At 58.3% G+C, this 115343-nt stretch carries 103 protein-coding genes, 1 tRNA gene, 1 pseudogene, 1 CRISPR repeat array and 2 riboswitches (1 of these 108 running past the window's edge); of the genes and pseudogenes, 56 read left to right on the forward strand and 49 right to left on the reverse strand.

Going from position 1 to position 115343, the window contains the following annotated elements; genetic code table 11:
- Nucleotides 1-66 precede the first annotated feature (66 nt).
- The 5 genes from G439_RS0100095 to G439_RS0100115 all read right to left on the reverse strand — a co-directional run bounded on the left by G439_RS0100095 (nucleotide 67) and on the right by G439_RS0100115 (nucleotide 4676).
- Complete coding sequence (locus G439_RS0100095) at nucleotides 67-1665, reverse strand: MFS transporter (protein ID WP_022867156.1); 1599 nt, start codon at nucleotides 1663-1665, stop codon at nucleotides 67-69.
- 117 nt (nucleotides 1666-1782) lie between these two features.
- Complete coding sequence (locus G439_RS0100100) at nucleotides 1783-2232, reverse strand: hypothetical protein (RefSeq protein WP_022867157.1); 450 nt, start codon at nucleotides 2230-2232, stop codon at nucleotides 1783-1785.
- Between the two features lie 9 nt (nucleotides 2233-2241).
- Entirely contained in the window at nucleotides 2242-3282 is a 1041-nt protein-coding gene (locus G439_RS0100105) for a Tle-like phospholipase domain-containing protein (RefSeq protein ID WP_022867158.1), read from the reverse strand.
- A 147-nt stretch (nucleotides 3283-3429) separates the two neighbouring features.
- A complete protein-coding gene (locus tag G439_RS0100110) occupies nucleotides 3430-3741 on the reverse strand; it encodes a hypothetical protein (RefSeq protein ID WP_022867159.1) in 312 nt (103 codons plus the stop codon).
- A 116-nt stretch (nucleotides 3742-3857) separates the two neighbouring features.
- On the reverse strand, nucleotides 3858-4676 hold the full coding sequence (locus G439_RS0100115; RefSeq protein WP_022867160.1) for a DeoR/GlpR family DNA-binding transcription regulator: 819 nt from the start codon (nucleotides 4674-4676) through the stop codon (nucleotides 3858-3860).
- 165 nt (nucleotides 4677-4841) lie between these two features.
- Here G439_RS0100115 and G439_RS0100120 point away from each other — a divergent pair, with 165 nt between their 5' ends.
- The 10 genes from G439_RS0100120 (at nucleotide 4842) to G439_RS12310 (ending at nucleotide 15647) form a co-directional block, all read left to right on the forward strand.
- Nucleotides 4842-6134, forward strand: a complete 1293-nt coding sequence (locus tag G439_RS0100120) for an ABC transporter substrate-binding protein (protein ID WP_026459224.1) — start codon at nucleotides 4842-4844, stop codon at nucleotides 6132-6134.
- Between the two features lie 74 nt (nucleotides 6135-6208).
- A complete protein-coding gene (locus tag G439_RS0100125) occupies nucleotides 6209-7150 on the forward strand; it encodes a carbohydrate ABC transporter permease (RefSeq protein ID WP_026459225.1) in 942 nt (313 codons plus the stop codon).
- A 1-nt stretch (nucleotide 7151) separates the two neighbouring features.
- Nucleotides 7152-7994, forward strand: a complete 843-nt coding sequence (locus G439_RS0100130; RefSeq protein ID WP_022867163.1) for a carbohydrate ABC transporter permease — start codon at nucleotides 7152-7154, stop codon at nucleotides 7992-7994.
- Between the two features lie 34 nt (nucleotides 7995-8028).
- On the forward strand, nucleotides 8029-8889 hold the full coding sequence (locus tag G439_RS0100135; RefSeq protein WP_022867164.1) for a ketose-bisphosphate aldolase: 861 nt from the start codon (nucleotides 8029-8031) through the stop codon (nucleotides 8887-8889).
- 12 nt (nucleotides 8890-8901) lie between these two features.
- The gene (locus tag G439_RS0100140; RefSeq protein ID WP_022867165.1) at nucleotides 8902-10104 is read left to right on the forward strand and encodes an ADP-dependent glucokinase/phosphofructokinase; all 1203 of its coding nucleotides are present in this window, start codon (nucleotides 8902-8904) and stop codon (nucleotides 10102-10104) included.
- 169 nt (nucleotides 10105-10273) lie between these two features.
- Entirely contained in the window at nucleotides 10274-10879 is a 606-nt protein-coding gene (locus G439_RS10510) for a DUF4956 domain-containing protein (RefSeq protein WP_051125668.1), read from the forward strand.
- A gap of 70 nt (nucleotides 10880-10949) precedes the next feature.
- On the forward strand, nucleotides 10950-11807 hold the full coding sequence (locus G439_RS0100150) for a polyphosphate polymerase domain-containing protein (protein WP_022867167.1): 858 nt from the start codon (nucleotides 10950-10952) through the stop codon (nucleotides 11805-11807).
- Nucleotides 11808-11906: 99 nt separating this feature from the next.
- Nucleotides 11907-13769, forward strand: a complete 1863-nt coding sequence (locus tag G439_RS0100155) for a carbohydrate-binding domain-containing protein (RefSeq protein WP_022867168.1) — start codon at nucleotides 11907-11909, stop codon at nucleotides 13767-13769.
- 316 nt (nucleotides 13770-14085) lie between these two features.
- A complete protein-coding gene (locus G439_RS0100160) occupies nucleotides 14086-14550 on the forward strand; it encodes a RidA family protein (protein ID WP_022867169.1) in 465 nt (154 codons plus the stop codon).
- A gap of 461 nt (nucleotides 14551-15011) precedes the next feature.
- Complete coding sequence (locus G439_RS12310; protein WP_083940700.1) at nucleotides 15012-15647, forward strand: DUF2249 domain-containing protein; 636 nt, start codon at nucleotides 15012-15014, stop codon at nucleotides 15645-15647.
- A gap of 109 nt (nucleotides 15648-15756) precedes the next feature.
- Here G439_RS12310 and G439_RS0100170 read toward each other — a convergent pair whose 3' ends face one another.
- Nucleotides 15757-17298 carry an NAD(P)(+) transhydrogenase (Re/Si-specific) subunit beta gene (locus G439_RS0100170; protein ID WP_022867171.1) on the reverse strand — a complete coding sequence of 514 codons (1542 nt, stop codon included), beginning with the start codon at nucleotides 17296-17298 and terminating at the stop codon, nucleotides 15757-15759.
- Nucleotides 17299-17311: 13 nt separating this feature from the next.
- On the reverse strand, nucleotides 17312-18856 hold the full coding sequence (locus G439_RS0100175; RefSeq protein ID WP_022867172.1) for a Re/Si-specific NAD(P)(+) transhydrogenase subunit alpha: 1545 nt from the start codon (nucleotides 18854-18856) through the stop codon (nucleotides 17312-17314).
- Nucleotides 18857-19159: 303 nt separating this feature from the next.
- On the opposite strand from G439_RS0100175, the gene G439_RS0100180 reads away from it, so the two are divergent.
- The gene (locus G439_RS0100180) at nucleotides 19160-19636 is read left to right on the forward strand and encodes an SRPBCC family protein (RefSeq protein ID WP_022867173.1); all 477 of its coding nucleotides are present in this window, start codon (nucleotides 19160-19162) and stop codon (nucleotides 19634-19636) included.
- Nucleotides 19637-19764: 128 nt separating this feature from the next.
- On the opposite strand, the pseudogene G439_RS10515 reads toward G439_RS0100180, so the two are convergent.
- Nucleotides 19765-20109: pseudogene (locus G439_RS10515) on the reverse strand (DUF2218 domain-containing protein); the annotation flags it as partial.
- A 346-nt stretch (nucleotides 20110-20455) separates the two neighbouring features.
- Here G439_RS10515 and G439_RS0100190 point away from each other — a divergent pair.
- The 5 genes from G439_RS0100190 to G439_RS0100210 all read left to right on the forward strand — a co-directional run bounded on the left by G439_RS0100190 (nucleotide 20456) and on the right by G439_RS0100210 (nucleotide 26952).
- Nucleotides 20456-21910: an amino acid permease gene (locus G439_RS0100190; RefSeq protein WP_022867174.1), complete on the forward strand. Its 1455-nt coding sequence runs from the start codon at nucleotides 20456-20458 to the stop codon at nucleotides 21908-21910.
- A 175-nt stretch (nucleotides 21911-22085) separates the two neighbouring features.
- Nucleotides 22086-22197, forward strand: a riboswitch (TPP riboswitch).
- Between the two features lie 32 nt (nucleotides 22198-22229).
- Nucleotides 22230-22868 carry an ECF transporter S component gene (locus G439_RS0100195; protein WP_022867175.1) on the forward strand — a complete coding sequence of 213 codons (639 nt, stop codon included), beginning with the start codon at nucleotides 22230-22232 and terminating at the stop codon, nucleotides 22866-22868.
- Nucleotides 22869-22899: 31 nt separating this feature from the next.
- Complete coding sequence (locus tag G439_RS0100200) at nucleotides 22900-25338, forward strand: ATP-binding cassette domain-containing protein (RefSeq protein WP_083940748.1); 2439 nt, start codon at nucleotides 22900-22902, stop codon at nucleotides 25336-25338.
- Nucleotides 25339-25474: 136 nt separating this feature from the next.
- On the forward strand, nucleotides 25475-26098 hold the full coding sequence (locus tag G439_RS0100205; RefSeq protein ID WP_022867177.1) for a nucleoside/nucleotide kinase family protein: 624 nt from the start codon (nucleotides 25475-25477) through the stop codon (nucleotides 26096-26098).
- A gap of 77 nt (nucleotides 26099-26175) precedes the next feature.
- Nucleotides 26176-26952 (forward strand): class I SAM-dependent methyltransferase, encoded by a 777-nt coding sequence (locus G439_RS0100210; RefSeq protein WP_022867178.1) that lies wholly within the window; start codon nucleotides 26176-26178, stop codon nucleotides 26950-26952.
- A 105-nt stretch (nucleotides 26953-27057) separates the two neighbouring features.
- Here G439_RS0100210 and G439_RS0100215 read toward each other — a convergent pair whose 3' ends face one another.
- Entirely contained in the window at nucleotides 27058-28146 is a 1089-nt protein-coding gene (locus G439_RS0100215; protein ID WP_022867179.1) for a Gfo/Idh/MocA family protein, read from the reverse strand.
- Between the two features lie 207 nt (nucleotides 28147-28353).
- Here G439_RS0100215 and G439_RS0100220 point away from each other — a divergent pair, with 207 nt between their 5' ends.
- Nucleotides 28354-30075: an alpha/beta hydrolase gene (locus G439_RS0100220; RefSeq protein WP_022867180.1), complete on the forward strand. Its 1722-nt coding sequence runs from the start codon at nucleotides 28354-28356 to the stop codon at nucleotides 30073-30075.
- Between the two features lie 75 nt (nucleotides 30076-30150).
- On the opposite strand, the gene G439_RS10520 is transcribed toward G439_RS0100220, so the two are convergent.
- Nucleotides 30151-32751 (reverse strand): lysylphosphatidylglycerol synthase transmembrane domain-containing protein, encoded by a 2601-nt coding sequence (locus G439_RS10520; RefSeq protein WP_022867181.1) that lies wholly within the window; start codon nucleotides 32749-32751, stop codon nucleotides 30151-30153.
- Nucleotides 32752-32821: 70 nt separating this feature from the next.
- On the opposite strand from G439_RS10520, the gene G439_RS10525 reads away from it, so the two are divergent.
- From G439_RS10525 to pheA, 3 genes are all read left to right on the forward strand, one after another.
- Entirely contained in the window at nucleotides 32822-33574 is a 753-nt protein-coding gene (locus G439_RS10525) for a DedA family protein (protein ID WP_022867182.1), read from the forward strand.
- Nucleotides 33571-35970 carry a DUF6541 family protein gene (locus G439_RS0100235; protein ID WP_022867183.1) on the forward strand — a complete coding sequence of 800 codons (2400 nt, stop codon included), beginning with the start codon at nucleotides 33571-33573 and terminating at the stop codon, nucleotides 35968-35970. The genes G439_RS10525 and G439_RS0100235 overlap by 4 nt, the downstream gene beginning before the upstream one ends.
- A 157-nt stretch (nucleotides 35971-36127) precedes the next feature.
- Nucleotides 36128-37144 (forward strand): prephenate dehydratase, encoded by a 1017-nt coding sequence (gene pheA, locus G439_RS0100240; protein WP_022867184.1) that lies wholly within the window; start codon nucleotides 36128-36130, stop codon nucleotides 37142-37144.
- Nucleotides 37145-37426: 282 nt separating this feature from the next.
- Here pheA and G439_RS0100245 read toward each other — a convergent pair whose 3' ends face one another.
- Nucleotides 37427-38680 (reverse strand): diacylglycerol/lipid kinase family protein, encoded by a 1254-nt coding sequence (locus G439_RS0100245; RefSeq protein ID WP_022867185.1) that lies wholly within the window; start codon nucleotides 38678-38680, stop codon nucleotides 37427-37429.
- A gap of 201 nt (nucleotides 38681-38881) precedes the next feature.
- Here G439_RS0100245 and G439_RS0100250 point away from each other — a divergent pair, with 201 nt between their 5' ends.
- The 3 genes from G439_RS0100250 to G439_RS0100265 all read left to right on the forward strand — a co-directional run bounded on the left by G439_RS0100250 (nucleotide 38882) and on the right by G439_RS0100265 (nucleotide 42012).
- Entirely contained in the window at nucleotides 38882-40591 is a 1710-nt protein-coding gene (locus tag G439_RS0100250) for an FAD-dependent oxidoreductase (RefSeq protein ID WP_022867186.1), read from the forward strand.
- 5 nt (nucleotides 40592-40596) lie between these two features.
- Nucleotides 40597-41001 carry a metal-sensitive transcriptional regulator gene (locus tag G439_RS12315; protein WP_022867187.1) on the forward strand — a complete coding sequence of 135 codons (405 nt, stop codon included), beginning with the start codon at nucleotides 40597-40599 and terminating at the stop codon, nucleotides 40999-41001.
- A gap of 348 nt (nucleotides 41002-41349) precedes the next feature.
- The gene (locus tag G439_RS0100265) at nucleotides 41350-42012 is read left to right on the forward strand and encodes a class I SAM-dependent methyltransferase (protein WP_026459235.1); all 663 of its coding nucleotides are present in this window, start codon (nucleotides 41350-41352) and stop codon (nucleotides 42010-42012) included.
- Nucleotides 42013-42689: 677 nt separating this feature from the next.
- Nucleotides 42690-43510: direct repeats of the CRISPR family, unit length 28 nt; unit sequence GGATCATCCCCGCTCACGCGGGGTCAAC.
- Between the two features lie 56 nt (nucleotides 43511-43566).
- Here the strand turns inward: G439_RS0100265 and cas2e are convergent.
- The 10 genes from cas2e to G439_RS0100320 all read right to left on the reverse strand — a co-directional run bounded on the left by cas2e (nucleotide 43567) and on the right by G439_RS0100320 (nucleotide 53581).
- Entirely contained in the window at nucleotides 43567-43911 is a 345-nt protein-coding gene (cas2e, locus tag G439_RS0100275; protein WP_051125669.1) for a type I-E CRISPR-associated endoribonuclease Cas2e, read from the reverse strand.
- Between the two features lie 41 nt (nucleotides 43912-43952).
- Complete coding sequence (cas1e, locus tag G439_RS0100280; protein WP_022867192.1) at nucleotides 43953-44888, reverse strand: type I-E CRISPR-associated endonuclease Cas1e; 936 nt, start codon at nucleotides 44886-44888, stop codon at nucleotides 43953-43955.
- Between the two features lie 2 nt (nucleotides 44889-44890).
- On the reverse strand, nucleotides 44891-45580 hold the full coding sequence (gene cas6e, locus G439_RS0100285; protein ID WP_022867193.1) for a type I-E CRISPR-associated protein Cas6/Cse3/CasE: 690 nt from the start codon (nucleotides 45578-45580) through the stop codon (nucleotides 44891-44893).
- Complete coding sequence (gene cas5e, locus G439_RS0100290; RefSeq protein ID WP_022867194.1) at nucleotides 45571-46287, reverse strand: type I-E CRISPR-associated protein Cas5/CasD; 717 nt, start codon at nucleotides 46285-46287, stop codon at nucleotides 45571-45573. The genes cas6e and cas5e overlap by 10 nt, the downstream gene beginning before the upstream one ends.
- The gene (gene cas7e, locus G439_RS0100295) at nucleotides 46287-47414 is read right to left on the reverse strand and encodes a type I-E CRISPR-associated protein Cas7/Cse4/CasC (RefSeq protein ID WP_022867195.1); all 1128 of its coding nucleotides are present in this window, start codon (nucleotides 47412-47414) and stop codon (nucleotides 46287-46289) included. The genes cas5e and cas7e overlap by 1 nt, the downstream gene beginning before the upstream one ends.
- 6 nt (nucleotides 47415-47420) lie before the next feature.
- A complete protein-coding gene (gene casB / locus G439_RS10535; RefSeq protein ID WP_022867196.1) occupies nucleotides 47421-48104 on the reverse strand; it encodes a type I-E CRISPR-associated protein Cse2/CasB in 684 nt (227 codons plus the stop codon).
- The gene (gene casA, locus G439_RS0100305) at nucleotides 48101-49753 is read right to left on the reverse strand and encodes a type I-E CRISPR-associated protein Cse1/CasA (protein WP_022867197.1); all 1653 of its coding nucleotides are present in this window, start codon (nucleotides 49751-49753) and stop codon (nucleotides 48101-48103) included. Before casA ends, casB begins: the two co-directional genes overlap by 4 nt.
- Nucleotides 49750-52704: a CRISPR-associated helicase/endonuclease Cas3 gene (locus tag G439_RS0100310; RefSeq protein WP_022867198.1), complete on the reverse strand. Its 2955-nt coding sequence runs from the start codon at nucleotides 52702-52704 to the stop codon at nucleotides 49750-49752. The genes casA and G439_RS0100310 overlap by 4 nt, the downstream gene beginning before the upstream one ends.
- 296 nt (nucleotides 52705-53000) lie before the next feature.
- Nucleotides 53001-53381 carry a sigma-70 family RNA polymerase sigma factor gene (locus G439_RS0100315; RefSeq protein ID WP_022867199.1) on the reverse strand — a complete coding sequence of 127 codons (381 nt, stop codon included), beginning with the start codon at nucleotides 53379-53381 and terminating at the stop codon, nucleotides 53001-53003.
- Nucleotides 53378-53581: a hypothetical protein gene (locus G439_RS0100320; RefSeq protein ID WP_022867200.1), complete on the reverse strand. Its 204-nt coding sequence runs from the start codon at nucleotides 53579-53581 to the stop codon at nucleotides 53378-53380. The genes G439_RS0100315 and G439_RS0100320 overlap by 4 nt, the downstream gene beginning before the upstream one ends.
- 249 nt (nucleotides 53582-53830) lie before the next feature.
- Here G439_RS0100320 and serS point away from each other — a divergent pair, with 249 nt between their 5' ends.
- Together serS and G439_RS0100330 are read left to right on the forward strand one after the other, a co-directional pair.
- The gene (gene serS, locus G439_RS0100325) at nucleotides 53831-55105 is read left to right on the forward strand and encodes a serine--tRNA ligase (protein WP_022867201.1); all 1275 of its coding nucleotides are present in this window, start codon (nucleotides 53831-53833) and stop codon (nucleotides 55103-55105) included.
- 24 nt (nucleotides 55106-55129) lie between these two features.
- On the forward strand, nucleotides 55130-56077 hold the full coding sequence (locus tag G439_RS0100330; protein ID WP_022867202.1) for an HAD family hydrolase: 948 nt from the start codon (nucleotides 55130-55132) through the stop codon (nucleotides 56075-56077).
- A 287-nt stretch (nucleotides 56078-56364) separates the two neighbouring features.
- Here G439_RS0100330 and G439_RS0100335 read toward each other — a convergent pair whose 3' ends face one another.
- Nucleotides 56365-56979, reverse strand: coding sequence for an NAD(P)-dependent oxidoreductase (locus G439_RS0100335; protein ID WP_022867203.1), 615 nt, complete (start codon nucleotides 56977-56979; stop codon nucleotides 56365-56367).
- Between the two features lie 275 nt (nucleotides 56980-57254).
- Here G439_RS0100335 and G439_RS0100340 point away from each other — a divergent pair, with 275 nt between their 5' ends.
- Nucleotides 57255-58850, forward strand: a complete 1596-nt coding sequence (locus G439_RS0100340) for a xylulokinase (RefSeq protein WP_022867204.1) — start codon at nucleotides 57255-57257, stop codon at nucleotides 58848-58850.
- Between the two features lie 143 nt (nucleotides 58851-58993).
- Complete coding sequence (locus G439_RS0100345; RefSeq protein WP_022867205.1) at nucleotides 58994-59875, forward strand: DUF5926 family protein; 882 nt, start codon at nucleotides 58994-58996, stop codon at nucleotides 59873-59875.
- Between the two features lie 177 nt (nucleotides 59876-60052).
- Here G439_RS0100345 and G439_RS0100350 read toward each other — a convergent pair whose 3' ends face one another.
- Nucleotides 60053-60565 carry a hypothetical protein gene (locus G439_RS0100350; RefSeq protein WP_131333444.1) on the reverse strand — a complete coding sequence of 171 codons (513 nt, stop codon included), beginning with the start codon at nucleotides 60563-60565 and terminating at the stop codon, nucleotides 60053-60055.
- Between the two features lie 316 nt (nucleotides 60566-60881).
- On the opposite strand from G439_RS0100350, the gene G439_RS10540 reads away from it, so the two are divergent.
- On the forward strand, nucleotides 60882-61649 hold the full coding sequence (locus tag G439_RS10540) for a glycosyltransferase (RefSeq protein WP_051125670.1): 768 nt from the start codon (nucleotides 60882-60884) through the stop codon (nucleotides 61647-61649).
- Between the two features lie 74 nt (nucleotides 61650-61723).
- Here the strand turns inward: G439_RS10540 and G439_RS0100360 are convergent, their stop codons facing one another.
- The 3 genes from G439_RS0100360 to G439_RS0100370 form a co-directional block, all read right to left on the reverse strand.
- The gene (locus G439_RS0100360; RefSeq protein WP_022867208.1) at nucleotides 61724-64510 is read right to left on the reverse strand and encodes a heavy metal translocating P-type ATPase; all 2787 of its coding nucleotides are present in this window, start codon (nucleotides 64508-64510) and stop codon (nucleotides 61724-61726) included.
- 40 nt (nucleotides 64511-64550) lie between these two features.
- Nucleotides 64551-64796, reverse strand: coding sequence for a heavy-metal-associated domain-containing protein (locus G439_RS0100365; protein WP_022867209.1), 246 nt, complete (start codon nucleotides 64794-64796; stop codon nucleotides 64551-64553).
- 133 nt (nucleotides 64797-64929) lie between these two features.
- Nucleotides 64930-65220 carry a metal-sensitive transcriptional regulator gene (locus G439_RS0100370; protein ID WP_026459237.1) on the reverse strand — a complete coding sequence of 97 codons (291 nt, stop codon included), beginning with the start codon at nucleotides 65218-65220 and terminating at the stop codon, nucleotides 64930-64932.
- Between the two features lie 979 nt (nucleotides 65221-66199).
- Between G439_RS0100370 and G439_RS10545 the strand changes: the two genes are divergently transcribed.
- Nucleotides 66200-67327: an alpha/beta hydrolase gene (locus G439_RS10545; RefSeq protein ID WP_131333448.1), complete on the forward strand. Its 1128-nt coding sequence runs from the start codon at nucleotides 66200-66202 to the stop codon at nucleotides 67325-67327.
- Nucleotides 67320-67928: a hypothetical protein gene (locus tag G439_RS0100380; RefSeq protein ID WP_022867211.1), complete on the forward strand. Its 609-nt coding sequence runs from the start codon at nucleotides 67320-67322 to the stop codon at nucleotides 67926-67928. The genes G439_RS10545 and G439_RS0100380 overlap by 8 nt, the downstream gene beginning before the upstream one ends.
- Nucleotides 67929-68049: 121 nt before the next feature.
- On the opposite strand, the gene purB is transcribed toward G439_RS0100380, so the two are convergent.
- Nucleotides 68050-69540, reverse strand: a complete 1491-nt coding sequence (purB, locus tag G439_RS10550; RefSeq protein WP_022867212.1) for an adenylosuccinate lyase — start codon at nucleotides 69538-69540, stop codon at nucleotides 68050-68052.
- A gap of 109 nt (nucleotides 69541-69649) precedes the next feature.
- Here purB and G439_RS10555 point away from each other — a divergent pair, with 109 nt between their 5' ends.
- Nucleotides 69650-71545 (forward strand): acyltransferase family protein, encoded by a 1896-nt coding sequence (locus tag G439_RS10555; protein ID WP_040434441.1) that lies wholly within the window; start codon nucleotides 69650-69652, stop codon nucleotides 71543-71545.
- 4 nt (nucleotides 71546-71549) lie between these two features.
- Here G439_RS10555 and G439_RS0100395 read toward each other — a convergent pair whose 3' ends face one another.
- The gene (locus tag G439_RS0100395; protein ID WP_022867213.1) at nucleotides 71550-72350 is read right to left on the reverse strand and encodes a fructosamine kinase family protein; all 801 of its coding nucleotides are present in this window, start codon (nucleotides 72348-72350) and stop codon (nucleotides 71550-71552) included.
- A 169-nt stretch (nucleotides 72351-72519) separates the two neighbouring features.
- On the opposite strand from G439_RS0100395, the gene G439_RS0100400 reads away from it, so the two are divergent.
- From G439_RS0100400 to G439_RS0100425, 6 genes are all read left to right on the forward strand, one after another.
- Complete coding sequence (locus tag G439_RS0100400) at nucleotides 72520-72831, forward strand: hypothetical protein (RefSeq protein WP_022867214.1); 312 nt, start codon at nucleotides 72520-72522, stop codon at nucleotides 72829-72831.
- 16 nt (nucleotides 72832-72847) lie between these two features.
- Nucleotides 72848-74518, forward strand: coding sequence for an alpha/beta hydrolase family protein (locus G439_RS12070; protein WP_022867215.1), 1671 nt, complete (start codon nucleotides 72848-72850; stop codon nucleotides 74516-74518).
- 88 nt (nucleotides 74519-74606) lie between these two features.
- Nucleotides 74607-74694: riboswitch (TPP riboswitch) on the forward strand.
- Nucleotides 74684-75487 carry a hydroxyethylthiazole kinase gene (thiM, locus tag G439_RS0100410; protein ID WP_022867216.1) on the forward strand — a complete coding sequence of 268 codons (804 nt, stop codon included), beginning with the start codon at nucleotides 74684-74686 and terminating at the stop codon, nucleotides 75485-75487. (Overlaps the previous riboswitch by 11 nt.)
- Nucleotides 75484-76161, forward strand: a complete 678-nt coding sequence (gene thiE / locus G439_RS0100415) for a thiamine phosphate synthase (RefSeq protein WP_022867217.1) — start codon at nucleotides 75484-75486, stop codon at nucleotides 76159-76161. The genes thiM and thiE overlap by 4 nt, the downstream gene beginning before the upstream one ends.
- Entirely contained in the window at nucleotides 76158-76961 is an 804-nt protein-coding gene (thiD, locus tag G439_RS0100420; RefSeq protein ID WP_022867218.1) for a bifunctional hydroxymethylpyrimidine kinase/phosphomethylpyrimidine kinase, read from the forward strand. Before thiE ends, thiD begins: the two co-directional genes overlap by 4 nt.
- Nucleotide 76962: 1 nt before the next feature.
- On the forward strand, nucleotides 76963-77607 hold the full coding sequence (locus G439_RS0100425; protein ID WP_022867219.1) for a TenA family protein: 645 nt from the start codon (nucleotides 76963-76965) through the stop codon (nucleotides 77605-77607).
- Nucleotides 77608-77611: 4 nt separating this feature from the next.
- Here G439_RS0100425 and G439_RS0100430 read toward each other — a convergent pair whose 3' ends face one another.
- From G439_RS0100430 to G439_RS0100455, 6 genes are all read right to left on the reverse strand, one after another.
- The gene (locus G439_RS0100430) at nucleotides 77612-78001 is read right to left on the reverse strand and encodes a phage holin family protein (protein WP_022867220.1); all 390 of its coding nucleotides are present in this window, start codon (nucleotides 77999-78001) and stop codon (nucleotides 77612-77614) included.
- Between the two features lie 119 nt (nucleotides 78002-78120).
- Complete coding sequence (locus tag G439_RS0100435) at nucleotides 78121-78741, reverse strand: DUF4853 domain-containing protein (protein ID WP_165544506.1); 621 nt, start codon at nucleotides 78739-78741, stop codon at nucleotides 78121-78123.
- Nucleotides 78738-79934, reverse strand: coding sequence for an alpha/beta hydrolase (locus G439_RS0100440; RefSeq protein WP_022867222.1), 1197 nt, complete (start codon nucleotides 79932-79934; stop codon nucleotides 78738-78740). The genes G439_RS0100435 and G439_RS0100440 overlap by 4 nt, the downstream gene beginning before the upstream one ends.
- 45 nt (nucleotides 79935-79979) lie before the next feature.
- Complete coding sequence (locus G439_RS0100445) at nucleotides 79980-80339, reverse strand: hypothetical protein (protein ID WP_022867223.1); 360 nt, start codon at nucleotides 80337-80339, stop codon at nucleotides 79980-79982.
- Nucleotides 80332-80721 (reverse strand): hypothetical protein, encoded by a 390-nt coding sequence (locus G439_RS0100450; protein ID WP_022867224.1) that lies wholly within the window; start codon nucleotides 80719-80721, stop codon nucleotides 80332-80334. Before G439_RS0100450 ends, G439_RS0100445 begins: the two co-directional genes overlap by 8 nt.
- A gap of 97 nt (nucleotides 80722-80818) precedes the next feature.
- The gene (locus G439_RS0100455; protein ID WP_083940708.1) at nucleotides 80819-81664 is read right to left on the reverse strand and encodes a YwiC-like family protein; all 846 of its coding nucleotides are present in this window, start codon (nucleotides 81662-81664) and stop codon (nucleotides 80819-80821) included.
- Between the two features lie 106 nt (nucleotides 81665-81770).
- Here G439_RS0100455 and G439_RS0100460 point away from each other — a divergent pair, with 106 nt between their 5' ends.
- Nucleotides 81771-82763, forward strand: a complete 993-nt coding sequence (locus G439_RS0100460; RefSeq protein WP_026459239.1) for a bile acid:sodium symporter family protein — start codon at nucleotides 81771-81773, stop codon at nucleotides 82761-82763.
- A 106-nt stretch (nucleotides 82764-82869) separates the two neighbouring features.
- Here the strand turns inward: G439_RS0100460 and G439_RS0100465 are convergent, their stop codons facing one another.
- The 5 genes from G439_RS0100465 to G439_RS10570 form a co-directional block, all read right to left on the reverse strand.
- Entirely contained in the window at nucleotides 82870-83559 is a 690-nt protein-coding gene (locus tag G439_RS0100465) for an ABC transporter ATP-binding protein (protein ID WP_022867227.1), read from the reverse strand.
- Nucleotides 83556-84722: an ABC transporter permease gene (locus tag G439_RS0100470; RefSeq protein WP_243442526.1), complete on the reverse strand. Its 1167-nt coding sequence runs from the start codon at nucleotides 84720-84722 to the stop codon at nucleotides 83556-83558. Before G439_RS0100470 ends, G439_RS0100465 begins: the two co-directional genes overlap by 4 nt.
- A 260-nt stretch (nucleotides 84723-84982) precedes the next feature.
- A tRNA-Pro gene (locus tag G439_RS0100475) sits at nucleotides 84983-85056 on the reverse strand.
- A 101-nt stretch (nucleotides 85057-85157) separates the two neighbouring features.
- On the reverse strand, nucleotides 85158-86105 hold the full coding sequence (locus G439_RS10565; protein WP_022867229.1) for a metallophosphoesterase: 948 nt from the start codon (nucleotides 86103-86105) through the stop codon (nucleotides 85158-85160).
- Complete coding sequence (locus G439_RS10570) at nucleotides 86102-88273, reverse strand: transglycosylase domain-containing protein (protein WP_022867230.1); 2172 nt, start codon at nucleotides 88271-88273, stop codon at nucleotides 86102-86104. Before G439_RS10570 ends, G439_RS10565 begins: the two co-directional genes overlap by 4 nt.
- Before the next feature lie 145 nt (nucleotides 88274-88418).
- Between G439_RS10570 and G439_RS0100495 the strand changes: the two genes are divergently transcribed.
- Together G439_RS0100495 and sp36 are read left to right on the forward strand one after the other, a co-directional pair.
- Nucleotides 88419-88754 carry a WhiB family transcriptional regulator gene (locus G439_RS0100495; RefSeq protein WP_022867231.1) on the forward strand — a complete coding sequence of 112 codons (336 nt, stop codon included), beginning with the start codon at nucleotides 88419-88421 and terminating at the stop codon, nucleotides 88752-88754.
- Between the two features lie 50 nt (nucleotides 88755-88804).
- Nucleotides 88805-88966, forward strand: a complete 162-nt coding sequence (gene sp36, locus G439_RS12320) for a Sp36 family protein (RefSeq protein WP_022867232.1) — start codon at nucleotides 88805-88807, stop codon at nucleotides 88964-88966.
- 197 nt (nucleotides 88967-89163) lie between these two features.
- Here sp36 and G439_RS0100505 read toward each other — a convergent pair whose 3' ends face one another.
- The 3 genes from G439_RS0100505 to G439_RS0100515 form a co-directional block, all read right to left on the reverse strand.
- A complete protein-coding gene (locus G439_RS0100505) occupies nucleotides 89164-89847 on the reverse strand; it encodes a Crp/Fnr family transcriptional regulator (protein ID WP_022867233.1) in 684 nt (227 codons plus the stop codon).
- A 325-nt stretch (nucleotides 89848-90172) separates the two neighbouring features.
- Entirely contained in the window at nucleotides 90173-91630 is a 1458-nt protein-coding gene (locus tag G439_RS12075) for a hypothetical protein (RefSeq protein ID WP_022867234.1), read from the reverse strand.
- A gap of 55 nt (nucleotides 91631-91685) precedes the next feature.
- A complete protein-coding gene (locus G439_RS0100515) occupies nucleotides 91686-92630 on the reverse strand; it encodes a hypothetical protein (protein ID WP_022867235.1) in 945 nt (314 codons plus the stop codon).
- An 88-nt stretch (nucleotides 92631-92718) separates the two neighbouring features.
- Between G439_RS0100515 and G439_RS0100520 the strand changes: the two genes are divergently transcribed.
- The 7 genes from G439_RS0100520 (at nucleotide 92719) to G439_RS0100550 (ending at nucleotide 98593) form a co-directional block, all read left to right on the forward strand.
- On the forward strand, nucleotides 92719-93555 hold the full coding sequence (locus G439_RS0100520; protein WP_022867236.1) for a hypothetical protein: 837 nt from the start codon (nucleotides 92719-92721) through the stop codon (nucleotides 93553-93555).
- 126 nt (nucleotides 93556-93681) lie between these two features.
- Entirely contained in the window at nucleotides 93682-94854 is a 1173-nt protein-coding gene (locus G439_RS0100525; RefSeq protein WP_022867237.1) for a CpaE/TadZ family protein, read from the forward strand.
- Nucleotides 94851-96137, forward strand: a complete 1287-nt coding sequence (locus G439_RS10580; RefSeq protein WP_022867238.1) for a TadA family conjugal transfer-associated ATPase — start codon at nucleotides 94851-94853, stop codon at nucleotides 96135-96137. The genes G439_RS0100525 and G439_RS10580 overlap by 4 nt, the downstream gene beginning before the upstream one ends.
- Nucleotide 96138: 1 nt before the next feature.
- The gene (locus G439_RS10585) at nucleotides 96139-97386 is read left to right on the forward strand and encodes a type II secretion system F family protein (RefSeq protein WP_131333452.1); all 1248 of its coding nucleotides are present in this window, start codon (nucleotides 96139-96141) and stop codon (nucleotides 97384-97386) included.
- Nucleotides 97387-97521: 135 nt separating this feature from the next.
- Complete coding sequence (locus G439_RS0100540; RefSeq protein WP_022867240.1) at nucleotides 97522-97770, forward strand: DUF4244 domain-containing protein; 249 nt, start codon at nucleotides 97522-97524, stop codon at nucleotides 97768-97770.
- Between the two features lie 140 nt (nucleotides 97771-97910).
- Entirely contained in the window at nucleotides 97911-98228 is a 318-nt protein-coding gene (locus G439_RS0100545; protein WP_026459240.1) for a hypothetical protein, read from the forward strand.
- Nucleotides 98225-98593 carry an Rv3654c family TadE-like protein gene (locus G439_RS0100550; RefSeq protein ID WP_022867242.1) on the forward strand — a complete coding sequence of 123 codons (369 nt, stop codon included), beginning with the start codon at nucleotides 98225-98227 and terminating at the stop codon, nucleotides 98591-98593. The genes G439_RS0100545 and G439_RS0100550 overlap by 4 nt, the downstream gene beginning before the upstream one ends.
- Before the next feature lie 333 nt (nucleotides 98594-98926).
- On the opposite strand, the gene G439_RS0100555 is transcribed toward G439_RS0100550, so the two are convergent.
- From G439_RS0100555 to G439_RS0100565, 3 genes are read right to left on the reverse strand one after another with little or no spacing between them, the layout of a single operon-like run.
- Complete coding sequence (locus tag G439_RS0100555; protein WP_022867243.1) at nucleotides 98927-101509, reverse strand: DEAD/DEAH box helicase; 2583 nt, start codon at nucleotides 101507-101509, stop codon at nucleotides 98927-98929.
- A complete protein-coding gene (locus tag G439_RS0100560; protein WP_022867244.1) occupies nucleotides 101506-102018 on the reverse strand; it encodes a YbjN domain-containing protein in 513 nt (170 codons plus the stop codon). Before G439_RS0100560 ends, G439_RS0100555 begins: the two co-directional genes overlap by 4 nt.
- Before the next feature lies 1 nt (nucleotide 102019).
- Complete coding sequence (locus G439_RS0100565) at nucleotides 102020-102493, reverse strand: YbjN domain-containing protein (RefSeq protein WP_022867245.1); 474 nt, start codon at nucleotides 102491-102493, stop codon at nucleotides 102020-102022.
- A 180-nt stretch (nucleotides 102494-102673) separates the two neighbouring features.
- Here G439_RS0100565 and G439_RS0100570 point away from each other — a divergent pair, with 180 nt between their 5' ends.
- Nucleotides 102674-103027, forward strand: a complete 354-nt coding sequence (locus G439_RS0100570) for a hypothetical protein (RefSeq protein ID WP_022867246.1) — start codon at nucleotides 102674-102676, stop codon at nucleotides 103025-103027.
- Here G439_RS0100570 and G439_RS0100575 read toward each other — a convergent pair.
- The gene (locus G439_RS0100575) at nucleotides 103013-103534 is read right to left on the reverse strand and encodes a hypothetical protein (protein ID WP_022867247.1); all 522 of its coding nucleotides are present in this window, start codon (nucleotides 103532-103534) and stop codon (nucleotides 103013-103015) included. The two genes, G439_RS0100570 and G439_RS0100575, sit on opposite strands and share 15 nt — an antisense overlap.
- 103 nt (nucleotides 103535-103637) lie before the next feature.
- Between G439_RS0100575 and G439_RS0100580 the strand changes: the two genes are divergently transcribed.
- The 6 genes from G439_RS0100580 (at nucleotide 103638) to G439_RS12575 (ending at nucleotide 111268) form a co-directional block, all read left to right on the forward strand.
- Nucleotides 103638-104702, forward strand: a complete 1065-nt coding sequence (locus tag G439_RS0100580) for a hypothetical protein (RefSeq protein WP_022867248.1) — start codon at nucleotides 103638-103640, stop codon at nucleotides 104700-104702.
- 13 nt (nucleotides 104703-104715) lie between these two features.
- Nucleotides 104716-105228, forward strand: coding sequence for a hypothetical protein (locus G439_RS0100585; RefSeq protein WP_022867249.1), 513 nt, complete (start codon nucleotides 104716-104718; stop codon nucleotides 105226-105228).
- Between the two features lie 103 nt (nucleotides 105229-105331).
- Complete coding sequence (locus tag G439_RS10590; protein WP_022867250.1) at nucleotides 105332-106567, forward strand: phosphatase PAP2 family protein; 1236 nt, start codon at nucleotides 105332-105334, stop codon at nucleotides 106565-106567.
- Nucleotides 106568-107135: 568 nt separating this feature from the next.
- Nucleotides 107136-109016, forward strand: coding sequence for a ribonucleoside triphosphate reductase (locus G439_RS0100595; protein WP_022867251.1), 1881 nt, complete (start codon nucleotides 107136-107138; stop codon nucleotides 109014-109016).
- 9 nt (nucleotides 109017-109025) lie between these two features.
- Complete coding sequence (locus tag G439_RS0100600; RefSeq protein ID WP_026459241.1) at nucleotides 109026-109868, forward strand: anaerobic ribonucleoside-triphosphate reductase activating protein; 843 nt, start codon at nucleotides 109026-109028, stop codon at nucleotides 109866-109868.
- A 65-nt stretch (nucleotides 109869-109933) separates the two neighbouring features.
- Nucleotides 109934-111268 carry a variant leucine-rich repeat-containing protein gene (locus G439_RS12575; RefSeq protein WP_022867253.1) on the forward strand — a complete coding sequence of 445 codons (1335 nt, stop codon included), beginning with the start codon at nucleotides 109934-109936 and terminating at the stop codon, nucleotides 111266-111268.
- 43 nt (nucleotides 111269-111311) lie between these two features.
- Here G439_RS12575 and G439_RS10595 read toward each other — a convergent pair whose 3' ends face one another.
- Together G439_RS10595 and G439_RS0100615 are read right to left on the reverse strand one after the other, a co-directional pair.
- Entirely contained in the window at nucleotides 111312-111941 is a 630-nt protein-coding gene (locus tag G439_RS10595; protein ID WP_022867254.1) for a DUF4143 domain-containing protein, read from the reverse strand.
- A gap of 336 nt (nucleotides 111942-112277) precedes the next feature.
- On the reverse strand, nucleotides 112278-113423 hold the full coding sequence (locus tag G439_RS0100615) for an acyl-CoA dehydrogenase family protein (protein ID WP_022867255.1): 1146 nt from the start codon (nucleotides 113421-113423) through the stop codon (nucleotides 112278-112280).
- 187 nt (nucleotides 113424-113610) lie between these two features.
- On the opposite strand from G439_RS0100615, the gene G439_RS10600 reads away from it, so the two are divergent.
- Entirely contained in the window at nucleotides 113611-114309 is a 699-nt protein-coding gene (locus G439_RS10600) for a LytR C-terminal domain-containing protein (protein ID WP_022867256.1), read from the forward strand.
- A gap of 86 nt (nucleotides 114310-114395) precedes the next feature.
- On the forward strand, nucleotides 114396-115127 hold the full coding sequence (locus G439_RS0100625; RefSeq protein WP_022867257.1) for a DUF6270 domain-containing protein: 732 nt from the start codon (nucleotides 114396-114398) through the stop codon (nucleotides 115125-115127).
- A 9-nt stretch (nucleotides 115128-115136) separates the two neighbouring features.
- Here G439_RS0100625 and G439_RS0100630 read toward each other — a convergent pair whose 3' ends face one another.
- Nucleotides 115137-115343, reverse strand: the end of a protein-coding gene (locus tag G439_RS0100630; RefSeq protein ID WP_022867258.1) for an App1 family protein. 1023 nt of this gene lie beyond the right edge of the window; 207 of the gene's 1230 nt are visible here — the last part of the coding sequence; the start codon falls outside the window, past its right edge; it ends in the stop codon at nucleotides 115137-115139.

Below are 115343 nucleotides of genomic sequence, written 5' to 3' on the forward strand. Positions count from 1 at the left end.
TGTAGCGTCACCTTGAAAGCCGTAACGTCGTTTCGAACGCATTCGTGGTGATGCTGCGGCCTAGGCCTATCCCCGGGAGAACTGCTCCTCGAGGTGCTCCAGCGACGCCCCCCTCGTCTCAGGCACGATGAAAACGTAGAAGCACAGGGACACTACATTGATTGCGCCGAATACGGCGTAGGTCCATGCGGCGCCCAGATGCTCGATCATGACTGGGAAGATGTAGGTGACTACTGCGTTCATTAGCCAACCGCACCCTACGGCAAAACCTTGGGCGACGCCCCTAATCTTGGCGGGGAAGATTTCCGACAGTAGCACCCAGTTCACGGTGCCTGACTGCTTGGCGAAGACGAATACCGACACCAACACCACAACCAGCCACGGCAAGAATGCCGGTACAGCATCCGAAATCGTGCCATCGGCCAAGGTATATGGTGTGATACCCACGGCGAATACAACCGCCAGAGCGAAGAGTGACAGAGTCACACCCGTTTCTTGGTAGATGCCGACGTGGCGGCGAGCAAAGCGGCTGACCAGCCACAATCCAAAGCCTGCGCCCACGCAGGCAACCGCGCCCGTAATCACATTGATCGAGATTGAATCCGCGGAAGAAAAACCTGCAGCATGCAATATCTTGGGCAGGTAATACATGGCCGTGTTAATGCCTGTCAGCTGGTCGAAACATGCCAGGCCAATACCAATGAATACCAGGCGCCGCGTCCATTCCACTGAGAATGTGTGCCGTAACGACCACTTGCCTTCGCGCTTGGCGACCTCGTGTAATTCCACCATTTCGCGAACTTCGTCGTGAATGTCATCGCGCTCAGGTTGGCGGATTCGCTTGAGTGCTCCGACAGCTTCCACGTACCGCAAATTTGCGGCATGCCAGCGGCCCGACTCGGGCATCATCCGCATGCCGATCCACAAGCAGATCGCGGGGATGGTGGCCAGTACGAGCATCCACCGCCATGCTTGTCCGTTCCCGGCATCGACGAGGACGCCGCCAATCCTGGCGATTTGGTCCCATGAATACCATTGACCGGCTTCGAGAGTTCCTGTCGCGTCGGAGGCAACTTGGGCTTGTGGTCCGCCGTGTGCTTTGGACAGCATGGCGTTCATTGAGTAGGCGAGCAACTGTCCAAAGACAATCATGAATTGGTCGAGGGCGACCAGGGAGCCTCGTACCCGAGTGGGCGCAGATTCGGAGAGGTAGACCGGAACCGTGGCCGAAGCGCCGCCCACTGCCCATCCGAGGATGAAACGGAAGAAATAGAGGACCCACACATTGGGTGAGAATGTGCAGCCGAGCGTTCCGATAATGAAGATTACGGCGAGCAGCAAGATGTTGTGGCGCCTGCCGTAGCGGTCTGAGAGGCGCCCGCCGAAGATAGCGCCGAAGGCCGCGCCGATAGCGAGGAAAGCTCCAACGAGGCCTTCTTCGAACTCGTTGATCCCCAGGCCGCCTGCTGTCTGGTCCATGTACATGTAGGGCAGGGCTCCGGCGATGACACCAGTGTCATAGCCAAAAAGCAGGGACCCGAAGGTTGCGACACCAGCCAGGAAGGCGATACGTCGTGACTTACCTGAGGCGGGTGTGGTGTCGACGAGGGCGTTGAGCTCGTCGTCGGTAATGCGCTCATGAGTCTGATGATTGTCAGAAACCATGGTGACAATTCTGCGCTTTGTCACGTTATACGAGAACTTTGTGAGACCGGCCTCACAGCCCTGTGCGTATTTGTGCTGAGAATACGGGGCGTGCCGACGCTCCTTCAGGTCACAGTGTCAGCGCAGTTGGTCTGCGAGTTCGTGGAGCTCAGTGTCGTTGAATCTATCGATCGACATATCGTTGAGCTTGAGGTATTCGTTCGGAATACCAGCTTCGATCGCGGTCTCATGGATCTTGAGTGCTTCACCAGACCCTCCGAGCACGTGGATGATACCTGATGTGAACTCGAAGGTTGTTGCGTCTGCCGCTGCGATGACAGCCGAACGGAGCTTGTCAGAGTTGATGGAGTCACCTGCGACCGAGATGGTGAGTCTGTAGTGGATTCCGTTTTCTCCGCGGCTTTCGTGTGTTGCTTCGGCTCCTGTGATTGGTGTGCCTAGTGCGGTGATGGCGTTTTCGATTTGAGTGAGTTGGGTTTCGTTGGCGATTGGGGTGCAGGCGGTGAGGCTGAGTCCGACTATCGCTGCGGAGGCGAGGGCTCCCAAGCTTTTACTGTGTGTGTTCATGGAAAGTCCTTACTTATTTTCTAGTGCTTCGATCAGCGGTTCGAGGCCATGTGCGTCAAGTCGGTGTTTGAGAGCTGCCGCATTCCCCGCTGCAACCGCAGCCTGGTACTCCTCAGGTGCATGAATGTTTCCCTTACCGAGAGCCTGTTCGTAGGCTGCGCGGAAGGCCTCCTCGGGTGATCCTGCAGTGTCGATATTGTGCCTCGTTCCGTAGGCGTCCGGAGCGCGGGTGTTGTCTTGGAAGTCGTTGAGGATATCGTCCTCTGATACATAGGCATTGACCCGTGCTCGTTCATCCGATGCGGAGGAAGTTTCCGCGTACAAGTCAATACGCCTTTGCTGAGCAAAGTTGATGTCGTTTGCTCCAAGGCCTGCCGGGTTGAAGGTTGTCGCCGGAACCCCGGTTGAGATCGAAGCCATTGAAGCCAGGCCGCCGCCCAGGGAATGGCCGGTGAAATGCAGTTGCGAATGGTCGATCCCATTGGCCTCGAGGGCTGAGCGCACTCGTGCGCCCAGTTCGGTTGCCTGCTTCTGTTGACGGGTAACCATCATGCTGCCGGTGAGGTTGTCGGACCAGTCATTCCATTCTTTATCGGAACCACGGAAAGCCAGAACGTACTGGCCATCCTCATTCACGAAGAGACTTGCGTTGGAACCTGAGCCGTCATCGTTGAACATTGATGGATCGAGGCCAAGGGCCCGAAGCTCGTCCTCGTCGGCTTCCCGCCACCCCTGGGGAAGATTCTGGGGGCTTGAAGTTCCGTCGGCATATGCTGAGTCTGAGAGCTTGGCGAAGGTTACTGGATCAATGGCAGTTGCCAAACTTCCATCCGCTGCCATACCACCGCCCTCGCCGTAGATCTTTGGCGCCTCCTCGGCGGCGATCTCCTGAAGCGCGGTCGAATAATCGTTCGCGACCGTTTGAGCTTGCGTAAGAGTCTCGCTCATTCGCTGCCGGATCGTCTCGGCATCCGCATCGATTATTGCGTTGGCTTCTTCGGCTTTGATCGTTCCGTCCGGTGTCGAAGTCGAAAAGTGGTAGATGTCCAAAGTGCCATCATCGTTGATTGAGATGTTGTGCTGACAACACGACCTTCTGCCGCATCAACATCATCCAGATATGAGGCTGCCTTGTCGCGAGTTCCACGCAGGTCTTCAGCAAGAGACTCCAGGTTTCCCGGATCCCAATCCTTGACGTCACTCCACAGCACTGAGTGCCTCTGTACTCGCTTGAAGAGCAGACTCGGCGGCAGCCTCGTTGGCAATATAATCGCGGGCCGCGAGACGCGCGTTCTCGGCGATTGAATCGAGGGCGCCGGACGCCGTTGACTGAGCTGTCGCAACCGTGTCCGTCGCGGATGGGAAGTCGGCAGCACAGGTAGTACCCGGCATCGAGGATGTGATCGCGCTGCCAGCATCGAAAGTTAACGCGCCGACGTCCTCGGATGCACCCTCCAGGGTTGCGGCGAAGGCTTCAAGGTCGCCGGAGACGATCTCTAAATCCGACACGAAACCTCCTTGTGGTCGGTTGACGCTACGTGTAGTTCTAGGTTATCGAAGGATTGGCTCCTGTAAAAGCTGAGGGGGTGAGGCATCGTGGCTCACGAGGGTGAGCCGGGATTTCGTTAGTCCTCGACTTGGGTCGCCGCTGCCGGAGTGAGGAGCGTGACATTGGCCGAGCGCAGGTTTTCACAGAGTTGTGGTGAAGGGGAAGTGTCAGTAATGAGGTAGTCGGCCAGGGATAGTGGGCCGATAGATGCGAAGAGTCGCCGTCCGGCTTTCGAAGAGTCCGCAAGGATCACGACATGCTTCGCTCGTTCTGCCATTTGGGCGAGCATCGCTGCTTCGTCCAGGTTGCTTGTTGAGAATCCCTTTTCGTCGAAGGCGCCTACGGCGATGAAGGCTAGATCTGCCTGAATATCGTTCTCTGTTCCGGAGATTGAGCTTGCGAAAGTGATAGGTCCAATCGTCACTTGCCCAGAAACGCGGACGTGTCCTCCAAAGACGTAAAGGTCGCGGCATGAGTCCGGATTGAGCTCGGATGCTAGACGTAGATTGTTTGTTGCGATGATGAGTTCTCGCTTGTTGGCCAATTCATGAATGAGGGGGAGTACTGTACTGCCCCCATTGATGAATAGAACGGCCCCGTCTGGTACGAGGTCGGCTGCGAGGGTGGCGATCGCCTTCTTCTGATGAGGCTGGAGGCGAAGTCTGTCGTCAATGCGGGTGTCGTGCCAAGGGACTGCAAAGGTGGACATTGCTCCGCCATGCGTGCGAATTAGGGCACCGTCAGTGTCGAGTTGGTCGAGGTCACGACGAATTGTGTCCAGGGAAACATTGAAATTCTGGGCCAGGGTTGCGACCGTCACCTGACCGAGGGAATTGACCTGCTGGATGATGGCTGCCTTGCGCCCTGCGGGGAGGCGATTTGAGAAGTGCTCCATGCGTGGAGCCTACCGTTTCAGCGCACAATTACGTGTCGTTACGTAATTGTTATTTATATTAATCTAGAAAATCGAAGAAAACCGCTCTAATATTGCGTTAGACATCATAAAACCGCAAAAAAATGCATGATGTCGCACCTTGCATCAACGACGATGGAGATGATCATGCGCAATATTCGATGGCTTCTGCCCGTTTCTGTTGCGGCTGTAGCTTCAATGGGACTTGCAGCCTGCACCGCAGAAGGCTCAGGAAACAACCCAACGGCGTCCGGTGAATCCGCCGACGCTGTCACCCTCGAATTCGTCCAATGGTGGGAGCCTGAACTGCCAGATGGTTCTTTCCGTGCACTCATGGATCAATTCGAGGAACAGAACCCCGGCATCAAAGTCAAACTCCTATCCGGACCCTACGCATCAACGAAGGAACAACTCATTGCCGCATCCGCATCGGGCACAATGCCCGATGTTGTCGGGCTCGATGGAGCATGGGTCTCCGACTTCTCCAAACAAGGGGCCATCGCGGATCTCTCCGAGATGATGTCCAACAACAACTACGACGAATCCCAACTTGCCAGCCAAATCAAGATTGACGGATCAACGTACATGATCCCCGTCGTCAACTTCGTCTATCCGATGTTCGCGAACACAGCCCTCCTCGAACAGGCTGGGGTCTCAGCCATTCCGTCCAACCGGAGCGAATTTGAGGACGCAGCGAAAAAGATTCACGCCGTAAGCCCTGATATCAGCGGATGGGCACTACCCCTATCCCTCGAGACTCCTAACGGAATCCAGAATGACGTCATGTCCTGGGTATGGGCATCGGGAGGGTCCATGCTCACCGACGACGGAAAACCGAATGTCACAAACGAGGACGTCAGAAGTGCCATCGAATACATCAAGGGACTGTGGGACGCCGGAGTCATTTCCCCCGGCGCCTTCACGATGAAAGAGCAGGATAAAGTCGAAGACTTCACGAACGGTCGCGTCGGCTTCATGATCGACTCTCTGGCCCACATCAACACGATCCGGGAAGGAAATCCCGACCTCACCTTCGAAATCTCTGCAATCCCCGCACAAGACGGCTACACCGGGGAACGTGGAATGCCCTATGCCTCGTGGGGGATCGGCGTCTCTGCGAACTCCCAACACCCCAAAGAGGCGTGGAAACTCGTCGAATTCCTTATGTCGCAAGACATAAACTCCGCCCTCGCCAACGACGCCAAAGCCTTCCCCGGGAACGCGCAAGCCGTGCCCGCATTCGTCAATGACGATGAACTCTTCAAGAAGGCATTTGACATCTGGAGCTCCGGTCAACCCGCTAACGAATTCACCGGACTGCCTGTCGCCGAAACGCTCATGCGCGAATTCGACGAACCATTCCAGCGATACCTCAACGGCGAAACAGACGCCGACACCATGCTCAAAGGCGTGCAGGACTCGTGGATGGAGAAGTTCTGATCGACACTGTGGGGTTCTCTCCGCAGGAGAGAACCCCACAGGAGACAACCACAGTCGACGACAGGCACTCGAACATGACACCTCGAATAGACTTGCACGTGGAAAGCGACCGGCGCATCAAGCCTCGCCACTGCGTCACCGAGCACGTCAAACGGATAACGGTTCCATACGCGTACCTCACACCGACACTTACTCTGCTCGCAGTACTCATGGCGGCCCCAATCCTCATGGTCGTCTGGTACTCGTTCCAAAGTGGTGCGATCACTGACAAGAACCCACACTTCGTCGGACTCGATAACTACTTCGACATCCTCACCGATCCGAAGTTCCATACAGCCCTCGCAAACACCGCATGGTTCGTCGCAACCTCCGTCGTCGCCCACATGATCATCGGCCTCGCCTTCGCCATGCTCCTCAACGCTTCATGCCTGTCTGCAGTCACCAAGACGTTCTTCAGAACCCTCTTCGTCCTACCGTGGCTGCTCACCGTTGCGATCATCGCAATTCTGTGGAGACTGATCCTCAACCCCAACGGCGTTGCCAACGCACTGCTGTCCGGACTGGGCCTCGTCGAGCCGCACAAAGAATGGCTCGCCGACCCTCACCTAGCCCTCGCCGCAATCATCTTCATCAACATCTGGGCGGGATACCCGTTCTTCATGATCTCAATCCTCGCAGGCCTACAAGGAATCCCCGCCGATCTCTACGAGGCGGCCGAAGTAGACGGCGCCGGTCCCCTCCGCAGATTCTGGTCAATCACCCTGCCACAACTCAAACCCATCATCATCTCGATGGCACTCCTGGACACTATCTGGACCTCCCAACAATTCGCCCTCATCTGGATGACGACCGGCGGAGGACCTCTCAATAAAACGGAAATGCTTTCGACATACACCTACAAGCTGGCCTTTGCTGAATACGCCTTCTCCTCTGCCTCAACCAGCGCCGCCATCATCCTCGTCCTGTCGATGGTCCTCGCCTTTTTCTACGTCCAGAGCCAGCGAACGAAGGACTGACATGCTCAGCAAGAAACAGCGCGCGCTCCTAACGCGCATCCTCACCTGGATCGGACTGCTCATCGGTGCCGCATTCGCCGCGCTACCCGTCCTATGGATGCTCTCATCCTCGTTCAAGCCAAACCCAAAAATCTTCGCAACCCCTCCCAAACTCATCGAAGAAGGAAGCTCGCTCAGCGCCTACCTATCGATCTTCCAGGACCCGGAGAAAATTCGCTTCTTCATCAACAGCTACATCGTCGCCCTCTCCGTCTCGGCGCTTACACTCATCGTCGCGATCCTCGCCGCCTTCGCATTCAGCCGTTTTGACTTCCCAGGCAAACGGATCCTCAACGTCATCATCATCTCAGTGCAGGCGGTTCCCCCGATCACGCTGCTGATCCCCTTCTTCGGTCTCATGGTCGCGCTCAAGCTGTACAACACGTACCACGGTCTGATCCTCACCTACATGGTGTTCACACTGCCCTACGCAATCATCATGCTCACCGGCTACTTCAACACCCTCCCACGAGAACTCGATGAGGCCGCCAAAGTCGATGGAACAACCTCGTTCGGAGCCCTGTGGCGGGTGCTCGTACCAATCTCGATTCCCGGGATCGTATCGGTCGGCATCTACACCTTCATGATCGCGTGGAACGAATACCTCTTCGCACTCACATTGACCAGAACGAACGACATGCGCACCGTTCCCATCGGCATCCAACTCCTCATGGGACAGCACTCCTACGAATGGAACGAAATGATGGCGATGTCTGTCCTTGGCTCAATCCCCGTGCTCCTACTCTTCATCTTCTTCCAGCGTTACTTCATCGGAGGTATGACCGCTGGATCCGTCAAGAACTGATCTTGGCGTACCCATAGAAAGAAAGGTCCAAACAATGTTGTGCACAGGCGACGAGATCCTGTCGGTTGCGAACACTCACGGCTTCGCTGTTCCCGCATTTAACATCTCGAGCTATTCGATGCTACGGGCGGTGGTCGAGACATGCGAGGAGAAACGATCGCCCCACATCATCGCGATCCACCCGGATGAGTTATCGCATATCGGTACCGACATGCTTACCTCGATCATCCGGATTGCGCACAAGTCTTCGGTGCCCACCGCGATCCATCTTGATCACGGTGCCTCCTACGAGCAAGTTCTCCTCGCGATTCAGTCCGGCTTCACTTCAGTAATGATCGACAAATCCTTCGCTCCCTTTGAAGAGAACGTCGTACAGACCTCGCGCGTTGTTCAGGCCGCGCACGCGGTCGGCGTGTCAGTCGAGGCCGAACTTGGCACGATCGGCGTGTCAGACAAATACGGAGAGACAGGATCGGAGGAAATCCTTTACACCGATCCCGACGACGCTGAACGATTCATTGATGAGACCGGAGCCGATTCGCTCGCCATCGCCATCGGCACTCGACACGGCCTGTACCCATCCGAAGCTAAACCCGAACTCCGGCTCGATTTACTCGCCACGATCAAGGAACGCCTCGGGATCCCCTTCGTCCTCCACGGAGGATCGAACAACTCCGACACGGAAATCTCAGGTGCAGTCCATGGGGGTATCAACAAAATCAACATCTCGTCGGATATCAAAGCCGCCTACTTCCTCAGAATGAGACAGGTCCTGACTGACATCCATCTTCGTGAACCCAACGTCATCGAACCTCCCTGTGAAGAGGCGCTGCGCGCATGCGCCGCGCAGAAGATCGACCTCTTCGAATCCGTCGATAAAGCCAGCCTTTACTGAAAGCGCACAACCATGAACAGGGGAAGGATCGTCCTCGGCCTCGGCGGAACAGTCGATCACGAAGTCGTATGGAATCTGACGCAAGTGCAAGCGCTCGCGACCCAGATGGAAATCACTATGGACGAGATCGAGGACGATCCGACCCCCGTTGCCACGGACGCCCGAGCCGCCCTCGTCTACCTGTTACAAATGATGCACCGGGGCAGGGGAGGAGAATGCCATGTCCGCAGCATTGACTCCCTGTCGGAACTTGACCGGCATTTCGACAGTCGCACGACTCTCGGCGGCACATGCGTGCGCGCTGCCGTTGCAATGGACAGGATCGGCATTGGATCCACTGTCCACCTCGTGTCGATCAACGACGACGTCAGGAACCTTCTCCCAGCCGCAGTCGCGTGGATCTGCAGCGCCGATCGGGACTCGTGCGAACCGCACGTCATCTTCCAGTTCCCCGCCGACGAAGACGTCAGGATCATCGGTGGAGTTGTGCACAGTTCGCGCCCGAACCGGGTGATCCTCGTCCACGACACCCCGAACGAACTCATGAGACTCAGCCCCGATCTGGGACCCGCTCTGGCACGTGCAGACGCAGTGATGATCTCTGGATTCAACACGATGAAGTCGCCCGATCTCTTGCGGGAACGGCTCGACACCTTGCGACGAATGATTGAGAGCGTCGCCGCTGGGACGCCGATTGTCTACGAGGATGCAGGCTTCCACGACGAGGCAATGCGCGACATTGTTCTTGACAAGATCTGCGATCTCATCGACATCCACTCTCTCAATGAGGACGAGGCCGCAGCGTATGTGCAGAGATCGTTCGACCCTAAGGATGGAGCTGAGATTGCTCGTGTCATGGAGGAATTGAAAACCCGTCTGATGGCAAACAAAATCCTCCTCCACACGAGTCACTATGCGGCGGTATTCGGAGAAGGAGCGGAGCGTTTTGCCAATGCCGCGGTCACGGGGTGCCTCATGGCATCAACGAGGTATGCGCATGGTGACTCCATGACACGCAAAGACTTTGAGGAGATGCGAACTACTCCTCGAGACCCGATTGGGACGCATCTCGCAGAAGATCCGGATATCGTTCGACATGGAATCCACATTGTGCCCTCGTACGACGTTTACGCCCCGTCACCGACAACGATCGGACTCGGAGATTCGTTTATCGGCGGTCTCATGGCTGCCCTTGGAAGTGCTGAAGAACTGTAAGCCTCAGCAAAGCCGTGAAACAGACGCTCGATACCTACTAAAACCGCCGTCGGTCAGAAAGCCTTAGACCATACCTGTGCTCACCACAGCCCATCCACAGGAACACCTGGCGAAATGAGATCAACAACCGCCAGCAAGGAGCACAGCTTTGACCGCAAACACTTTGATCATGATCGGGATCGACCTAGTCGCCATGATCGCCCTGATCTTCGGACTCTACTTCCCTCGCCACCGCCGCGCAGACCTCGTCGCAGCATTCATGGGAGTCAACATTGGCGTCCTAGCCGTCGCCATGATCTTGGCAAACTCCACCGTCTCCGCAGGCCTGGGACTGGGCCTCTTCGGTGTCCTCTCGATTATCCGCTTGCGCTCCGACGAAATCACCCAGCATGAAATCGCCTACTACTTCGCCTCCCTGTCCATCGGCCTCCTGCTTGGGATGTCCACCGCTCCATCGGTGCTCATCGTCAGCCTCGTGGCGCTGATCCTGGTAGTCCTCGCCGTTGGCGATTCCAAGCGCATCTTTGGTTCCTTCCAGAACCAACAGATCCAACTCGACCGCGCGATCGTTGACTCCGATGAACTCGTCGCTGCTCTCGAACAACAATTGGGCGTCCGAGTACTGGGCACCCGCGTCATCCGCGTGGACCTTGTCAACGACCTGACTTTGGTGGATGTGCGCTTGCGTACCGATGCCGCACCACACACTGGAACCCAACCAGCACATGCCCACGTGACCGACTTGCCATCGCGGCGAACCGTACGAGTCGGATGACAAGGACTTGGTTGAAAACCATACGACCAACCGGCGGAGACCGCATCGACCACGAATGGATGGAAAGACAATGACAGCAGCGATGCAGGAAACAATGGACACACGTTTCATGGTCCAAGCCCTGGTCCCCGCAAACATGGCCTCCATTAGCTTGGAAGAGCTCAACGCTCAGGCACGGATGCTCACCCGCGTCGACCGCAAATACACCCTCCGCGTTGACGAAGTGCCCGCGATCCTGTCCGAACTAGACGTTGACACTCGCGTCCTCGAAATCAACGGCATCCGCGCCCAAGCGTATGAATCAACCTACTTCGACACGCGCAACCTCGACGCTTTCATGATGACGGCCCGCCCGCGCCGCCGCCGCTTCAAAGTGCGCACCCGCACCTACGTCGATTCAGACCTGGCTTTTCTGGAAGTGAAGACCCGTGCAGGCCGCGGCTTCACCGTCAAAGAACGTGCGCAGTACGGCGTCGAGGACGCGGCCGCGGGCCGGCTGACCGCTCGGGGGCGCCGGTGGGTATCCGGCATTCTTGGCTCCATTGGGTACGAGGACGCCGTTGCCGCAGAACTGAACCCCGTTCTGCGGGGTACTTACACCAGGCTGACCCTGGCGATGCCGTGCGGGCAGGGGCGAGCCACCCTCGATTCGGCTCTGACCTGGACTGACCTGCGTGGAACAGGTCAAGCGCCGTACGCGGCTGGAACAGGGAGCCCAAGCGGCCGGAGCATCCAAGCCCCCAACCTGGTGGTTGTTGAAACAAAGTCTGGGTCCTCGCCCTCGCAACTTGACCACCTACTGTGGGCTGCAGGACACCGGCCGACACGGATCTCCAAGTATGCGACCGGGCTGGCTGCGTTGGATCCCCAACTACCGACCAACCGGTGGCACCGCACCCTGGGCAGGCATTTTACCGACCTGTGCTGAAGGAAATCCGGGCAGTCGCCCCGCACACCAACCACGGTAAAGACACCGAAAAAACACCGATAGAGCACCACATCTACTGACTTACGAAAAGGACTGACCATGACGAACCCTCTGAAAAAATTCACCAAACGCACCGCTCTTAAAGTCGGCTCCCTAGCCGCAGTTGCAGCCCTAGCGCTCAGTGCCTGCACCGGCACCAACGCTGCCTCCGTAGCCACCAGCGGCACAACCGCCACAGCCTCTACAACTTCGGCAAGGACTGCGCAATCCACGGCCGAAGCGGGAAGTAACGGCGACACCACCGCTCCTCCCACATCCGCCGACGCTCTAGCCAATAACGCCGAAGCCTCCTACGTGGCCGATGACGAATGGTCCGCCGAGGACGCTCAGGCCATCACCCTAACCGGAGACTCGGCCTCCACCGACGCCACAACCGTCACCGTTGATGGCTCCACCGTGACCATTACCGAAGCGGGCGTCTACAAGATTTCTGGAAAACTGGAAGGCCAGATCATCGTTGCTGCTGCCAAGGATGCAACAGTTGTCATCATTCTGGAAGATGCCACCATTACGAACTCAGGCGGATCGGCGATCTACGTGCAGGCCGCCGACAATGTCGTCCTGTCATTGACTGGGACCTCCACAGTGTCAGACGCGTCCTCATATGACGAGTCTATCGATGACAATGCCGCCATCTACGTCGATTGCGACCTGACAATCACCGGTGACGGTGAACTCATCGTCACCGGTAACGGCAATGACGGCATCACTTCGAAAGACGACCTGTACATCCTATCCGGCAAAATTAACGTAACTGCGGCTGATGACGGGCTGCGCGGCAAGGACTCGCTGACCATTGCCGGAGGTACCATCAATGTCGATTCAGGTGGCGACGGTCTCAAAGCCGACCAGGACAGTGACGACACCAAGGGATATGTGGCTGTCATGGGCGGAACCGTCACCATCGTTTCTGACGGCGATGGGATCGCGGCTTACACCGATGCGGTGCTAACCGGCGGAACAGTAGACATCGAAGCTGGCGGCGGAGCCTCAGCTGGAAAGAACGACGAGACTTCGACCAAGGGCATTAAAGCCGGAACCTACCTGATCGTTGACGGCGCGACCATCGATATTGACTCCGGTGATGATGGCCTGCACTCGGACGGAGCCCTGAGACTGACCTCTGGCACCATCACGATTGCGTCTGGTGATGACGGTATCCACGCGGAAGTTGCCGCTGTGCTCGATGGTGCTGATGCCACAGTTTCGCAATCCGTAGAAGGGCTGGAGGCCGGGCTGATCACCGTGGCTGCGGGCGACATCGACCTGACTGCCTCTGATGATGGCGTCAATGCTTCTGGCTCAATCACCGTTGAGGACGGCCTCGCAGCCACAACAGAGACCTCAGATGCTGCTGATACAGCTGAAGGACGAGGCGGCATGGGCGCAATGGGCGGCGGTGAACAGGATACCGGTGAACAACTGACAATCACCGGAGGAACCCTGACCGTTAACGCCGGTGGTGACGGCCTGGACTCCAACGGATCCATCACCATAACGGGTGGAACCACCACTGTCTACGGACCCGAGTCGGGAGCCAACGGTTCGCTGGACTACATGGGCACTGGGACGATCACCGGCGGAACGCTGCTTGCGGTTGGCACCAACGGGATGGTCCAGACACTGTCATCCACAGATGGACAGGGGTGGGTGAGTGCAACGATTTCCGGTTCGGTAGGTTCGACCGTGACGATCACAGATTCGAGCGGTAACGAGATCGCTTCCTATACGTCGGCGAAGTCCTTCGGTTCGGTGATTTTCTCTACCGAAGGGATGACGACCGGCGAAACCTACACGGTCACTGTGGATGGGAATTCTGTTGAGGTGACGGCCGGTGAATCTGCCGGCGGTGGCATGGGTGGCGGTATGGGACCCGGAGGCGGCCAGGCTCCCCGAGGCTAGGTTCTTCGAGGCGGCCAAGCTTCCCGAGGCTAGGTTCCCGGATACTCATGTTCTGGCGGTGACTTTCTCGAACTGATCTCGGCGGCAAGAAATCGAAAGAACCTATATTGGCAAGTCGCCATTGAGAAGTCTCCCGGGTTGCTGAGTCAACTTGGGGGACGATCTCGCGCGTAAAAGAGCAGGGAACGCATAGCGCAGGGTACAGGGATGAAATGTTCCACGCGGTTAGCTTGAAGAATCCCGTACGCTGAACACGTCTCCAACTTTTTCATCAGGTGCTCACCGTTTTATGCACCTGGCTAGAAAGGACCCCACCATGACATTGCCTTCAGAAAAGCTTGCAGAGCTTGGCCTTTCGTTGCCTCCGGTTGCGACTCCAGTCGCCGCGTATGTTCCTGCAGTTGAGGATCGTGGAGTCATCCGCACCTCCGGACAAATCCCAGTGGTTGACGGCGAGCCTGTCTGCAATGGCGCGGTCGGCGAAGATGGCGCTGATCCTGAAGACGCCAAGGACGCTGCACGTGTTTGTGCCCTCAACGCACTGGCGGCTGCGGCTGCGCTCGCGGGTGGAGTCGACCGTCTCGCGGGTGTCGTCAAGGTGACGGGTTTTGTTGCTTCCTTGCCGGACTTCTATGGCCAGGCTGGTGTCATCAATGGGGCGTCCGAGCTCTTTGGTGAAATTTTTGGAAGCGCACACGCGCGTTCGGCTGTTGGGGTTGCCGCCTTGCCTCTCAATGTGTCTGTTGAGGTAGAAGCGGAGTTTGCTCTGCGCGAGGACTGAAAACCGCCTGGTCGTTTGGGGCGGCGGTAAATGGAGTGGAGGCCGCTCGCTTGGGGAACTAACTTGAGTCCGAATGTGGTTTGCCCAGTTGAGAGTGCTAATCGACGCAGGCTCCAGCTAGGCGTCGGCATACCTTGGAGGGGCCCTTCTGGTCGGCGTTACATGGGGAATGTGGTCACGTCGGGGTATGAGCTCACGTCGGAGGCATGTGGCTTATTCGATTCACCCGCAAAATTAGACACAGTCGTTCCCAGCGACTGTCTGCGCCTAGATATGAATCGTTGGAATTTCAACGTTTCATGTGAATGGTGCTTCCAACCCGACCGACGACTGTGTCTGTTTTTGCGGGTTAGATCCTTAAGTTGAAGGTATTTCACTGTGACGACGTGGCTAGGCGCGCCTAAACTGGGTACCCCAGCGGGGTATCCCGCGTCTCAACACTTCTACACGAAGGACCCATCATGGTTGACACTCTGCCCGAGGCCGCTCCCGGCGGCGAACACCAGACTTTCAAGCTTGTAGACGCGCGCACGGGTAGTGAGGACGTCAAACCTCAGGGTGGCTGCGGATGCGGCGGCTACGGGGATGGACGCGGACACGGAGGTAGTGGTTGTGGCTGTGGAGGACATGGCGGAGGTCGCGATCATGGAGACAGCCAAGGACATGCTGGTGGCCACGGGGCAGGCCAAGCCGGAGGCTGCGGATGCGGCGGTCACGGAGGCGGACACGGTGCTTCGCAGGTCCAGGCAGATCAGAGTGCGGTTGCCGATGCTTCAAAGTCAACGGTTGGAGGTTGCGGTTGTGGCGGGCATGGACGCGGTTATGGTGTAGAACAGTCTCGAAGTGGAGTAGCAGGCGTTCAACACCAGCCCGGAGCTGACGAGCTCGTTATCCACTCCATCCCCCGCGTTGTTCGCCACGCAGTTCTTTTCGCCGCCGTCGATAAACTGCCGGTGGGCGAGAACCTCCAGATTTGTGCACCCCACCAGCCTGAACCACTGTTTGCCCGCCTCCAGAACTCGCAGTTCCACTACCGCGTTGAGACCATTGAAGCTGGCCCCGTGGATTGGCGTTACCGTATCACTCGTCTGAGCTAACTGACTTCTCCGCCGAGAGCAGACTTTATGGTCAAAAATCTGCCAAAAATGGGCGAAAAACGACCATAAGGTCTGCTCTCGGCGGGGGGGGGGGAAGAGAGTGGGGGGGCTAGGCCTTTTGAAGTGGCCGGTTGATCTCTACTGCCCGATCGATTGCCTCGACCGTGTCCTTCGCATCTCCAAAGAGCATCGACGTATTTTCCTTGAAGAACAGCGGATTTTGCACGCCGGCGTATCCGGTCGCCATCGAACGCTTAAAGACGATAACCTTGCCTGCGTTCCACACCTTGAGCACAGGCATACCGGCAATAGGTGAGCCGGGTTCTTCGGCCGCAGGATTGACCGTGTCATTGGCCCCGATGACCAGAACAACGTCAATGTTCTCGAAATCGTCATTGACCTCATCCATTTCCAGGACAACGTCATAGGGAACTTTTGCCTCAGCCAGCAACACATTCATGTGCCCGGGTAGGCGCCCGGCGACCGGATGAATACCGAAAGTCACCTCAACGCCCCGATCCACCAGGTCTTCGACCAAAGCGGCAACCGGATACTGAGCCTGCGCAACAGCCATACCGTATCCGGGGGTAATCATCACCCGCTTGGCATCCAGTAGCAGATCAGCCACGGTATTGGCGTCGACCTCGTGAATCTCGCCCTGCTCCTGGTCGCTCCCAGCGTCGGCCGTCGACGAGTCCGTCCCGAAGCCGCCGAGCAGCACGTTCATGAAGGAACGATTCATGGCCTGGCACATCAGGTATGACAGGAACGCGCCCGAGGATCCGACGATCGCGCCGGTGATAATCAGCAGATCGTTGTTCACTAAGAATCCGGTGAACGCCGAGGCCCAACCGGAATAGGAATTCATAATCGACACAACCACAGGCATGTCGCCGCCACCGATGGCCAGCACCAGGTGAATGCCCAGGGCCAAGGCCAGCAGTGTCATAACAACCAGGCACGTCCACGCGGCCACAGAGTGTTCCTCAACATTGGCGAAGATAACACCCAGGATCACCGATGCCAGGATGATTCCCAAGTTGAGCCAATTCCTGGCAGGCAACAGGATTGGGCGGCCGGGAATCTTGCCGGAGAGTTTGAGGCCAGCTGTGATTGATCCGGTGAAGGTCACGGCTCCAACAAACGTGGATAGGAAGACTTCCCCGTAGTGGAACCCTCCCAGGGCCGCCGATGAAGCGTCCGGCGAAGCGTAGGAGTTGTAGCCGACCATGACGGCGGCAAGGCCGACAAGGCCATTAAAGATCGCGATGAGCTGCGGCATACCAGTCATTTCCACGCGCCGTGCCAGCACCAGACCGATGACTCCACCGATGCCGATGGCTAGTGCAATGAGGATGGCCGTGGTCATGACCCCATAGTGGGGATCAGAAACGAGGGCGATCGCGATGGCCGCAACAGCGGCAATGGCCATGCCGCCCGCCCCAGCGATATTGCCCAGGACCGCTGATTCGTGCCGGGAAAGCCCTGCACATGCCGCAATGAAGAGAGCTGCTGCCAGAATGTAGGCGACGGTCACTGGCTGGTTGAGGTCAGCGACCGACAGGGAGGCTGCTCGGGCTAGTCCTGCGCCGAAGAGCCGCGGGCTAGCTGCAAGATCTGCGTTGAAAAGGTGAACGTGGGTGAGAATCATCGTCGGATTCGCCTCACTTCTTAAACATCGACAGCATGCGGTGAGTAACCGCGAAACCGCCGAAGATATTGATGGATGCCAAAACGATCGACAAGAAACTGATCGCGGCGATGAAAGGATTGGCGTTACCGATCTGCGAGATCGCGCCCACCAGGATGATGCCGGAAATCGCGTTAGTCACCGACATCAGTGGCGTGTGCAGTGCCGGCGTGACATTCGAGATCACGTAGAAGCCCAGCAGAACTGCCAGCAGCAGCACGATGTAGTGGCCGGTTGTCGCCGCCGGTGTCACCAGAATCAAAGCAACGAGGGCCAGCACCGCCACCGCGGAAAAAATCATGAGGTTGCGCCTCGAACGCTTCTTCTGCGCGGCCTTTTCGGCCTCGTGCCGGGCGAGTTCTTCAGCGGTGGGGCCAGTGGGTGCGGCCGGGGCCGCCGAAACCTTGATGGGGGGCGGTGGCCACGTGATGTTTCCGTCCACGGTCACGGCGATGCCGCGCACGACCTCGTCTTCTAAATCGATGACAAGTTGGCCGTCTTTGCCCGGTGTCATGAGTGTCAGCAGGTTGACGATATTGCGCCCGTATAGCTGGGATGCTTGGGCGGGGAGGCGACCTGCGAGGTCCTTGAAACCGATGATGGTCACGCCGTTGGCCGTTACGGTGACTTCTCCGGGCACGGTCATCGTCGTGTTTCCGCCGTTAGCCGCTGCCATATCGACGATGACGGATCCGGGTGCCATAGCTGCGATGGCTGCGTCGTCAAGGAGGATGGGCGCAGTCCGCCCGGGGATGTTTGCGGTGGTGATGATGATGTCGGACTTGGCGGCTTGGGCTGCGTAGAGGCTCATAGCTGCGGCAGCCTCGTCCTCGTTCATGGCTTTGGCGTATCCGTCGCTGGATTCTTCTTGGGCGGTGGGTAGTGCCACGAAGGAGGCGCCCATGGATTCGACTTGTTCGGCGACTTCGGGGCGCACGTCGGTGGCGAATACTTGTGCGCCCATGGAGTTTGCGGTGCCGATGGCGGCCAGGCCTGCCACGCCCGCTCCGATGACGTACACCTTGGCGGGCGGCATTTTGCCGGCGGCGGTGACTTGGCCTGTGAAGACTCGGCCGAAGTGGGTGGCGGCTTCGATGACGGCGCGGTATCCGGCGACGTTGGCTTGCGAGGACAGGACGTCCATGGCTTGGGCGCGCGAAATGCGTGGGACGGCGTCCATGGCCAGGGCGGTGATGCCGGTGGGTTCAAGGCGCGAAGCGAGTTTGGTGTCTTTGCGGGGTGCGAGCCTGGCGATGAGGGTGGCTCCGGGGTGCATGGTGGCGATGAGTTCGTCGGCGGGGGTGTCCAGTGTGGTGACGATGTCTGATTGCCAGACTTCGGCGGCGTCGACGAGGGCGGCTCCGGCTTCTTCGTAGGCGGAGTCGGGGAATTGGGCTGAGTGTCCTGCTCCGTGTTGGACGGCGACCTCGTATCCGAGTTTGGTCAGGAGGCCGACGGTGTGGGGAGTCGCTGCGACCAGTGGTTGGTCGGGACCCTCTGCGGGGACTCCGATGCGCATGGTGGCTCCTTCGGTTGTTTGTTTGATGTTTGCTCGGGGTGTCCGCCGAATGGTTGGTTGGGGCCTGCAAACACCGTTGACTTTGGTTGCTCTTATGGGAAAATTTGGAATTTCTTGAACCTTTCAAGGGTTCGAGAAAACCTTATTGCCCAAAAGTGTCGTCATTCGGGACTTGTGGCCCCATATGGTGAGACGAAAGCAAATAAATGTCAGTGACAAAGAGGCCGGTTAAGCCTTATGGCCCAGATAAACGACCAGATAAATCGCCTGCCGAATTCGATCTAGTGCGGCTACCGTTGGGGTATGAACTTCTTCGACAACGATGCAGATACTCAGGTAGAGAATGATTTCGATCGCGTCGAGGGCACGGTCGTCATCGACGCACCCCTTGAAAAGGTCTGGATGATGGTGTCCGAGCCGGGATGGTGGATCAACGATGGGCCGCTCGGTGACCACGAGGTTACCCAAGGTGACGACGGTGTATACACGGTTGTTGATCCGGAGGCTGGCGAGTGGCTCGTAGAAAAGGCTGATGAGGACCCGATGGATGTCGTGTCGTTCCGCTGGTATCCGGTGGCCGGTGACGAGCTCCCAGACGAGCATGCGACCCGTGTCGAAATCTCCCTGTCAGACGAGGATGGCGCTACTGCCGTTCACGTTGAAGAATCCGGGTTGTCGTCGGTGTCTGATGACGAGGACGAGGCGCGTCAGGTGTGGGACGACGAGGCCGGCTTATGGGATGAGGTCTTAGTCGGACTTAAGAAGCACTTGGAGTCCTAACTCCCGCTCTTCCCTGCCCTCCTCCTCCCCATCCCCGCGAAGGACGCACAAAAGTCTCGCGAGGGACGCCCGTAACTTTCCCGAGGGACGCACAAACGTCCTCTCAACTGCTGCCCGTTGCTTTGTCTCTACTGAGAGGTGGACTGTTCAGCCTCCCGCGCCGAACGCTTTTGATGCGAGTGGGCTTCGACCTCGTCGCAACTGAGCGTCCCCTGCGTAGTTCCGGAAGTGCCGTCGCTGCGAACCCGTGCGATCTTGAGTGAGTATTTGGCGCCAAATCTGGCGATATGAATTCCGGCCACATACTCCAACTTGTCGACGAAGTTGGTTGTAGTCGTCAGATGAAGAACGAGGGCATCGTCCTCGCAAGAAATGAGAAATTGCCCGATGCTTGGGCCTTCTTGATTGAAATCCATTGTGTCTGTCAACGATTCTGCGTCCCACGTTGCACTGATTTTGTGGCCCATATGGCTGTTGAGCTGGCGACCTTAACGTTCAGGCGGGGAAGTTTTCACGCGAGCGACGGATGTAACTGCTGCAACTGTAGGCGAGGTCATAAGGATCTCCTTACCTAAGTTTGAGCATCTCATATCTTGGGCTGGCATCCGGGAGATCTACTGTCGACCGGCTGTACATGGGCGTCCCTCGGCAAACTTATGTGCGTCCCTCGCGGAAGTTTTGGGCGTCCCTCGCGGGGAAGGCGACAAGGAGGGGTGACGGGCTAGGAAGAAGGGAGATTGGGCGGCTGGCGGGTGCAGGAGTAGCGTTTACCCGTCTTACGGCGCAAGCCGGACGAGGCATATCAGAAGGGGACCGCCGATGAATCCGAAGGAACAGCACAGCGCGAGGACGCAACCGCAAAGCATCGTCCTCGCTGCAGCGGAGGAAGGACCACATCTGCAGCGAACCCTGAAAAACCGCCACGTCCAACTCATCGCAATCGGCGGCGCCATCGGCACAGGCCTATTCATGGGCTCAGGCAAAACAATCTCAGTCGCCGGTCCCTCGGTCCTCCTCGTCTACATCATCATCGGTGCTGTGCTCTTCCTCTTCATGCGAGCGATGGGCGAACTCCTCCTCTCCGACCACCGATACTCAACCTTCGCCGACATTGCCCGCGACCTCATCGGGCCGTGGGCGGGATTTGTCACCGGATGGACCTACTGGATGTGCTGGGTCGTCACCGGCGTCGCCGACATGGTTGCTATCACCGGTTATGTGCGTTTTTGGTGGCCGGCCACGCCAGCATGGATCCCCATCGTCATCACGACAGCGCTGCTCTTTGCCCTCAACGCAATGACCGTCAAAGCCTTCGGAGAAACCGAATTCTGGTTCGCCCTGATCAAAATCGTCGCCATTTTGGCCCTAGTTGTCGTCGGCTTTGCCATGGTGACCATCGGCGTAACAGGAGAAAGCGGCACACCCGCAGCCATATCGAACCTGTGGGCTCACGGCGGATTCTTCCCCACGGGTTTCGACGGATTCCTCGGCGGCTTCCAGATCGCTCTCTTCGCTTTTGTCGGCATCGAACTGGTAGGCACCACGGTCGCCGAAACAGCCGACCCTGAAACCACCTTGCCAAAAGCCGTTAATTCCATTCCGATCCGCATCATGCTGTTCTATGTCGCAGCCTTGGCGGCCATCATGATGGTCACACCATGGGACGAGGTCGACCCCAACGCCTCCCCCTTCGTCACTATGTTCTCCATGACGGGACTGGGCGCGGCGGCCACCATCGTCAATCTGGTGGTCCTCACGTCGGCAGCGTCCTCGGCAAATTCGGGGATCTACTCGACCTCGCGCATGCTCTACTCACTTGCCGGACGAGGCGACGCGCCCCAGATTTTCAACCGGCTATCCAAGCGCCACGTACCCCGCAACGCCCTTTTCCTGTCCTGCGTCTTCTTGCTGTCCGGCATCGTCATTATCGGAACGGGCGGCTCAATTTCTGAAGCCTTTACGCTGGTCACGTCCATGTCTGCAACCCTCTTCATGGGCGTGTGGGTGGTCATTGTCGTTGCCTACCTGATCTTTGTCCGCCGACGTCCTCACCTGCACGCGGCCTCGTCTTTCAAGGCACCGGGTGGCCAAGTGAGCGCCTGGGTGGTGCTGGTGTTCATGGTGGCCATGGTGGCGGTGTTGGCATCGAGGCCGGACACCCGCGTCGGCTTGGTGGCTTCGCTCGTGTGGATTCTGTTCATCGTGGGGGCCGCGTTGGTGACGCGCCATCGGATGCTGCGTCGGGCGCAGGAGTCAGCTTCGGTGGATGAATGACGGTGCCTGAGGAAAGGGCCTGCTCAAGGTAACCGCCGCCGGTGCCCGCCACCGATACCTACAGAAGATGCGTCTGCCTGAGCGGCGGCCTGGAATTTTAACGCTCCCAGACCGGGTGATCGGCCTCGTGCACCTACGTCCATTCGCCGTAGTACTCTTCTTCGGCTACTCTCTTGCCCAGTGCCACGGGAACCCGGAGAGACCGGGTTGAGAGGGAGGCTGCCCAGCCTTCGACCGTAGAACCTGAACCGGATCATGCCGGCGTAGGAAGGCTCTTCACTCGTGCGCACCGTGCTGCAACGAGAGGAGAAGCTTCAGCATGGTCAGCAACACCACCCCCACTTCACCCACCTCGCCCTCGGGCACACCCGCACCCAAGCTCGGCTGGCGCGTCGTCGACATGGTGACCGCCGCAATCCTGGGCGTCGCCTGCGGCATGATTTTCCTGGTGTGGAACCAGATCGGCGGACTTGGTACCGACGTCCTGGACGCCGTAACGCCTGGTTTGGGTGGCCTCGCTTTGGGCATTTGGCTGCTCGGAGGCACCCTGGGGGGCCTGATTATCCGCAAGCCTGGCGCTGCGATCCTCGTCGAGGTCATTGCTGCATCCGTGTCCGCCGCACTGGGGTCACAGTGGGGCATCGGAACCCTGTATTCGGGAATTGCTCAGGGCTTGGGCGTCGAAATCATCCTCGCTATTTTCCTGTACCGCCGCTACAACGTGATCGTTGCGCTGCTTTCTGGTGCAGGAGCCGGTGTTGCCGCTTGGGTCCTGGAACTGTTCATGTACGGCAACATTGAAAAGGGCTCGGCCTTCCTGATCATCTACTTCATTGGCTGCGTTATTTCCGGTGCGATCCTGGGCGGCATGGTTGCTTGGCTGTTGGTCAAAGCGCTGGCGAAGACGGGTGCGTTGGATCGTTTCGCCGCTGGACGCGAGGCGCGCACGCGTGTCTGAATCAAATCCCGATACCAGCGCGGGCTTACCAATGGGCGCCCGAGTCGACATCTCTGGGTGGGGTTGGCGCCACGGCGGGCGTAAAGCCTGGACCTTAGACGGTGTGGATCTGGCCATCGCCCCAGGTGAGCGTGTGCTGGTATTGGGGCCCTCGGGGTCGGGCAAGTCGACCCTCATGGCTGGTTTAGCTGGCCTGCTTGGTGGCGAGGACGAGGGTGAGGCCCGCGGTTCCTTGACCGTTGACGGTGCCGATCCGACCCTCATGCGCGGGCGAATCGGCCTGGTTATGCAAGACCCGGAAGCCCAGGTTGTGCTGGCCCGCTGCGGTGACGACGTGGCTTTCGGCATGGAAAACCTGCGTGTGCCGCGTGAAGAAATTTGGCCTCGCGTCAGGGCATCTATTGACGAGGTCGGCCTCGACGTTGCGCTCGACCGTTCCACTTCGGCTCTGTCGGGTGGGCAAAAACAGAGGCTTGCCCTCGCGTCGGTTATGACAATGCAACCGGGACTGCTGCTGTTGGACGAGCCCACCGCAAACCTTGATCCGGCTGGCGTGGTGGGAGTGCGTGACGCGGTCGAGCGTGTTTTGGCTGACTCGCAGGCGACGCTGGTAGTCATTGAGCACCGGGTGGATGTGTGGAAGGACCTGGTTGACCGGGTTGTGGTGGTCCTCGATGGACGGATTGCCGCCGATGGGCCTGTTGAGTTGGTGCTGGCCGAGCAGGGCCAGGTGTTGCGTGAGCGCGGCATTTGGTTGCCCGGTGACGATGTCGCGGCCGAAGCCCTGGCAACGAATCACGAAGGGCAGCAACAACCTTCGGAGTTCTTGGCAGATGACCCGATCATGACTCTTCGAGGCCTGTCGATTGGGTATTCTCCGCTGCACCCGGTTCGCAGTGACATCAACTTGGATATTCCCAGGGGAGTGTCAACCTGCATCGTCGGTGCCAACGGTTTAGGAAAGTCGACGCTGGCGTTGACGATTGCGGGCCTGCTGGAGTCTTTGGCCGGCACCGTAGCGATGCACCCGAGTACCGCGGCGGACACTTCACCGACTTCTACGCTGGCGGGCGCGCCCTCGTCACAAGATCCCCACGACTGGAAATCCGCGGAACTACTGGGCCGCATTTCGATGGTGTTCCAAGAGCCTGAATATCAGTTTGTGGCGCGAACCGTGCGTGAAGAACTTGAGGTTGGGCCGCGCAAGGCTGGTATCGACGGCGACCAACTGGCTGCTCTGGTGGATGAACACCTGTCGGCTTTGGGTTTGTTGGCCCTTGCGGGTGCGAACCCCATGACGCTGTCCGGTGGTGAGAAGCGGCGTCTGTCTGTGGCGACGGCGCTTATTAGCGCCCCCGAGTTGTTGATTTTGGATGAGCCAACCTTTGGCCAGGATCGGCGCACCTGGTTGGAGTTAGTGCGTTTGCTGAGGCGGGCCCGTCAGTCTGGCACGACCCTGGTGTCAATCACCCACGACCCGGCTTTCGTCGCGGCCATGGGCGATAACGTCATCGACTTTGCCGATTACGGCACGGCGGTAGGGGCGGGTGTGGCCGGTGAGCCGAGCAACTCCGGCACCCCCCAAAAACCTGCCACCCCCACACCTCCCGCGAAGGACGCCCAAAACCCCCGCGAAGGACGCCCAAAACTTCCGCGAAGGACGCCCAAAACTTTCGCGAGGGACGCCCAAACGGCGGCAACCACCCGTAAGCGGCGCAGCCTCCTCGACCTCGTCAATCCTGTGACCCAGGTGCTCGCGCTGATGATCATAACGACGCCCCTGCTCATCACTATCGACGCAGTGTCAGCTGGAACCGCCCTCGCCCTGGAGATGATTCTCCTAGTCGTATCGCGAATCCCCCTGAAAAAATTCGCACTGCGCATGATTCCGCTGTTCATCGCGGCCCCGCTTGCGGCGCTGTCGATGCTGCTGTACGCGAACCCGGGCGGCGATATCCACTGGCAATTTGGCCCGGCCATCATCTCCGACCGCTCGATGCTATTGGCCATGGGGATCCTCGTGCGTGTGCTCGCGGTGGGAACGCCAGCGATTGTCTTGCTGTCGCGCATTGATCCGACGGATATGGGCGACGGGATGGCCCAAGTGCTCCGCCTTCCGGCGCGCCCGGTCCTGGCCACGCTGGCCGCTGCCCGCATGACCGGACTCATGGCCGCTGATTGGAAGGCCTTGGAGCAGGCCCGCCGAATCCGCGGCATTGGAGACGCGCATAAAATCATTTCCGCCGTGCGAGGATCCTTTTCACTCCTGGTGTTTGCGCTTCGACGTTCGGCAAAACTATCGCTGACCATGGAAGCGCGGGGTTTTGGAGCGGCCAAAGAGCGGACGTGGGCGCGTGAGTCCCGCGTCGGAGTGGCCGACGCAGTCATGCTGGCGATTGCCGTCGCCATTCCCGCGATTGCTCTGACGGCTGCGATTGTTACCGGCAATTTCGAACTCATCGGCAGGTGAGTGGAAAGCGGTGTGCAGACGAGGACGAGGGCGGGCCAACGTCAGGTATGAGGTCGGGCCAAGTCACGTGCAACCAACCAAGGCCGGGCGACGCCGGCCTGGGTGCGCCCTCCTGGATGTCAGGCACAATAGCGAGATGACGAGTCAAGAGATTTCGTGGGTTCAAGGTAGTGAATTGCCAGCTGAGATTGTCTCGGCCGCTGCCCGCGCGGTGAGATCGTCGCGGCTTTCGGCCTCGGAGAATACCCGCGACGTACGGCTGACCCGCATCGTCCTCATCGACGGACTCTCAGGCGCGGGCAAAACTTCATTCGAGCGTGCACTGCGGCTCGCCCTCGCCGAAAAGCTAGATGAACCCATCCAGCACATCAGCGTGGACTTGTGGTACCCCGGCTGGGACGGGCTCGACGAGGGTATCCGCGAGGCCGAACGTATCGTCGCCGACCTCAACTCTGACCGCGACACCTGGTATCAACCCTGGGATTGGGCCGCGTCTACCCCGCTTCCTCCAAAGCAGATCCACGCTGGGGGAGTGGCCATTGTTGAAGGCTGCGGTGCCCTGACCTCGTCGACGAGGGCGTGCGCCGACTTTGCGTTCTGGGTGGAGGCTGCGGGCGGCCACGATAGCCGCCGCAAACGTGCTTTGAACAGGGACGGCGACATTTACCGGCCGCATTGGGATCGCTGGGCCGCCCAGGATCAGGCAAGGGTGGATCGGGATCGGCCTCGCGAACTTGCGGATGTGATTGTGTGGACGTGATTGCGCAGACGTGGCGCACGTGCCGTGGCGATGTTACGCGGATAGTTCAACGTGCTGGCCGGTAGGATTCCCGGGTGATGAACGAGGACGAGGCCGCACCCACCAACCCCTTTGCTGTCCCCGCGCCCAAGTATGCGCAGGTGAGGCCCGACTACCCGCCCTCGATCATTGACCATGTGCTGCGCGTGTGTGGCCAGGGGATCGCTGCACGCCCAACGAAAGCTGCAGACATTGGCGCGGGCACAGGCAAAATGGCGGTTCTGCTGGCTGAGCGCGGCCTCGTAATTGACGCTGTCGAACCATCCGAAGCGATGCGCGACCAAATGGCTCAGGCCTTACCCGACGTGATTGCAAACGGCCAGGTCAGAGCCCACGATGCCACGGCCGAACGCACAGGATTGGCCGATTCGTCGGTGGAATTGGTGGTTGCCGCACAGTCGTGGCATTGGGTTGACGCCGCCCTTGCCGCCCAGGAGGCCGCGCGGATCCTGGTGCCGGGCGGCACCCTGGCGGTGGTGTGGAATCAGATGGATGTGTCGATTCCTTGGGTGAAGCGTCTGACCCGGATCATGCGGTCGGGCGACGTTCACCGGCCCGATAACCCGCCGTCTTTTGGGCCGAGGTTCACCACGCCCGCCCTCGTGGTCGAGTCGTGGGAAGATACGATGACCACTGAGCAGATCCTGGAGCTGGGCACGACGAGGTCGTCGTATCTGCGGCAGGACGAGGCCGGGCGGGCGCGCATGCAGGCGAATTTGCGTTGGTACCTGCACGAGCATTTGGGCTATGCGCCGGGTAGTAGCGTGGTTTTGCCGTACTCGACGTTGGCGTGGACTGGCGTCCGGTGGGATTGACGAGGGGTCGGCAGAACTGATGAGGGCCAGCGGGATTGACGAGGACGTGCGTCCCTCGAGAAAAACATGTGCGTCCCTCGAGGGACTTTTGGGCGTCCTTCGCGGTTACTTTTCCCAGGGGTAGACGAGGCCGATCTCGGCGCGCATCTGATCCATGAGATCCATAACCTTCAACGTGTCGTCCAGCGGCATTGTGTCCGACTCGGTCTTGCCAGCGGCCAAGCAGCGAGCCACCTCGGCCGCCTGATACTGGAAACCACCGGGAACCGTTGCATCCCAATCAGTCAGGGTGCCGTTGTCTCCCGCACGCCCCTCGCCGAAGCTGCGCAGGCGCAGGCCGGATGCGCGGTAGAACTGCTCGGGCAATTCGATGACGCCCTTTTGGAACACGACTTCGCCGTAGGTGGCGGATTTGCCGTTAAAGTTCGAGGTCGCAGTGGCGACAGCGCCATCACTCTTCAGTAGCGCCGCCGAAGCAATATCGACGCCCAGCTTAGTCATCTTCGCTGTGGAGGCGACAAGCTCAACGTCGGGGAGGAGCTGCTGGACGAAGGACATGGAGTAGACGCCCAAATCCAGCAGTGCGCCGCCGCCAAGCTCAGGATCCCAGGTGCGCTGGATGTGTTCGAGAGCCTGACCGTGGTCGGCGTGGATGGTCACAATGTCGCCGAGCAGCCCATTGCGTGCAATTTGGGTGAGGACCTTCTGGTGGGGAAGGTGACGGGTCCACATGGCTTCCATGCAGAACACGCCCTTTGCTCGGGCCGCTTCGACGATGCGTCGCGCAGCAGCGGCGTCAACGGTGAAAGGCTTTTCGACGAGGACGTGCTTGCCTGCGTTGATGGCTAACAGGGCGGCGTCCTCGTGCTTGGGGTGAACGGTGGCGATGTAGACGGCGTCAATGTTGGGATCGGCAACAAGATCTTCGTACGAGTCAAAAGCCCGAGCAACGCCGAAATCTTCAGCGAACTTCTGTGCGCGCTGCGGAACCCGAGCGGCAACGCCAGCCATAATTCCAGAGGAATAGGCGGCGACGTCCTGTGCGAACACGGAACCGATCCAACCGGCTCCAATGATGCCCCAGCGGATGGGGGGAGCATCCATGGGGTCGAGTAGTTCAACGCCTTCGGCGAGGCGGGCGATTTCTTCGGGCAGGGGCGCAAGCGCCGCGTGGGGATTCGACGTCGATGTCATGAGGCCAGTTTTGCACGGTTGCGTCGTTCTTGTCTTTTCCTTCCGCGAGGGACGCCCAAAAGTCTGCCGAGGGACGCCCAAAACTTCCGCGAGGGACGCCCATCTTTGCTGGCTATTTCAACTTGTGCGTCCCTCGCGAGTAACTTGTGCGTCCCTCGTGGATGTGGGAAGGGCGGATCGAGAGAAAACTGGCAGAATAGACCCATCATGGAGCCATCACTGCTCGGACTGGTCGCCGCCCTCGCAATGTACGCGGTATCTGTGTCCCCATCACTCATGGCCCGACTCTGGTGGTGGCACGCAGCAGCCTCCGGCATCCTCATGGCTGTCGGCTACATCACCGGCGTGACGATGCAACGCCTCGGCGCAAGAGTCATCGCATGGACAGACCTGCAAGTCACCGCATCCGAAGCCGTCGAAACAGGTTTCCAAGTCGCGCTGACAGGGATCTTCCTCATCTGGTGGCTGTACTCCGTCATCAGCTCATACTTTCGAGCACGCCGCGCCGCCGACCTCGTCGATATGCCCCGACAAACCTTCCCCGGATACGTGCTTGGCGCACTGGGATCCATCGGCGTAGCTGCACTCATCATCTCTTTCTTCGACGCCCTGCAAAGCATTGGCCAGCAAGTGCTCAGGGTGCTCGACCAGTGGTTACCGACATGGGTGGCGTACGCGGCCGCCTTCGTCATCGTATGGACCGGCGTCATCCTCTTAACCTCCCGAGTCATTCTGCGAGGAGGCATCGGCTTTTTCACCCGCCAAGCCGAAAAGATGAACCTACGCACGGCCCGAGGCATCCGACAGCCGGTGACCTCTTCACGATCAGGATCTGAACATTCCCAAGCGACGTGGGAATCGGTTGGCGGCCAAGGCCGAGTCTTCCTCGGCCGAGGGCCCTCGCAAGACGACATCGCCGCGGTCACGGGCCGGCCCGCCTTCGAACCCATTCGTGTCTACGCCGGAATGCCAACGGGCGGTGCGACTTTGGCTGACCGCGCCGACCTGCTGGTCGCCGAATTGGAACGAACCGGTGCCTTCGACCGGTCGGTGATCTCCTTGATGATGTCCACCGGATCGGGGTGGGTGGACGAATGGCAGGTACAACCCCTGGAGTATCTGACCGGCGGCGACTGCGCCACAGCCTCGATGCAGTATTCCTACGTCCCATCGGCGATCAACTTCCTCACTGGCTTGGAGGTTTCCGAGGAGGCGGCGCGCGAAATGTTTACTCGCGTCCGTCAAGCGATCCAGTCGCGTCCGGAAGGTCAACGCCCGGCGCTCTACGTGTGCGGGGAGTCCTTGGGTGCTTTCGCGTCCCAATCGGTGTTTGCTGATGGGGACGAGGTCGTCGCTTCTGTCGATGGTGCTCTTTGGGTGGGAACCCCTGCTTTTACGCCGATGCACCGAGCCTTGACTCAGGCTCGCCACCGGGGCAGTCCCGAGGTCGCGCCCGTCTTTGATAACGGACGGCATATTCGCTTCGTTAATCGGCCGGAGGATCGCCGTAAAGACGTGTATGGCAGGGAGTTGGGGCGCTGGGATTTCCCACGCGTGCTTTTTGCTCAGCATCCCTCTGACCCTGTCGTGTGGTGGAATTCGAAGCTCATTTGGACTCAACCGGATTGGCTGCGTGAGAGGGCCGGCTTCGATGTGTCTGACGATGTTGAGTTCACGAGGTTTGCCACTTTCATTCAGCTTTTGGCCGATTTGCCTGTGGCCGGTATGGCACCTGGTGGGCACGGTCATACCTATCAAGAGGAACTGATCCCGTTGTGGGAGTCGCTGCTGGGCTTTGATCGGCTAGCAGACGAGTCGGCGCTGCATCCTCGGGTTGCTTCTTTGGGAGGGACTTGGGTGAATGACCAGATGCGCGAGAGAATCAGCTTGGCGATCAATGCGAATCTGGCGCTGTCGGATCGTCAGTAGCGGGGGTGTTGTGCGGTCTGACGAGGGTGAGGATGGGCGTCCTTCGGCAAACTTATGGGCGTCCTTCGGGGAATATCAGATGAGGTCGCGCTTTTCCATGTACTTCATGGCGACCCAGCCGAAGGGAATGCGCCCATAGAACGTCATCAGACGATAGATGATCGCCGTTGGCAAACCGATAGACAGTGGAATACCCGCCACCTGCAAACCAGCAGTCAGGGCCGTCTCAACCGGGCCAATACCGCCTGGCGAAGGAATGACCGACCCCAAGGTGTTTGACGCCAAATAGGTTATCGCCAAATTCGACAGGCTCATCGACCCACCCATCGCCTCAAGGGCTGCCCAGAAGCAACCGATGTAGCCAATATTCATCACGAGGTTGCCGCCGACCACCGCTGCAATCCGGCGCGGCTGACCCACGATCCACAGCAAGCGTGGGTAAATCTGCTGCCACGTGGGAAGAACCTTCGCAATGATCCACCGGCGAATCTTGGGTACCGCCAAGGCGACCCCCGTACCAATAGCAACGACGATCACCACGGCCAAAATCGTTCCGTAGGGCAGGGATACCGAAAGCGACGACCCGGACACCACCATCACCAGCAAAAGCAAGATCACCGTGATGACCACCTGCGAAATCTGCTGCATCGTCACGGTTGTCACTGACATCGCCGTTGACATCTTTTTCTTCTTGAGGAAGCGCATATTGAGGGCGGCAGGACCAACCCCGGCAGGCGCCACAATCGTGATGATTGAAGCCGCCACCTGAGCAATTAACGACTCAGAGAACTTCAATTTCTCTGTGCTCAGCGCCATCAGCGGGATCGCACTACCCGCCCACGTCAAACACGCCAAGCCGAAGGAAGCAGCCAGCCACACGGGGTTAGCGTGGGTGACTGCGGCAATGATGTCCTCGAAGTTCATCGAACCCAAAACCACAACCAATGCCACGAACAAAATGGCGGAGGTCAGCAGTGTTCGAGGCCTAAAGCGCTGCAAGTTCGCGGGCTGCGTGGCTCCAGAACTCTCTTCGTCAGCCACCAAATCCGCTCGCAGGTCTTCGAGCAGACTTGTGCGTCGTAACGACTGGTTGACTGAGAATGGCAGGACTGGGCCTTGCAGCACTGGAGCGCACGAGGCCAAACGTTCTTCCGGCAGGCTTCGGCGAGCCATCTCAAGGGCCCTCTCGGCACCCACAGTTGAAGCTTGAAGCACCAGCATTTGAGCAATGTCGATCCGGTGATTGAGGTCAGTGGTGGCGACTTCGCCGCGCTCCCAATCCACGATCCACACCTGCTGGTTGGCGTCGACGAGGACCGAATCGAAAGATAAGTTCCGGTGTGCCACACCTTGTTGATGCGCGGATAGAAGCTGGTCCCAGGCCTGTGTGAGCATGTCGTCGGTGACGACCTCGGCGTCCACAGAATGCAGTGGAGTGGATGCGGGCAGTGCTCGACTTACCGACAGGACGGAGTCACCCGCTTGAGCGATCCCCACTGGTTCGGGGGTGCGTACCCCGCCGCGCCTGGCAGTCAGAATGGTCAAAGTGGAGCGTTCTGCAGAGGCTTTGACTGACGGTGAAATCCACCGGCTTATCCCGCGAAGACGAATGTTGTTCCACACCTCGACCAGGGTGCCGGTCAATTCTCGGCCAGGATCAAGGACCGTCACTTCTAAACCAATTCCGCTGTGATCCCATGCTTGATAGTGGCGGTTCCCATCTGGATCAGGGCGACGCGTAACCGTGTAGTCAACGGAGTCCATCGGCCCTGAGGACTGGCGTAGTTGCCCGTCCTCGTCCTCGTCAATCGACCAGGTTGTCAGCGGTTCATCTTCGGTATCTAAGTCAGCGCGGATGATGCGCGAGGGCGTGACTCCAATCGATAACAAGCCTTCGACAATGTCGACGCCGTCGGCTCGCCGGTCCTGGAAACCAAAGATCCACCTGGCCGCTGACCCGAAAATGCGGCCGATCAGAACCGAAATGAAAGCGCCGGGCAAGGTCATGGATGAACGCATGACACCCAGGAAAAGAATGACCCACAGGCCAATCCACGACCAGCGAACCGTCCTCATGTTCTGGATTTCGCCTGCGGTAGTGAAAAGGGCTGTCAATGTGACGATCACCAGGTTGATGCCAATGGCTGTGTCCGTGTTGCCCGACTGTCCGGCGACTGCGGTGGCCACACGCAGGGGCGCGGTGATGGATTCGGGTAGCAGAGCAACGAGGGCGAGGATGCCCCAGCCGCCCAATGCCGCAACAATTGCCGTGGAGATGGCGTGAGTGATGGTTTGGAGGCGGCGCCGAAGAGCCAGGGCCACGACAATGCCGATGGGAGCAATGAGCACCACCATGCCCTCGATGAGGGTGACGGGCAAGAGGAGGACTTCGCGGATCACCTGGAAACGCAGGACGTCCTCGGTCACGCCCTGGGTGGTGGCGTTAGCGAAAACTCCAACCACCCACACCGCGACGATGCCCAGAAGAGCGACGATGATGTCAACGAGGTCTTCTCGGCGGCGTTGACGCGGCGTCGCTCGGTCCGCAAAGTGGACGGAACGTGTGAGTCTTGGCATGCGTTTTTTTGTCGGCAACGAGGGCGAGAGGGCTTTTTCGGCGGCGGCGCGCGAAATGCCCGCTTCCCGGGCTGCGTCCTCGTCCTCGCGCATCTCCATGCGTCCAATCCTAAACGCGGGCGCCCTGCCGGTAGTGTTGAGACCACACCGACAATCAGGAGGACCATTCGTGATCTGGCCGACTCTACTGATAGCTGCGAGCGATTCTTCGTGGCTCAGCACCGTCATCGGATGGTTCCATGACCCCGAATCCTTACTGGTGGCTATGGGCCCGTGGGTGTGGATCGGCACGCTGCTGATTGTCCTGATCGAATCGGGTGTTCTCTTCCCGGTTCTGCCCGGCGACTCGCTGCTTTTCACAGCGGGACTTTTGCACGATCGCCTCAACCTGCCGTTACCTGCTTTTGTTGCGACTGTGTTTGTTGCGGCCTTTGTCGGTGCTCAGATTGGCTACTGGATTGGAGCTAAGTGGGGGCGCCGCCTCTTCAAGCCTGATGCGCGTTTCCTTAAGACCGAGCACCTGGAAAAAGCCGAATCCTATTTCGATGCTTACGGTGGCCGTTCCTTGGTGATCGGCCGTTTCATCCCCTTCGTACGCACGTTCATTCCTTTGGCTGCTGGTATTGCCCGCTACCCGTACGGCAAATTCTTGGCCTTTAACTCATTGGGTTCGCTGCTGTGGGGTGTAGGAATTACGTGGCTTGGTTCGGTGTTGGGCGGCGTTGAGTTCGTCCACGACAACCTTTCCATGATCATCATTGCCATCGTGCTGGTCTCGCTGCTGCCCATGGTGGTTGAGGTGGTTCTCCAGCGCCGCAAAGCCCGCAAAGAGGTTGTTGCTGCGGCTGAATCCGTCGATGTGGATCCGGCCGGTTCTGCAGCGACTTCGGTGAGTGAAACAGTGGTTGCCGAAGGGGAATGACGCCTGCGATGCTCGGAGAACTGGGGGAGTGGTGGCCGTTCATCCCATCCTTCACTGCGCTCCTCGTCGCTTCGATCCTGCCCGGATGGTTCTGGCTGCGATCAACCGTCCACTCGTCGGTAGTGGCAATTGGCGCTGCCCCGGCCTTCTCTTTCGGCATTGTTGTTATCTGCTCGCTCCTCTTTGATCAGGCAGGAGTGGAGTGGGAAGCATCCAAGGTGATGCCGGTCCTGGGGTTGTTTGCCCTACTCGGCGCAGTCACCTGGTTCTTCAATCATGCGCGGCGCACCACTGGCACAATTCCGCGCCCCGGGCGCCTTGTTGAAGCTATCGGACCGCGTCGACCTTTAGGCGCCCACCAGATCCGTGTGCGCACAGCGACGTGGGCCATGATCTTTGTTGGCTTTGTCTTGGCTGCGCTTCCAATGCTGCTGCGTGCCGACCCCCAAGATCCCGTCCAACAATGGGATTCGACTTTCCACCTCAACGGTGTGCGCTCCATCCTGTCGACGAAGAATGCCAGCCCCTTTGGGGGATTGCAGGAACTTTACGGGGGGCGCGAGGTTTTCTATCCGACCGGCTGGCATGCCTTTGTTTCGATCTTCGTGACGTCGCGAACCGTGATCGAAGTGTCGAATGTGTCGTCCCTGGTTCTTATGGCCATCTGGGTCGTGGGGGCAACGGCCTTCGTCAGTGTGATTACCACGTCGCGTGCCGCGATCCTTTCGGCACCGGTGCTGGCGGGCACTTTGTTAAATATGCCCGCCGACGCGTTGACTATGTACAACCAGTGGCCCCACGCGATGGGTATTGCCGTACTGCCCGGTCTAGCGTCTGCAGCGATCACTGTGGGACGGCGAGTGCGTGACACCTGGGGCCAGGGCGTGCGGCCACAGCTACCCAGCCTTGGGCCTGCAGTGTTCATTGCGGTCAGTGTCGTTGGTGCTGTTGGTGCCCACCCGAGTTCAGCCTTCACCCTGGTAGCGATGTTGGCCGCACCGCTATTGGTCTCTTTGGGTTGCTTCTTCAAGAATGCTGTGAGGGCGAAGTCCTTACTTGCCTCAGCCGGATGGTTTGTGGCGATGGCCGCCGTCGTTGTTGTTCCTCTGGCGGTGCTCAGCGTCGACAAAATCCAAGCGATGGGGAACTATCCGAGGTCGGGAATCTCCTGGTCAGTGGCCTTTTCTCATGCGTTTGTTCCGTATCCGCCATTTAGCCAGACTGCTGGGCTGACCATGTTGGTACTCGTCCAACTTGTCCTGGTTGCTCTTGGATCTTCGTTGATGCTGCGCGTTGGCCCTGCATTCAGGCGATGGTGGGGCGCTAGGCCCCTTGACGAGGATGCTGCTGGTGCTGCGCTGCGTGCGGAAGTGTCCGACACGGTTGGGCACATGGATCTGACAGGCGGCGTCAATACAGAGAGTGGTCGTGTCGATGAAGGAACGGCAGTCCTCGTCGATGACAAAGCCGCAACGATGATCGGCCAGCCCGAAGCTGCCCCCGTGCCCGTGCCCAAAGCCGCACCCGTGCCGACAACTGCATCGATACTCGCAGACCCCGACCTCGACCCCGAAGCCGAGGCCGCGCCCGTCCTCGTCGACGGCGCGCACATACCCGCCTGGCCGGTCGCCTCCTACCTCGTGTTCTGCGCGCTCACCTTCATCGCCTACATGCCCGACAATCCATTGCGGGAATACTTGCTTGCTCCCTGGTACATGGACGCGCGAAGAATTATGGGCATACACGGGCTGATGATGGTGCCACTTATGGCTGTTGGTTTCTCATACGTGACAGAAAAGATCCATGGCCTCGTCATTGCAATCAAGCCCGAACATCGACTGTCGGTGCGGTGGATCATCGATGTCTTGGTCGGACTGATCCTGATAGTCCTGTCTGCTTTCGGAGCGATTGATGCCCGTGTCAAAGCCACCGACTACGTCTATGACTCCATGAATCTGGGTAAACCTGGGATGGCTACAAAAGCCGAGTTGGCAATGCTTCGGCGAGCCCGCCTCATCCTGCCCAATGAAGCCCTCGTCGTCGGTGATCCCATTGCCGGCGAAGCATACATCGAAGTAATTGCCGACAAAGATACGGTTTTCCCCCAGCTCACCATGGCCAACGAGGACAAGTACTCCCAGGAAATCCTGTCCCAACACTTCAACGAAATCCACACCAATCCGCAGGTGTGCGAGGTCGTTCGAGATCTTGGCATCACCCACTTTTACGAGGACGAAGACGGCATGTACTACAACTTCATGCGCTCCTCGCGTTCGCCCGGCCTCTACAACGTCGACACGTCAACAGGTTTCGAACTGGTTGACGAGGGCGGCACAGCCAAGATCTGGAAAATCACCGCATGCGGCGAAGTTGAAGGCGGAGGCAAGAAAGGCTGAGCATAGGCCGACGGCGGCTCGGCATCTAACCGACGTCCTGTTTTAACGACTTTGCCTCCGGTGGATACGCCCACCCCACGTCCTCGTCGCCTTCGCTGAAGGCCCTCGCCAATCGGACTGAACTGCCCGGCGGGGGCGACCTCGCTAATCTGGCAGCATGGAGCACAACGCCACCACGATCCCCGGTCCTCAGCCCAACGGCGAACACATGCGCATCGCGTTCCTGGGGCCATTTGGAACCTTCACCGAACAAGCCGTGCGCCAAATCGCGCCCGCTGACGCCGAACTGCTGCCCATGACTTCTGCGCCGCAGGCGCTCGCGGCTGTGCGTCGGGGGGAAGCAGACCGAGCTGTTGTGCCCATCGAAAACTCCATCGAGGGCGGAGTTAATGCAACGCTTGACTCCCTGTCGCACGGCGAACCGCTGGTGATTGTTGCCGAAATGGTCGTATCCGTGGTGTTCCAATTCGCTGTCCGCCCGGGTACTCGTCCCGAAGACATCAAACGCATCGGCACGCACCCCCACGCCTGGGCTCAGTGCCGCAATTGGGTCGAAGCCACTTTCCCCGGCGCGGTGCATGTGCCCGCAACATCGACTGCCGCTGCCGCCCAGCTTTTAGCTGAGGGAGATGCCGGGTTTGAGGCTGCCCTTTGCAATGACGTATCTGTTCAAAGCTACGGACTGCAGGCCATGCACCGCGACGTCGCAGACAATCCGGGAGCTGTCACGCGATTTGTGCTCGTGTCTAAGCCGGGCGTGATTCCGCCAGCCACGGGGGCTGATAAGACAACGATCCAGGTGGCGTTGCCCGTGAACGAGGCGGGCGCTCTGCTCAAGATCCTCGAACAGTTTGCGGCGCGCGGCGTGGACCTGTCGCGGATCGAGTCGCGTCCGTCGGGCGATGGTCTGGGGGATTACACCTTCAGCATTGACATCGTCGGGCACATTCATGAAGAACGCGTGCAGGCAGCTTTGGTGGGGCTTCACCGTAATTCGCCGGAAGTGCGCTTCATTGGGTCCTATGCGCGCACTGATGGGGTCCCTGCGCGGGTGTTGTCTGGCACCAGCGATGAGGCCTTCCGTAATGGTCGGGCGTGGGTTGCCTCGATTCTGGGTGGGGGCGATGGTGTGAGTGTTCCCGAGGGCGAGGCGCCGGGCTGGCCGCTGCGCTGAGGTGTGTGGGCTTGACCTTGTGGGCCTGGCCTGGAGGCTTGTGGCTGTTGGCCGGATACAGATTCCGCGGTGAACGCAAGGCCTTACGTCTAACTGTGGTCATGCACCCACGCTTTAACTGTGTGCGACTAGCCGCAGGTGTGCGCGTTTTTTGCGTTGTACAGGGTTAGAGCAGTTTTACCCCTGTGTGGCCGTGTGTAACAGGCTGTAAGTGTGTCCAATACGAGGACTGGGCTCGCGGAGTAACCGCTTTACAGGACTGAGGGTTTCTTGCCTGAGCGTTCAGTCAACTCCTGGCACAGCAATATCGATGGCCATATGGTCAATGCGCGCGTGAATGGTGCGAGCCAATCCCAAGGCGTCGCCATCAACCTGCACAACCTGTGGGGTTTCGGCTGTAACCGATGAGCCCTTGGCTTGGCGGAAGGCGATTTTGCCGACCGACGTAGGCAGGTTCACTGTTTTAATACCCAGGCCTTGGCCGAGGATTTTCCAGGACAGGTCCGCCCAGCCCAGGACACCTGCTTGAGTGTCCACGGCGATCACATCGATCAAACCATCATCGGGCTTGGCGGCGTACGCCAGGGTGAGTGACTGCAGGTCAGAGCAGATGGCGAACATAATGGACTTCGCGGTGAGCCAGGTGATTTCGTCTTCGTTGCTCGGAGACGAGGAGGTTTCTCCCTGGAGCATCCCGGATTTGTCGCCGTCGTGATCTTGGGGAGATTCGGGGGAACGCAAAGTGAGTCTGGCTTTAATGGGCTTGGTAGCTATTGATGCAACACCCGACAGGACGTACGCCAGCCAGCCAATCTTCTTCTTGAGGTCAGAGTCGGTGTTGGCCATCGTTTCGCCGTCAAAACCCATGCCTGCGATGACGACGAAGGCGTATTCGTCAGCTTCCATGGCAGCGCCTTCATCGGTGCCGTGTTTTTTACGTGCATCTAGTACGAGTGTTCCTTCGGCAGGCATGTCGGAGGGTTCGGCGACGTCGGCGACGCGCAGCCAGCCCACGTCGAGCCCGCGGTGATTAGCTCCAAGGGCAATGCGCGTAGCTTTGGCTACGTCGCCGATGGGCAGTCCGAGGTTGCCGGCCAGGACATTGCCGGTGCCAGCCGGGATGATGCCCATCCGTACGCCGGTTCCGGCTAGGCCTGCTGCTACGGCTCGCACGGTTCCGTCTCCGCCCGAGGCGATCACGATGGAAGCGCCTTTGGCGAGGGCTTCGACGGCTTGGCCCGCTCCTGGATCTTCGGCAGTGGTTTCGTTCCAGTGGACTTCGTCGATTCCGAGGTCCTTGGCGGTATCGGTGACGATTTTCTTGAAGGCGTCCAGGTCGTCGTGCTTGGAGGGGTTGACGATGACCCATGGGTGTGGTCGCCCGCTTGACGGGTCGTCAGCGGTCGCGGGGGTGAGGAGGGCGTCGGCGATCTCTTGTCGTTTGGAGAAGCGTCGGCGCAGCCACATCCAGATGAGTGCGGCTACGGCGCATACGGCGATGACAACAATGAGGGCGATCCATGCTTCGGCTGGCATGAGATCAGCTTAGGGCCGCCGTGCCTTCCCCGCCGAGGGACGCCCAAAACTTCCGCGAGGGACGCCCAAACAAAAATGTGAGCTTCTGCAAAACGAAGTACGTATATACCCCTAGGGGTATAGTCTGTAAATCAAACGAAACGAAGGGCGCGCGTCCTCGACCTCGTCACATCAGCAGGACAACCAAGGAAGATTACCGACATGACTCACCCCACCACAGGCCAATGCCCGCACAGGCTCGTCGTTGTCGGCGGCGTCGCAGGAGGCATGAGCTGCGCCGCGCGAGCCCGCAGACTCAACGAAGACGCCGAAATCATCGTCCTCGATCGCGGCCAGCACGTGTCCTTCGCCAACTGTGGACTGCCCTACTACGTCGGTGGCGAAATTGAATCCGCCGACGACCTCCTCGTCCAAACGCCTCAAAAACTGCGTGAATGGCTCAACCTCGACGTGCGCACAGGCCACGATGTCACCGGCATCGATCCAGACGCCCACGAAGTCACCGTCCGCACCGCTCAAGGTGAACAGCAGATCGGCTATGACGCCCTCGTCCTCGCACCTGGAGCAAAAGCCGCCACGCCACCTATCGACGGACTCGACTCGCCTCGCGTATCCACACTTCGCACCGTCGAAGATGCCGTTCATCTGCGCGAACACGTGGATGACGGAGTCACGAGTGCCGTCGTCTTAGGCGCAGGATTTATTGGTGTCGAAGCCGCCGAAGTGCTCGCCAAACGAGGCATGCGAACCACTCTCGTTGAGTTTGCCGAACACGTCCTGCCTCCGCTGGACGAAGAACACGCGTACGTCATCACTCAAGAACTGCGCGCCCTCGGCGTGGATGTGCGGGCCGGGACAGCCGCCGAATCCATCGTGCGCGGCGGGGGCGGCGAGGACGAGCACGAACTTCACCTCTCCGACGGAACAACCATCAGCGCAGGCCTCATCGTGTTGGCGGCAGGTGTACGCCCAGACACTCAGGTGTTCGAAGCATCCGGTCTCGAAATGGAAGGCGGAGCCATCGTCGTAGACGAGCACGGCCGCACCAACTTACCCGACGTGTACGCGGTGGGCGACGCGACCGTGTCAACCGACCCGGTGACGGGAGTACGCCGACCCGTCGCACTGGCTGGGCCCGCAAACAGGGCGGGCCGCCTCGCCGCAGACTTCATCATGGACCCCGACCACGCGCGTCCCATCCCCGCGCCCCTGGGCACGGCAATTGTGCGGGTTGGGACAATGACGGCAGCCATGACCGGAGCCAACCGGGCCTCCCTGGACGCTGCCGGCATCGACTACACGACGATTCACCTGCACCCCAACCAGCATGCCGGTTACTTCCCGGGTGCAGTCCAGATGAACCTATCCGTGAATTTTGCTCCCGACGGGCGCATCCTTGGCGCGCAGTGTGTAGGCCGTGACGGCGTTGATAAGCGCATTGACGTGCTGGCCACTGCCATACGGGGCGGGTTGACTGTCGACGATTTGATCGACCTTGATCTGTCTTATGCTCCGCCGTTTGGGCAGGCTAAGGACGCTGTGAACCTGGTGGGAATGCTCGCCTCGAATGTGCTCAACGGGACCGTGGACGTGTGGGATGTGCGCGACTTGGAAGATGTACGCGCCTCACATCTGATCTTGGATGTGCGCACTCCGGGTGAGGTTGCCAAGGGGATGGTGCCCGGTGCGCTCAATGTTCCCCACACGCAGTTGCGCGACCGTATTGAAGAGGTACGCGAGGCTGCAGCTGGTCGACCCATTGGTGTCATCTGCCAGGTGGGGGTGCGGGCGAATATTGCTCACAGGATCTTGGTGCAAAACGGGTTTGAATCATCCATCCAGACCGGTGGCATGCTGACGCTGCGCGCCTGGCTCGGTGACCGCGCCGATTCGTTTCTGATCAAGGGGTGAATGACGTGTCTGAAGGTTCAGATTCGGCGATCGGCGGCTTCGATTGCGATGCCGACACCAAACGCAAGATTGTCAATCGGCTCAAACGTGCGCGGGGCCAGCTCGATGCTGTGATTGCTGCGGCTGAGAAGGGGGAATCGTGCAAGAACACGATCACTCAGCTCTCTGCCGTGACTCATGCCCTCAACCGCGCGGGATTTGTCATTATTGCCACCGCCATGCGCCAGTGTGTCATTGACGAGGTCGAGGGCGAAGCTGGCGCGGGAGCAGCCGCCGTGGGTGAGGGCACTGCACGTGAGGGGGCTGCACGTGAGGGGGTCCCGGCTGGCAGCCCAGCTGAAGCAGAGTCTTTGCCTACAGAGTCTTTAACCACCGAGGAATTGGAAAAGATTTTCCTGTCCCTGGTGTGAGTTTCTGGCCCGGCATTTTCACGATTGCCTGGCCAAACTCGTCGTCCGATTCGAAAACGATTAAGGAGAATAGAAATGTGCAGAAAAGTCACATGCAAGAAATGTGGAAAAGCAACGTGGGCAGGCTGCGGACAGCACATTGAGCAGGCGCTCGCTGGAGTGCCCAAGGGGCGGCGTTGCCAAGGGCACGCTGGTGAAGAGTCTGAGGATAACGCTTTGAGTGGCGCCTCGAATGTTTTGCTGAAGCTTTTCGGCCGCAAGTAGGTTGGCCCAGTTTAAGAGCTTGAAGTGTTTGTGTTTGGCTCTGATTGTGTCAGCAGCGGGCCTGCTCGTTATCCTCTTTCGGTGATGTCGAACAACGAGTCAAACGAGGCCGTTGAGGCTACGCGTTTAGCGGCCCAACAGTGGGAAACCCGCTATGCCGCCAGTGAGCAGACCTGGTCTGGCCGCGCCAACCCCGTCCTCGTCGATGTAGTGACTGATCTGGTGGCGGGTAGGGCGCTTGATGTTGGCTGCGGTGAGGGCGCGGACGCAATTTGGCTGGCGTCCCAGGGTTGGAGCGTCGACGGTTTAGATTTTTCTGCGACGGCGATTGCACGTGCCGCGGCTGCGGCCGAAGCTGACGGCATGATCGGCGTTCGTTTTCACGAGGGCGAGCTCGCGTCTTGGGGAAATGGGTACGAGGGCGGCTATGACCTTGTGACGGCGATGTTCATCCAAGCCTATGACGGGCAGGACCGTGCGAAGCTCTTGTCTGTTGCGGCACGCATGGTTGCGCCCGGTGGTCGTTTATTGGTGGTGTCGCATGCGAGCCCGCCGCCGTGGTCATCTCATGCGTTGCGCGATGATGTGCAGTCTTTGAAGGTCACGCCCGAGGGCGACCGGCGGATCGTAGATCCCGAGGCAACGTGGCATGTGGAGCTGTGTGAGGTTCGGGCGCGCGAAGTTGTTGGACCTGACGGTGTGGTCGGTGAGCTGGAGGATTCGGTGCTACTGGTGCGGCGGCGGTGATGTGTTGTTTCGCTGATAAGTAGGAACTTCAAAACTTCTTTGCTTGGCAACTGAGGAGCCTCGTAGATGGTTACTGCAGTTGCTGGCCGGACGGATGTAATCATGCACTTTATGTGCCTTTTAATTGAAGAGCTTTTCCTCGAGGTAGGCTCGCCTGATATCTGATTGCGCTGGATCCTGACGCTTTTTAATCGACGTTCTGTGCCTTCATCGAGAGTTGGCTTCCCGAGTGTTCGAGGCTATCTTTTGAAGTCCGGAATGGAAGGATCCGAATTGGACGATGACCGATGTTCTGGAACTTTTCAAAAGCAGGCAGTCGTATGGGTTCGTCGAGGCTGTCAAGGTCTTATAGAAAAACGACAGGATAGTCTCAGTTTAGTTAGATTGGCACCGCCCCTGATTTTGCTCAGAAGTGCTTGAATCCGGTTGCCTTATCCCCGCTTACGCGGGGTCAACTGGGGGAGCCTATCCAGAACTCTGTACCAATGAGGATCATCCCTGCCCCCGCAGGGTCAAAGCTCCCTGGAGAAATATCGTAATCTGTTGGAGGATTTCTGCCTAAGCGGCTGACAATCCTAAAGCATGCGAGCGGCCACGGCGCCGTCCAGAGAGAGCGTACTTATTTACGTTTGTGCGAGCGTAACCACCCCCTTTGGCCGCGCATTTTATTGTGCGTGGGATGATGCGCGCTCACGCGGGGTCAACCACAGATCGGACGAATCGCATGGTTTCTTCTCCGGATCATCCCCGCTCACGCTGGGTCAACCATGCGAGTGTTCCAAGTGGTGTGCGTCGGCCAGGATCATCCCCGCTCACGCGGGGTCAACCGAAGCCCTCGACGGGGGCATATTCACGCCCTGGGATCATCCCCGCTCACGCGGGGTCAACTTAGAAACAGAAGATATTGAAGATTCTTTAGTCGGATCATCCCCGCTCACGCGGGGTCAACCGGAGTAGGCGAGGGTTCGTGTTTCGCCTCCGGGGATCATCCCCGCTCACGCGGGGTCAACGAGATTCCGGATACGGCTGAGCTGAGGGCTGAGGGATCATCCCCGCTCACGCGGGGTCAACTCGGCGGCTGTGGCGATCATGCGTGGCGCAGCGGGATCATCCCCGCTCACGCGGGGTCAACTCCTCCGAGCATCGAGGTGATCATTGCGATCCAGGATCATCCCCGCTCACGCGGGGTCAACCGCCCCTTCCATCGCCGCGAGACCTGAGATTGGGGATCATCCCCGCTCACGCGGGGTCAACGGTATAACCGGCAGGCGTTCGACATAGCCAACCGGATCATCCCCGCTCACGCGGGGTCAACTGTGTTTGGCGTGTCCTCTGCAGCGTTCACTCAGGATCATCCCCGCTCACGCGGGGTCAACCGCCGCTTCTTCTTCCTCGCGGTGGTCGAATGCGGATCATCCCCGCTCACGCGGGGTCAACCCAGCTACACACTCTCAGTAGCCATCAACCAGCGGATCATCCCCGCTCACGCGGGGTCAACACTTCTAGATCGTTAAGATCTCAACGCAACGGAACTCTATCAAAGGAGGATTTCGTTTACTGCTGACCTAGCGAACGCTCGGCGGAATTATGAAAGCGCCTTCGGCGAGCGGCAATGGACCATGACTCCTTCGCAGGCCTGACAGCTCCCGGCATCGTCACTGATTCTTCGGAGTCTCGATAGGAGGTGCGCATGACAAGACAGCCTTCGATGTCTACAGGTTCTCGATCATGTCCGAGAGATGCTACAGAGAAGTGTTGCTCCGACCGTTCCGACCAGATCAATAAGGCGCGACCGTCGCCGATGTACGTACGCACCAGCTCCCAAACTTGTTCTCGTACTCGCTTGGACAGGTGGCCGACAAAAACCCCGGGGGAAACCTCCAGCAGCCACCGTGTCATCGAACCACGTAAGGATGCTGGTGCTGCTGACAGAACCAGGACTACCAATCCTCGGCCTCCTCTGCATAATTCTCTCCACCAGCAACAGCTCTCTTCTGGTAGTCCCAAAGAGAGACCACGTTAATGCCCAGGTCTTCTGCCTCATCAGCACCAAGCAACTGGTGGATATCCCTCACGCAGCGTTCGATAACCTTCATGGCAAATATCTGGTCCCTAACGCGTCGGCGGGTTGTACCTGTCAGATCTTCCATTCCCTCAGCGACGACATCGAAAGCTATTGGGATGGTGATCTCGGCCTTGTAGAGGTCAGCGATGTCGTAGACGAACGATCTTTCATGCCCAGTGTGCACAAACCCAAGCCCGGGTGAGCATCCTAGAGAGACGATGACACCGTGGACGATACCGTATAGTGCTGCATGCGCCGCCGAGAGAGCTTGGTTGATCGGATCTGAAGCTTCGAAGTCATCAGGACGATAGTCTCTTCGGTTCCATGGGATTCCGGTTCGTCGAGACTGTTCTCGGTACACCTCACGAATTCGTGCCCCTTCTCTGCCACGCAACTGTTGCATAGTGAGCCCGTCTACTTGCTCGCCGGAAAAACGCATGCAGTACATTTCACGTGCCACCTTGAGCCGCTTTTGAGGAGATGAGACACGCATTGCTTGCTCAATGAGTAGCCGGGTTGACGTTGCTAAGGAACGGCCATGGGCGTAGTAGCGAACACCGCGTTCGCCAACCCAGACAGCAGTGGTCCCACATTCTCCCAGCAGTGTCATAGCTTGGTGACTCACAGAGGTGCCGGGACCAAGGAACACCGCGACGAGTGAAGCAGCCGGAACACGGATGGTCCCCTGAGCATCGCGTGCTGTCAGAGCTCCATCCTCCCGATGCACAACACAGTGCTCCAGATAAAGGAAAGACATTCGATCCTGAACCCGAGGGAGCGCTGTGACTGAGACCGGCAGAATCCTGGTCATCGTTAGCTCTCTCTAACCTTTGCGAGAGTCATGAGACCGCACCCGTAAGCTTTAGACCTCCCAATTCCTGCCGTGAGGGAGTTTCGAAAAACCTCAACATCTGTCACACGAAGTAGGCCTTCATAAACTGTCTTGTTGATAGTGACTCGATCACGCACGTGATTATGAGGGTTATCTCTGCCGAACACGGGGCGTGATCTTTGAGTGACAGTGACGGAATAAGTCGACTCATCTGGCGACTCACGATTTACTGTGTTCAGCGCGAAACCGAGTCTGTCAGCACGCTCAATAAGCCACTGACGTTGTTGTTCAACGGTGACATGCCCGTGGAGTTTTCCGCGCTTTCCAATCCCGTTGGACACAGAACGTGAAGGATTTGCTGTGAGTCGAAAAACCCAAGTTTGTCCCGATTCCAGTTTGTTTAGGAATGGGTTGTAATCGAGACTTACGGCTTGGGTCATGGACAAGCCTGCGTCTGTGACGATTTGGGAACAGTCCGGACGATCTGGCGATAAAAGGAATAGTCTTGTCGAGGCCATCGAGCGATCAACTCGCCACAGCACCCTTCCTGATGGATTTGGTCCACCACTCTGTGCTGCCTTCATGATGACCGCGTGCATCACCTGAGGTGAAGCCAGGTACTTCCGCGCGAGCCTACGGCTCGGGTCGAGGTCGATCTTTGTTAGGAACACCGAGCAGCCTCCTCCAGTTCTTCCATTGGGTCGTGTGTATCTTCGCCAATGCTTGCTCCCAGGTGGAGAGTGATCCTTTCGACTTGGCGGAATCCGTACTCGCGCCGACGGGGATCGAAGGAATGGGGAACGTCGTTGTTGCCGTTCGAGAAACCGTTCCGATCGGCAACGGGAACGGCTTCCTGATCGATGAGGATCTCGGAATCGATGCCACGGTGGCGGCGGCGGAACCAATCGGAGGCTTGCCACGGTTCATCACGAAGAGCCTCAAACAGAGATCTCTCTCTTATTCCCAACGTTACCGGCTGAGTCGGCGGACATGACCTTCTGCCGAGATACAAGGGGAATACCGGACGACAAAGGGCTTCGCTCAGTCCTTCGAGCAGGGAATAATCTCCTTCGATCCCAGCGAGGAATACTGTGTCGGAAAGGTAATAACGCTGGGAGAGCGGCATGGACGTTTTTCCATCCAGAGTTCGGGCTGTATGAAAGTCTCGAAGCACCGGGCCTGGCTGATCCTTTCTCACACCGAAACTCAGGGCCATCAGATCCTCAATGGGTGCGGTCCGCCGCCGACCTTGCGCAGCGGCTAGCATCCCAATGACGCCACTTTTAGTCGGTGCAGTTTCAGTACCACGAACGGTGAATCGTGAAGAACAACCCCATGCTTGCAACGGTCCTGCAAGTCTCAAAAGCAAGACTGACATCAGTTCTGCTCCGCAGTGAGCATTCGTGAGCTAACGATCTCTCGAACCTTGCCAGTCAAGTCTGCAAAGGAAACTCGGTGGCCGAGCGATGTGACGGCGTCGGAATCCTCTAGGGATACGACAAAACTCGCAAGAGGCTCAAGGCCGTAGTTTTTCTCAATATTTTGTGCATACTTTGCAAGCCTATCGATGGATCGATCCACATAGCCAGAATCAGTACGGGAAGGAACTGCTTCTTCGAAGGCGCCGACGAAGGATACCGGCTGGTCATTTCGAATCGTTACGGCTACGGCGTCGGGGATCGTTCGATTGGCAAAGGTGTTTTGTTTGCCGGTTGGCATCGAAAGACAGAATGCCTCGATAAAAACTTCGATGGCGCGCAGCGTGGCGTTGACGTCGCCGAGGTTTTTAGTGAGCATATCGACGTTTAAGGTGGCATAGCGGTACATCGTTGCGGATGAAAACTCAACAGTTCCCATCATCCCAGCTCCTGCATCCTCTTCCGAGGAGGCTGCTTTCTGGTCGTCAACTGCCGTGAAGAAGTCGTACTCATTCTCGGCCGCATGGGTCGAGATCGCGTGTGCGACCTGGCAAGCTGCGTCAACATTAAGGTCAGTGTCGTCGGCGACCATACGGCCAAATAAGGCGATATCGACGGCGTGATTCTCCTTAAATATGCTCTTAATCTTCTTAGAGTCGAGTTCTTCTCCGCTTCGGGCCGAGTCAATGACGAGGTCAGCGATGCGGGCAAGCTGACTCGTGGCAAGGAACAAGAGATAACCGGATTCCGGGGGAGCATCTTTCTTGCCTCGAGGAGGGCTTAGCTTGATCTTCGCTGCCTTAAAGACTTCCTCTGCCATAGACACAGCCGACTCGCCCATCTCAGGCGCAACTTCGACGATCTTCTCTGCAAGTAACTCAGCGACCCTTTTGGTGCGGATCCCGATGTCGTTAGCAGTTAACAGGTTATTGAAGTAGAGACGCATGGCGCGCTTCCAGGATTGACTGGATACGCGCAGACGTCGCACGCCTCCATAGACTGCTGACTTTGGAGAACCTGAGTCGTCACGGTTCACGCACGACGGAGGGATGCTCTGGATGATGTGAAGGTCAATGTAGGTGTTCATAACGGTTTAGTTCTCCAAATTCTCAATAGGATCGTTGAGATCGACTTCTAGGTATGAATCAGCAGGGTAGGGAAAGGAAGCATATTGACGCGACCAACGTAGACGGACTGATTTAGTACCGCCAGGAGTTTGGAAGCGAACGAGGTCATCGGCCAGTGATGCGTAGTCCAACGCAATTCCGGCTGCCCTGAGTTGAGAGATGAACGCCCTTAGGTGATGACGAAGCTCAGAAAAGGTCGAAGACGTGACGAGAGAGTTGAAGCGTGCCCGCGTGGAAGAGTTCTCATCGTTTGTGCCGACTAGTCTTCGCGCAGCGTATCCGAGTCCTTGGCCGGGTTTGTACATCGCTTCAGTACGCGACTGCTGATGGAGCGCGTAGAGCGTCATTGATGTGTGGACGGCAAGCTCTTCTTTTGTCGGTTCGTCACCAGTGAAATGAGGAACTCGCACTTGAGTCAGTTCCCAAATTTCAGGTGATTCTCCAGGTGCTAGGTTCAGTGCTTTACGCAGGATTGCGACGCTGGCACGCCCCCCGGACTCGTTCTTCAAATAGCGAGCCTGGAGGCCGTGGGAACCCCCGATGCGAGAATGGATCAATCGGCCTATCTCATGGAGGGGGGCTCTTCGAGGTGTGAATGATGTAGCTGCCGTGTCCTCGTCCTTGGGGATTTTGTCTTCCGAAGTTGTCACAAAATGTCCTTTCGTCTTTGGGACTGCCACTGTTCAGTTTGGGGAGGAACAGCTTTGTTCAGGGCGGACCGGAAATAAATGAGTGCTTCGCTGACGTCCATATGCCCGTTCCTCTCGCCGCGTCCTGAGAACGCTGTATTAGGCACTTGAGTGGCGAGAATTTCCTGTTGTCGCCAGGCTTCGCTGCGAAGCAGAGCTCGCCAACCGTCACGTGCACTGGAAGGGTTCGCTCCGTTCAAGGAAGCGAGCCATTGTGGAAACTTTTGATCAATGACTTGATAGAACGCCTGTCCTGCGCGTTCTCTGGCGGAGTTTGCGGTATCTGGACTCCCGCCGCAAGCACGATCGAGATTGGCAGATAAATTGCGCAACGCAGATCCAACTTGCTCTGTGGATTCCATTGCATCTTTGACGACTCTGAGGAGTCTTAGGTTCCTAGAATCAAGGAGCCCAACTGGGAGTGAGAGAACGTCATTTACAAGCTCAGTAACCACTGCTTCTTGAGCGCCGTACTCCATGCCGATAGCGTGGAGAGGAATAATTCCACGCTGCTCTATTATGCCGTCGTAGAGGAGAGCCTGGTAGAAAGTAACGACACCAGGTGGGCGGTATCGGGGGACAGAGACTGAGCCTTTCACTGAAACTGAAGGGCTAAGCTGGGGGATGATAGTTGACAGGCCTCTCCAAAGGGCACGATCTGTCGGATGCTTCCTCGGCATGTAGACAGTCGTTTTGAATTTCTTGGTTTGTGGATCGGAATAACGCCACGCCGTCATAGGTTCAACTGAGTAGCGATTCTGAGGGGATGCCTTGTCGCCGTTTCCAAGGAAAACTCCGGTGACTCGGTTTGTGTCTCCATGTAAGAGCACACGTCGGCTCTGCCAGGTATAACAAGACACAGGACCGTGTGGTTCTTTGTCGGTTGCCCCAGCTGGGGAATCGGAATCTTTTTCCCAGGGGGCTAGATCAAGTTCAGGAATAGCATTCAAACCCTCGACCATGGAATGAACGACAGTGTTCAAGAGTAGTGTGCGCTCGAGATTACGCTCAGCTACTGCTACGACGCCGATCTGACCAGTCCATCCTGGTCCGATCGGGTACCCCTTTCCGCCCTTGACAGCGGGATCCCCGACAGCTCCAGAGCGAATACCCGAGGGGTCAAACGCCTGTACGTGAATGAGCCATCTTGCTGCTTCTGACCATGAGATTGAGTTCAACCCATTGCCTAGGCGTGTCGTGAACAAAGGCTTGTTATTAGGAACGTCTGCAATGAGTACATCGATACCGGAGATTTTTCCTGATGCTGAATGAATTCCAGAAACCTGAAAGAAAGGCCGTTCAGAGTCGGAAAGATCAAATCGGTCGCGGTAACTCTCGAGATATTCGCACGCGTCACGACCGAGACTCCCAGGCTCCTCCCAATATCTCCTCCATGTTTCAAGATCCTTGGGACCGTCCATCGTTCGATGACATATCGCCAACAATAATCGCAAAATCGCCATGTCCTGACTAGCGATCTCCCCATGTATTCCTTCGATCTGTTGAGCCTCATGGAAGAGCGAAAGTAAGGAAATTTCGTCAGGCGAACCATCGAGCCTGGTCACCCGGATCCAATTCTCGTCGAGAAGATTGAAACTGTGTGCCGTCATGTCAAATGGACCTCCTTGAGGCCGGTGATTGGGGAATATTCCAGAGTGACGCCTCCGAGTTCCGCCCGATTGTTGATGAGTGGAAGGAAAAGTTGGCCGCGGAGTTGGGGATCGTCCTGCCAAGCGGAAACATGATGTTTCTCAAGTTCATTTATTACTGTATCAATGGTTCGAGCATTTGTGAAGCGTGGTGGAAGTCGTACTGCTGACATCGCCATCGCGCGTATAGTCGTGTTCTCTGGAAGACGGTCCGTAGGGATAAGAACTCCTGGCGCGTCAGGAGCGTTGGGGAGTGTCAGTAATTCCCTCTGGCCTCCCTCACGACGGAGGTCTAAAAGGATGACTTCCAACGAATCTTCGCCGTCGCGTACCTGAGCGCGACAAGACTCATCATCATCTGAGGCAGTTGAGTGAAGCCAACCGACTAAAGACTTAGACTTTCCTGCAGAGGGCGGTTCTTCCAGTAGGAACCCTTGCGCGTCCCGCTGCTTTTGTTGATACTCCCGGGCCGCTTTTTCCTGTGCCTGCTCAAGGGCTTCTCGCCGAGAAGGGGGAGCCTCGAAAGCTTGTCCGTATACCTCCTCAATAAGTTTGTGAACATCGTCGGGCACTGTGATAGCGCCACTGCCTGAAATGACTCGATCCAGTGCGGCGGCGCTTAGGAGCATGTCATGTTCTCCATAGATTGCTTTTGCGCCGGGTTCAATTGAAGGATTGCGTGTGGAAGATGAGGGCAAGCAGTCGATATAGCAAGTCGGCTCGACGAGTGTTGACGGGCGCATACGTTTATGGCGATGTAAGCGGCCCATACGCTGCAGGATGAGATCAATTGGAGCCAAGTCGGTTACGAGTAGATCGAAGTCAACATCGAGGGACTGTTCAACTACCTGCGTCGCAACGATGATCGCGCGATCCGGCCGTTTTCGAGAGCTTCGCGGAGGGCCGAATCGGTTAAGCAGGTCGCGATCTTTCTCTAAACGGTCGCCTAGAGTAAACCGCGCGTGATTCAGACTCACGTCATCACCAAAGAAATTCTTAAGTTCCTCGTATGTTTCCTGTGCTCGACTTACCGTATTGCGCACCACGAGGACACAGCCACCTTCTGAGAGATGGTCCGTGAGGAGGGGAACGAGGCCGTCGTATTCCACCCGTTTGACACGGACGAGTGAGTGGCGTCCGCTTGATGCTGTTTCAGTGATGTTGACACCTTGGCGGCCAGCGGTGATTAGACAGGGGAACGGGGTGTTGAGTGATTCCGGTACAACGTCCTCGGAACTCTCCCCGGAGGCTAGCCGTAAACCACGTCTGTATGCCTGAACCATTGTCGAACATCGAGCTTCAGATAGGGTCGCTGATAACAGAACCACGGGTACGCCGTAGGCTGCGAGCCACGTTAATGCTCGGTCTAGGTAAACATTCATGTAGGTCGAATAAGAGTGAACTTCGTCGACGATGACCACTTTTCGGGATAGGCCAAGATGACGCATAGCGAGGTGCGGGGAACGCATCGCTCCGAAGAGAAGATGATCAATCGTGGTGACAACGAAATCAGAAAGCATTGCTTTCTTTCGACCGGAGAACCATGACATGATGGCGATATCGGCGCGCCGTCGAGCCTGAGGCGTCGTCAACGGACCGGTTCTGGCTTCTTCCTCGTCCCAACCGATATTGGATGGGGCCGCTATCGAATCTTCCGTGATATCACCCCCACCGAGAGAACCAAGAAGCCGGTCGCGAATCTCGTATCCGCGTCGGCGCAGTGGCTTAGCCTCTTCGTTCATCCGTGCTCGACCGTGAGTAAGTTGGACGGCGAAATTCGATGGAGCGCCACCATGAGAATAGGCTTTTTCGATCTTCTCCAGCCATGAGATTTCCCGAGCGAACATTGCGTCCGTAGTGGCTTGTGTTGGGAGCGCGAATAAAACTCCAGAACGTCCGGTACGGGCGGCAAGAATCTCTGCTGCCATGAGTGCGGCCTCAGTCTTTCCTCCTCCGGTGGATTCTTCGACAATGAGGATGCCTGGCAACTCCATAGATCGTGCTGCCTCGACGGCACGAGATTGTATGTCGGTGGAAGAAGCCCCTTCGGGAAGGTTAAAACGACTAGCAAGTAGGGAGTCTGGATCTTGGCCATCGTCGCGCGGACACCATGGTGTTGGGAGTTCCACTTTTCTCAACCCTAAAGACGCGCGCTTCGCGTATACCTGAGGATCCAATAGAGAGGTTCCATCATCACTAGCGCAGATCAAGGGGAAATAGGCTTCCGTCGAAGCAATCCAGTCGGCAACGATGATCAGTCCTGAGAGGTCCACGAGGAAAGCGAGCGACCAGGATCTTTGTGACCAACTATCTATAAGAGTCTGGGCGCCTGTTTTCTCCGTAACAAACGACAATAGTTCTCTTTGTACATTGGTCCAGGGTGTGTCGTCACCGATGAGGTGCTCACGGCCCGCGCATTCGTTAAGTGAAGCGTGGGTGGGGGGAATGCCGTGATGGGCACCAACGAGAGACGCCACTAAGTCCGCCTGGCCATGAGTCCATCCATGATCATCCACGAGCCAGTTTTTGGTGATAATGTGCCCGGCTAAGCCATGGGGCACTTTACGACGTTCGATGCTGTCGACGTGCTCATGATTAAGACCGTATTCTTTCATCTGATCGTCTAGTCTTTTAACCTTGCTCGCAAAAGCCGGTGAGCACTTGCCGATGTCGTGCATCGCGGCAATCCATGCGGATAAGACGCAGAACTCTTCTGTAGCGGTCAATCCTGAATCGGAGTCGGCGAATTCTTGCTCAAGAAGATTGCCGATGGTGGGAGCGAGCCAACTGTGAGCAAGATGTTCTGCCACAGCAGCAGTATCGAGAAGGTGTACCCAGAGTGGTAGCCACTCTTCGCGTTCTGGAACGTAACCAGACTTTGCCCAGACTCGACGCGCAGCAGGTGATAGCACGTGTGCTCCCTCCGTTGGATGTCTCTACGGTAAAACGCGTCATAGGCATTTGGGGCACAACAGGGGTATTCAAGTTGGTTAATTAAATTAGTCTTTGTGTGACGTTACTATTTCACTTCAAGCTTCAGCCAATTCTTTGTTAGTGAGGCATCATTCCCAGCGTGAGACGATCATATTTTTGTGGCCTGGCACCACGTTTCCGTTCGAGGATTCTGCGAAGGCCACTTGAATTCTGGGGAACTGGGTTAATTCTTTGCTGAAAAACATATGCTCCGGAATCGACTCGGGGGAGCCCGTCACCCCTTCGCTAGCTGTGACACTCGTTGCGGGGAGATTCCCATGAGTGTGGCAATGTCGCGCATGGGCAAGCCGTCTTGACGCATTGTTTTGACGGCCTCGCGAGAGGCTTGAGCGGCTGTCTCTTCTGCGATTTGAGCGGCCTCCGCGTGCTCTTTGTATCGGGTGACGATGGCGTCATATTTCGTTGGCGAAACGGCGAGGCTAACAGAGAAGTCTGATTTTGGGCGTTCGGCCATGAGTGATGCGGCGTCTAGGATCATGTCCTCAAGCTGATCAATCCGCTTTGCTTGTGTTCCACATTCGTGTCCATCGATGTCGAAGAAAGCAATCCACCAACGTTCTCCTCGTTCAACTCGCGCGTTGATTTGGGTCTTCATGAGTTCTCCTGCAGTGTCGATTCGCAATTTCGGATGATGGCCTTGGCTAGGGTTTCGTCAATCTCGCGGTGCCGCGGGACTGTTGTCTTCCAAGTACCAATTTGAGCCTTGGTGTGGTTGCCGCCTTCTTTGAGGGCGACTGTCAAACCATGGCGTGTAGTGATGAGTCTGAGTGTGCGGATCAGATCGCGTCTTTTCATCAAAGTCTACCCCTCTTGAGTATGGCAGCAAGGCCTATAGACTGGAATCCTCTAGTAACTCCGTTGTCCGGTGAACTTCTGCCGAATCTCCTCTGACGTGACACTACGAAACACCGCTTGAAAGCGGCATTCCATCAGCTTTGCCTGTGTAAAACCAATCCCCGTCCACCCCTGTGCACAACTCGCCCCAACCCACCACCCGGCCGCCTCGGCCTCGTAATGCACACGCCCTGGCCTAGGATGGAACACATGATTGATGTGCGTGCACTGCGTGAAGACCCTGAACCCGCCCGCGCCTCCCAGCGCGCCCGTGGCGGCGACGTCGAACTGGTCGACCGAATTATCGAGGCCGACGCCCTGCGGCGAACCGCCCTCCAAGAATTCGAAGCTCTGCGAGCCACCCAAAAAGACGTCTCCAAGTCAGTTGGCAAAGCCTCTCCTGAAGAGCGTCCAGCAGTCCTCGCCAAAGCCAAAGAACTGGCCGAACAGGTCAAAGCTGCCGAAGCCAAAGCTAACGAGGCTGACGCCGAAGCCGACCGCCTCGCCCGCCTGCTGCCCAACCTCATCGTTGACGGCGTCCCCACCGGCGGAGAAGACGACTACGTTGAGCTGCGCAAAGAAGGCCCCCAGCCTCGTGACTTCGCCGCAGAAGGCTTCGAACCGCAAGACCACCTCGCTATCGGCGAGGGCTTGGACGCCATCGACACCAAGCGCGGCGCAAAGGTTTCCGGCGCGCGCTTCTACTACCTCAAAGGCATCGGCGCCCGCCTCGAACTAGCCCTCATGAACATGGCCCTTGACCAGGCCGTCTCCGAAGGCTTCACCCCCATGATGACCCCCACACTGGTCACGCCAGCCGTCATGGGAGGCACCGGGTTCCTCAACGAACACTCCGACGAGATCTACTATCTGCCCGCCGACGACCTCTACTTGACTGGAACCTCCGAGGTCGCCCTCGCCGGCTACCACGCAGACGAAATTCTTGACCTTGCCGACGGGCCCAAACGCTACCTCGGCTGGTCCACCTGCTATCGACGCGAAGCCGGATCTGCAGGCAAAGACACGCGAGGCATCATCCGAGTTCACCAGTTCAACAAGGCTGAAATGTTCTCCTACTGCCGCCCAGAAGACGCCGCAGAAGAACACCAGCGCTTTCTCGCCTGGGAAGAAGCCATGCTCGCCAAAGTTGAGCTGCCCTACCGGATCATCGACACCGCTGCGGGTGACCTCGGAACCTCCGCCGCGCGCAAGTTTGACTGCGAAGCCTGGCTGCCCACGCAAAACCGCTGGATGGAAGTCACCTCCACCTCCAACTGCACCACCTTCCAGGCACGGCGCCTCGGTATTCGTGAACGCCGCGACGGCCAAATGTTCCCCGTCGCTACCCTTAACGGAACCCTGGCCACCACTCGCTGGCTGGTTGCCCTCTTCGAAAACCACCAGCAGGCAGACGGATCCGTGTACGTGCCCGAAGCGATGCGGCCTTACATGGGTGGGCTCGAAGTCCTCGAACCCGTCAAGTGAACGACTGCGAAAGACTCTGAGCACATGCTCGAAGCTGACCCGTCGCTGGCCGACGAGCCAATCATCCGGAATATGGTGTCGCCGCCCCTATCAGGTGAAGCGCCCATTGATTTCCGGTTTCTCGTCGCACAAGCGGCCGGGGCCCTGCCCCAAGGTATGCCCACCGACCCATCCAAAATCCTGATCGCCCTGGATCTAGATGGAACCGTCATGACGCTAGAAGGCGTGTCCGACCGGGTTCGCGAAACCATCGCGGCCTGCGCGGCCACGGGCATCCACATTGTCATCGCGACGGGCAGGTCCCTGGAGGCGACCCACCCTGTCCTCGATCAGCTTGGTGACCCAGAATCGTGGGCAGTGTGTTCCAATGGCGCGATTCGAGCGCACTTCTCGCCCTCGTACCCGTCAGGTTTTGAATCCGACGAACCCTTGTATTTTGACGCCTCAGAAATCATCGACCTACTAACCGATCAGGTCCCCGGTGTGTTGATCGGCATTGAAACCGTGGGCAAGTTCCTCATCTCAGGTGACTTCCCTAGCGGGGAACTGATTGAAGAGCATCAGGTTGTGCCCTTGGATGTTCTGCGGGCAATCCCCGCAATCAAGTTGGTCGTGCGCGTGCCAGATATGACGAGGTCGCAGTTTTGCCAGGTCTTAGACCGGTTGGATCTGGGGAAGGCCTGGGAATGTTCTGTTGGCTGGACGTCGTGGGCCGACATTTCTCCGCGTGGAGTCACCAAGGCCTTTGGCTTGCAGGGGCTGTGTGACCAGTTGGGCGTGCCCAGCGAGGGGACCGTGGCCATTGGCGACGGGACCAATGACATTTCGATGATTCGTTGGGCTGCGCTCGGTGTCGCGATGGGTTCGGCAACTCCTGACGTCAAGGATGTGGCCGACCTCGTCACCGGTGCGGTAGAGAACGAGGGCGCGGCTGCGGTTATGCAGGCCGTCCTCGAACACGTGACCGCCTAGCATCCCTGCCTAGCGCCGTTCTCTGCCCCGACTTCCCACGAGGGACGCACAAAAGTTCGCCGAGGGACGCACATCTTTCCCGCGAAGGATGCCCAAGTGCTGGCCTGACCGTGCTCACCCATCGAGATCCACAGTTATACGCCGATGGGGGTCGGGGCACGAACCGCCGTCGCCGCGTAACCGTGGGTTTCGTCGCGTAACTGTGGGTTTCGCTGCATGGTGATCACAGTTGCGAGCACGTCCGGGCGCCCTCGTAGGCAGGAAAGCAGGCAATAGGGGAAAATGAACTAGGCGGAGGCGACGGTGAACCGCTTGCCCCGGTGAGCGTCCTTTTCGGCCTCGTCAATCAATGCGATCGCCAGATCGGCAGCGGACAGATTCTCGCCTGCGGCACTATCAGCTGCCTCAACGTACGCCCCGCTAGATTCCTCAACCGGATAGTTCGGCGAGGGGGACACAAAAGTCCATGCTAACTTGTCTCCGGCCTCGCGCAGAAGGTCAAGAATCTTCGCAAAAGCAAGTCCTTCAGGACGGTAATCCTCGGGAAAATTGGGCGAATCAACCAGGCGATTTCCTTCTTCGTCAAGCAGAGACCCGGCACCGCCCACAACAATCATGCGACCTACAGGACGCGCGGCGAAAAGGTGCTCGAAGGCCTCGATGATTGGACGAGTTGGGCCGCCTGTGCGATCAGTGGGGACGGCGATGATGGTGACATCTGAACCATTAACGAGGTCGACAATGGCACGTGTGTCGGCCAGGTCAGCGCGAGCATCAACTGTCGCTCCTGCTGCATGTTTGGCCGAACGAGACACAGAGACTACTTCGTGGCCGCGACGCGCGGCTTCGGTGACGGCTGCTGAACCGGTTGCTCCGGTTCCACCGATAACAGTGATCTTCATAAGATGTCCTTTACATTTAACTGATCATCGGATTGTCTCGCTTTTGCATACTTTCCGCCACCTGGAATCGGTTCTTGAGCCAAACTGGGCGTCCCTCGCCGGACTTTTGGGCGTCCCTCGCGGCGGATTGGGGGGCGATGGGTGTCGTCGCTAAAAAATTAGAGAGAAAAACAAGCAACTACCGGCGTGTTAGCGATAACATTATCGCACTTGCGAGCCGACTCCGACCTCGTGAAAGATAAAGACACGTCAACGACGACTTCTCTGGAGGACACATGACCACTACAGACATCCGGGCAGCGATCGAATCCGGAGACACAGCACTAGGAATTGAGTTCGGCTCAACCCGAATCAAAGCCGTACTTATTGGCCCGGACCATCAGCCCATCGCATCCGGAGGTTTCTCCTGGGAAAACAAGCTCGTTGACGGCCTATGGTCATACGACCTCGAGGACGTGCGAAAAGGGTTACAAACCGCCTACGCCGACCTCGTTGAAGATGTCCGCACCAAATACGACGTCACCCCCACCACCTACGGCTCCCTCGGCATCTCAGCCATGATGCACGGCTACCTCGCCTTCGACGCCGCCGGAAACCAGCTCGTCCCCTTCCGCACCTGGCGCAACACCAACACCGGGCCCGCCGCCGAAGAACTCATCAAAACCTTCGACTTCAACATCCCGCTGCGCTGGTCCATTGCCCACCTGCACCAGTGCATCATCGACAACGACCCGCACGTCGTCAACCTCGCGTCCATCAACACGCTGGCTGGCTGGGTCCACGAAGAACTGACCGGCCGCCATGTCCTGGGAATCGGCGATGCCTCCGGCATGTTCCCCATCGACTCCACCGCCCTCGACTATGACCAAGCGCGAGTCGACGCGTACGACGCCCTCGTCGCAGACCGCGGGTACTCATGGAAACTGCGCGACCTACTGCCCCAGGTCCTGCCCGCAGGCGCCGACGCCGGCACACTGACTGCCGAGGGCGCCGCCCTCCTCGACCCCACGGGCACCCTGCGCCCCGGGATTGCGATGTGCCCGCCCGAGGGTGACGCCGGCACTGGCATGGTGGCCACCAACTCCGTTGCGCAGCGTTCAGGCAATATTTCTTGTGGCACTTCCGTGTTCCTCATGGTGGTGCTTGAGAAGGCCCTCGAGCGGCTGCACACTGAAATCGACATGGTCACCACGCCCGATGGCTCGCCCGTTGCCATGGTGCACTCCAACAATGGCGCGTCTGAGATCGATGCCTGGGTGTCAATGTTCGTTGAGTTCGCCAAGCTTGCCGGCATCGACATGTCCGTCCCGCAGATTTATGACGCCCTGTACTTCAACGCAATGAAGGGCGCAGCTGACGGTGCGGGCCTGTTGGCGTACAACACTTTGAGTGGCGAACCGTTGATGGGGCTCGAGGGCGGCCGCCCGCTTTTCATGCACACCCCTGATGCTGACTTCACCCTGGCCAATGCATTCCGCGTGCAGCTCATGAGCATCTTCGCGTCAATCCGAATCGGGATGGACATTCTTGCCGACGAGGACGTGGCCCTGGATCGGCTCTTCGGTCATGGTGGCCTGTTCAAGACTGAGGGTGTCGCGCAGAAGGTCCTGGCCGATGCCCTCGACATTCCGGTTTCTGTTGGTGCGACCGCCGGTGAGGGCGGGGCCTGGGGTATTGCGGTCCTCGCACGTTTTGCGGTGTGCGGGAACGAGGGTGAGACGCTGCCGCAGTACCTGGATTCTCGTGTGTTTGCTGACGCTGAGGCGAGCGTGGTTGAACCGGATGCTGGCGATCACGAGGGTTACAACCGTTTCCTTGAGCGGTACCGTCGCGCATTGCCGACTGTGCAGTCGGCTGCTGATAACAGCTGATTGGTTGACCCCTCGAAGGATGTGCGTTGTGCGTCCTTCGAGGGGTGACTTGTGCGTCCTTCGTGGGAAAGATGGGCGTCCTTCGGGAGAGTTTTGGGCGTCCTTCGCGGGATGTGGGTGTTGGGGGCTGTACGATGGCGCCCATGGGTAAAGCAAGCCGCCGCAAGAAGGTCACCAATCCTGACAAACTCGCCGCCTACCGGGCGCCGATCCCCTTCGTCGCACGCCCCTTCGAGGGTTTGCCGAAAGAGGTTGAACTCGTCGCCATGCGCGAAATCATCCCCTGCGCGACGATGACGGCAGTCACCAACAAAGAGCACGGCGGCGTCGAATTCGACCTCGTCACCCTTCTGCCCGACGGTCACCCTGCGATGGTTCGCCCCGACGGACGCATCCTCGTGGCTCTGCAAACCCGCTTCAACTCCGCGGACCTGTCCCACGACGTTGCCGCCGCAGTTCTGGCAGCCATCGCCGCAAAAGATAACGGCGATGAAGGTGTCATCGACTTTGACGTGCGCGAGCCTTCAGAGCGCCTCCAAGACATCATCGACCCCGAGTCCTTCACTGCGATGGTCATCGCCGAAGACTTCTCCTACTGGTTCTCGCCCGACGAAGACATCGACGAGCAGACTCAGCGGGCCCTGCAGCAAAACCGTGAAGAGATCATCCCCACCGAAGCCATTGCCGAAGTCCCGGGTATGTTCTGGTGCGAGATGAACCGCAACTTCGTGCGCTTCGTGACTGACATTGATGAGTCGCCCCTGTTCAACGGACTAGCTCGCCTGGCTGTCGCCGGCAAGGCTCACGTCGGCGAAGGATCGCGTTTTGTGGGTGCCTTCCGCGCCTGCGGCATTGCTATCCCCGTCTTTGAACTGGCTGAGGACGCGACAGCTTCCGACGTTGCCGCTGATGCCAAGGCTTTTGCTGACGAGCTGGATCAGGCGCTCAAGGTCGACGAACCGTTGAGTGCGGACGAGCGTCGCATCCGTCAGGGCCTCGTGTCCAGGCAGGTCACAATACGCTAAGCGCAGGTGACTGTGCCGAGGACGACCCAGGTTGCCCTCGGTGCAGTGCGTTTTCACCGCGCTTAATTCCCCTAATAGTGATCGCGGCTTCTTAACAGCGCTTCCTGGTCTAGGCCGTGCGCGATGGTCTCGGCCATACGCGCTGCTTCTTAACAGCGCTCGCTCAGTGGAGTCCCCTTAGTTATCGGAAGGGACAACATCCGCGATCAAGCCAGTGCTCGGCCATGTTTCCAAAGTGAAGCGCTCCTCGGCCTCGTCGCATGATTGCATGATCCGAAGGCCGAAGCCTTCTTCCCAAAAATCTGGACCCTGTGCCCGTTGGATCTCCACACGGCGCGCGCCGTCAGGTGTCGTGTACTCCATGCGGGTGCCGCCAGCGCTATAGCGACTCTTGAATGGTTGACGAGCGAGCTCATTGCAGAGCGCATCATGGGTGATCGTCGTGCCTGAAACAGCATCAGAACCCACCTTCAACAGGTGGAAACCTGACAGGCAAACCAAGCCGACCTGAACCACCATCACCAAATACACCACCGGTCTGATCCAGCTCGTCACAAACTGGTGGTGATCCCGATTTGACTGACCGATAACCTGGTCAAGGCGAGGCCGAGAGAACCACCACTGCGCCAACGGCAACATTAACGTGGCGACAACCAGCGGGAGACACCAGCGCAGCGCATATGAAGCCAACAGCAGCCCACCGTGGTGCCAGCGAACATCGGCTGCGACAACTACGCAGATGGCAACGAAAAGCGCGAATAAAGCGATGTAAGTGCGCTTGACAAAACTTTTCGGCCTCGCGGATTTTTGGGAGCTGAATCGAGCATGAGTTCATACGTTCCTGACAAACATTATCCTGGCCAAAACCCTAGTGGCTTTGATGACCACACTGACTCTGAGATGGACATTCCCGCGTAATTGGAAGCGTAGGAATAGAATCGTTGACGTGAGAACCGCAGGCATTGGAGCCGACAACCAGAAATCACCCCAACGCGTCGCCGCCATCATGCCCGCGTACAACGTGGAACGCGATGTCGCCTCCACCGTGCGAGCCTGCCGAGCCATCCCCGGCGTTGACCTCCTCATCGTCGTAGACGATGGGTCCGAGGACGAAACGGGACGCGCGGCGCGGGCTGCAGGCGCCGTCGTAGTCCGCCATTCTCTGCATCGAGGGCGAGCCTCGGCCATTGAAACCGGGGTGAAAGTTGCTGCCATGCGTGACCGCGTTGACGCTCCCGCCAGGCACCTGCTGTTCATCTCGCCTGACCTGGGCGAATCCGCGGTGGAAGCGACCGCCCTCGTCGAAGCTGTTACCACCGGCCTAGCAGACTGTGCATGTTCAGTACCACCCCTGGACCCAGCTGAATACCGTGGGCACGCCCAAAATGTTGCGCGCGCAGCGATCCGGCGAATCACCGGGTGGAACCCGACCTATCCACTGTCATCCCAGCGTTGTATCACGCGGGAAGCGGTTACTGCGGCCATGCCTTTCTTAAGTGGCTACGGCCTGGAGGTTGCGATGACTATGGACATCCTGGTCGCGGGTCTGTCCATGATTGAGATTCCCTGCAACTTCGTCCACTCTGGCGCTGATCAATTTATCGGCCGGCATAACCGTTCGGCTCGCTTCACCGAAGCATCTTTGGCGTCGGCTCGCATGATTTTGCACCGTAAGCGGATGCCGTTCAAAGATCGTCTTCAAGGGCTCAAGATCCAGGGGATCGGCGAACCGTATCCTCGGGCGGCTTTCGAGCGCGAGACTAGCGAAAACTAAGGCAGGAATTCGGGGAAACCGAGGGTTGACGCGGTGTTGCCCTCGTCGGTGGTCCGGCTCCTAGTACATCGCCCTTACTTTGCCCCGCGGAGACGCAGCGAATTCGTCACGACGAACACCGACGAGCACGCCATCGCCAGAGCCGACAGCATCGGGTTGAGCAAGCCAGTGATGGCTAGTGGCACCATGATGACGTTGTAGAAGAACGCCCAGAAGAGGTTCTGCTTGATGACGCGCAGGGTTCGCCGTGACACTCGGATTGCAGTAGCTGCGGTGGTGAGCTCGGAGTTCACCAGCGTGATATCAGAAACTTCAATCGCAATGTCCGTGCCTGAGCCCATGGCTATGCCCAGTCCGTTGGTGCTGGCTTGAGCTAGTGCTGCTGCGTCATTGACACCATCGCCGACCATGGCGACGGTGCGGCCCTCATCTTGTAAAGACTTGATGACGTCGCGTTTGTCCGAGGGCATGACCTGTGCGATGACGCGGTCGATGCCGACTTGGTTGGCGACGTGGCGGGCGGCGTCCTCGTTGTCCCCGGTGAGAAGGACGGGTTCGATACCGAGGTTTCGTAGCTGCTCGATTGCTGGTTTGGAAGAGTCTTTGACGGTGTCGCGGACAACCAGTACCGCTACAACCTTCGCGATAGTAACCTCCGCCGTAGCAACGTCCGCGAGGGACGCCCAAAACGCTGGCGAGGGACGCCCAAAAGTTCCGCGAGGGACGCCCAAAAGTTTGCCGAGGGACGCCCATCTTTCCCCCGAGGGACGCCCATCTTCGACCACAAGAGCATCTGAGTCTGCGGAGACGACAGCTTCAGGAGTGCGGCGATCCACAACCGTCCCCTCATACCCCGCGTTGCGGACAACCTGCTCCAATTCCTCATCCGTGTGGGGCTGCGTCAACGTGATCGTCGCCGACTCCGTTGCAAGATTGGCTGCCGCCGTTACGCCAGGAAGTTTGCGAAGCTTGCGCTCCACGCGCCCCACGCAAGACGCGCAGGTCATGCCTTGAACATCCATCGAGATGACCGCAAGTGGGTGCGCGAGGTCACTGGCCGCTGTCCCACCATCGCCATTTGGGCGTCCCTCGCCAGAGTTTTGGGCGTCCCTCGCGAGTTCGGGCGTGTCATGCGAGGACGCGCTCTGCGTCGTGTCACCGTGCGTCGTGCCTCCCGCATCTTCGGACGCGGACGAGGACGAGCCAGCATCAACGTCCCAATTCGGCACCACTGCAGCGATAACTGCTGATGCGCCCGTCTGTTCAGCCGCCGACGCGGCCTCCAAAGAAGCTACAGGAATCTGGACTCCCAATTCAGACAACCACGATGCTCGGCCTACCAAGACAAGGTCAGTTCCGCCGTCCTCGCCCGCAACCAGCCCGGAAACACCCAAGCTCGCATGATTCGTAAAACTCTCAACGGGCGGCAACAACACGGACCTGGCTTGAGCACCGGCGAAAATTGCGCGAGCAACCGGATGTTCTGATGCCGCCTCGACTGCTGCGGCTAGTGCGAGGGCGTCGTCCTCGTCAATGGGCGTCCCTCGAGAGAAAGATGGGCGTCCCTCGGCAAACTTTTGGGCGTCCCTCGCGAGGGAAGACGGGACGATCACCGACTCCAGCGACATTTTGCCCGTCGTCACAGTGCCGGTCTTATCCAGAACCATCGTGTCGATTGTCCGAGTCTGCTCCAAAATCTCAGCGGACTTAATGACAATGCCCAACTGCGAAGCCCGACCCGACCCCACCAACAAAGCCGTGGGCGTCGCCAAACCCAAAGCACACGGGCACGCCACCACCAAAACGGCCACCGCAGCCGTAAACGCAGCCTGCACCGAGCCGCCCGTAACCAGCCACCCCACCAAAGTCAGGATCGCCACGACAATGACAACCGGCACAAACACCGCAGAAATACGGTCCGCCAAACGCTGGACCGGAGCTTTCCCGGCCTGCGCCTCCGTGACCATCCGGCCAATTTGAGCCAAAGTCGTCTCAGACCCCACGCGGGTCGCACGAACTGTCAAGGCACCCCACGTATTCACGGTTGCTCCAGTGACCTCATCGCCCGCCGCGACATCAACGGGTACAGACTCACCGGTCAGAAGAGACGTATCGAGGGCGGAATTGCCTTCCTCAATGCGCCCGTCGGTGGCGACCTTTTCGCCTGGGCGCACCACAAACAGGTCGCCAACTTTCAACGACGAGGCCGCAACCCGCTTTTCCTGACGTTCACCCGTTACCGGGTCTGCCACCACCAAAGTTGCTTCTTTTGCTCCCAATTCGAGAAGCGAACGTAAAGCATCGCCGGCGCGGTACTTAACGCGGGCCTCCATCCACCTGCCGATGAGTAGGAAAACGACGATCATGCAGGCGCCCTCGAAATAGATTTCCGCGTGATGCCCGTGGACGGCGGCACGCGGGAGTAGGGACATGTGCATTGTCATGCCCAGCTGGCCGGCGCCCCCGAAAGCCAACGCCCACCAACTCCACAGGGCCGACGCGGTGACGCCAAGGGAGACCAAGGTGTCCATTGTTGTCGAGCCGTGGCGGCCCGCCTGCAGGGCAGCCTTGTGGAAGGGCCACGCGCCCCACGTTGTCACCGGGATGGACAACGCGGCGACCATCCACTGCCACCCGATGAACTGCCACGCCGGAACCATCGAGAGCACCATGGTGATAGCCGCCAACGGGGCTGTCACAATGATGTGGCGCTTGAGGACTTCGGCGTGTTTTCGGGCGCCTTCGCCAATGCGGGGTGCTGATGCGTCAGGCTCGACGGCAGTGGCTGGGCCGTGGGTACTGGTGGCGGGGGGCTGGTTGTGTGTAGCGGGTTTTGTCGAATGGGATATGGGGGAGGACATGCTGGCCTCTAACGAGGTTGGGGGTGGAGTTGGAGAGGAATTAGAAGTCTCGGGAGATTCCGACGAGTTCGAAGCCGGCCTCGGAGATGGCGTTGGTCAGTGCTTCGTCGTCAACGCCGTTGTCAGTAATGACGGTGACTTTGGAAGTGCCGCCGGAGTTGAGGATCACGTCGGTGTTTTTAACGCCGGGAACCTCGCTGAGTTCTTCGGTGACGGACATGACGCAGTGTTGGCAGGTCATTCCGTTCACGGCGAGTTCAACGGTGCGGTCGATTTCCATGGTCATGGTGTGCTCCTTGTTTGTTTGTGTATTTTGATTCGCGAGGGCGAGGATGTGCGTCCCTCGCGGGAGTTTTGGGCATCCCTCGCGGGGGCAGAGGGGAGGAGGGCGGGTGCGAAATGGTGGAAGTGAGCAAGTGTCAGGACTTGACGAGGCGGGCAATGGCTTTGGTTGCCTCGTCAATCTTTTCGGCCGCAGCCTCATCTGACTTGCGGGCTGCATCGACGACGCAGTGTGTCATGTGGTCTTTGAGGAGACACAAGGCAACTGAATCGAGAGCTGATTGAACGGCCGACACCTGGGTGAGGATGTCGATGCAGTAGCCATCTTCGGACACCATGCGCTGCAGACCGCGCACCTGTCCTTCGATACGGCGCAGTCGGGCAAGATATTGATCCGTTGCTTCTGAATAACCGTGAGCCATGTGCATCCTGCTTTCATTTTCATCATTCAAGATACCCCTAGGGGGTATGGGTGTCAACGGGGAAATCCGACAGAGTCAGATTTGAAGTCGTACAGGTGGCAGCGAGGCCCTCGGATTCGGTTCCGCTGCAGGATCACCCGCAAAATTAGACACAGTCGTTGGGTTGGCGGTCCAAGGCTAAACATAAAAACCGCGGAATTTCGCGGAAAATGCCTCAGCTCTTTTCAACTAGCGACCACGGCTGTGTCTATTTCAGCGCGTTCCCGCCGCTCGCCCAGCAAACTTCCGGGAAATAGTGGCATCCTTAGATACTAGGCAAGCAGGAGTGCCCCAGCGAGACAGGACTTGGGAGGGCAAACGTGTCGCACAATCACCGCGATCCGCAGCCCAATAGGTCCGATATTCCGCCATCATCCAGGTCATCAGCCTCGACTAGCACCTCTGCAAACCCTTCCCGTCCTGAGCGCTTGGAACCCAAGAAGAAAAGACGCGCTCGGATTCGCTCCAGACACTACGCGCCGCGTAGAGTGCCCCAGGGCTACGCGCCCGCCTACGCTCGTGCCAAACTCGTCCCTCTCGTCCCAGCCCTCATTGCCACCGTGGCCGTAGGCATTGCCGGTGAAGCCACACGCTTGCCTGAGAGTCTGCGTGAACAAGCCAGGAAACAAGCCCAATTCCTTGGTGGGGACATTTCGCAACGATCTCAACGAATCTTCTTTGACGAGCCCGGGCTCGACACGTTATTTGTGCGTGGGCTGGCTCGGACTGCCAAGCTTGGTGCACGAATTGGGCGGACCTACCTTCAAGCGCAAAGTCTCTTGAATAAAACAAGGCAACGAATTGAAACTTTCCGCAATCGAGCCGACCACAACAAAGGCAATCAGCTCAACAGTCGCACGGCCCGCATCGAAGTCATGCTGGAACGAATGCCTCGCAGAGGATTTGAAGCATTGATGACTGGCATGCTCACCATGGGGGAACAGCAGTGGGAGCACTGCGAGGCGGCGACGTTCACGTCCAGGCGATTCGCGACTCAGCGGCAGAACCTCCAACCCTTAAACCTCCCAAGGGCCACCCCAAAGCCCTTCTGCGTCGGCCTGACCCTCCCAAGACCCTCGGTGACATGTGCGCCGACATCGATGACATGTATTGGTCGATGACCAAGGGACAAACGCTCAAGATCACCCGTGTCGGCCAAGATGATCGCCGCAGGTGGATCCTGTCCTTGCCGGGTACGGCCCACATGGACTTCACGTCGACTGCTAATCCGGCCGATATGGAAGCCAACATTCGCGAGATGCTGGGACTGGCATCTGGAATCCGCGTTGGAGCAGTTGCTGCTCTCCATCAAGCTATGCGTCTGGATGGAGTGGCAGAAGATGCCCTCGCCAAAGAACCCGTGTTGGTGTGCGGCCACTCCCAAGGCGGGCTCATTGGCGTGGTGCTGGGTTCAATGGATCCAACCGAGGCGGGGGTCAATGTGATGGGAGTTCTGGGATCAGGCGCACCTGCACGAAGGATCCGTATGCGACCGGATGTGGCAATGCTGGCTGTGGCCCACGACCAAGATGTCGTTCCATCAATGGATGGCAGCCCAGACCGAGCTCCCGATCAGAGGGTGCGCATTGGGCGCAAACTGGTTCGGCCTCGTAAAGATCCGCTCTACTACGCGCATTCGTCGGCCACCTACACCGAAACCGTTCGCCAGCTGGAACGCAAGGTTGCGGTGGCGCCTTTCGGGCGGGTGGCGCGTACCGTTCGCAAGCTCCAAGATTTCCTTCCCACCGAGGGCGAGCCAACACGCGTGACTTTCTACGAGGTCTGGCAGGAGTTGGTTGAACCGGCCGAGTCGAGTCGTTTCGACACCTTTTTAAAGCTGGACATCGATACCTCGTACGAGGCGGTTGACTACGGGTCCGATTATGCTCCGGCCCCTTTATTTACGCTGCCGGAATTTGACCGAGCGTCTTTCAACTTGCCAGATATTGCATTTTCGAAGGTCTCATCCCTGGACTTGCCTAAGGTGGAACTGCCTAGAATCGACTTGGCTGCGAGCAGACGCCAGAAATCTACGAAGAACGATCCTGAGAAGAGGACACCCAACGATGAGTGACGCTTCCCCGAATGGTCCCTGGCGTGAGGTGCGGCGGTGGATGCGCGCGGCACCGCCCGTGAATAAAGGCACTGCGCCCCAGGCTCCGCGTTTACCGCAGATTTCGAGCCCGTTGTTGATTGGCGCGCTGGGCTTGTCTGCGATTGGCGCAGGGGTAGCTCTGCGTGCAATGCGCCCCGCTCGCCGAGGAGGTCGGGCCGATCGCTTCACCGAATTGGTGGTGGAGGTGGTTGAGCAGGGTGTGGCCGAGGATACTCCTGCACGTCAGGTGAGGGTCGAGGTCGGGGAAGGTTTTGGAAAGCCGTCGCTTGTGACCGTGGACGTCATTGTTGCTCCGTCCGATGAAGCCAATGATGCGGATAAGGCACGCGATCTTCTCGACCTCGTGAGTCGAGCGGTGTGGAATAACTCCGAGATCGCGCCGGTTGCGGTGCGCGCGAGGGTCCTGTTAGCACAGAACCAGAACGGCCCAGCGCTTGAAGATGAGGCGCGGGAAGTCGCGGATATGACGGTATTGGGCTTCGATGACGAGATTGCGCGCCCGGCGGATCTTTACGCTCGCTTTGGTGCGCCTGCCTCGGACCGTTCCTGGCGTCCCTGATTTCCTCTTTCTTCGCCGAGAGCAGACTTTGTGGTCGAAAATCGGCGAAAAATTGGCTAAAAACGACCATAAGGTCTGCTCTCGGCGGGGAGGAGGCGGGGAGCAGCGGGGTGCTCGTCGATTAGGCGGCGTCAGTGGGGGTGGTGCCGTCACCGCCCACCCAGCGTGCGATCTGGGGAGCCAAACCGAAGTACGAGGCCGGGGTCAGCTCGAGCAACCGCTCCTCAACTTGGGTCGGCAGCCCCAGTGATGAGATGAAGTCGCGCATTTGCTCGGCCCCAACCTCATGCCCGCGAGTCAATTCCTTGAGACGCTCATACGGGTTGGCCATCCCTGTCGCTCCTGCGATAGCCGCCGCCCGCATCGCCTGCTGGACAGCCTCACCCAACACCGCCCAGTTCGCGTCCAAGTCAGCAGCCATACGATCCGCGTCAATTTCGACCCCGTCCAAACCTCGCACAAGGTTGTCGTAAGCCAAGACCGCGTGCCCCAGCGCCACACCAACATTGCGCTGAGTCGTCGAATCTGTCAGATCACGCTGCATGCGGGACGTAATCAACGTCGACCCCAAAGAATCCAGCAGTGCTGCTGACACCTCAAGGTTGGCCTCGGCATTCTCAAAACGAATGGGGTTGACCTTGTGCGGCATGGTGGACGATCCAGTCGAACCCTGCGCAGCAAGATTCTGGTGGAAGTACCCCATGGAGATGTACGTCCAGCAATCGGTGGCTAGATTGTGAGCAATGCGCCCGGCGCGAGCGATGTCTGAATAGAGCTCGGCCTGCCAGTCGTGGGACTCAATCTGCGTGGTCACGGGGTTCCATGTCAGGCCCAGGCCTTCAACGAACTCACGCGAGATCGCTGGCCAGTTAGCTTCGGGAACAGATACGACGTGGGCAGCCCAAGTGCCGGTGGCTCCATTGATTTTGCCCAGGTATTCGGTCGCTTCAACGCGGCGTAACTGGCGCTGCAGACGGTGTGCGAAGACTGCCATCTCCTTGCCCATGGTGACGGGCGTGGCAGGTTGGCCGTGGGTATGCGCGAGCATCGGTGCGTCGGCTCCAACCTGGGAGAAACGCACCAGGCGTTCGTGTAGTCCACGAGCTGCCGGCAGCCACACCTGCTCAACGGCTGCCTGAATGGTCAGCGCATACGCAAGGTTATTGATGTCCTCGGAAGTGCAGAAGATGTGCACAACCTCGCGCAGACCCGGCAGGCAGGTGTCCTCACCGAGCTCGGCGGCCGCGGCATCGAGGTGTTCTCCGATGAGGTATTCGACCGCCTTGACGTCGTGGCGAGTGACGGACTCGTGCTCACTCAGGCGCTTGATTTGGTCTGCGCCGAAGTTGATGGGCAAAGCTCGCAGGTAGTCGCGTTCAGCATCGGTGAGTTCTGGCGCACCGGGCAAGACCTTGTGGTCGAGCAGATGGATGAGCCATTCGATTTCGACGTGGACCCGCGCCCGGTTCAGTCCCGCTTCTGACAGGTGATTTGCCAGGGGTTCGACGGCGCCGCGGTACCTGCCGTCGAGGGGCGAGAGGGGCTCTCCACCACCTGCGAGGTCGGTGTAGCCGTTGGCGGGAGAGAACAAGGAAGACCAGTCAGCGCTCATGGTTCCATCATTCCAGACGAGGGCGCGCCTGTGAGCCCCGGAGGCGGCTGTCACACGTCACACTTGGGCGAGGCCGTGATTTGCCCATGGGAGTCACTACGATGGCCGGGTGACGTCGAGTAGGAAACCCGCCAAACCGTCCCCGTTCGCTTTGTCGACCGGGACCTTGGCACCGACGCACCCGTTTTCTGGAAAAACCCGAATTCCAGGGTTGGATGGGCTTCGTGCCATCGCCACCTTGTTCGTTCTCGCATACCATTTGCTGCCCGATGTTATTGCGTCAGGCTTCGGTGGTGTCGACATGTTCTTCGTCTTGTCGGGTTTCCTCATTACGTCCCTGCTGCTTGATGAGAAAGCCTCAACGGGGCGGATCAATCTCAAGAAGTTCTGGGTGAGGCGTCTGCGCAGACTCGTGCCCGCTGTAGTGGTCACCTGCCTGGCTGCCACGGCGATGGCGCTGATCGTTGGAGGCGACGCACTGGTGGCGCTTCCTCGTCAAGTCGCAGGAGCGTTGACAGCAACATACAACTGGGTAGAGATCGTTCACGGCTCCTCCTATTTTGAACACGCTTCGCCGCTGTTGTTGACGAATATGTGGTCGCTGGCGGTCGAGCAGCAGTTCTATGTGGTGTGGCCTCTAATCGTGTGGGGGCTTTTGGCTTTTCCACCGAGGTACCGCATCGTTTCGGCGGCGGTCCTGGGCGCTGGTTCGGTTGCGATTCATCTGCTCACGATGGGTGATGACTTATCGCGCGCCTATATGGGTACGGATTCCCACCTGTGGGGCCTGATGATTGGGGCGGGTATCGCCTTTTATGTTCCTGATGCGATGACCACCAAAGACCGGCGTGATAGCAATGCCGACCGCTGGGCAATCGCCGGAATTATTGGCCTTGCGATTGATTTGGCGACCATGGTGTTGCTCCCCGAAAAGTTCATGTACCCGTGGGGCATGATTGCGGTGTCCCTAGGTTCGGGGCTGGTTGTTCGCTCACTGATCCCTGATGTGTCCGTCCAGGGGCCCGCACGGGTCCTCGCCAAGATTCTCGATTTGAAGCCTTTGACGTGGTTGGGTGAGCGCTCCTACGGCATCTACCTGTGGCATTGGCCGCTGTGGGTGTTGACTTTCTATGCGGCTCCCATGCTGAATGTGTGGGCTGTTGCGGCCCTGGTTGTCCTGGCTTCCATTGGTATGGCGGCTCTGTCTTTCCGATTCATTGAGACACCGATTCGTCTGCAGGGCTGGAAGGAATGGTGCCGTCATCTTTGGCATCATTTCCTTGATCTAAAGGTCTATGGCAGAGCAGCCGTCGGCGTTGTCACCACGATTGTCCTGTTCTTTTCAGGATGGGCGATGGCGGTTTCGCCTCCGAAGTCCAGCGCCGCCCTCGCCGTTGAAGCCGGTCGAGAAAAGGCCAGGATCCAAGCTGAAGCCCAGGCTGCACAGTCAGCGGCCGAGGCAGCCGCCCGTGAGCAGGCTGCCCAATCTGCTGCGGCAACGACGACGCCGATGGTTGCGGGTACTGACGTGACGGTGATTGGTGACTCCATTACGGTTGCGGCGATGGCTGGCCTCGAGGAGGCCTACCCCGGAATCTACACTGATGGCGAGGTTTCCCGTTCAATCGAGGACGCGCCTACGATCATCCAGAGTTTGATCGACTCGGCTTCCTTGCGTCCCTACGTGGTGGTGTCGTTGGCAACGAACACTCTTGTCACGGCGGAGCAAATCCAGGCTTTGGTTGATCAGGTGGGCCCGGATCGGCGGCTGATTTTGGTGACGGGTTTTGGTCCGGCTCGCACAACGTGGATTCCGCCTGCTAATGATGCCATTAGGAATGCGGCGAAGACCTTCGACAATGTGTTTGTTGCTGACTGGGGGGAGCGCATCAGCCAACATCAGGACCTTTTGGCCGGCGATGCCGTTCACCCGGCGGATGAACAGGGTGTTGCCGTTTATGTGGCGGCGTTGACGCAAGCTTTGAACGTCGCTTCGGTGAGCTGACGGCTTACGAATACCTGCGCACGATCTGTAGCACGTCGCCGGCGTAGGAGCGCCCGAATAGGTACGCGTGGATCATCATGATGTGGAGTTGGTGTAAAGTAACGCGTTCCCGCCAGCCGTCGGCTAGGGGAGACTCTTCGTTGTAGGCGGCGAGGATCTGCTCAAGCATGGGGCATCCGAACACTGCAAGTGCCGCCAGGTCTTCTTCAGCGTGTCCGCCCTGAGCAGCTGGGTCAATGAGGACCACTCCTTTCGGGGTCCACATGACGTTGCCGCTCCACAGGTCGCCGTGGGTTCGTGCGGCTCCGACCTCACCCTCGTTGATGTGGGCGCGGACGAGGGCGGGCTGTGGATGGTCGAAGTCACCTGAGGCCAGTCGCTCGCAAAAATCGCGGATCAAAGCACGGTCTGATGTGGAAAAAGCCGGACAGTTGACATATGGCAGGATGCGTTCGCTGGCGTAGAAAGCTCCCCACGAGGACGGTTCCGACGTTCCGCGGGGCTGTGTGGGAAGAGTTAGCGGAGCTTGCCCTATCCAGCCGTCGCCGTGGTGTCCTGCTGGTGGCGCTCCAAGGTGGGAGGCTCCCGCAGCGTGGGTGTGGGCTAATGCTCGGCCAAAATCCTGCGCCGTCTGCGCGCTTGGATTGGTGCGTTCTAGGCGTGGTTCTTCCAGCCAGGTTCTGCCATGGTCGAGGACGGGCACGATAGCGGCGCCGTCGCTGCCAGCATCCGCCAGCCACGTGAGTCCCGCTACCTCGTAATTGATACGTAGGGGACGCGGATCGGTCTTGCGGAAGGTTTCCACAGGCTGCCTCCTCTTCGCCAGATGAAAGAAAAATACTCGCTCGCGGCGGCCGTATCCACAGTGGCGCCTGGCCTGTTCTATCCCCAGCTTTCTTGCTTGATCTTCACTGCGTGCTCATGGGTATTTAACGTCGAAAGCGCCAATTGTTCGCAACCGGAAGGAAAGTAAGGTGTACGAGCCAAATTCTCATGCCATCTGTAATGGTCGCGTTGAGCTTGCCAACGCAATGGTTCTTGCCAGTTCTGTGAGCGATGAGCTTGCATCAACGAACTTCCCTCATTGGCACGGTGGAGCTGGTGATGGCGCCCGAGCTGAATTGCGGCGCGTGTGTGATGCCCTACAGGAAGCACAAGGACAGATGGTTTACGCGCGGGCCCTGGCCAATGTTCAAGCTGACGCCGTAGAGGCGGCGCGCATGAACAACCCATTCTGGGAAACATCACAGATCCTCGAATTAACGGGGCTGGCCGACCTTGGATAGACCATCTCCCAGAGTCGTGGTCTCAAGTTCAACGACTCAAGTCGATACCGATGCCTTGGTGCAAGAAACGTTGGCGCTGCGTCAACAACTTGGTCCGTTGATGCGCTGCCTCGCCGAACTCGATGCAGCCTACGAGCAATGCAACGCAATCTGGGGTAGCCCGTATCAAGACACAGCCAGGCTTTCGTTGACGATCAGCGCTGCCCGCACAGACCTTGCGGCGGTGCGCGCCCAGCTGGCTCAGCTTGCCGACAAGACGGCCTACAGTGCCGTCGTCTATGCCAGTGCCGAACACGACGCCGCCCACTTTGAGCAAGTCTGGCGTGCCGTCACCGACGAAGGATCCCACCCGTGGAACACGGGCTGGGGCACCGTCTACGACGCGCAATCCGCTATGACTGCGTTCAACCTGAAACCCAGCTGGCTCACGAACATTCTGATCCACCCTGGAATCGCAGGGATTTCACTAGTCGCATTCATCCTCAAAGACATCGAAGAATTCGTGAAAGGCACGGGGGACGGGTATGTGGGCCTGCGAGCCCAATACAACATCAATGCTTTATCTAAGCGTGTCGTTGACGGCGCAGCCCTCACGCCTGATTTATCGGGCTTAGAAGAGAGTAGCGACGCTGCGGTAGCTGCGGCGCTCGCGGCAGGATGGATTGGTGGATTTGGGCAGTTACGGTCCGGCAGGACGCTAGGTGTCTATGTTTCCCACAGAGATTCGTCCTCGCCCTCGAGGAAACTATCGTTCCTGGCGAGTACAGGGAAAGAACGTCCTCAGGGCATTGTTTTAGGCGCAGACCCGTTCGGCCTGCTCACCTTTGTTTCGACCCTTGGGGTATTTTCGTCCAGGTCAGGGGTTCCAGCAGCACACGTCAGCCAGACGGCTCAGAGGCGTGCCCGTGGACGACTTGCGCCTGCCCAGGCACCAACCTCGTCCCCAACACCAACGCAGCCGTCACAACTCCTTGGTGAAATCGCCAAGGTTGGTGGAGATGAAAGTAATGGCCAGATTCGGATTCTTGAGCATTCGACTCCGGCAGTCGATGGGACGTCCACGAAGTCGTGGAGCGTGGTTATTCGGGGAACTCAGGTGTGGGCGCCGGGATCGTCGAACGTCCAAGACTTGGCGACGAACCTTCAAGCAGTGGCCCGTCAGCCTTCAGATCAGTCAGCTGCGGTGTTAGAAGCGATGAGACTTGCAGGGATCGAAAAAGGCGAGCCTGTGGAGTTTGTTGGCCATTCTCAAGGGGGCATCATCGCCGCTCAGCTGGCCGCAGATGAGGCAGTTAACGACCACTATTCGGTGGCCTCGGTATTGACGGCTGCGTCTCCGACAGCAGGATTTACCCCCAGCCCAGGAGTCAAAGTGTTGTCTTTGGAGAATACTCGCGACATTGTTCCGGCGTTGGATGGTGCGGCCAACCAGACAGTCCCCGGTATCACCACCGTGTCTTTTGACGGTGACGGGTTGGCGGACGGCAGGTCGTCGGTTCCGTCGGCCCACAGCCTGGATGTGTACCTCTCTCTCATGTCCCAAATCGAAGGGGACGAAGACGCCGGTGCCGGTCTTGATGAGGTTCACGCCTGGCAGCGCAGCCGCAGCTTTATGTTGGGATTAAACGAATCAACGACCACCACGGCGCATATCTTCGACACGCATCGGGTGACTGAGTCGGGATAAGTGCCTAATCGGCGTGTGCTCTCAAGACCTTTGAGGGCGAGGTGGTGGTCACGAGGTCGCGTTGGTGGCGCAGCGGTGCTACCGTGACGGACGTGACACGGGGTGCCACCGGCTGAGAACACACCCGTTGAACCTGTCCAGTTAAGACTGACGAAGGGATGTCGCATGCTCAATCACGCGACCGCTGCAACCGTACTCGACGCCGTTCGCGGCTCTACTCCACTGGTTTCGTGCATTACGAATACCGTGGTCCAAAACTTCACCGCTAACGCTCTGCTGGCAGTGGGTGCAGCCCCCGCAATGGTTGACATTGTGGGCGAGGCCGGCCCCTTTGCCACTGTTGCCTCGGGCCTTCTGATCAACTTGGGAACTCCCAATCCTGAGCAGCGTGAGGCCGCGGTCGAAGCCGCCCAAGCTGCCACAGAAGCGGGTACTCCGTGGGTTCTTGATCCGGTCGCTATTGGAGCACTGACCCACCGCACCGCTTTGGCGAACGTGTTGGCAGACATGAGGCCCGCAGCCGTGCGCGGTAACGCCTCCGAAATCATTGCCCTCGCGGGTGAGGGCGGGGGCGGGCGTGGGGTTGAGTCCGCAGACGAGGTCGACTCTGCTCTTGAGGCTGCTCGATCTATCGCTGAGCGCTTCGGTTCGGTCGTGGCCATTTCCGGGGCGACCGATGCGATTATCTCGACCGAGGGAATCATCCGAGTGGGTGGTGGGTCTGAAATGTTGACCCGAGTTACCGGCGGCGGGTGCACTTTGGGCGCCATGATTGCCGCATTCATTGCGGCGGGACGCAGCGTCGGTGTGAGCGACTTCGAATCGGTGGCTGCCTGTCACACCGTCTACTCTGCTGCCGCAGAAATTGCTGTCGAGGGCGCCGCTGGTCCGGGTTCTTTTGCTGCGCGTTTCCTGGATGCGCTCTACACGGTGAGCGGTGCAGACCTGGATCGGATTCCCTTGTCATGAGCGTTGGAACATCCACTAGGCCAGCCCCTGATCTGACTTGCTATCTGGTCACCGACGAGGCCCTGTGTGCCAGCGTGGGGCGCAGCGTTTTAGACACGGTGAAAGCTGCCGTCGAGGGCGGAGTCACCTGTGTGCAATTGCGCGCCAAGGACGCTAATGGCGGGCCTTTCTTAGAAGATGTCCTGGAAGTGGCCGAAGCTGTCGGACACCAGGTTCCCATCATCGTCAATGACCGTGTCGATGTGTTCTTGGCTGCTCGCGCTTTGGGAGCCAAGGTTGCAGGAGTCCACGTTGGGCAGGCTGACCTGCCGGCTAGCGTGGTGCGCCGACTCATTGGCGACGACGCATACCTTGGGCTGTCCGTGGGCACTGCCGAGGAAGCCCGCATTGCTGCCGAGGAAGGCTCCGCCGACCATGTTGGGTTGTCGGTACTGCGCTCGACCTCGACAAAAACAGACACCCCGGATGTGCTCGGGTATGAGGGTTGCGCCGAACTTGCTGACCTGGTCAACATGCCGTCGTGCGCGATAGGCGGGGTCACCGTGGCTGATACGGGTGCTCTGGTGCAGGCCGGGGTCGATGGCTCTGCCATTGTGTCCGCGATCTGCTGCGCGCCCGACCCGGGGGCTGCTTGCGCCGAAGTTGTTGCCGCATGGAAGGAAGCCCGTCAATGACAGGAGCCGTAAAAACACTGACCATTGCCGGTTCTGACCCCAGCGGTGGTGCCGGAATCCAAGCTGACATGAAAGCCATGAGTGCCAACGGAGCGTATGCGATGAGCGTCATCACCGCTCTGACTGCTCAGTCCACGCGGGGTGTGGCAGGGGTTCACGCGGTTCCCGTCGACTTTGTGCGCCTCCAACTCGATACGCTGCTGGCAGATATCACCCCGGATGCGACGAAGATTGGCATGCTGGCCACCAGCGAACTGGCCGACCTCGTCGGCGAGTATTTGCCCAAGCTATCCAACACGGTGCTTGATCCCGTCATGATCGCTACGTCAGGCGACAGGCTCCTGGACGAGGACGCGATCGCCGCAGTGATGCAGTTATGTACCCAGGCTGACATCATTACTCCCAACCTGCCCGAAGCTGCGGCTCTGCTTGGCTGCGACCCCGCGACTTGCGTTGACGAGCTGGTTGCCCAGGCGCAGGCACTGCACGCACAGGGGGTGCGGCGTGCCCTCGTCAAAGGCGGACACCTGGATGCTGATGCGACTGACGTTTACATTGACGACGATGGGCCGGTGCTGTTGACCGGCAGGCGCATTGACACGGAAAACACGCACGGTACGGGGTGTTCCTTGTCGTCAGCGATTGCGGCGCTTCGGCCCCAATCGTCCTCATGGTTAGAGGCTGTGCGGGGAGCGAAAGCCTTCTTGACTGAGGCTATTGCCCATGCCGACACCCTCCACGTTGGGCGCGGTCATGGGCCTGTCCATCATTTTCACGCACTGTGGCAAAAGGAGGCCTGACATGACTTTCAGCGAAGAACTCTGGGCCAGAATTGCGCCCATTCGCAACGCTATTGATGACTTGCCCTTCGTTAAAGGTTTGGGCGATGGCACCTTGGAGCGAGACAAGTTCGACTACTACATGGTCCAAGATGCTCTCTACCTGGGGGTGTATGGGCGAGCTTTGGCCGGACTGGCTTTGATGACGGACGATCCGGATGACATGGTGTTTTGGGCGGATTGTGCGAAGAACTCAATCCTTGTTGAAAGGCAGTTGCACGCTTCCCACATTGACGTCATGGAAGCGGCGACTCCGTCTCCTGCTTGCTTGGCGTACACGAGCTATCTACTGGCGTCACAAACTAGCGACTATGCGGTGGCGGCCGCGGCGATTTTGCCGTGCTTCTGGATTTACCAGGATGTGGGTGACGCGCTTTTGGAGGCAGCAGGTGACTTGGATGGACATGAATATGGGGACTGGATTGGCACCTACGCGGATCCGGTGTTCGCTGAGCAGACTCAGCGTGTGTGTTCCATCATCGACCGTCTAGCTGACGAGGGCAGGCCTCAGCTGCGTGAGCGCATGGCTCAAGCCTTTGAGCAGGCGTCACGCTATGAGTGGATGTTCTGGGACGCAGCGTGGCGAAAGGAAACGTGGCCCGTCTGACGGTTCAGCTGTTCTGACGTTTCTTGGGAGCGATGGCTGCTGAAACAAGAGCCGCGATGACAGCAGTGATGAGGCCGCCCAAAATGCAAGACCAGAAGCCGCCGGTCTGGAAAGGGAAGCCGAGTTGGACTGAGAACCAACCGGTGAGCATGAACATCAGCGCGTTGGTCACGATTGCGAACAGCCCGAAGGTCAGGATGTACAGGGTAAAAGTTAGCGTCTTGACGATCGGTTTGATCAGCGAGTTCACCACTGTGAAGATCAGGGCGATGATTGCCAGGGTCAAGATGGTGGTGCCTATATCGGTGCCCTCAGGAATTGAGATTGAGGGGACGAGTAGTGCGGCTACCCACAGTCCCGACATCGTGGCGACGAGTCGTGCAATGAAGTCCATACCGTCATTGTCGTCTCTGATGCTTGGAATCGCCTGCCCAGACCTCAGGGCTTGGGGTTTGAACTGTCACACCACCGGTGATGCCTGCGTGGGGACCTGCGCCATTAGTCTGCGTGTTTTCACTGTTGGCCTGACTGGCCTGATTGGGTGGGCTGGGGGTTGTTGAGTGTGATGCCTCGGTTTTCGAGTTCGGTGATGATGTTGCGGCCTGGGATGAATTGGTCGGGTTGGGTGGTGGACCCGTCAGTAGGCCGACAACCAGAGGAGTATCTGACAAAGAGTATGTTTTGGTCTTTGATGAAGTCTGCTGAGACGTCGCCGCTTGATTCGGTTGCGTACCAGACCATGTAGGACGACTGGTTGTCTGTTGTTCCGTAGACAGGGGTGATCAGGCCTGCTGGTTTGAGGTAGGTCTTGGATAGTTCATCGACGATGTTCGGATCTACGTAGCGGAACTTGAAACGTGGGCCTTCGATGCGCCAGCCTTCGCAGTCGAGGCTGTGCATGTATCTGTCGCCTTTGTATTGTGCGGTGTTGTCTGCGTGTTGGGCGATGGCTGTGATGAAGTTGATGATGGCTGGTTCTGTGGTGCGCTGGTATTCCTCAATGGTGGGGCGTTCTTCGACCGGGATGTCACCGTCCCAAAAAATCTGCTCGAAGGGGTCTTGGCGCGAACAGGCACTAATGCCAAGCGCTAGAAGTCCTACAGTGATAAACACTAGTATTTGTCGAACCGTCACCGCCCACCTCCAACGATTTTCGCTATTTGCCTCAAGGTCTCCGTTCCCGGATCTAAGTAGGTCGAATGGTTCGCAAATCCACGGCTATGAGGATCATACGAGGGTGAACCTGTTGCATCTCCGGTGATGTGGGTAATGTCTGGCATTCTCATCGGGTTTGTTCCGAATGCCCAATCCGGCCCGATTCCCTGAACCAGATCACCAGTGGGGACTCCCGATACATAGGCATGACCAGGGACAACACCATACTCGTCAGCAGAATTCGCTGAACCCCCAGGGGAACCGAACATGACGAAATCATCTACAACCTTCGGGACAATCTGGGTCATTGCCCGGGCCGATGTTGTTGATCCATACGAGTGACCCAGAAGGGTGAGATGAGGATCTGTTGAGCCATTATGAATACGAGAGTTATGAATCCCCTCCAAGAACGGAGTCAGGGACTCAGCGCCGCGGGTTGCTTTATCAGTAGAGACGACGCTGAAGTCAGGTGTTTCGAGCGATTGGGGAGCCTCGTAACCCAGCCATGCCACAACAGCAACCTCATCAACATCTACTGGCGTGGTTACTCTTAGTCTCTGCGCTGCACCCGTGTAGTACTCCAGCGAATCACGCACATTAGTCCCCATTCCCGGAACCAACACCGCCACATGCTCCGCCGTATGCACATCGCCTATACCTACAGCGGCCTTCAACCGCACACCCTTCGGATCCAACGTCAACAACGAATACGGTGCCGACGAAGTTGATCCGACTAGCAAACTCTTAACCGCCTCAAGCTCCGCAAGCTGCTTTTCAATCACAGCAAGCGGCTGATGAACGGGATACGGCTTGCCCGTTGCCCGCAATGCCTTAATCGCGTCAATGTCACGCTGTGCCTTGGCAATCAACCGTTCCAACATCAAACGATTCGCCCGATCCCTGGCCCACGTAGGTACCCCATCCAAGTTACCCACCGCATCAGGATGCGAAGAGATCAACCTGGAACGCTGCAACTGCGAAAGCGAAGCCCACCATAGGCTCACCTCTTGAATAGACCACGTTGGATCAGGAACAACAGGCAAACCCCGTGAACAAGAAGAGTCCTGCGTGTCACACGATGAATACGAACCATAAGCAATAGCACGCATCCGAGCCAACAAAGTGTCATCAACACTACGAGCCTTTTCAACGGCATCCCTGACAGCAGCCATAGCATGGTGGCGCAGCGTATTTAACCGCTCACGCTCCTCATTTCGTTAAAAATCAGGATCAGACACCACGCCTTCAGCCGATATACCTACGCGTGCATCAACCGCACAAGCCCGAGCCTTACGAACCAACACCTCAACTTGCGCCACACCAGCGGCAGCCTGCGCCATTGCCATCATCAACTCAGTGACATCACGAACCTGTCGATCAAGACACTGCGAAATCTGACCAACCCGAGACTTCATCGCATCGACAACCCTGCCCTCAGAAGACACACGATCCCGTAAAAACGCCAGCTCATCAAGGGCATCAACTCCGCGCTGGCGCTCAGTCCTCAACAAGTCCGCGACCTCGTACACCGGCGCACTAGACCAATACTCGATATCCGCCCATCGCACGTCAGACATTGGATGGCCCCAGCCTCGCCGCCAAACGCGCAAAACGCTGGGTCGGATCCGTCACAGCCGTAATCGACTCTATAGCCACCACATGATTCGGATTGAACAGGCGCACGGCCTCGTCCTCGTTCATCTTCACCGCAACAACACTGCGCGCCACATTCTGACCAAAAACCGACATGTCACGACTGCGAGCGCGGAAGTCGTCATCCATCTGTGCGGCAGTATCGCGAATCGCGTTGACGCTCGACCCACCGGCAAGCCCGGCAGCCACCTGCCCGACAGCATCGCCAATCATGATCCTGGAAAGATCGTTAGCGATCTGTTGAGCGTGCGCCGCTGCCCGCTCCAGATCACCGTCGACGATGTGGAGCGCATCATTTCCGCCCACTGCGCCTATCCCTCAATATGGAAGCCGAATTCGTGATGATGCTCATCATAAAGTAAAAGCGTTCCCGCGAAAATAGGTGGCCGAGTGTCGAAGCCGATCAGCCCACTATTAATACTGCTGTTAGAACCGCGCACCACAGGGTTTCGCTCAGACCCAAAACAATGGGCTTAAAAGGTTTCCGGCTGCGCTGCGCGACCGGGAAGACCCAAGCCCGAATGATCAGTACAACCCAGACCGCGCCGATGCCAAGGGGTAGATCCAAGCCCACCATGCACCCGCCAACCAATAAACCGCTCGCAATGTGGTAGATGATCGAGGCTCGCGCCCAGCGAATATCTCCTCGCCCTCGGATCATCGAACGCACAAAGAGCACAGTCCCGAAAAAGTACAGCACCAGGATTGCGGTCGATGTCCAGATGCGTACTCCCTGGTCGCCGCCAGACAGGCTGTGTGGCACCACATCCGTAAAAGCTCCGCCGCCAACTGACAGGCTTGCAGCAACCGGCGCGACCAGGCAAGAAATGACAATGCTCAGGGCTCGTGTCACCAACGCCCGTTCTTGACGTCGGAATATGAGTCCGATGGTTGCAGCGGCTAGGGGAAGGTAGAGCCAGGCCCAGCTCAGCAGTGCCGGTCGGACAATCACGAGGGCGAGGCCGAGGACGCAGGTGACGCTGGTGTGCGACAACAAGGCAAGATGAACTGGCTTGCGACGCCGTACAGGAGTCTTTGCCCAGACCTCAACGACATTGAACGCGAGGAATGCCGCGAGCCAGGCTGCGGCGAGGAGGATGTGGATTGGGTGAGCGCCTGCGTGAGTAATGCCGATGAGCAGCGGAGATGCGGCCATGGCCCAGGCGCCGTGTTGGTCGGGTATCCATCCTGCGCGGACGAGGGCGCGGCTACGCGAAGTGCTCTTCTTTGGTGATGCTGCGCCGACCATGCACTAAGACTAAGGCGTACCTAAGCATCAATGAAAGCTCCTCTGTTGTGGCCATAGTCTGAGACGCCAAGTCCAAATAGTGAATGATCGCGGAACCATGGAAACCATGTCCGCATCAAACGCACAACACAGTCCATCCAGCCAACAGCACGGCAATAGCCAAACCCGGGAAGACGCCCAGGCCCGCATCGCCGTCACCGTCTTCCCCGTCCTCGTCATCATCGCGTTCCTGCTCGCCCTCTTCATGCCCACAACCTTCGCACCGATGGCCGCCTACACGAACTGGGCGCTCGGCATCATCATGTTCGGCATGGGACTGACCCTGACCGTCCCCGACTTTGCGCTGGTCGTCAAAAGGCCGCTGCCCGTCCTCATCGGCGTCCTCGCCCAATTCATCATCATGCCGACCATTGCCTTCCTGCTCGTCACCGTCTTCAACCTGCCCGAGGCAGTAGCTGTCGGCGTGATCCTGGTCGGTTGCGCCCCCGGAGGAACCTCCTCCAACGTCATCTCCTACCTATCTAAAGGCGACGTCGCCCTCTCAGTCACCATGACGTCAATCTCCACACTCCTGGCACCCCTCATGACTCCGGTCCTGACCAAAATGCTGGCAGGCGCCGCCATGGAAGTGTCCGTTTCCGCAATGGCTATGTCGATCGTCAAAATGGTGCTCGTGCCCGTCATCGGCGGCCTCGTTATCCGCCTCATTGCCGCCCGCTTTGTCGAAAAGATCCTCCCGGCCCTGCCGTGGATCTCAGTCCTGGGTATCTGCTACGTCGTCATGGCCGTCGTCTCTAAGTCTGCCGACAAGATCCTCACCGCTGGCCTGATGATTCTGCTTGTCGTTGTCTGCCACAACCTGCTTGGCTACCTCCTCGGATACTTCGCAGGCAAGATTGGCCGCGGTAATGAACGCGCCTGCCGTACCACCTCTGTCGAGGTCGGCATGCAAAATTCCGGCTTGGCTGCGACCTTGGCCGCCACCCACTTCAGTGCCACCCCCGAAACGGCTCTGCCCGGCGCAATCTTCTCCGTCTGGCACAACATTTCCGGCGCACTGCTGGCCATGTACTACCGTCGTCGCCCGCTCAAGGACTGACCTCGTCAGCTCTCTCAACTGCTGAATCGAATCGGGGCTGTAGGCGCATCTCGCGTCCGCAGCCCCGATTCGTTGAATTCCTAGCAGATGGGTGAGAACTGCCCTTTCATCGTTCCGTGAGTTTGCCGTCCTCCATGACGAGGATGCGATCGCACACCTTTGTCAGTCTCTCATCATGAGTGACCATCACCGTGGCCTTAGCGCGCTCATGGGTTTGCTCAGCAAGAATCTGCGCCACATCCATTGCCCTTCGAGTATCGAGGGCGGCTGTTGGCTCATCGGCCAAAATGAGGTCCGGATCGTGGTAGAGGGCAACTGCAATTGCTGTGCGTTGGCGCTCACCACCCGACAGGTCACCAGGGTAAGACTGGCGATATTTGGCAATTCCCAGGGCCTCCAAAAGTTCGTCGCGGCGCTTGAGGTCTGAACGGCTTCGAGCCACCCGATCATGCAGCAAGAACTGGTCCTCAACCTTGAGGAAAGGCACCAGCGATGCTGCCTGCAAAATGAAACCGATACGACTGTGACGCACCCGCGCCCGCTTCTTTTCGGGAAGCGTGGAAAATTCTTCTCCCCCAATCGTCACCTCACCCTGACTGGGAGTGCGCAAGCCCCCCATAATCGTCAAAAGCGTGGACTTACCGGACCCCGATGGCCCAAGGATCGCAATGAATTCTCCGGCGTGAATCGTCAGGTCGGTGGGGTGCAAGGCCGTAATCTCTTCATCACCCTGAGTGAAAGTCTTGGCTGCGTCGCGAATTTCTAGCAGAGCCGGGCCTTTTGATGAAGTGCTCATTGGATTGCCTCCACAGGGTCAATGCGGGCAACAACTCTGACCGAGATCAACCCGCCGATCAGCGACACGATAATGAACGCAGCAGTGATGAGGATTGAGAGCGAAATATTAGCGCGGAAAGGTACCGCCGCGGGCAACACAAGGCCCGAAGCAACGGTCAGTGCCAGGCCAATTGCCACGCCCGTCGTCACCAACAGTCCCGTCTGCGCGGCCCCAGCGCGGATCAGATACGAGGTCGGTACGCCGCGGGCCTTGAGAATGCCCAGCACCGGCCGCTTTTGCAACGTCAGTACGTAGATGAAAATGCCTAACACGAAGCTCGCGATGACAATGAGAGACGCGATCATCAATGTGAAGGTCAGGATCTGGACCGAATATCCGGGCAGCTTTGAAATGAAGTCATCGGCGGCGATGGCCTCGGCCTCGTTGTCTGCCAGGTCTGCGGCGAGCGTGGCGTCAGTGGAGTTCTCTGGATCAATCGCTTCGGGGACGACGAGGGCGCTGGCCACAGTCATACCGTCAGCAATCGCGTGTTCTGCTAGGGCCTGGCGATCGACGAGGACGATAGGGGCGGCCTGATACGTGTAGTCGTCAACGCTACCCACGATGGTCCACTCGTGATCAAAACCAGAGATCTTAAAAGAATCACCAACGGCCCAGCCTTCTTGTGTCAGGCTTGAGTCGATGAGGACCTCTGAGTCAGGGTCTTCAATGTTGCGTCCGTCGATCACGTCGGGCATCAAAGCTGAATCGGTGCCCAGTCCCCAGGCGTAGGCATCGGTCTTGACCAGACCGTCCTTATTGGGCTCGGCATTATTGCGACCTGCGGGAGCCTCGCCCTCGAGCACAGCAGGCGACGACAAGAGGACCTCAACGTCACTGCGCCCGCCCTCGTCCAAAACGGCCAAGAGTTTGTTGACGGTCTCTAGGTCCATGCGGGATGCCTGCATGGAACCGTCGGCGCTGTCCATGAGCACGATGGAGCCGGTGTTCCACTGGTCGATGGCGGCCCGGTAAGAGTGCGCTAAACCTGTGGCCAGGGAGACCAAGAAGAAGGTCAGGTAGGCCAAGAGCACAATCGATGTGGTGATGAGGGTGAATCTGGTCGGCTGATGCCGAATTTCACGTAAAGCCAGGAACATAGAGTCCTTCCAGGTGGGCACGATGCCCAATGTCTTTAAGAGTAGGTGACTGTCCGTCCGTCAGCGGTGTGGCTTCGCTGACATCACGCCACCGAGGCGATGCCGAAACCCACTGTTATGCGGTGACGCCGGTTCGTCTACGCACAGGCGCGGACGTGTAAGGGTGGATTTCGATGTATGCCGGTGGATCTCGGCGCAGATTTGAGCGCGACCGTTGTGCCAAACTCCGACCAAAAATAAAAACCGCGGACCCTGGGAAGGATCCGCGGCTCTTGCACGAGTCGGGGTGGCGGGATTTGAACCCACGACCTCTTCGTCCCGAACGAAGCGCGCTACCAAACTGCGCCACACCCCGTGCGACCGTTTGAGTATAGCCACGCGTTGCGCCTCGACCAAAACTAAGACGCCACCTGGACCTGCAGGATCGGTCACAGCGCAGGCGTTCAAGCGCAAAGCTCAGGCTGAACGCACCGTAATGAGTGAAACCTCGGGCCGGGTCGCGATACGCACGGGCGCAAAAGGCGAAGTGCCCAAACCAGCCGAGACATGCAACCACGCTTGGGAGTCGTCAACACTCCAATGATGGAGCCCCTTTGCATACTGGCGGTCAATGTCGCAATTAGTGATGATCGCACCGTAGAACGGCAAACCGATCTGGCCGCCGTGCGTGTGACCAGCCAAGATCAGATCCGATCCTGCGCGCGTGAGCGCATTGACGACGCGCAAGTAAGGCGAGTGAGTTACGCCCAGGCGCAGCGTCGTCGGCTGATCCCAAGACGAACTAGGTTCAACAATCCGATCACGATTGATGTGCGCATCATCAGCGCCCAACAACCCAACCTCTAAATCGCCACCTTCGGCGGGTACACGAATAACATCAGCACGGTTCGTTAGATCCGCCCACCCGGCGTCACGTAAGAAAGTTGCTAACTCAGTCCAGGGCAGGTCAGGAACAGTGCGTTCTTTGATCTTCGAAGCACCAAAGAGATAGCTGCCCCAGTTCTTGCGGTGAGGTGAATAGTAGTCATTCGAACCAAAAACGAATGCCCCAGGGTAAGTCAGGAATGGTTCATAGGCACGCGTAACCAGGTCAATACCGTGCTCGTCACCAAAGTTGTCACCCGTTGCGATTACGGCGTCGAAATGCTCAGTGCGTGCGACCTCGTCGAGGAAATCAATGAGGAACTCTTGGCCAGGAAAAAGGTGCAGATCGGCAATCTGTAACAGTGTGACATCCGGGATTTGGCGATCAGCAGGAAGCTGGATGTCGTAGCGGCGAATCGTAGGCGTACGGCGCTCCACCTGACCCCAGGCTAGGGCTCCAGCACCCAGTCCGATACCGGCTAGCGATGCAGCGCCGACGACGCGGCCGACACGCGCAATGCCTCGAAGTGCCCCATTCACTCTTCCTCGTCCTCTTCTTCTTTTTCGGTCTCTGCCTGGTTGTTGGCATTCTGACGGCCGCCGCGTTCTTCTTTTTCTTGCTGCGCGGGAGTTGGCCTGACGGGTTCAACAATCGGGGTTCCGATACTGGCCGAAGGCATAGCCTCAATCGGTGTGCCTGCCAAAGCGGCTGACATATACGGGGCCCAAATGTTCTGGCCTACGAAGGTTTCACCGTAAATCGCCGAGTAGTAAATGCCATTGATAGTCACGTACTGGACGGGGGTGTTTGAAGCATCTGCGTGACCGACCCATGCTGAGGTTGCCAAGGACGGGGTGAAGCCAGTGAGCCAAGTGTTCGAGTTACCGTCAGTCGTACCCGACTTCGCACCAAATTCTCGGCCGTCAGCAATGTGCGTCGAGCGGTAGTACTGGCTTGCCGAGGCCGTCAGCAGGGTCGCAGTCTTATTAGCAACCTCCGCAGACACCACCTCTTTGCAGCTTGCTTGATACTCCTTGAGAGTGTTTTCGTCACGGTCCACCACTGTGGTCATCGACTGGGGAGCACACAGTTTGCCTTCATTGGCCAAGGCGGCAAAAGCGCTAGCAACCTCCAAGGGAGAGGCTGTCGAAGAACCAATAATGTTGGCAGGGTATGCGGCAGTGACCTCTCCGTTCTCGCTGATGCCAAAGTCGTAGGCGGTTTGGAAAATATCGCAGAAGTCCACGCGCGACGCCATATTGACGAAGGCCTGGTTCACAGAAAGGCCGGTGGCTTTCAAGACGTTCATTGCTCCGTCTTTTCCTGCGAGGTCATTCACCGTATACGGGTCGGTGTAGATCGGAGCTCCATCACATGAGAACGCGGAGGAGCCGTAGGTGCGGTTGCGCGACCCCACCGATTGGTATGCGCTGTGGCCTTCCTTGAACCACTGAATGAGGGTGAAGACCTTGAAAGTCGAGCCGACTTGGAATTCGCCATCCGCGCCATAATTCGACATGGTTTCGCCCTCACCGACACCGTATTCGGTGTTCTGCGACATCGCCAGGACCTTGCCGGTTTTTGGTTCAACCGAGACGAGCGCATTGTCGAGGCCCGACGGGTCTGCAATCGGGATAGCCCCAGTTAAGGAATCATATGCAGCTTGCTGCTTAGTCGGATCAAGAGTGGTACGAATGGTGATGCCGCCGGTCTTTAGGAGATGTTCGCGTTCGGCCTGGGTCTTGCCGAATGCCTCGTCAGCGAGGAACTGAGAGAGCACAAAGTCGCAGAAATATGCGTTCTTCGAGCTGCCGCCTGAGCATCCTTCAGGATTGACATTAGGTTTGAGCATATCGGTGACATTGGTGGCCAAGCCCTGATCGAACTCCTCATCTGTGATTGAGCCCTGATTGTGCATCACTTCGAGGACGGTGTCTCGGCGTTCCTGTGCTGCTTCAGGGTAGGACAGAGGGTCATATTCGACTGGCGACTGGACGAGGCCGGCCAGCAGTGATGCTTCAAGGTAGGTTAGTTCGGATGCTGACTTAGAAAAGTAGCGTTGTGCGGCCGCTTCGACACCGTAGGTAATGGGCCCAAAGGGCGCGATATTGAGGTATCCGGTAAGAATCTGCTCCTTGTCCATCTGCTGTTCGATGGCCATCGCATACTTAATTTCGCGGAGCTTACGTTCCGTTGTCTGTTCAGTTGCCGCAGTAACTTGGTCTGCGTCTCCTTCAAGGTAGCCGCGTTCAGACAGCGCGTTGCGGACGAACTGCTGGGTGATGGTCGAGGCGCCTTGGGTGCCTGCGCCGCCGAGATTATTGACGAGGGCGCGTGCCATACCTGTTGGGTCCACACCGTGATGCTCATAAAATCGCCGGTCCTCGATGGCAATAATGGCATCTTTCATCTGCTGTGAGATTTGATCGCTTTGCACGATGATGCGTTGCTTGTCGTAAAAGCGTGCAATCACGGCTCCCGACGCGTCAAGCATCTGTGATTCTTCTGCCGGGTCGACGACTGAAATATCGTCTGGCAGTTCATTGAACACAGAGGGAACGGACTTAGCTGCCAGAGCAGTGGGTCCCACTGCTGGGACCAGCATGCCCGCTCCGACGATTCCCATGAGCACTGCGACGCTGACAAAAGCGAGCAGAAGTGCTATGAGTTGCGCGGGGCGCATTAGACGGGGGTGCGACTCAGACATAGGTACAGGATACGTTGTTGACGACAATCCATGGCTGGAAGAACACTGAGGGAAAATGTCAGGAATATCTGTCAGTTTGAATTAGGAAATGTCTGTGTGTATGGTCACATGTGGATCTCGAAGGCGAGTGAACCGGAGAATATCGATGACGAGTTTCGACGACGACCAGAGCTGGGTCGCCAAAGCTCTTTGTGCAGGCTATGAGCCCGATGCTCTCTTCGTCCAGGGCGCGACGCAGCGGCAGGTACGCCTACGCTGCCTCCAATGCGAGGTTCGGCTCGAATGCCTAGCTGATGCGCTTGAATCCGAAGCCAACTTTGGTGTCTGGGGTGGCTTGACTGAACGTGAACGTCGCGCAATTCTACGTCACTATCGCGATGTCAGTGACTGGTATGAGTGGCTCGCCAATTCGAAGGATCCCCTCGCAGAAGAGATTCGAGCCCCTAAAGTTCCGCGAGTCTTGGCTCACGTGCGCGGCTAGTCGACTTATTTCATCTTCTGTCGATCTTCGTCAAGCCATAGGATGTGGCTATGACTAAATGGGAGTATTCAACGATTCCGCTATTGACCCATGCGACGAAAGCAATCCTCGATCAGTGGGGCGCTGACGGCTGGGAGCTCGTTCAGGTGATTCCGGGGCCAACGGGTTCGGAAAATCTTGTTGCCTATCTCAAGCGTCCAATCGAAGACTGAATCCGTTTTTGGCGGTTGTGCGTCGGCCCGCCCGCTCACCGATTTCGCTTCGCGAATCGGTTCGAAGCCCGACCAGGCCCCACCGACGCACAACCGCCGAGAGCGGGAGAGTAGCCCGCTGGCTGATTCTTGAAATACGACTCGGCCCAGTAACTCTTTCCGAGTTACTGGGCCGAAGTGTTTAAGAAGAGATGTGGTTAGCGGGCTCGGCGAGCCAAGCGATCCACATCCAGCAGGGTCACTGCGCGACCCTCAAGGCGGATCCAACCGCGCGACACGAAGTCCGCAAGGGACTTGTTGACGGTCTCACGAGAAGCGCCAACCAATTGGGCCAACTCTTCCTGAGTGAGATCGTGAGGAACATGAACGCCCTTGTCAGTCGCGTTACCGAAACGGTCTGCCAGATCCAACAGAGCTTTAGCGACACGGCCTGGAACGTCAGAGAACACCAAGTCAGACAGGGACTCATTCGTGCGACGCAGACGCTGAGCCAGCGCCCGCAGCATGTGCTTAGCAAGAGCCGGGTTCTGATCGAGAATCTCCATCAAATCCTTGTGCTCAAGTTGGAGCAACGAAGCTGGCGACACAGCGGTGGCCGTGGTTGAACGGGGACCCGGATCGAAGAGGGTGAGCTCGCCGATAATCTCGCCCGGGCCAAGAACAGCCAAGAGCGACTCGCGCCCATCATTTGAAGTGTGGCCGAGCTTCACTTTGCCTTCGGTCACGATGTAGAGACGATCCCCCGGATCACCCTCGTCAAAGAGGACCTCGCCACGACGCAACGTCGTGTGGCCCATCTTCTGCTGAAGTGAAATCTGCTGTTCCTCATCGAGGCCACCAAAGAGCGGGACCTGGGAGATGAAATTTCCGTCACCGATCATCGTCAGGTGAACTCCAATCTGCTCGCACCCAGCGGGAGCGGGCGTCGGGAAAGCTGTCCGAGCGCATACGCAAGAATCAAAATGTGACCCTTTGCAGTTCCACGCGTCACATCCATTATGCCCCCTGGCGCTCCAGAACACCCACTAACGGCGCAAACGGGTCGAGTGTTCAGCCTCGACCTACAGATCAACGCACGTGCGACCACCCCCATTGGACTGCGCAAAATGCAGCTAAACCCTGGCGGCATCAAGCTCCAATAAAGGCCGAATCCCCGCAAGATTCCAAAGGAAACACGCGGGGATTCGATCCTGTTAGTGCAAAGAATTAACGCAGCCCGGCAGCCTTTTCTGCACGTCGACGCTCGCGGGCAGTGAAGAACGCGCCCGTTGGATTAACTTTCTCAACCTCAGCGCGCAGCGCTTCCTCTGCGCGTCCTCGACGACGACCGGAGTGCGACACAGCGCCCAAACACATCAGAGCCACCCCCAGCACCAGCATGCGGCCCGAATAACCCGAAGCCTGCAGGTGGTGGGTCAGATTCTGGCCGAACGCCCCCAAAAGACTGAAATCGTTCAAGAACCTCATCGCAGGCAAAACAGAGGTCGCCGTCAAGCCGGGCACCACCAACCAGGGAATGCCTGCGATCGTCGTGATCACACCCATCACCCACGCGCCCAGCGAGGAACGCAATGCCAACACGACCACAAGGATCGCCAACGCAAGGCCACCCAATAATTCACCAACAGCGGCGAAGTTCGCGACACCAGTGACCATCGCATTATTGTCCGCAAGAGTCATCCGCGCTCCAGCATCAGCTAGGAGATACCAAGCAATCGGAACGAGCAGGATCGAGCAGATGAGCGACCACAAATGAGCTCTAGTGCGCGACGGCACCATCGCAATAACAGTTGCGCCCTCAAAGAGAGCATCATCCAAGGAACGCGGTGTCGAGTCGATGCTGCTTGAGGAAGAGGACTCGCGGCGCGGTTTCCACGTCGTCTCCAGCTCGGGTTCTCCATTGGGCGGAGTCGCGGTCATCAGAGCGCGACGCTGCTGCGTGGTGTTGGAGATGAGAGGCTCCTCGTCCACGGTAGACGTTTCGGCGACCTGTCCGTCGACCGAATCATCCTCAAGGGCAGTCTGCGCGGCGACAGCGTCTTGCGCATCCGCATCGGGCTCAGCATCCTCAGCGGGCGGCGCCGGATCAACGAGGGCGGGTGCGTCCTCGTTGACATCAGCAGCATCCTCTTCGTCAATGCGGTGAGCCAGGAAATCTCCCGTGACCGGATTGCTTTGAGGATCGTCGTCGGCAAATACCGGCGGCAGGTCGTCCTCGTCCTCTTCGGGCTTGATGACGGGGATAGTGGTCGTGTGCGAACCAATGGTCACAGGCTCAATCTGGTTGGTTTCCAGCGGCGCTGACGAGTCTCCGATGATTTCCTCGTCGGTGCCTGCCACGGCCTCGCCCGACAGATCGACCTCTTCGCCGGTCAGGGGCTGATCACGCACGGACGACCAAATGTCTGCCGAGTCTGGCGAAGACTGCGAAGCCGCGGCAACTGAGACGTTGGCTCCCTCAGCTTCGTTGAAGCCCTCCGATTCTTCGAACTCGTCAGCTTCTTCAGAATGCTCCTGGGTGGGTGAAACCTCTTCGGCGCCCATGTCTGCGTCGATGGGTTCGAATACAAACTCAGGTTCGACGGCCAGACCGTCCTCGGTGTGCGAACCTGGCGTGTCTTCGCTGTCAGGCCTCGCGTTACCTTCGAATTCTTGATCAGACATGAGTTCCTCCTGCTCGATGCCTCACGATAACGGCGAAAAGCGTGTGATCGCGGGATTAATCTCCGGCAATGCGCGGATCACTAGGGGACTGATTCATCACGGCAGAGGCGTCCTCGCCCTCGTCGTCACCGATGCGCGCCCAGAACAGGCCGATCGTCGAGGTCGCCAGCGCCAACCCCAACGAGGTTGCTACCGGAGCAGCCATCGCCACTTGGGTACTTAAAGAAGCACCGGGCGTGACGACGTGTCCGGTAAGAGACGACCACAAGGGCTGAAAAAGATAGCTGGGAAGAACCAGCACAAGCCACGCGGCCAACTGTGGTCCCGTTAAAGACCAGCGCGCGACGAAAGCCACCGCAGCTAAGAGAACAGTCACAATGAGCGGGAAAATGGGTTCAAGAACTCGCTCAGCGATGACACCAGACAAACCTTGAGCGGCTACTGCAGTGGTGTCTGTGGGGGCAACGTGAATAAGGAGCATCATTGCTATGAGCGCCAGCGGTAGAGCCAGGGATGCCACCCATGCGTGAGGATGGCTGCGCAGCCGCTTCAAAGAATGTACCTGGCGAGCAGGGGCATCGCGAAGCGTCAAAATGAAAGCGCACGTTGCGCCCGCCATGATGCCCACCACGATGACGGGGTAAAGATTCCAGGACATGGATGCTGACATGTCGGGCCGATCCACAACTGAAGCCATGAGGAAAGGCACCGTTAAACGACCGGACAACTGCAATGCGCCCACGACGATTGAGGCAAGGAATGTGACGATCATGCCTGCCGGTGAACGGTCTGAACTGATCGAGACAAGGGCCAGCAAAATGGAGGCCAAAGCCATCCCTACCAGCCCTTCTACCGACGCAAGAGGCTGCCCCAAGGCTGTCATTGTCTGCACATCCGCCATCGATGAACCCATGAGGACCAGCGCCAAAGGGGCGAAGAAGAATGCGAAAACAGCCGAACGCAGGTGGGATGATGCCTCGAACCTATCGAACCGTGTCATAACCTCAGTATCCCTACTGATCCTGGGAGAGGCCTTGAGGCAGCGCCCAGGTGCTCGCCCTTCGGCCCCTCACCTTTAGGGTGGGGGAGTGACCATTGAAGATCTTGTCGACCCGGCCCCCGCCCTCGTTGCCGTAGCAGCCCGCCGACCTGAAGTTTCTGCAGCTTTCGACGCCGCATCTCAAGCGCTCACACAGTTGCGTTTCCACGAAGGCTTGCGCCGCAGGTGGCAGGAGGCACGCGCCGAGGCTGCAGTGCGCGAAGCGACCGGACTTGCGATCATGGCGGGGGTGAGAATCACCGTTGACGACATGCGAGTTCTGTCTATGCGTCAACCCGGGGACACCGAAGAACGATTGGATCCTGGCCAGCAGTTGGCTTTGGGAATCTGGCGCTCTCAATGGAACATGGTGTCAAGTTTCGACCCGATCAATCAGCGGATTCCCGTACGACGCAGCCTTCGCCCTTTTCCAGCTCTGACTGCCAGCGTGCACCGCGACATTTGCTCAGCTCAAGTTGAATCGGGGCTCACGTCCTCTCGTTCGGTTGCTATTCCCTCCGATTCGATGACCATGATGCGCGCTGGGGAGTATGTGCGAGCAGATATGCCTGCATTGGCGTGTGCGGGAGCGCTCCTTGCTCACTTCCGTTTCCGGCAGGTGTTTTCGCCGGCGTCGGTGGCGGTAGGAGGCGCTTTGGCTCGTTGGGTCTTGGTGTCACGCGGAGTTGACCCCACCGCAGTGGCAGTCATTTCGGCTTTGGATGCACAAGACCAGTCCGGTGCCGCTCGTGAGTTGGCGGGCTGGGTATCGGCGGACGAGGCCGGAGTTGGGCGTTGGCTCATTCGAGTAGCTCAAAGCGTTGCTTATGGGGCCGAGGTCGGGCGCGACGTTGCCTTACGAGTACAAGCGGGCCGTTTAGGTTAAGGGCGCAGCGAAACTGGTTGTACCGGAGTAGGCCGAGGCCCAATCCACAGGGGCGGCGTGTCGGCGCTATCCACAGGTTGGCGCGCGATGCTTCCTCACAGGCTGCCAATGAGCTGTCCTGGAGTGATGAAGAAGAGCACACCATTTGAAGGGACGCGCCAAACAAAGCGGATTCAGGAATCAGAATCTTTTGACCAGGTTCTGGTGAGGATGGACGCGCTTGTGGGAAGCCAAGTTGGTCTCGCCGACGCGGTCATATCCATGTGCGGTGCGAAACGGTGGACCCCAGGGCAGCGTCGCCCCGACCTCGTCCTCGTAAATGACCAAGAGACACGAACACCAGCCGCAGCTCCTTCCGTGTCGAGCCTTGATACCCCATGCGATGCACCAGATTCGTGGGCAATACCGACGGTCAGTGTGGGACCTTGCGGCCAGATTCAACTGCCCGGAGATGAAGCAATCCTTGCCCAAATCATTGACTCCATCCCCGCCAAAGAAGCAGAGCTTGTGGCTCACAGTAGCCAATTGCCGAGGCGCGTAGAACACCAGCCTCCCCTCGTGATCGTGGTGGCAGGTTGGCAAGGCGGTGTTGGCGCGAGCCTTTTAGCTGCACGGCTAGCGCGCGGATCTGGACACCGAGGAAGCAAACATGAGCGCAGTCGCGTCCTCGTGACCCTTGGCGACGGGATCCACCCCACAGGAAAAACGCCAGATCAGGGTCCAAATGGTGTGGCATGGGCAGACTTGAGAACCGAAGAAGCTGTTTTCCCAAAAACCCTGATCGACCTCCTCCCCGTCATTGACGAGGTGCCGGTGCTGACCGCTGATCACAGAGCAGGAGCAATGGGCAACGACCCCAGGCTGATCCCCCTTATTGACGCCTGCCTGTCAGGCGTTGAATCCGACCGCAGCCAGGCGACCGAACGAGGAGTTGTTATCGACGCGGGACAGTGGAATGACGCAATCGAGCAAGTCGCCGCCGCCCGAGCGGACATGCTCATTCTTGTAGGACGGGGAGATCAGGACAGCCTGGCACGTCTAGCCCGAACGCAAGGCAGACGACAAGACAACACACCCACCTATTTGGTGCACACTTGCGATCACCCCAGTCCCCTCCTTCAAGGCCTAGCAGGACCCGACGACCACGTCATGGCCCATCCGCTGCTTACCGAAACGCGCCACCGAACGAAACTCAGATCGAACTTGGCGTCGCGCAGGGCTATCGAACAGATCTGGCGCGAAGCGCGACAAATACGACGCCAAGCGTGGGCGAGACAGTGGAGGGAAGAAGAATCATGAAGATCTTGCGCCCCCGCCCCCAACCTGTGGCTACGCCCAACACCCGCAGCTTGGGGATACAGAACCCAGGTGAATACAGTCCAAAAGATCAGGCGCTACGACTCTTTGCTCGACAGCAAACAGACGTCGATGCGATCCGCGCCAGTGCCCGTCCCGGAGCGGGCGTCGTTGAAATGTCTGAATCCCTTGTACACCTACGCTCTTTAGCGTCGGGTGTCGGCCCACAACTTGCCCCCATCCTTTCCAACCCCGACGTCACCGATGTACTGATCAACTCCGCGCAGGTCTGGGTCGATCGCGGAGCAGGACTAGAACGTAGCCCTATCGATCTTGGTAACGAAAGAGATGTACGAAGCCTCGCCATCCATATGGCCGCCGCATGTGGGCGCAGGCTCGACGAGGCCAGTCCCATCGTCGATGGGACATTGCCGTCGGGAGTGCGCCTCCATGCTGTCCTCGAACCTTTGTCCACCTGCGGCACCATCATTTCGCTCAGAACCTCCACATCCGGTGGACTGGGCTTGGACGCCATGGAAGAGTCTGGCAGCGTGTGTCCTCCCATGGCGCGGATCCTGCGAGCGCTAGTGCACGAGCGTGCCAACGTTCTTGTATCGGGTGCCACCGGGTCAGGCAAAACCACCCTGCTGGCAGCCCTTCTGGGGTTGGTGCCCGCCGACGAACGAATCATCTGTATCGAAGAGATCACTGAGCTGCGGCCCAATCACCCTCACGTTGTAAACCTGTGCGAACGCCGCCCCAATGTTCAGGGAGCCGGAGCCGTCACACTGTCTGACCTGGTGCGCGCCGCCATGCGTATGCGCCCCGACAGGCTAGTGCTGGGTGAATGTCGAGGCCCCGAAGTCCGTGACGTCCTCACAGCTCTGAACACTGGCCACGACGGAGGGTGGGCGACCATTCACGCCAATGGAGTAGACGAGGTACCCGCACGTCTGGAGGCTCTTGGAGCGCTCGCGGATATGGGGGAGAGGGCGGTTGCAGCCCAGGCCGTCGCTGCTTTCGATGCGGTGGTGCACATGCGTCGTCGCCCTCGTAGTTCTCTTGGACACAGTGAGACTAGTGAAGGTGGTACGGGAATTGTCGAGTCCGCAGATGGTGGAGGCCCAGGACGATGGGTGTCTCAGATAGGAGTCCTGGGTAGACAGGGCGGTGAACTTGTGTGTTCTCTCGCGTGCAGCGCAGATGCTGAAGGAAACGTCGACTATGGGCCTGGATGGCAGGCCTTAGCAGCCTGTCTTGCTTTGACGGACGATTTGGGGCACTGAGATGACCAGGGACTTATATCTTGCATTGATGCTTGGTGCAGGTGGGGTGTTGGGTTACACCGTGGTGTCCGTACTGGATCTGCGCCGCCGAGCCCGTCAACTGGCTTATTGGCTCAGAGGCGGAACCAAATCCTCACAATTACCTGTTACATGGTGGGCTGGGCCAGACTCGAGCTTCTTTCCTTCACTAAGGGCGGGAAAGTGGCTTGACCGAAGCCGCCGAAGTCCGCCGCGTGGGCGCGACCTGGCGTTAATGATTGCCGAGGTTGCCGCGCGCCTCAACGCAGGCTCCCCCGTATCCCAAGCCTGGGCGAGTACCTGGGAAAGACTAGGCGCGGTCCCGCAATTTAACGGCATTGACGAGGACGGGGTGCCCAGGGTGATCACTGAGCTAGCGGTCCGACCCAACATTAAAACTGCCGGCAGTGTGAGCGAATTGATGGATGCTTTGTCTGCGGGCTCTGCCGCGGCGTGTGCCCGTAGGCGAGCTTGTCGCGCGATTGAGGCCGCGTGCCGTTTCACCTCAGAATTGGGAGCGCCACTGGCGCAGGTCCTTGATGTCATTGCCGATGGTGTCGATGAGTCTGAGGCTGCCGAGGACGCGAGGCGAATTGCGGCCTCGGGACCTCGTGCATCAGCCAGGGTGCTGACAGCATTGCCCCTCATAGGAGTAGCGGTTGGAGTCGCTATGGGAGCTGATCCGCTTCATCGTTTTTTCGATGGAGGTATTGGGACCGCCTGCGCAGTCATTGGGTCAGTTTGTTTGATCGCTGGGCATGTTGTGTCGCGCAAAATGTTGAATCGGATTCGTCGTATCGATGAAGCCATCGATCCAGCAATTATTGCGGACTTGGCCATCGCTGGACTTGAATCGGGGGCCTCCATTCCAACCGTGTGTCACGGTTTGGGTGTTGCGATTGGGGAGCCTGAATTGTCGCGAATTTCCCGAGAGCTGCGGCTGGGTGTTGCTTGGGCGCAGGCGTGGCAAGAGTGCCCGGATAATGCTCAGATTGTCGCCAGGTCATTGGAAGCCGCGTGGCTGGATGGCATGTCACCGGTTCCTCTTCTTGATCGAGCTGCCACGCAAATGCGTTCTCGACGAGTGGCGGACGCGAAATCCAAAGCCGAAGAACTTGGGGTCAAACTCGTTGCGCCACTGGGCATCCTTTTGCTCCCTGCCTTTGTGGCTTTGGGGCTTGCTCCCATTCTCATTCACCTGGCCGCTCAAGGTTTTGGCGGAATCTGGTGAAAACCGAATCGTGTATCCACAGGCGAACTGGAGTGGCTTGTTTCCACAGATTCTTTTGGAGCTATCGACTGGTATGGGTCGAGGCCGCGAGTCTGGAATCCCGGGGAACACCGGGAAGACGAATAGGAGACTCTCATGAAGATCATCGATCGAATCGACCAAAGTGCTATCCACGCTCAGGTAGCCGCGGCGGCTGCCCTCAATAGGGTTGAAGAGACTGCCTCGCCGCGGTCACAAGATTCAGAAGAAGGCTCAACCACTGTCGAGTACGCCATTGGTGCAGTTGCGACCGCAGGTTTAGCAGGGCTGTTGGTGGTGGTGCTGAAATCGGGTGCCGTTAAAGGGCTCATCCAGGGCATCATCGAATCGGCGCTGTCGCTCTAATGTGTCACGGACGAGGCCGACTGTCCCAGAGGCGAAGATATTCGCTGCAGGGGACTGTGTGTGGCCGCTTGCGAAGCGTTGTGCAACAGCGAAGTTGGTGGCGCAAGAGATCGCTACCCGACGAATGTGGCTCAGTCACAGTGGAATTGGCAATTGGTTTCATTGCCATCACAGTGATGATTGCTGTGATCGCAGTGATCGCTGGCATCGGAGTCACTCGGGCTGCCTTGTGTTCGTCTGTTCGCGAGGCGGCTCGGGCAGCTTCGGTGGGCGGCGACGCGGTTGCTGACGGGCGACGCGCCTACACGCTTACTGGACCACAGCCCAGGATCAACGTAAGTCGATCTGATCGTTGGGTGACGGTCACGGCCTCTGTCCCATACTCGGGGCTTGCAAGTCTTGGTGGTGGTCAGGCTACTTGTACGGCGAGTACGACTCTTGAACATGATGTTCCATGAAACGCCTAGATGATGAAGAAGGGTCAGGCACGATCGCCGTCATAGCGGTGGTTTTGGTTGCTTCTTTACTTGCGGCTGTCGTGCTCGTGTGGGCAATGGCTACCGCGTATCGCAGCAAGCTCCAGATGGTCGCCGATTTTTCAGCCTTGGCCGGAGCAGATGTATCTGCGACTGCCCAATGGGAGGAAGTTGGATCGCGTCCATGCCAGAGTGCCACTGAGGTTGCGCGTCGCAGTGGTGTTGAGGTTGCGCAATGTTGGGTGTCAGGTGTCGATACGTACGTCATTGTGGAGCTTGACTACGAGGTAGCAGGCTTTGATATCGGCTTGTCTGCTCGGGCGAGGGCGGGAGTTGATGTTGATTGACGTACTGGTTGAATACGCCCGTTCAGTGGAAGGGAAAATTCCCAGAGAACTTTCAGGTGGGTTCAATGCTTCTACAAGGACAGGTGCGTAGCGTAATAGTCATCAAGCCGAGGAGCTGGAACCCAGAAGGGTTTGTGAAGCTCAAGAAAGGGATGCATCGGGACGAACTTGCACTGTGTTGATGGGATACCACAAGGGGCCGACCTCCGGGTCGGCCCCTTGTGGTATCTAGACGGCACCGTCTGTGCGCTCTCTCTATTCCCCGCCCCGCGAAGGACGCCCAAAACTCCCGCGAAGGACGCCCAAAATCAGTGCGCCGCAGCCTAAGCAAACTCAGACACCCGGGCAACGCTGCACCAACAACTCCAAAACACTCACAGCGCCAGCCTTAGACAAAGGCTCGTTCCCATTGCCGCACTTCGGAGACTGCACGCAGCGGGGGCACCCGTCCTCGCACGGACAATCCCTCACGGATTCAAGTGTGGACCTCACCCAGTCGACAGCGCGGGCAAAACCCTCCTGTGAATGCCCGGCTCCACCGCGGAAGGCATCGTGAACAAACACGGTTGGCCGCCCAGTATCGTCATGCTCCGCCGTTGACAAACCACCCAGGTCCCAGCGGTCGCAGGTGGCAATCAACGGCAACATAGCAATCATCGCGTGCTCGGCCGCATGTAACGCCCCAGGAACGTCATCGTCAGCCAATCTCATGACAGACAACGCTCCGGGCTCCAAAGTGAACCAAGCCGACTTCGTGGGCAGCGTGCGCGTGGGCAGAGACAACTCGCTATTGCGAATGAATTCCAGGCCCGGTAGTCGCAGCAAGTCATAGTCCGTCACCCGCGACGACACATCCGTTCGTCCGAAGTACCAGGTCACCAAACCATCGGGACTGCGCCACTCTTGCTCGACCTCAACGACGTGCACCGAGACGTGCTGCTTCGCCCTCGTGCGCAACGGAGTGCGTACTTCCTCCACGACTGCCACCCGCTGTCGATCCTCGCGCCCGCTGCGTGGGGGGATTAAAGACGAGGGCGAACCGTGTTCCGCTGACGCGTCTGAGCTGTCATGGTGTGGCGAAGAAACAGGCTCCATCATGGATGACAATGACAATACGTGGAAGGTTCGCCCCTGATGCAGGTAAACGGCGTCGGGGAACACCTGAGCATCGGCTGCGCCCTCGTCAACCGTTCCAATGACTGCGCCCGAACGCGTGTCCACGATCTGAACCTCGCCAGAGCTTCCCCTCAAATCCGTAAGATCGGAAGGACGCTCATGGCGCGTTGCGTTCCAGTACCAGCCGCTCGTGCGCCGCCGCAGGTAACCCTCCTGCGTTAACTGGTCGGCCAACGAGGCCACTGATTCGCCGAAGAACTCACGATCATCCGCTGCGCCCGCGTCAACCGCATCACGGCCTGTACGCAAGGGAAGCTCGGCGGCAGCCGCACACAGATGAGGCGCCAAAACCCAAGGATTCATCGGATCGATCACGGCGGCCTCAACAGCACCCAAAACCTCGTCAGGATGCCGCACTAGATAAGCATCCAACGGATTGTCTGAGGCAATAAGCACAGACAACCCCGGATTTCCGGCGCGGCCTGCCCGGCCCATCTGCTGCAGGAGAGAGGCCCGCGTTCCAGGCCAACCCGCGGTGACTGTCGCATCCAACCCGGACACATCCAGTCCCAATTCCAAAGCGGAGGTGGTCGCCAACGCCAAGATGCCTCCGCTGCGTAGCCCCTGTTCGAGAGCGCGACGCTCCTCGGGCAGATATCCGCCCCGATAGGCTGCGACTCTGCCAGCCAAAGCAGAACCTCGCGCGGACAAACGATCACGAACCTGCGCGGCCACGGCCTCGGCCCCGCCACGAGAACGAACAAAGGTCAGTAGACGCGCGCCCTTCTCCACGAGCACCGCTGTCAGGCCTGCCGCTTCTGACTGAGCGGATCGCCTGGTCACCGGCGCTTCCAAAACGCTAATCTCACCCGCCAGCGCCTGCAAAAACTGCGAAATATCAACCTCGGAATCGTCCGCGATGAGAGCCGGCTGCCACAAAGCAAGGTGGTGTGCACCAGCAGGGGAACCATCCTCGCTGACCGCACGACACGGGCGCCCAGTCATGGCTGAACCCACAACTTCCGGGTCGCGCACCGTTGCCGACAGCATGATGACAGTTGGTTGTGTGCCCAAATGTTGGGCAATGCGAAGCAGCCTGCGCATGACGAGGGCGATGTGGCTGCCGGTAACGCCCCGCCAGTGATGCAACTCGTCAATGACGATGTACCGTAACGACGCTAAGAATCGGGTCCAGCGTTGATGCGATGGCAACATCACATGATGCAGATAATCAGGGTTGGTCAGCAGGATGTCTGCATTGGCTCGTGCCCAATCTTTCGCTTCTCGAGGCGTATCTCCGTCTGCCGTCGCGGCCCGCACATGGCGCAGGGGATTGACTCCAACGGAAAGCGGATTGCCCCCGTCAGAATTGGCAGACGAGGACGAAGCAGCGGCGAGCAACTTGTCAAGGCTTGCCAATTGATCTGCGGCGAGAGCCTTCGTTGGCGACATGTATAAGCACGTAGGGCGCCGGTGGATCGCAGAAATGCGTGAAGACGATTCGGCTGCCACCAGGTCCGACAGGATTGGCGTCCATGCGACCAAAGACTTACCTGAGCCGGTGCCCGTGGCAACAACCACGTCGCGGCCACCTTGAACCAAGTCCAAGCCTTCACGCTGGTGGGACCACGGGCGGCTTGCGCCACGCGCCTGCCAAGCGGCGGCGACCTCGTCGGCGACCCACGTCGGCCAGTCGGCTAAATGTTCGCGGCGCGCCTCGACTGTATGCAGATGAACAAGGCGGTCATCACTGGAGCTCAGCTGGCGCAGTACGTCAACTAGATCGTGCGCCCCGGTCATGCGTCAGACGGGTCCTTCGTAGCCAGCTCATCGTCCTGCGGATCAACCCAACCTAGGGTCTGAGATGCGCATTGCTTCATGTAGGTAATCGCCTCAATACCCGTCGAGATACCTGCACCAATCGCGTCGCGCAATTGAGCCTTAGAAATCCCCGCAGCCGTGTCGACAACGAAATCGGCGCACACCTGGACTGAGTCGACCTCGTCCGGCATCGAATAAACGGTGGGGAAGTATTTTTCTCTATTCCAGTTATCTGCGGCGGCAAAAATCTGTTGCAGCGACGATTCCGGCGTCAGGCCGGTGTCCCACATGGCGCGGATCGACAGGAAACGTCCCGCTCCGTCGAAAGACACCAAGAAAGGCACGCGATCAAAAACGGCGCCTGCCGCCCGCTCCTTTTCTATAACGTCAAGGTCGTAGCCCATCTCGTGAACTTCTGCCACGACCCGCTCAAAGTCCGCCGGGTAGGGGGTGGTGTCGTCGGAAGGCACAGCAAAAGGAGCGGCCATGTCAGTTCTCCTCTCCAAACGCAGCCCCGGCTTCGTCCTCGGCAGCCCAATCTACGAAACTTGGTAGAGAGTGCTCGAGGTCAGCGAAGAACCCCATGATCATCGACATCGAGGTTTCAAAGAAATTATCGAGCTGCTTTTGCGTGACACCGGAAATGGTCACGAGGTTCGATTCGGCGATCAGGCCGTAGCGTTGCCCGTCCTCGAAAGGTGCCAGATATGCCTTGGGGCCAGTGCGTGTGGCGTTGCAGTGGGCGACCTCGTCAACGAGGGCGGAAAACTGCACGTTATCAGTGGCAATTCCGCGCCACTGTGCTCGCAGCTGCAGAATCTGCGGGTTTGTGGCATTCCAGAAATAGACGGCGTTTCGAGCAGGGCAGGCCAACTCCCCGGCCTCGTATTCTCCGAAGTGCACATTGCGGTCGGTGAGCATCTCACGGATGCGCTCAGTGCTCAGAGGACAAGGTGCCGCCACGGGAACTCCTGGTGTTGATGTTGGCCGGAGGTCTAACTGGGCTTCCACTCTATAGGAGGGCTTGGCTGTGAGCGCGTTGGGCGGGGTGATGTCACGAGCCCTAGGTTGAGGCTGGTTGTCACGCTCATCATGAGATTCGACCGTCTGGAATGCGAGCCCGCGAAAATATAGGCTAAACGGATGAATGACATGGTTCGTGTTGTGCGTCTGGTGTTTGCCTCCGCATGGCTGATACTCGGATTGTGGACATGGGGTGCGGAAGATGGCATCCAGAACGATTCTGACCTCGCATGGCTGGGGTTCATGGTGTTGCTTGGACTGATGGGGGCAACCGTCTTTTGGACGCGAAAAGGGGGCGCCAGGTTGATCGGTGCCGGTGGCAGCGTCGGATGCATAATCGCGACCGTGGGACAGTTCAGCCCCTGGCAGACGTGGCTGAGTGTCGGTTGGCTAGGGGTCTCCGGATGTGGATTAGCGATCTTGCTGCTCGAAGTCCTGTCTCCGAAATCCTCCGATAGATCATCTCCGAGCTGACGCAGCCCTTCTGATGATATCTGCGACTTGTGTGACGTCCTGTTCGAGGACGAACTGGGGATAGCGTCGTTTACCTCGTTTGGGGCTGTGCAGTATGAGCCATTTCTTTGATTCAGTGCCTTTGATTGTTACTTCGACGGAATCAAGTGGCCAGATTTCGCTTGAGCGCCCGGGTTGGGCCGGGAAGATCAACGAATTGTCATTGAGAGCAAACGCGTATGTGACGCCGAATGTGAGAGAGTTCGAGTTCGCATGAGCTGCGATCCAGGCGCGGCGATACCGTGCTGTATTGAGTAACACCAGTGCTAATCCGCTGACAATTATCAGGCCGAGTATGATCTCGGCGGACCACTCTTTCTTCATAAAAGAGAGCGCGGAGGCAATGCACACGAGCAGCAGGAGAGCAGTTCCTGCCATACGCAACGCGTTGACATTGCGGCGTGCTTTGGCCAGTGGGACTGGTTTGATGGTCCCTGCGTCACTGAGTTCGAATCGAATCTGCTCCATGTGCGAAGTCTAGAACAGCCCTTGGTCAGCCACACAGGGGGTGCAGGGATTAAGAGATCATCCTCCCTTCTATTTTAGGTGGAGAACGGGTTAAGGTGGGTCAGTGACCTACTTTAATCAGGCGATCGTTGCCGCTGGTGCTGAAGATCTTTTAGACCTGCGTAGTGATATGGGCAAAGCTTTGACCTACGGGGACACATATTTGGGTGACCTTGGTAGGCGTTCTGGTGGCTTCATCTTCTCCAGGATGTTGTCAGAACATGAGGTGTCCGTTGCGAAGTTCGAATCGCTGGTGCATTCGAGTCGTAGACTCTTGGGCAATGCCAAAGATCACTTGGATGACACGATCGACGCATATGTGACGGCTGAGGCCGGGAATGTTGATGAGATCATCAGAATGTGGTCTGCCCTCGAAGCAGATCCGGGCAGCCAACCCCTCGGTCCGGCTCCTGCCGGTAGCCCGACCTCGGGCCGACTACCGTCTGAGGTACTTACGCCTCCTGACGGGACGACTGACCACTGGATTTGGAATGTGCTGAGTTGGCCCGATTATCTGTCCTTTGGTACATGGATCCGTAAGATCATCAGCTGGGTTGGCGAACTTTTCGGGATCGATGACCTGTGGATGTGGCTGTGGGAGTGGCTCGGCGGCGATTTCAATAAGATTGCCGATGTTGGGGATGCGTGGGAGAAGCTGGGTGACTGCTTCTCGGAACTGAGTTCGGAACTGAGTACGCGTATGCAGGTCATGTTCACCGGCTGGAACGATTCAGACGACGCCACCGCCGCGGGCCTTTACTTTACGAAGGCTGTTGAAGTTCTGGGCTCATGCGAAAATCCTCTCAGCCAGCTAGGTGACCTCTACCGGTACATTGCGTTCTCATCTTTCGGCTTTTTTCAAGCGATCTACTCTGCTGTTGATGCTGCGATCGATGCGGCGATTGCGGCCTTGTTGGGATTCGGAAGTATTGCTGAAGCTATAGCGGCACTCTTCACTGGCGGCGCTACCGCAATTGCCGCAGTGATCTCAGCTTTTGCCTCGATTGTCGCCCAAATGAGTTCCTTCTGGGGGTGGATGATGACCGCGGTTTACGCTATCGTCGGGCTGGCTAGTCTCTTGGGGGTCGCCACTACTGATGTGGAGTGGGTTGTCCTACCGGAAGGATGATCAAGGAGGCAATATGGGAATGCCAGACATGAACCCGCTAGCCGCGAAGCTGATGGGGGGCGCAGACTTCCGTCGGAAGTTGAAGCAGCAGCTAGAAGACGCTGCTGATGCAACAGATGACCCGAGTTACCGTCAGCGCTTGTTGGATGTAGCAAACGGAAAACGTCCCCTACGTACCTTGCTCGCAGATCCAGCGTTCGCCGATCAAGTTGGTATGCGAACGCCGCAAGATGGAGACAAAGCGGAGGCAGAGTTTCGCAGCCGCTTAGCGCAGTCACGTCAAGATCCAGACTCCCCATGGAGGGGAACTTCGGAGGAAGTTCAGGAAAACATCAAGGATCGTCTTACATCGCTCGGGGTTCCTATTGCTGATACGGAAGAGCTCAAGTCCGTCTTTGAGGAAGCAGTCTCTTTGCGGGATCGAGCCGAGTCAGTGATTCGTGACGAGGAATCGAATGGCTGGGGTGGGTCAGTTGAGCGACTCGCCGAACGTGATGCGCAGGCACAAGGACGCCAGCCTGGCTGACCTTCGTATCCTTGGTGATACTAGATTCATGGGTCTCTCATCGAATTAGCCAAGCGAGATGCCCGGTGCTTCATGGGGCAATTGAGGCTGTAGAGAGGGCAATATGATGAACGACGGTGACTTCAGCTCTGTGGATCCTTCCCTCTCCGCCACTTTTACCCCAGGTGTTAACCCCGCAGGCATGCCAGGTTTGGGTGTGTCCTCACCTGCGTCGGAGTCGTCCGACGCGAGAGAAGTCAAGTCCTCGCAGCGTCGCCCAGCTGACGTGCGCCCTCGTGGTCAAGCAGCTCGAGCAGGTAACGGTCGAAACGATTCGGCTCCTACAAATCTGGCTGAGCCGGACCCAGAGGCCACCGATGTCATTGCTTCGGATTCTCATATAAGCGCTGGATCGTCTGCGGGCAGAAGCCGGAGTCGGCCATCTGCTGATCAGGAAGTGCGCGCAAGCGGCCGACCTCGAAGCACCACTATTTCGGTGGATGCTGCCTGGTATCGACGACGCTTGGTCCGCAGACTTTTTGGTGCTGTCCTGTGTGTTGTCGGAGTCGTTGCGACGTCCTATGTCGCTGTATCCACGCGCACCGGCCAAGCTATTGACACGGTATTCATGGAAGCGATCATGCGTTGGTCGGAGCACGCTGGGGGATTCGGTGCCCTCATGACGGGCATTGTTTCGGTTCCTGCAATCGTCCTTGTTGCTGTGGTGGTGGCTCTTATTGCCGCGATTCGTCGTCGGCCAACTTTGGCTGGGCGAGCCCTGTCGATGGTGGTGCTTGCCAACGCTTCCACGCAGTTGCTCAAGTTGGTGATCGATCGACCGAACTTGGGGATCACCACTGCCGTTGGCAATTCTTTGCCGTCGGGGCATGTGACGGTAGCTGTGTCGATTTCGTTGGCGTTGGTGGTCATCGCGCCGCAGTGGTTGCGTGCGCCGGCGGCATGGGCTGGATGGTTATGGACGTCGCTCATGGGAGTGTCGGTCATGATGTCGGCGTGGCACCGCATTGCCGATGTGGTGGCGGCGGTTTTGGTGTGCGGCGTGTGGGCTTTGTTGCTCACTCCGATTGAGCATCGGCGCCGTCATGCGCCGATCATGCACCGAGCGATGGTGATTATTGCGTTGGTTGCGGGGGTTGCGGCCGTGGCTCTGGCGGCTGGCGCTCTCTTTGGTGTTGATTTGGCGGCGGTGGCAACTCCGGGCGGTAGCGGGTACGGGTTCAGTGCTTTCCTTGCGGCACATCCGACGAGGGCGGGGCTGCTTGCCGTGTCTGGGTCGCTGGGGCTTTTCGCTGTGGTTGGCCTGGTCATTCACGAGGTTGACCGCCTGTGCACTGACTGAGTCTTCCGCCCGCCCCCCCCGATTTCCCCCGAGGGACGCACATCTTTCTCTCGAGGGACGCCCATCTTTTCCCGAAGGACGTCCAAGCGTGTTGTCGAGGCCGGATCTAGCTTGTTTGCAGCTTCTCGAATCTCCGTGGTCGGGCTAGGCGGGAGTCAGGTCGCGATTGGTTGCGGCAGATTAAAGGCGGATATGGGCGTCCTTCGGCAAACTTTTGGGCGTCCCTCGCGGGAGTTTTGGGCGTCCCTCGCGGAGAGGATGGCGGGTCTAAGGTCCTAAGAAAGTGAGTGTGTGGGTCGTGTTCGCGCAATCTGAGCGAGGCGCGCCGAGCGTGCGTAGATTTTTCTCTTGCGCACTACATACAGTGGTCACTGTTCGTCAGGGCCACTAGATGCAGTGGTTAATGACGGATGGCTCCACTAGATCTCCCGATCTTGCCAAAGCCTGCGACAAGCACCATTTGCCACCATGCCACGATATGGCGGCAACGGGCGCCCTCGTGATCGGCATGTGGTCAGGACAAAAGTAGAGCCTTCCCCAACACACCACGACTGAGGAAAGTGGCCCCATGGATCAGCGCGCCCAGACTGCATTACCCCGCTACGACGTCGACGCCATCAGCACCGTCGAGGAATACCTCGACCGCTCCGACTGGCGAGTCAACGCCAACGCCAACCAGGGCTACTCCCTGGGCGGCATGATCCTCAACTCCGCCGGCAAAATCACCGCCAACTACTGGCTCGAACAGATCTACACCCCCGAAATTGGCCACGCGCACCGCGAAGGTGACTACCACATCCATGACCTCGACATGTTCGCTGGATACTGCGCCGGATGGTCCCTCAAACGCCTCATCCAAGAAGGATTCAACGGCGTGGGCGGCGCCATCGCCTCCGCGCCACCCACGCACTTCTCCTCAGCATGCGGCCAAATCGTCAACTTCCTGGGAACGCTCCAAAACGAATGGGCCGGCGCCCAAGCCTTCTCGTCCTTCGACACCTACATGGCACCCTTCGTGCGCCTGGACAAGATGGAATACAAAGACATCGTCCAGTGCATGCAAGAACTCATCTACAACCTCAACGTGCCCAGCCGCTGGGGCTCCCAGTGCCCCTTCACTAACCTCACCTTCGACTGGACCTGCCCAGACGACCTGCGAGACGAATACCCCCTCATTGGCGACGAGGTCGTTGACTTCACCTACGGCGAGCTCCAGCACGAAATGGACCTCATCAACCAAGCCTTCATCGAAGTCATGATCGGCGGCGACGCAGACGGACGCGTCTTCACCTTCCCGATCCCCACCTACAACATCACCCCCGACTTTGACTGGGACACCCCCAACGCCGACCTTCTCTTTGAGATGACCGCAAAGTACGGCCTGCCCTACTTCCAAAACTTCATTAACTCCGACCTAGACCCGCACATGATCCGCTCCATGTGCTGCCGCCTCCAGCTCGACCTGCGCGAACTGCTCAAGCGCGGCAATGGGCTCTTCGGTTCGGCCGAACTCACCGGTTCTATCGGTGTAGTCACCGTCAATATGGCCCGGCTGGGCTACTTGCATCAAGGAGACGAGGTCGCCCTCGTTGCGCGCCTGGACGAACTCATCGACCTGGCTTCCCAATCCCTGGAACGCAAACGCGAAACCATCCAATTCCATATGGACCACGGCCTGTTCCCCTACTCCAAGCGCTACCTGGGAACGTTGGATAACCACTTCTCAACCATCGGCGTTAACGGCATGAATGAGATGGTCCGAAACTTCTCTGGCGACGAATATGACATGACCGACCAGCGCGGATTCGACCTGTGCGTGCGCATCCTCGACCACGTGCGTGACCGCATGGTCGAACTGCAGGAAGCCACCGGCCACATGTACAACCTGGAGGCCACCCCCGCCGAAGGCACCACCTACCGTTTTGCCAAGGAAGACCGCAAGCGTTTCGCCGGTATCATCCAGGCGGGAACCGCCGACCAGCCGTACTACACGAACTCCTCGCAGCTGCCCGTGGGCTACACCGACGATCCTTTCCAAGCTCTCGAAGACCAGGAAGTCCTGCAAGGCAAATACACGGGTGGAACCGTTTTGCACCTGTACATGGGCGAACGCATGTCCACAGGCGAAGCCTGCAAGCAGATGGTGCGCCGCTCGCTGACTGCCTTCAAGGTTCCTTACATTACGATCACCCCGACCTTCTCGATCTGCCCGGTGCACGGCTACCTGGCCGGCGAGCACTTCCACTGCGAGAAGTGCGCCGAGGCTCATCCCGATCGCGAACCTCAGGCGTGCGAGGTGTGGACGCGCGTCATGGGTTACTTCCGTCCCGTGCAGTCCTTCAATATCGGCAAGAAGGGCGAGTACGCGGAGCGTCAAATGTTCTCCGAGGCCGCTGCTGATTCTCACGGCGAACTCGTCTCCGCCTTCCCGCCGGTTGGACAGCGCTGACCTTTCCCTATGAGGTCGCCTAGTTCGTCAAGTCACGAGGTCGGCCCCGTCCCGCTCGGTATGCCCGAGCGCGAGGGCGGGGCCCGTCCTCGTACTTCCAGATTGGCGGCCAATGCCCGGGGGCGCCGGATCCCGACCGCTTTCACACCCGACGACCTGCAGATCGCGGGACTCGTGCCGATGTCGACGGTGGATTGGCCGGGAAAGTTTGCAGCATCCCTGTTCTTGCAGGGGTGCCCATGGCTGTGTCCCTACTGCCAAAACAGCGCGATCATCGATCCGAAGATTCCTGGCGTTGTGGCATGGTCTGCGCTGGAGGACTTACTGGCACGGCGACACGGTTTGCTAGATGGCGTCGTCTTTTCTGGTGGCGAAGCGACCCGCCAGATTGCACTTGGCGCGGGAATGCGAAGGGTGCGAGAACTTGGATTCGGCGTCGGCCTGCATACGGCTGGACCCTATCCGACACGGCTGCGTGAACTGCTCGACGAGGGGTTGGTCGATTGGGTAGGTATCGACGTCAAAGCCATGGCGGACAACTACGAGACCGTGGCCGGCAGGCCGGGAGCGGGAGCCAAGGCATGGGAGTCGTTGGGCATCGTCTTGGATCATGGCGAGGTCGACCATGAGGTCCGGTTGACCGTGTACCCCGATGGGCCACGCGACGGCCTGGAGGTTGCACATCGAGCGCTTGAAGCTGGGGCGAGGGTCTTTGCTTTGCAGCAGGCTCGCCAGGTTGGTACGCCCAATGGTTTTTCTTCCCAAGCTCACGGCTGGGATGACCAGGTTCAGGCGTTAGCGGCTGATATCGAGTTGTTGGGCTTTGAACGCTTCGTATACCGCCCGGCCTAATGATCGGTGGGTCTCGGGATAAGGTGGCGGCATTGAATCCCGTCAAACCGACGTCAGGAGCGATGATGGCTGACGACTTGAACATCGAGAATCCGCAGGCTGCTGTCCAAGATCCTGCGGCCGACGCTGAGACTCTTCGCCAGATTGCGTACCGGTATCCGCACTTGCGTGCGGCTGTGGCCGCGCATCCGAAGGCCTACCAGGGACTGCTCGATTGGATGGCAGCCTTTGGTGACCCCGGGGTTCTTCGAGCCATCGAGTCACGCTCCGCAGCATCGAGTCCTGTGGATTCGGGTGCTGTGGTGGCCGATGTCGAGGCCTCTGACGAGACCTTTGTCGCTGAGGATTCGCCTCAGGAATTCGATGGTGAAGCAACCCAGATGATGGCATCGATTGACGAGGACTTCGATCAGCCTGCTGCTGGTCCTGTTCAGCGCGCGTCAATCTTTAAGAATGCTCCGCAGGATGCAACCGCGGTCATTCCAGATCAGTATGGAGTTTCCGCTCAGGGTGGGATACAACAGGGTTCCTGGCAACAAGGATCGGCTGCATACGTTGCGCACGCTGCCCCGAATAGTCCTCAGCAGTGGCTATCTGAGCCCAGTGCAGGTGCCGGCGCTGGTGCCGGCGCTGGTGTCGGCGCAGCGGGGGCAGGATTTGGCGGTGCGGGTGGAGCGGCTCCCTCGACGAGCAATCAACCTGCGCCCTCCTACTCTGCGTCGCCTCAAGCTGGTTTCGGTGGACCTGCTTCCTCCCAGGCAAGGCCGCAGCGTCTGGCAAAGTCGAATAAGGGACTTGTCGCTACGCTCGTTGGGCTGGTTGTGCTCGCCCTCGTTCTACTTGTTGCGGTCGCTTATGTTTTCACGGACGGTTTTGGCACGGGGAAGGAACCCGCGCCCTCGGCCGGAAGTGAGCAGAGCGCTCCTGCTACTGATACTGCCGAGCCTAAAGAACCAGCGGTCGTTGACGAGCCAGAGTCTGATCCTGCTCCGGTCGAGGAAGAAGACAAGTATCCGGCGCCTGCTAATGCGCGTCAGATCACGAGCTTTAAGACACCCTCGGGCAACATCGCTTGCGTCCTTAACACTGATCAGACTGTCTGCCAGATCTTTAAGACAGAGTGGTCCGGTACGGGCTATGGCGAATGCAATCAGGCTGGGGGAGCGCTGATCGTTGAAGAAAAATCTGCAGCGAATAGCTGTGCTCAGGGAGACACTGCGTTAGTGACAGATCAGCTCGAATATGGAGAATACGCCGTGTCGGGCGACTTCGTGTGTTCGTCCACGATGGACGGTGTGAGTTGTTGGAACACCAAGTCCGGGGCGTCTTTCGCATTGGCTCGCGGTGGCTGGATGACCGGCCTGGCAGGTGAGATCACGCCGGATAAGTACACCTGGTAGAGATTCTTTTCCCGACGGGGAATGTTAATCTCCTAGAGCTTGATCAGGGTCCCAAAAGCGCTAGAGGAACGACGCCTATTCCGTCGTCTCTGCGATAAGCGTCTGGACCAGTGTTGATAATGATTGCATCGGCAATGCGATTCCCCATCAGTGTGCGTAGCCATTGCAGGTGCTTGCCATCTCGTCGATCCACTGCGGATGCAAGTTTTACTTCGATGGCAACAACCCGTCCATCTGGCCTGATGACGACTAGATCTACCTCGTGATCACCGTTGCGGGTGCGAATGTGTCCTACTGTGGCTTCTGCAGCCTGCGCTGCGACGCGAACGCATAGTGTCGTAAGAGATTCAAATAGTGGACCAATCATTCCTCCTTCTGGTGTGCGCAGGGGGTGACCTTGTCCATCAAGAAGTGAGTCGATGTCGAGGCCAAGGAGTCTGGCTGCCAGGTCGAGATCAGCGAGGTGGTGTTTAGGTGATACCCCGAAGCGCGTCATGATATTGCCAGTTGGAGTCCATGCAGCTACAGGGTCCAGAAGCCACAGGGACGTGAGAATATCTCTGTAAACCCCAGCGGTGACTCGGGTGGGTTTGTCGACTTCTCCCGGGGTTGCAGCATCAAGAATTTGCGAGTACGAGGCAGTTGATGAGCTTGCTGAGGCGTAGGTTCTCAACCATGCCAGGAGGAATTGGCCGCCTGTATTCCATGCTTAAATTATACATTTAGCAGCAATTAAACTATGCACTTAGCAGTATTTGAATTTTACAAGTAGCATTTTCGTTGGCGATGTAGATATTCATCAACGCTATCGCTATGGCCCTCCCTGGACAAACCTTTTGGACGTCTCTCGGGGGACTTTTGGGCGTCCTTCGCGAGAAAGATGTGCGTCCCTCGCGGTGGTTTTGTGCGTCCCTCGCGGCGCAGAGGGAGGGGGCCAGGTGGCCGTGGGCTACTGCCGGTGACTTTCAGCTAGTTTTCAATCGGTCCAGCTGCTTTGTCATCCGTCCAGCTACTTCTCAATGGGTCCCAGGATCGCATTGGCCCACGCGTTGTGCAGGGATTCTTGATCTGAAGGCTGGAATAAGCCTGCCAAAGCATCACGGTACAAGCGTGACAACTCATGCTTGGAGTAGTAGGAAGATCCTCCGCATGCGCGAATAGCCTGCTCGGTGGCGCGCAGCGTCGCCTCGGCCGCAGCATTCTTCGCCGCTGACAACTGTGGCATCCAGATGGGGCCTCGATCGACACCAGCCTCGATATCACGCGCCAACTCGCGAATCTGCGGGCCCACCGCATTCATCGCCAGGGCGGCCTCGGCAATACGCCAACGAATATCAGGATCGTTGGCATACACGGTCTGATTCTTCACCGACTTGCGGGTCTTGACGTGCTCGGCAGCGACCTCGACCGCCCGCTCGCCAACCCCCTGGTAGGTTGCGGCTAGAAGGATCTCGAAGTTAGAGAAGATGCCGAAAACCACCGGATCCTTGGAAGGCCCAGGTTCGCAGCGCGTCAGAATCCGATCCGCCCGCGCATGTGCGCCCTCGAGAACGGTCGTATTGGACTGGGTGGCTCGCATCCCCAGTGTGTCCCAGTCGTCCTTGATTGAAAAGCCGCCGTCCTCACGATTGAGGATTGCGAAGACAGAGTGGGGACCGTCCTCGCCAGAATCGTCGCGCCCGAAAGTCATCAGGCGAGTCCAGGCGGGCGCCAACGAGTTGAAAATTTTTGTTCCGGTGAAGCGATAGCCGCCCTCGCCGTCGGGTTCAGCTTGGGTAATGGAGCCGAAGAGGACGAGGTCGTTGCCAGGCTCGGAGATCCCGAAGCCGTAAAGTTCACCGGCCGCGGCCTCGCGCAAAATGATCTCTCCGCGTTCGTTTCCGTTGCGCACCAGGTGGCGGCCCAAGCCGACGATAATTTGATGCATATTGATACCCAAAGCGGTTCCCGGAGCAGCTTTTGCCAAGCGAGTCTGTTCGGCGGCGATCTGCTCCAAATCCAGTCCCGCACCCCCAAACTCTTGCGGAACAAAAGCAGCGAAGTAGCCGGCAGCTTTGAGGTCGGTGTAATCGTCAGCGGGGAAAGTGTTTTCCAGATCGTGAGTCGCTGCGCGCTCGTGGATCGTGGCAAGCAATTCATCGCTGAGGAACGCCATGAGAAATCCTTTCAAGGGCGACTAAGGTGATCCTTAATCTAGTAGGCCTTTGGACTTGGGGCCACCGATAGAACGAGCCGATGAATAGTCGAGTAGACAGTCAAACATTCGTATTTGCGGACCGTACTGGTGCGAGGTCGGCCGTGCGTCGAGTAGGTTGGTCCCCGTGAGCCCCAAGATTGCACCCATGAGTCCGCGGCAGCGTTTCCTCAAAGAACGTCAACGCAAGCAGAACCTGACCTTCGCTGTACTCGGCGTAACGATGGCTGTGCTGTTCGTCCTCGCTTCCTTGGTGTTCTCGGGGCTTTTGCCGGTTCCTTTCGGCAATGAGTTCAACAAGAAAATTGAATTCGCTGCCGTAGGTGATCTTGTCTGCCCATCTCCTGGCGCCATGCCGGTGGATCCGGCATCGGTTAAAGTTCAGGTGCTCAACACAACGTCAAGGCAAGGTATCGCCTCCCAAGCTACGCAGATGCTTATTGCGGCTGGATACACTCCGGTAGACCCCGGTAACTCCGTTGGTGAATATGCCGGGACAGTTGAGATCAACGCTGGTCCGAAGGCGGTCAATGCTGCCTACACGCTGGCGCGTTTCTTCCCCAATGCGAAAGTTATCCTCACCGAAGCCACTGATGACACCGTTTTTGTGATGCTTGGGACCTTCTACGACGGTGCTCTAAACGATGATGATCTCAAGCGCATCATGGAAACGCAAGAACCCTTAACCGCTCCCCAAGACTGCCTGTACTTGGAGTCTGACTGGGCCAAAGCCCAAGAGGTTGGGGAATCGGATACCGAAGCTGGTAGCGAGTCTGATGCTCAGAAGGATCAGTCTTCAGCCGATCAGTCGTCTGTGCAGCAGTCGGGAGTCCAATCAGGGGGCTAGATCTGGCTGATCTACCAGCCGTACTGGATGCCTTTTCGTCAAACGAATAGGGCGTCCGTGTTGAGGCCAGATGTTAGTGTCGGATCGTGCGTCGAAAGATCTTCATTTACGGGTCGTGTGTTGCCCGCGATATCGTTCGTGTGACAAGACGTTTTGAGGTCTCTCAGTACGTTGCTCGCCAGACGATTACTTCGGGTTTTAGTCCGCCTCTTGCGATTGATGCCGACCTGAGCTCGGTTGGAAGCAACTTCAGCCGGAAAGCATTGCAGGGGGATTTGGCCTCGAATGTTGGTCAAACTTTGCGACGGTACGCAGTAGAGTCAGACGCGATCATCATTGACATTGCAACGGAACACTGGGGAGTGACCAGACTTGAAGGTGACGCCTATCTGACGTTGAGCACCGAATTAGCGAAGTCAGGCCTTCTTGCGCGAGTCTCTCATTCGCCCGCGATTGTGATCGGTTCGGACCGCCACTTCGGTCTGTTCAAGCGAGGTGCAGCAACTCTTAAACGTCAGCTGGACGCGCTCGATGCCAGCCGTAAGACGCTTGTCCTTTGCGCACCTTTTGCGCGCGAGACAACAGACGGAGAACCTGTGCCGCCGTCAAAGAACAAGACTGCAGCCGAATTGAACTCCCTCATGGTTCCTTATGTTGAAGAACTTCAACGACTCGGGTTTCAGCTGGGCAAAACTCCACCCAAAGAACTCGTCGTTTCGACAAAAGACCATCAATGGGGTCCTGCCCTGTACCACTATGTTGATGAGATGTACGAGTGGTGGGCTGATGAGATTGATCAGTTTATTGACACGCTCTGATTTTCACTTTTAGTCGAGGGTTCCCTCGTCGTTGATCGCGCGTAGTAGGGTATAGCCGTCGTGTCCAAACCAGACGGGGATCGAGGGCGGAATCTCGTAAAGAGCTTCGGGGACAAGAGCATCGAAGGACCCGTGGGACATGAACTGTTCAATTTCTGAGAGTGAACGGATCGCGATCCCCGCGACATGATCGGGATATTGACGCGCAAATTCCGC

This window comes from Schaalia vaccimaxillae DSM 15804, from assembly GCF_000420425.1.
GTDB classification, from domain to species: Bacteria; Actinomycetota; Actinomycetes; order Actinomycetales; family Actinomycetaceae; genus Pauljensenia; species Pauljensenia vaccimaxillae.

What these genes read in the sequence shown, in the direction of transcription:
- G439_RS0100095 (WP_022867156.1), bottom strand. Translation starts at nt 1,665, where the DNA reads ATGGTTTCTGACAATCATCAGACTCATGAGCGCATTACCGACGACGAG.
- G439_RS0100100 (WP_022867157.1), bottom strand. Translation starts at nt 2,232, where the DNA reads ATGAACACACACAGTAAAAGCTTGGGAGCCCTCGCCTCCGCAGCGATA.
- G439_RS0100115 (WP_022867160.1), bottom strand. Translation starts at nt 4,676, where the DNA reads ATGGAGCACTTCTCAAATCGCCTCCCCGCAGGGCGCAAGGCAGCCATC.
- G439_RS0100120 (WP_026459224.1), top strand. Translation starts at nt 4,842, where the DNA reads ATGCGCAATATTCGATGGCTTCTGCCCGTTTCTGTTGCGGCTGTAGCT.
- G439_RS0100125 (WP_026459225.1), top strand. Translation starts at nt 6,209, where the DNA reads ATGACACCTCGAATAGACTTGCACGTGGAAAGCGACCGGCGCATCAAG.
- G439_RS0100130 (WP_022867163.1), top strand. Translation starts at nt 7,152, where the DNA reads ATGCTCAGCAAGAAACAGCGCGCGCTCCTAACGCGCATCCTCACCTGG.
- G439_RS0100135 (WP_022867164.1), top strand. Translation starts at nt 8,029, where the DNA reads ATGTTGTGCACAGGCGACGAGATCCTGTCGGTTGCGAACACTCACGGC.
- G439_RS0100140 (WP_022867165.1), top strand. Translation starts at nt 8,902, where the DNA reads ATGAACAGGGGAAGGATCGTCCTCGGCCTCGGCGGAACAGTCGATCAC.
- G439_RS10510 (WP_051125668.1), top strand. Translation starts at nt 10,274, where the DNA reads ATGATCGGGATCGACCTAGTCGCCATGATCGCCCTGATCTTCGGACTC.
- G439_RS0100150 (WP_022867167.1), top strand. Translation starts at nt 10,950, where the DNA reads ATGACAGCAGCGATGCAGGAAACAATGGACACACGTTTCATGGTCCAA.
- G439_RS0100155 (WP_022867168.1), top strand. Translation starts at nt 11,907, where the DNA reads ATGACGAACCCTCTGAAAAAATTCACCAAACGCACCGCTCTTAAAGTC.
- G439_RS0100160 (WP_022867169.1), top strand. Translation starts at nt 14,086, where the DNA reads ATGACATTGCCTTCAGAAAAGCTTGCAGAGCTTGGCCTTTCGTTGCCT.
- G439_RS12310 (WP_083940700.1), top strand. Translation starts at nt 15,012, where the DNA reads ATGGTTGACACTCTGCCCGAGGCCGCTCCCGGCGGCGAACACCAGACT.
- G439_RS0100170 (WP_022867171.1), bottom strand. Translation starts at nt 17,298, where the DNA reads ATGATTCTCACCCACGTTCACCTTTTCAACGCAGATCTTGCAGCTAGC.
- G439_RS0100175 (WP_022867172.1), bottom strand. Translation starts at nt 18,856, where the DNA reads ATGCGCATCGGAGTCCCCGCAGAGGGTCCCGACCAACCACTGGTCGCA.
- G439_RS0100180 (WP_022867173.1), top strand. Translation starts at nt 19,160, where the DNA reads ATGAACTTCTTCGACAACGATGCAGATACTCAGGTAGAGAATGATTTC.
- G439_RS0100190 (WP_022867174.1), top strand. Translation starts at nt 20,456, where the DNA reads ATGAATCCGAAGGAACAGCACAGCGCGAGGACGCAACCGCAAAGCATC.
- G439_RS0100195 (WP_022867175.1), top strand. Translation starts at nt 22,230, where the DNA reads ATGGTCAGCAACACCACCCCCACTTCACCCACCTCGCCCTCGGGCACA.
- G439_RS0100200 (WP_083940748.1), top strand. Translation starts at nt 22,900, where the DNA reads ATGGGCGCCCGAGTCGACATCTCTGGGTGGGGTTGGCGCCACGGCGGG.
- G439_RS0100205 (WP_022867177.1), top strand. Translation starts at nt 25,475, where the DNA reads ATGACGAGTCAAGAGATTTCGTGGGTTCAAGGTAGTGAATTGCCAGCT.
- G439_RS0100210 (WP_022867178.1), top strand. Translation starts at nt 26,176, where the DNA reads ATGAACGAGGACGAGGCCGCACCCACCAACCCCTTTGCTGTCCCCGCG.
- G439_RS0100215 (WP_022867179.1), bottom strand. Translation starts at nt 28,146, where the DNA reads ATGACATCGACGTCGAATCCCCACGCGGCGCTTGCGCCCCTGCCCGAA.
- G439_RS0100220 (WP_022867180.1), top strand. Translation starts at nt 28,354, where the DNA reads ATGGAGCCATCACTGCTCGGACTGGTCGCCGCCCTCGCAATGTACGCG.
- G439_RS10520 (WP_022867181.1), bottom strand. Translation starts at nt 32,751, where the DNA reads ATGGAGATGCGCGAGGACGAGGACGCAGCCCGGGAAGCGGGCATTTCG.
- G439_RS0100235 (WP_022867183.1), top strand. Translation starts at nt 33,571, where the DNA reads ATGACGCCTGCGATGCTCGGAGAACTGGGGGAGTGGTGGCCGTTCATC.
- pheA (WP_022867184.1), top strand. Translation starts at nt 36,128, where the DNA reads ATGGAGCACAACGCCACCACGATCCCCGGTCCTCAGCCCAACGGCGAA.
- G439_RS0100245 (WP_022867185.1), bottom strand. Translation starts at nt 38,680, where the DNA reads ATGCCAGCCGAAGCATGGATCGCCCTCATTGTTGTCATCGCCGTATGC.
- G439_RS0100250 (WP_022867186.1), top strand. Translation starts at nt 38,882, where the DNA reads ATGACTCACCCCACCACAGGCCAATGCCCGCACAGGCTCGTCGTTGTC.
- G439_RS0100265 (WP_026459235.1), top strand. Translation starts at nt 41,350, where the DNA reads ATGTCGAACAACGAGTCAAACGAGGCCGTTGAGGCTACGCGTTTAGCG.
- cas2e (WP_051125669.1), bottom strand. Translation starts at nt 43,911, where the DNA reads ATGACACGGTGGCTGCTGGAGGTTTCCCCCGGGGTTTTTGTCGGCCAC.
- cas1e (WP_022867192.1), bottom strand. Translation starts at nt 44,888, where the DNA reads ATGACCAGGATTCTGCCGGTCTCAGTCACAGCGCTCCCTCGGGTTCAG.
- cas5e (WP_022867194.1), bottom strand. Translation starts at nt 46,287, where the DNA reads ATGTCAGTCTTGCTTTTGAGACTTGCAGGACCGTTGCAAGCATGGGGT.
- cas7e (WP_022867195.1), bottom strand. Translation starts at nt 47,414, where the DNA reads ATGAACACCTACATTGACCTTCACATCATCCAGAGCATCCCTCCGTCG.
- casA (WP_022867197.1), bottom strand. Translation starts at nt 49,753, where the DNA reads ATGACGGCACACAGTTTCAATCTTCTCGACGAGAATTGGATCCGGGTG.
- G439_RS0100315 (WP_022867199.1), bottom strand. Translation starts at nt 53,381, where the DNA reads ATGAAGACCCAAATCAACGCGCGAGTTGAACGAGGAGAACGTTGGTGG.
- G439_RS0100320 (WP_022867200.1), bottom strand. Translation starts at nt 53,581, where the DNA reads ATGAAAAGACGCGATCTGATCCGCACACTCAGACTCATCACTACACGC.
- serS (WP_022867201.1), top strand. Translation starts at nt 53,831, where the DNA reads ATGATTGATGTGCGTGCACTGCGTGAAGACCCTGAACCCGCCCGCGCC.
- G439_RS0100330 (WP_022867202.1), top strand. Translation starts at nt 55,130, where the DNA reads ATGCTCGAAGCTGACCCGTCGCTGGCCGACGAGCCAATCATCCGGAAT.
- G439_RS0100335 (WP_022867203.1), bottom strand. Translation starts at nt 56,979, where the DNA reads ATGAAGATCACTGTTATCGGTGGAACCGGAGCAACCGGTTCAGCAGCC.
- G439_RS0100340 (WP_022867204.1), top strand. Translation starts at nt 57,255, where the DNA reads ATGACCACTACAGACATCCGGGCAGCGATCGAATCCGGAGACACAGCA.
- G439_RS0100345 (WP_022867205.1), top strand. Translation starts at nt 58,994, where the DNA reads ATGGGTAAAGCAAGCCGCCGCAAGAAGGTCACCAATCCTGACAAACTC.
- G439_RS10540 (WP_051125670.1), top strand. Translation starts at nt 60,882, where the DNA reads ATGCCCGCGTACAACGTGGAACGCGATGTCGCCTCCACCGTGCGAGCC.
- G439_RS0100360 (WP_022867208.1), bottom strand. Translation starts at nt 64,510, where the DNA reads ATGTCCTCCCCCATATCCCATTCGACAAAACCCGCTACACACAACCAG.
- G439_RS0100365 (WP_022867209.1), bottom strand. Translation starts at nt 64,796, where the DNA reads ATGACCATGGAAATCGACCGCACCGTTGAACTCGCCGTGAACGGAATG.
- G439_RS0100370 (WP_026459237.1), bottom strand. Translation starts at nt 65,220, where the DNA reads ATGCACATGGCTCACGGTTATTCAGAAGCAACGGATCAATATCTTGCC.
- G439_RS0100380 (WP_022867211.1), top strand. Translation starts at nt 67,320, where the DNA reads ATGAGTGACGCTTCCCCGAATGGTCCCTGGCGTGAGGTGCGGCGGTGG.
- purB (WP_022867212.1), bottom strand. Translation starts at nt 69,540, where the DNA reads ATGAGCGCTGACTGGTCTTCCTTGTTCTCTCCCGCCAACGGCTACACC.
- thiM (WP_022867216.1), top strand. Translation starts at nt 74,684, where the DNA reads ATGCTCAATCACGCGACCGCTGCAACCGTACTCGACGCCGTTCGCGGC.
- thiE (WP_022867217.1), top strand. Translation starts at nt 75,484, where the DNA reads ATGAGCGTTGGAACATCCACTAGGCCAGCCCCTGATCTGACTTGCTAT.
- thiD (WP_022867218.1), top strand. Translation starts at nt 76,158, where the DNA reads ATGACAGGAGCCGTAAAAACACTGACCATTGCCGGTTCTGACCCCAGC.
- G439_RS0100425 (WP_022867219.1), top strand. Translation starts at nt 76,963, where the DNA reads ATGACTTTCAGCGAAGAACTCTGGGCCAGAATTGCGCCCATTCGCAAC.
- G439_RS0100430 (WP_022867220.1), bottom strand. Translation starts at nt 78,001, where the DNA reads ATGGACTTCATTGCACGACTCGTCGCCACGATGTCGGGACTGTGGGTA.
- G439_RS0100440 (WP_022867222.1), bottom strand. Translation starts at nt 79,934, where the DNA reads ATGGCTGCTGTCAGGGATGCCGTTGAAAAGGCTCGTAGTGTTGATGAC.
- G439_RS0100445 (WP_022867223.1), bottom strand. Translation starts at nt 80,339, where the DNA reads ATGTCTGACGTGCGATGGGCGGATATCGAGTATTGGTCTAGTGCGCCG.
- G439_RS0100455 (WP_083940708.1), bottom strand. Translation starts at nt 81,664, where the DNA reads ATGGTCGGCGCAGCATCACCAAAGAAGAGCACTTCGCGTAGCCGCGCC.
- G439_RS0100460 (WP_026459239.1), top strand. Translation starts at nt 81,771, where the DNA reads ATGTCCGCATCAAACGCACAACACAGTCCATCCAGCCAACAGCACGGC.
- G439_RS0100465 (WP_022867227.1), bottom strand. Translation starts at nt 83,559, where the DNA reads ATGAGCACTTCATCAAAAGGCCCGGCTCTGCTAGAAATTCGCGACGCA.
- G439_RS10570 (WP_022867230.1), bottom strand. Translation starts at nt 88,273, where the DNA reads ATGTCTGAGTCGCACCCCCGTCTAATGCGCCCCGCGCAACTCATAGCA.
- G439_RS0100495 (WP_022867231.1), top strand. Translation starts at nt 88,419, where the DNA reads ATGACGAGTTTCGACGACGACCAGAGCTGGGTCGCCAAAGCTCTTTGT.
- sp36 (WP_022867232.1), top strand. Translation starts at nt 88,805, where the DNA reads ATGACTAAATGGGAGTATTCAACGATTCCGCTATTGACCCATGCGACG.
- G439_RS0100505 (WP_022867233.1), bottom strand. Translation starts at nt 89,847, where the DNA reads ATGATCGGTGACGGAAATTTCATCTCCCAGGTCCCGCTCTTTGGTGGC.
- G439_RS12075 (WP_022867234.1), bottom strand. Translation starts at nt 91,630, where the DNA reads ATGTCTGATCAAGAATTCGAAGGTAACGCGAGGCCTGACAGCGAAGAC.
- G439_RS0100515 (WP_022867235.1), bottom strand. Translation starts at nt 92,630, where the DNA reads ATGACACGGTTCGATAGGTTCGAGGCATCATCCCACCTGCGTTCGGCT.
- G439_RS0100525 (WP_022867237.1), top strand. Translation starts at nt 93,682, where the DNA reads ATGAAGAAGAGCACACCATTTGAAGGGACGCGCCAAACAAAGCGGATT.
- G439_RS10580 (WP_022867238.1), top strand. Translation starts at nt 94,851, where the DNA reads ATGAAGATCTTGCGCCCCCGCCCCCAACCTGTGGCTACGCCCAACACC.
- G439_RS10585 (WP_131333452.1), top strand. Translation starts at nt 96,139, where the DNA reads ATGACCAGGGACTTATATCTTGCATTGATGCTTGGTGCAGGTGGGGTG.
- G439_RS0100540 (WP_022867240.1), top strand. Translation starts at nt 97,522, where the DNA reads ATGAAGATCATCGATCGAATCGACCAAAGTGCTATCCACGCTCAGGTA.
- G439_RS0100550 (WP_022867242.1), top strand. Translation starts at nt 98,225, where the DNA reads ATGAAACGCCTAGATGATGAAGAAGGGTCAGGCACGATCGCCGTCATA.
- G439_RS0100555 (WP_022867243.1), bottom strand. Translation starts at nt 101,509, where the DNA reads ATGACCGGGGCGCACGATCTAGTTGACGTACTGCGCCAGCTGAGCTCC.
- G439_RS0100560 (WP_022867244.1), bottom strand. Translation starts at nt 102,018, where the DNA reads ATGGCCGCTCCTTTTGCTGTGCCTTCCGACGACACCACCCCCTACCCG.
- G439_RS0100570 (WP_022867246.1), top strand. Translation starts at nt 102,674, where the DNA reads ATGAATGACATGGTTCGTGTTGTGCGTCTGGTGTTTGCCTCCGCATGG.
- G439_RS0100575 (WP_022867247.1), bottom strand. Translation starts at nt 103,534, where the DNA reads ATGGAGCAGATTCGATTCGAACTCAGTGACGCAGGGACCATCAAACCA.
- G439_RS0100585 (WP_022867249.1), top strand. Translation starts at nt 104,716, where the DNA reads ATGGGAATGCCAGACATGAACCCGCTAGCCGCGAAGCTGATGGGGGGC.
- G439_RS10590 (WP_022867250.1), top strand. Translation starts at nt 105,332, where the DNA reads ATGATGAACGACGGTGACTTCAGCTCTGTGGATCCTTCCCTCTCCGCC.
- G439_RS0100595 (WP_022867251.1), top strand. Translation starts at nt 107,136, where the DNA reads ATGGATCAGCGCGCCCAGACTGCATTACCCCGCTACGACGTCGACGCC.
- G439_RS0100600 (WP_026459241.1), top strand. Translation starts at nt 109,026, where the DNA reads ATGAGGTCGCCTAGTTCGTCAAGTCACGAGGTCGGCCCCGTCCCGCTC.
- G439_RS12575 (WP_022867253.1), top strand. Translation starts at nt 109,934, where the DNA reads ATGGCTGACGACTTGAACATCGAGAATCCGCAGGCTGCTGTCCAAGAT.
- G439_RS0100615 (WP_022867255.1), bottom strand. Translation starts at nt 113,423, where the DNA reads ATGGCGTTCCTCAGCGATGAATTGCTTGCCACGATCCACGAGCGCGCA.
- G439_RS10600 (WP_022867256.1), top strand. Translation starts at nt 113,611, where the DNA reads ATGAGTCCGCGGCAGCGTTTCCTCAAAGAACGTCAACGCAAGCAGAAC.